The organism is Ruegeria sp. C2, from assembly GCF_056537765.1.
In genome coordinates this window covers 115,344-230,424 of sequence record NZ_JBQFRZ010000004.1, presented here as the reverse complement: position 1 = coordinate 230,424, position 115,081 = coordinate 115,344, and the positions used below count along the sequence as shown (strand labels likewise).

The following is a 115,081-nucleotide window of genomic DNA, read 5'->3' as shown; positions in this document are numbered from 1 at the left end:
GACAGCGGGTCGCGTTGGCTCGATCGTTGGCCAAGGCGCCCAAGCTGCTTTTGCTGGACGAACCACTGGGCGCGCTGGACAAGAAACTGCGCCAGGATACCCAATTCGAACTGATGGACATTCAGGAGCAGACCGGCACCACCTTCGTGATCGTCACGCACGATCAGGAAGAAGCAATGACGGTCGCCAGTCGCATTGCAGTCATGAACCATGGCGAACTGGTGCAGGTCGAAACTCCAGATCGCATCTACGAAACTCCAAATTCGGTTTATGTGGCGGATTTCATTGGCGACGTGAACCTGATCGAAGGAAACGCCAAACCTCGAGGAGACGGCAAGACCGAGCTTCACTGGTCCGAAGGACAGGCCCCACTTGTCGCTGAATGCCCGCACGCACCCGAGCTTGAAGCCCGATGCACCTTCGCCATCCGACCCGAGAAAGTGGCGATCAGCAAAGAACGCCCGGATGGCCGCACCAATGTGGTTCAGGGCAAGGTCCATGACATTGCATATCTCGGCAATATTTCGACCTACAAGGTTGAGCTGCCCAACGGCGCAATGGTGAAAGCGCAAACAGCAAATAATCGTCGTATCGCCCGACGGGATCTCACCTGGGACGATGAGGTCTGGCTGTCCTGGACCGAAACAGCCGGCATCGTGCTGGATCGGTAACGGGGACGAGACATGAACTATAGGCGTTTGTTCCTGATTTCAGTGCCCTACATATGGCTGTTGGTGCTGTTCCTGATCCCGTTCGGGATCGTTCTTAAAATCTCCCTGTCCGATATCGCGCTCGCGATACCCCCATACACACCGACTCTGGATTTGGCGGGCGGCTGGAGCGCGATAAAAGAGTTCTTCTCGGAACTGGATTTCGAGAACTTTGTGTTCCTGACCACAGACGATCTTTATTGGAAAAGCTACCTGTCCAGCCTTCGGATCGCGGCGATATCGACCTTCCTGTGCCTGTTGATAGGCTTTCCGATTGCCTACGCGATGGCCAATGCCCCGGACGAATGGCGCCCGACCCTGATGATGCTGGTGATCCTGCCGTTCTGGACCAGCTTTCTGATCCGCGTTTATGCCTGGATGGGAATCCTGAGTCAGGAAGGGCTGCTGAATCAATTTCTGATGTGGCTGGGTATGATCGGTGAACCGCTGACGATCCTGAACACCAATTGGGCGGTCTATATCGGTATCGTCTACACCTACTGCCCGTTCATGATCCTACCAATCTATTCAACGCTGGAAAAGCTGGATGGTTCACTGCTTGAAGCCGGAGAAGACCTTGGCTGCTCGCGCACATCAGCGTTTTGGCTGATCACGGTTCCCTTATCAAAATCCGGCATCATCGCGGGATGCTTCCTCGTGTTCATCCCGGCTCTGGGTGAGTTTGTCATCCCATCGCTTCTGGGTGGATCCGGAACCCTGATGATCGGTAAGGTTCTGTTCGAAGAGTTCTTCTCGAACCGCGACTGGCCAGTGGCAAGCGCTGTGGCTGTGGTCTTGTTGCTGATCCTGATCATCCCGATCGTCCTCTATCAGCGCAACGAGCAAAAGATGATGGAGTCCGAGCAATGAGACGTTTGACATGGTTCAACGCGACCTCGCTTACGCTTGGGTTTGCATTTCTGTACCTGCCGATGATCATCCTGATCATCTACAGCTTCAATGAATCGCGGCTTGTCACCGTCTGGGGCGGATTTTCGACCAAATGGTACGGAGAGGTCTTCAGAAACGAGGCGTTCCTTGATGCTGCCATCGTGACACTAAAGGTTGCGCTCGCGTCCTCTATCGCGGCGACTGTATTGGGCACGATGGCGGCCTACGTACTGGTGCGCGGAGGGCGGTTTTTTGGACGCACCCTGTTTTCGGGCATGATCTATGCGCCGCTTGTGATGCCCGAGGTGATCACCGGACTGTCATTGCTGCTGCTCTTCATCTCGATCGGGCTGGATCGCGGTATCCTGACGATCGTTCTGGCGCACACCACATTTTCGATGTGTTACGTGTCTGTCGTTGTCAGCTCGCGTCTGGTCAGCTTTGACCGGTCCGTGGAAGAGGCGGCGCTCGATCTGGGCTGTACTCCCTTTGATGCGTTCAGATCGGTGACGCTGCCGATCATTGCCCCGGCGGTCATTTCTGGCTGGCTGCTTGCCTTGACCTTGTCGCTGGACGATCTGGTGATCGCTTCGTTCGTGGCTGGCCCGTCGTCGACCACATTGCCGATCAAGATCTTCAGCTCGGTCCGTCTGGGCGTGAGCCCCGAGATAAACGCGCTGTCGACAATTCTGATTTGCTTGGTCACCGTCGGCACGATCACTGCATCTCTTCTGAACAAACAAGCGGTCAGAAAGCGCCAGAAAGAAGAACAAATGGCGGAGCAAGCAGCATGAGTTTTGCCAAAGAATATGCAGATCATTGTCAAACTCATGGCACCCCCGACAGGATCGAATTGCTGTTATGCGACATCAATGCGGTCCTGAGAGGGAAATGGTTGCCCGGCGATGACGTGGGAAAACTGGAGAAAGGGGCCGTTCGTCTACCCCTTTCGACTTACGCACCCGCGATCATGGGCAATGAAGTCGAAAATACCGGTCTTGGCATTGAGGTCGGCGACCCCGACGGCCTTCTGACACCTGTCAAAGGCACTCTGCGTCCAGCCCCATGGCTTAACGGAAACGTGGCTCAGGTCCTGGTGGAAATGACCGATATGCAGGGAAACATCAGCCCGCATTCCCCGCGCGAGATTCTCCGCTCGGTCTGGAACCGATTTGATGAAAAAGGTTGGCGCCCGGTCGTTGCAACCGAGTTGGAGTTCTACGTCCTGCGCGCCCGCAATGAACGGTTCGAGGCACCTACCCCACCCGCTTTCAGCCCTGACGCCCAGAATTACGACATGGAACTTCTGGCGCGGCGCGAAGCGATCCTGAACGATATCCTGTCTGCCAGCGCAGCTCAGGGCTTGGCCACCGACACCCTGATCGCAGAATATGGCCCCGGCCAATTCGAGATCAACTTTCACCATACAGACGACGTATTGGAAGCAGCCGAAACCGCGATCCTGTTCCGCCGTTTGGTACGCGGTGTTGTCGCCAGCCACGGGTTCGAGGCCACCTTTATGGCCAAGCCCTATCTGGATTACCCCGGTAATGGGATGCATGTGCATGCGTCGGTCGTGGACAAGGGCGGCAACAACATCTTCACGCCGGGCGACGGGGAACAAATTTCGCAGACCCTGCGCAACGCTGTGGCAGGTGTGGTGGACAGCATGCGCGACCTGCAGGCCATCTTTGCGCCTCATGGCAATTCCTATCGCCGGTTCCGCCCCAACAGCTTCGCCCCGGCGGCACCTGACTGGGGTCTGGACAACCGGGCTGCCTCGGTCCGCCTACCCGAAACCAACGGCCCGAGCGCGCGTCTGGAGCATCGGATCAGCGGCGCGGACACAAACCCCTACCTCGCTATGGCCGCCATTCTGGGTGGCATGATGCATGGTCTTGAGAATGCGCCTGCCTTGCAGCGCCCACTGGATGACCCCGAATGCGTGCCGGCCAATCCGCTGGATCATGACTGGCTATCCGCAGTTGCACGTTTCGAGGCCTCATCAATTGCGCAGGACATATTTGGCGATTATCGCAATCTCTACGCGACCGTGAAACGGAATGAGATCGCTGCCATTCAGGATCCCATCACACCCGCAGAATATACCTATTACCTCAGCCGGTTGTAACCACGCGACTGTTTGCAGAGATGCGATGCAGCGCAGATATTGAACGCGGCCCCCAAGCCCCAGATGTAATGATTCTACCCTTTCGAAAATTTGAACCGGAACACTTTCAACCTGCGATGTTCACGCTGATCTATGCATGGTATGGGCTGCCGGTCAGGAGAGTATGATGAGCGATCACAGAATTCGCATTGGTATCCTTGAAACCGGCCGACCGCCCGAAACGCTGGCCCCGGTACATGGCGACTATCCCGGCATGGTGCAGCAATGGCTTGGCGATGTGGATGCCGAATTCATTTCTTATGCCGTTCTGGACGAGGAATTTCCTGCCAGCCCGGCAGAGGCCGATCTCTGGGTGATCACCGGATCAAAGTTCGGCGCCTATGAGGATCACGCCTGGATCCCGCCGCTGGAAGAGTTCATTCGCAATACGCGCGACGCTGGCAGGTTGATGTTCGGCATTTGCTTCGGCCACCAGATCATCGCGCAGGCCTTGGGTGGTGTGGTACGCAAATCCAACAAAGGTTGGGGCCTTGGTGTGCACGAATATCCGACCACCGCCGATTGGCCGACCGAACTGGGCGAGGCACCCAATAAGATTGCCATCCAAGCCTATCATCAGGATCAAGTCGAAGAGAAACCCGAAGGTGCGGTGACCATCGCATCAACCGAATTCTGCGAAAACGGCGCGCTGTGGTATCCCGGCTTTGCCGTGACTGTGCAGGGCCATCCGGAATTCGCAAAAGCTTACGCCAGCGATCTGCTGGAGACCCGGCGCGGCACTGTTCTCACGGATGAAGAAGCCGATAAGGGTCAACGCAATATGGCGATTGAAGACAACCGCTCAATGCTGGCCGGTGTGGTGCGTGATTATCTGTTGAAGCAAAAAACACCAGCCTGACGATACAAGTCTGAAACGCCAAGCGACGATATTGCGTACGTTCTGAAAGACCGACCGCATCGCGCTGCCGAGCCCAGAAAACCTGCCGTGTTGCAGCGGTTCTCTTGTCGGTCGCGTAGAGATCCGTGTCGCAATTCTTCAAGTCAACGGTAGAGCGATCACTCTACCATGATCTCATGAACGACACACAGCATCAGATCGCGGAAAACCTGGACCGACAGTTCTCTGAGATGGGCTTTGCGACGCAAGGTGTAGAAGCGCTGCGCGAAGGTGCAAACGTTTCACTGCGGACGCTTTACAAATATTTCCCCAGCCGCGAGGCGATGGTGATCGGCGCGCTGAAGCACAGGGACGCGACCTATTCTGATTGGATCGGTCAGGACAATGCAACTGGTGCCGAACATGTCCTGCATGTCCTCGTTCGACTGTCGGATTGGCTGCATGAGATTTCGAACACCGGCTGTCTGTTTCGCAACGCACTGGCGGCCTATCCCGAAAGCCAGGCAATCCGGGCGGCAGTCGAAACGCACAAGGCGCATGTCCGCGACATGTTCCGCGCACGGCTGTCACGAGTCGCACCAGATTGCGATATCGAGGCCCTGTCCGAAGCTCTGTTTATTCTGCACGAAGGGCTGACTGAAGGCGCCCGATTGCTTGGCGTCGAACCCGCAACCACTGCCACGATGCGCTGCGCTCGTGCGCTGCTGACCTCTGCCGATATTAGATAGACCGGCACCCGGACAAGGACAAAGGAACCGACGTGAAGATCAAGGAAATCTACATCTACGCACATGATCTGCCGGTGAAGAACGGTCCATACACCATGGCCAATGCCGAGGTCTGGGCTCTGGACACCACGCTGGTCAAACTGGTGGCCGAGGATGGAACCTCTGGCTGGGGTGAGACCTGTCCAGTAGGTCCCACCTATGCCGAGGCGCATGCGGGCGGGGCCCGCGCCGCTCTGACAGAGATGGCCAGAGGTTTGATCGGAGCTGACCTTTGGCCGGCTGCGCTGCATCACCGGATGAACGGGCTGCTGAATGGGCACAACTATGCCAAAGCGGCCATCGACATTGCCGCCCACGACCTGATCGGCAAAAGACTGGGCGTCAATGTCGCCGACCTGCTGGGCGGGGCGCAGACAGATCGGGTACCATCCTACTACGCTACGGGCGTAGGCGCGCCAGACGATATCGCAGGTCTCGCCAAAGAGAAGCTGGCCGAGGGCTATCCCCGCCTGCAAATCAAGGTCGGCGGACGCCCCGTCGAGATCGATATCGAAACCATCCGCAAAGTCTGGGAAGTCATCGGCGGAACCGGTATGCGCCTTGCCGTGGATGGCAACCGGGGCTGGACCACCCGCGACGCCCTGCGCGTCAGCCGGGAATGCCCCGACATCCCGTTCATCATGGAACAACCCTGCAACACCTATCAGGACCTGCAGAAAATCCGCCCGCAAGTCACCCATGGCATCTATATGGATGAAAACAGCGTTGACCTGAACACTGTGATCTCTGCCGCCGGAACAGGGCTGGTCGACGGGTTTGGCATGAAGGTGACACGCATAGGTGGCCTGCAACATATGCGAACGTTCCGGGATATCTGCGAAGCCCGCAACCTGCCACATACCTGCGATGACAGCTGGGGCGGCGACATCATCGCGGCTGCCTGCACTCAGATTGCAGCAACTGTTCGCCCCACCCTGATGGAAGGCGCATGGCTCGCCGCACCTTATATCGAAGGCAACTATGATCCCGAAAACGGCATCTCCATTGTAGGCGGCCATATTCAGTGCCCGACTGGACCGGGCCTGGGCATCATCCCGGATGAGACCAAATTCGGCACGCCAGTCGCTTCGTTCTAAGGAGAGCTTCATGATCCCCGAAACCATGCACGCCGTCCTGTTGACCGGTCATGGCGGTATCGAGATGCTAGACTACCGGTCCGACATACCCGTCCCGCAACCCGGTCTCGGTGAGGTCCTGATCCGGGTCGCAGCAGCGGGTGTGAACAATACAGACATCAACACCCGGATCGGCTGGTACTCCAAGGCGGTGACCGAGGATACAAACACAGGCGGGGCCTCGGGCTTTGACACGGTTGATGATAGCGACGCCAGTTGGTCCGGCACGCCCCTGACCTTTCCCCGCATTCAAGGCGCGGATATCTGCGGCTATGTCGCCGCGGTTGGAGAAGGTGTAGATCCCGCTCGCATCGGTGAGCGCGTGATCGTGCGGAACATGCTGCGAACCTACGTGGATTACCGTCCATACGAGTGCTGGACCCTCGGCAGCGAATGCGACGGCGGCTTTGCCCAGTTCTGTGTGGCACCTGCGCCGGAAACCCATGCGCTGAACTGTGACTGGGACGATGTGGAACTGGCCGCAATCCCCTGCGCCTATTCCACCGCCGAAGGAATGCTGCATCGTGCAGGTGTTGGGGCAGAAACTGTTCTGATCACCGGCGCTTCGGGTGGTGTGGGTTCGGCTGCCGTGCAACTGGCAAAGCGACGCGGCGCACAGGTAGTTGCGCTGTGCTCGGCTGCGAAGGCCGAAGCGGTGCGGGCGCTGGGGGCTGATCGTATCCTGGATCGCAATGCCGATCTGGTGGCGGAACTGGGTGAGAGATCAATTGACGTGGCCATTGATCTGGTGGCCGGTCCACAATGGCCCAGCCTGCTGGACGTTTTGCGCCGAGGCGGGCGCTATGCCACGGCCGGAGCCATTGCAGGTCCCATCTGCGAGATCGACGTGCGCACGCTTTATCTAAAGGATCTTACGCTCTTTGGCTGTACCTTTCAGGAAGACATCGTGTTCGAAAACCTCGTGAAATACATCGAAGCCGGAGAAATTCGCCCCGTCGTTGCCAAGACCTATCCGCTGCGCAACGTCGCTGAGGCTCAGGAAGATTTTCTGGCCAAGAAGCACACTGGGCAACTGGTGCTGATCCCGCCGCAGGTGACGTCATGAAGATAAAAACGATCGAGCTTTTTGAACTGCACCTGCCCTATACGGGCGGCTCGTACGAGCTGTCCGGCGGGCGCATCTATACTGGGTTTGATAGTGTTATCGTCTGCATCACAGCGGATGACGGCACCGAGGGTTGGGGCGAGTCCACCCCCTTTGGCCCCAACTACATCGCTGCACATGCGCGCGGCGCCCGCGCCGGTATCGAAGAAATCGTGCCCTACCTGATCGGACGCGATCCGCGCGATGTGGACCGGATCAACGACGCGATGGACGAGGCCCTGCTGGGGCACAATCACGCGAAATCGGCGATCGATCTGGCCTGCTGGGATCTGTTCGGAAAATCGGTCGGCTTGCCGGTCTATAAATTGCTGGGCGGTGCGACAGGAAATCGGTTGCCCGTGATCAGCTCAATCTATGCGGGCACGCCCGAAGATATGCGCACCCGTGTCGCCGAGCATCGGGCGATGGGTTATATGGGCCATTCGGTCAAAGTGGGCGCGCTGGATTCCGAAGGGGGCCCGGCAATAGATGCGGAACGCATTGCGGCCGCGCTGGCAGATCGCCAGCCCGGCGAGTACTTTATCGTGGATGCCAATGGTGGCCTGATCCCCGAAACAGCATTGCGGATGTTACGTGCGCTTCCGAACGGGCTGGATTTCGTGCTGGAGGCCCCCTGTGCCACATGGCGCGAGACCGTGTCTTTGCGCCAGCGCTGCAATGTTCCGATCATTCTGGACGAGCTGGCGCAGGACGACGGCGATATTGCCAAGCTGGTCGCGCTGGACGTGGCCGATGGCATCGGGCTGAAAATCTCTAAGGCGGGAGGCCTGACCCATGCGCGCCGCCAGCGTGATATCTGCCGCGCAGCTGGGTTGACGATCAGCGTACAGGACACCGTGGGATCGACGCTCTCTGCCGCGTCGATCTTCCACATGGGTGCGACCGTCCCTGAACGCCTGCTGCGCTGTGTGCTGGACCCGCGTGATATGGTGACAATCCGGACCGGAGCTTTCGACGCCCCTATCCAAAACGGTGGCGTCCTGCCGCCTGATTTGCCGGGCCTCGGCGTGACGATGCACCGGGACCTGCTGGGACAAGCCGCTGCAAGCTGGGAGGAGTAAGACGTGTTTCAGGGTAAGAAAGCGCTGGTCACTGGTGCGGCCGGTGGCATTGGGCAAGCCATCGTCAAACAGCTGCGTGCACAGGGTGCGCAGGTGGCAGTCGCCGACCGGTCAACTGACGGCATTGAAGCGGATGCCCATCTGCCCGGCGATCTGCTGGAACCAACCTATTGCGACCAACTGGCCAACAACGCACGTCAGGCTTTGGGCGGGCTGGATATCGTCATCAACAATGCCGGCGTGATCACGCGGGGGTCCGTCACCGAGACCTCGGACGCGGATTGGGCGCTGTCCACGGGCGTGAATGTCGAAGCTCCGTTCCGGATCTGCCGCGCCGCCATCCCATTGATGGCTGAGACGGGCGGCGGGGCCATCGTCAACACTGCATCGTGCTGGGGTGGCAAGGCTCCGGGGCCGAACCATGCGCTCTATTGTATGACCAAGGCAGCGATTGCCTCGCTGACCGAATGCATGGGGATGGACCACGCGCATCAGGGTATTCGCATCAACGCCGTCTGCCCGAATGAGGTGAACACACCAATGCTGCGCTCGGGCTTCGCCAAACGTGGGTTCGACCCCGACGAGGCGGTGACTGAGCTGGGCAAGACCGTTCCTTTGGGACGGATTGCCGAACCTGAGGACATCGCGGATGTTGTTCTGTTCCTCGCTTCAGATGCGGCGCGCTATATGTGCGGCACGCTGGTCGAGGTCAATGGCGGGAAGCCGGTTGCATGAGGCGCTTTGACGGCAAGGTAGCTCTGGTCACAGGTGGCCGCTCCGGGATCGGGCAAGCCATCGCGGTTCGGTTGGCCGAGGAAGGTGCGCGCGTGATTACGGCGCAACGCGGCAACGATGACAGGTTCGAGGGGATCGCAGCCGACTTCACCGACCCCAACTCTCCCGGTCAGGTGGTGGTAGAGGTGATCGCTCGCACAGGGCAACTGGATGTTCTGATCAACAACGCGGGGATGATGCAAGAGGCCTGCGTCGAGGATATGAGCCTGGAAGACTGGCAGAGAACCTTGACCGTCAACCTGACTACACCATTCCTGATGATCCGGGCTGCCCTGCCCCATCTGCGGAAGACGCGGGGCAGCATTGTCAATACCGGGTCCATCGAAGGGCTAGGCAGCAATCCCGGCCACGCGGCTTATTGCGCCTCGAAAGCAGGGTTGCACGGGCTAACGCGCGCCGTTGCCATCGATCATGGGCATGAGGGCATCCGATGCAATGCCATCGCCCCGGGATGGATCGATACCGATCTGAATCTCGACTTTATCGACTCCATGCCCGACCCAAAGGCATTTCGCCGCGACATCGGAAAAATCCATCCGGTTGCCCGGACCGGAAAACCCGAAGAGGTCGCTGCGCTGGCTGCGTTCCTCGCAGCAGATGAAAGCGGATTTATTACCGGCCAAATCTACACGGTCGACGGCGGACGCATGGCAAAGCTGAGCCTGCCCTGATCGCGGGCATTCAGAACCTATCGGGGCTAAACGCCTGAAGGTCGATCCCCGGCCTCCGACCCGCGATCTCATCCGCAACCAGACGCCCGGTTGTTGCGCCCAGGGTCAGCCCCAACTGGCCATGTCCGGTGGCGAAGGTGACGTTCGCCAATCGTCCGCTGCGCCCGATAATGGGTCGTGTATCCGGTGTGAACGGGCGACGACCCATGCGACGTTCGGCATTTTCGGCTCTAAGGCCCGGAAGCACGCGTTTCGCACGCTTGACCAGAATATCTGCGCGGTTCCAATTTGGTTTCGCTGTCAGCTCGGCAAATTCGATGGTTCCGGCCACGGCCAGCGCATCCTCATAAGGCGTAATACCGAAACCGCCCTTGGCGTAAAAAACTGTGTGCGCCAGATCGCAGCCAGTATCGCGCAGCGCGGTGGAATAGCCGATAACGCCTTCCAGCTGGATCGAAATACCCAGTTGCTGCGCCAGATGACGCGAATGCGTGCCCGCCGCGAGGACAAACTCATCCGCTTGCACGGCTTGGCCATCGCGAAGTTTTACGGCTTTAACCGTTCGGCCCTCGCGCTGAAAAGTCTCTGCCGCGCCATATGCAACCGTGCCGCCGCGGCTGACAAAGACCCGATGCAGCGCTTCGACTAGCTTCTTCGGATCGGTCACGAAACTCCAGTCACGCAACAGGGCAGCGTATTTGAAATCAGGAGCGATGGCGGGATCAATGTCATGAGCCTCGCGGCCTGAAACCTCATCTATCGTGCACCCCAACTCTCGTGCCAGATCGAAAGCCGCTGCCATGGTCGCGCGATCGGTATCATCGTCAAACAGCTTGATCACCGGTCGCTCAACCAGAAGTTCTGGCTGACCGATATCTGCCAGCTGAGCCTTGAAATCATCGGTGGCGGCAAAGGTCAGGCGCGCCAAATCCGCCGCGATAGCCCGCATCTTAGCGGGGCGCGCATTGGCAGCGAAACGAGCAAACCATGGCAGCAGACGAAAAGTTGAAGCCGGACGCAGGGCCAATGGCCCCTCTGGGTGCAGCAACCAGCCGGGGACTTTCATGAGCATGCCCGGTTGGGACAAAGGCACAATTTCACCAACAGCAATGCACCCGCACGACGCCCAACTGGCCCCTTCACCGACCGGCCCGGGTTCAACAACCGTGACCGCATGCCCCTGCGATTGCAGCGCCAAAGCACAGGAAATGCCCACGACGCCACCGCCGATTACCACGATGCCCGTCATTTCGTAGCCCTTTACTGCAGCGCATCCAGTTGAGATAGCAATTCGGTGCTGACGCGAACGCCCTCGGCTTCTGATGCAGCACGGTTCTTCAACCGTCCATCGCCGGGCACTCGGGCCGCGCCGTTGCCTTCAATCTCGGCGCAGATACGCTTGACGTAGTCGTCAAACGCTGCGTTCCCGAACCGTTTCGGGTCAATGGCAATCAAGGTGGATCCGCCCTTGATATTCAGCGCTCCGTGCGCTTCGCGATCTGCGTTATCGACCGACAGAGTGCCCCCTGCCAAGGCTGCTCCCATAACCTCGATCAAGAAGGCAATGGCGGCCCCTTTATGCTCACCAAATGGCAACAGGCTACGGGTTTCGAGGATGGCGTTCGGATCGGTGCTGGGTTGGCCTTCGGGGTCGAGCCCGGCTGCGCGCGGCAGGTCGTGCCCTTCGGCCGCGGCCAGTTTGATATCCATCAGCGCCACCATCGACGAAGCCTGATCCCACACCACCGGTTCAGCGCCATCACGCGGGCATGCAAAGGACATCGGGTTGGTCCCAAAGACCGGGCGCACGCCACCCTGAGGAACCACCATGGACAGAGAGTTCACGACGCCCAAAGCGACCAACCCCGCCTCGGCCAGCGGACCCGTATCAAAGCGCAGCGCGCCCAGGTGATGGCAATTGGCACAAGTAAATGCGGCGATCCCGTTTTCGCGTGCCATTGCTACCAGCTCATTCTGCGCCGCCAATGCGGCAACTTGATAGAACCCATTGTCGCCGTCGCCACGCAACACGCCTGGCGCAATGCGGCTAATAGTCGGCGCCGCCGCCGGATTGGCGTAGCCGGATGATAGATATTGCACATAAACCGGCAGCAGGCGCAATCCATGGCTGCGCGGGCCGTCGCGTTCTGACATCCGCAGAAGATCTGCAATAACTTCAGTGCTGTGCGCATCCAAGCCCGCCCTCAGAAGTACAGATTTAGCCAATTCCTTGACCTCTTCGAGTGAGAGCGTTTTCGTCGAGATTCCCGTCATTCGCTGAATCCTGTTCTTGTGTGGCTGAAAGAGGCGCCAATGCGCCCCTTTTTATAGCGTCACGCGCTGTATTCCGCACGTTTTCTGGCGACAAACTCGTCCAGTGCCCCTCGTTGATCGTCCGGCATCGGGGGTTGAACATAGTTTCTCAGCATGCGCTCTGCTTCTTCTGTGCCAACAATCTCAGCAGTTTTCGAGCCCTCAGCCTCCCACTGTTCAAAACTGTCGTTGTTTTGCAGATGGTTCATATGCATCGGATTTTCGCGCGTGTGGTCGGTTCCCAAAAAGTGCCCGCCGGGCCCGATCTGATCAATATCGCCTAGAAGCGCATCCAGATTCTCATCCTGCAAGCCGCTAAAGAAGCGGTGGAAGTTTTCCAGCTGCAGCGCGTCCTGCACCCATTTGGAATAACTTACGCCCAGCGCGCCCTCAAGGAATCCTGCTGAATGGACAATATAGTTCGCGCCGCCCAGCAGCACCGGCCACATGGTGTTCGCGGTGTCAAACGCGGCTTGCATGTCCGGTGACTTCGATCCGGTCCACATCGTACAGGTTCGCCAGGGCACCCCGTAGAACCGTGCCATCTGCCCCACCAGTAGATTCATCAAACCGGGTTCGGGTGAGCCCATCATCGGCGCACCTGTCTTCATCGACACACCCATGATCGCGACACCAAGCACCATCGGAGCTCCGCGCCGTATGATCTGGCTATAAGCCATGCCCGCCAGAGATTCCGCAATCAGCAGCGCCACACCCCCCTGCGGGCTTGCAGGTGTGCTGGCCCCGGCCAGAACAAAGGGCGACAGCAGACAGGGCTGGTTGGCCGCCGCATAGACACGCAGGCTCTGCAACATGGTCTCATCCCAGACCAGAGGCGTGTTGCAATTCAACAGGGCGGCCATCACAATGTTCTCGTCCACGAAATCCGCGCCGAACACGATGCGTGCCATCTCAACTGAATCGCGCGCCGCCTGCTCTGACAGGACCGAGCCTTTGATCGGCTTGTCTGTCAGCGTCAGCGCGGCGTGAACAAGCTCCAGATGGCGTTGCGGCACTGGAACATCCTGCGGCTCCACCGGCAGAATACCGGGCACCATCATCGACTGGCTCATCTGGCTGAGCTTGAAGAAGTTATGGGCATCTTCCAGCACCGAGGGACGGCGCACGCCGTCCAGACCATAGACGAATGGCGCACCATACGCGTTGGCGAACACCGAATGCTGATTACCAACCCGCAATGAGCGATCCGGGTTGCGCGCAGCATAGCCCCATTCCGACGGAACGGCCGAAATCAGATCCATCAACATCTCACGTCCGATACGAACGCGTTCGCCTTGCACATCGGCACCGTATTTCTTCCAGTCAGCCAAGGCGACGGGATCGCGGAACTCGATGCCGGTGGTTTCCAGGATCGTCATCGCAGCGTTGTGGATCTTCTCGACGCCTTCGGGGCCGAGCAGATCAATCGGGCCAACCTTGCGGTTCAGCGTCGACAAGTAGACCGGAGGCGGGTTGGTGCGGGCCTGAACCCGTGCCGCGCGCCCTCCGCCACGGCCTGAGCGTGCTCTTGCTTCTGCCATTTCAAATCCTCCGGATCAGGCGCGCGCACGGGCGCTGGTGGGGTCAACGGCGCAGGTGTCGATCACTTCTGCCTCGCGCATTTCATTGTGAATCAGCACCTGCATCCTGGTGCCGGGCGCCGTCATATCCTGCGGCACCAGCGCCATCGCGATGTCATGGTTGCAATAATACGAGAACCCACCAGAAGTGACCCGCCCGATGAGCTTGCCATCGGCATAAACGCCTTCGTCGAACATCACCGAGGTGTCGCAGAACGGCAGCTTCAGCGTGACCAAGGTATTGTATCCACCCTCTTCCTGCTGTTTCTGTAGCGCCGCTTTGCCAATGAAGTCCCGTTCACAAACCTGCCCGCCAACCTTTTCGGTCATGGCCACGAACCGGCCCAATTCTGCCTCGTATGGCGTCAGATCCTTGCAGATCTCACGGTTGATCGCGCGATAGGATTTCTCAAGGCGCATCGACTCCAATGCCTCGAGGCCAAATGGCTTCACGCCCGCCTTCAGCAACAGATCAACAAGATGGCGGTTATATCCGACCGGATGGTGCAATTCCCATCCCAACTCACCGGTGTACGAGACACGCAACAGGTGCACACCCTTGGCATAACCCACCTCTCCCATCTGTGCCGAAAGCCACGGGAAAGCCTCGTTCGACAGATCGTTGTCGGTCAGGGGCTGCAGGATCTCACGTATCTTGGGTCCGGCCAGAGCGATCACGCCCAGTTGCTCCGAGATATCTTCCATGATGACCGAGCCATCTTTGGGCAACAAACGCTGCATCTGATCCCAGTTATAGGCGCGCCAATTCGGGGTAGAGATCAGATAGAAGTCATCCTCGGCATACCGCACAACGGTATACTCCGCATCCATGCCGCCTTTTTCATTCAGCATCAGCGACAGGGTCATGCGGCCCACTTTGGGCAGCTTGTTAGCCATCAAACTGTCCAACCATTTAGCGGCCCCCGGCCCGCGTACGGTGAATTTGGTCATCGGGGACATTTCGATGAACCCAGCCTCTTCGCGCGTGCGGCGCACCTCTTCCTGCACCAGTTCCATATGGTTGGTGCGTCGGAAGCTGTGTTCAGGGATTGCCTCTTCGGGCGATTTGGCAAACCAGCGCGGGAATTCGTAGCCATTGAAACTGGTCCAGACCGCGCCCTGAGCAGTCAGAAGATCATAGCTGCCTACAGTCTTCATCGGACGCGCATTAGGAAAATCCTCACCCGGTACGTGCGCATCCATGTGCGTGCCCCAGGTCTCGCGCACCTTATCCATGGTCCATCGTTTCGACGCGTAGTCCGAGAACCGGCGCGGATCGAGTTCCGACATGTCCATACCCGGATCGCCATCGACGATCCACTTGGCAAGACGGTTGCCGACGGTGCCGCCCCACAGGATGCCGCCGGGCATGCCTTCGGCCAGCCACAGGTTCTCGTGCCCTGGTGCGGGACCAGCCAGAGGCAACTCGTCCGGGGTCATCTGGAACGGACCACGGGTGTTGGCCTTGATTCCGACCTCTCCCAAAGTGGGTACGCGTTCGATGGCGCGCTCCCACTGGGTTTCCACTGCATCGAAATCTTCGGGCAGCAGATCAGCGCCGAACTCAGGCGGCACGCGGTCTTCGGCAAACAGCTTGAGGTCTTTGGTGAACTCATAGGGGCCGAACTGAATGCCGCCCACATCTTCGCGCAGATAAGCGCCGTAATCCTCATCCCGCAGGATCGGGAATTCAGGCAGACCCTGCGCCCTGCGCTCTTTCAGTAGCGGCACAGTCTCGGTCGTCCAGTACTGATGGACAATCGGGATACAGGGCAGATCCAGCCCCACGCGGCGCGCATTTTCGCGGGCGTAATTCCCGGTCGCAAAGATCAGATGCTCACACGTGATCTCGCCCTGATCGGTGGTCACTTTCCAATGACCATTCTCAAGCTTCTCATAAGCCTGAGCCTCGGTATTCTGGTAGACAGTCGCCCCCGCATCACGCGCCAGCTTGGCCAGCGCCATGGTGATATCGGCCGGGTTCACATAGCCGTCCTCGGTGTGCAAAATTCCGCCTCGAATATCCGGGCTCTGGTTCAGCAGCGGATGCACCTCGGCGATCTCTTCCGGGGTCAGCAGCTTGCAGGGCACCCCAGCGGCTTCGGCGATCGAGATATAGGACTGGAACTCATCCCAGCGCTTCTCGGTATTGGCCACTCGCAGCTGGCCGACCTTCCGCAGCCCGACCGAGCTGCCCATCTTCTCTTCAACCTCGGTATAGATGCGGATGGTTTCCATCGTCATCTTCGACACGTTGTGCGAGCGCACGAAAGTCACAAGCAAACCGGCCGCGTGCCATGTCGAACCAGAGGTCAGCGTAGTCCGCTCCAGCATAACTGCGTCCGAGCATCCATGCTCGGTCAGCCCATAGAGGATCGAGGCCCCGACGCACCCGCCTCCGACAACCACCACTTTGGCATGTGATTTCATTTTGTTTTCCTTCAAAAGCTCTTTGGCAACGCCGGTGTCACCACAGGTTTGGTTTCTGCACAGGAATCGTCAGGCACAGTTCCACAACGCCCTTTGTGAATCGGCCTTATTCTGGTTGGTCCTGCGATCTGCGCAATTGCAAAAAATCTCACCTTGGATTACTTGAAATAACTCTAAACTACACTCTGTGCTTGTAATACAAGCGACCGCAGCAGACGTTATACGAGGTGAAATTGCCCAAACGACCTTACGATATGCCTCCGATGACGTCTTTGGTCAGTTTTGAAGCTGCCGCGCGCCACGTCAGCTTCAAAGCCGCAGCAAAAGAGTTGAACGTGACCCCTGCGGCCGTGAGCCATCAGATCAAAAGCCTTGAACAGGAGTTGCGCTGCGAACTTTTCCATCGCTTTCACCGTGGTGTCGAACTATCGGAAAGCGGGGCTTATTTGCTGGTGGCTTTGCAACGCGGTTTCGAGGGTATCAATGAGGCCGTTGGGCAACTGCGGGCACATCACGGGCGGTCATCGGTTACGATACGTTCAACCACAGCTGTCAGCTCGCTATGGCTGACACCCCGTCTGGCGCAGTTCTGGAAAAGCCATCCGCATATTTCGGTGGCCCAGATCGTCAGCGATCAGGACATCAGCCCATCCGATTGCGACCTGAGCATCCACTACGGTCACATGGATCAGGATTCCGGCCTTTGCCGTGCCCTGTTTCACGACCAGATCATGGCCCTTGGCAGCCCGCGTTTTGCCGAGCAACATCAGCTTGGGTCTCCTGCGGACGTCGCGGATATCCCCCTGATCTATCTTGAAGCGGCTGACAGTGGCTGGACGGATTGGCAGGAATGGCTACGCGCGCTCGGGCACACGGCGAAACTGAAGGCCGCGCACCGCGTCAACAACTATGTCATCGCACTGCAGGCCGCGCAGGATGACATGGGGGCAGTGTTGGGTTGGGAAGGCCTTACGTCCGAGCTGATCGCATCGGGCAAGCTGGTCAAACTCATACCCGAGACGGTTTCGTCCCCATTGGATTTCTATGTCGTTCTGCACAATCAGGCCTCGGATCGCGCCAAAGTGCTATTTGACTGGCTCTCTGAGGCCGACAAGCCAAACGCGCACCGACCGGCACAGCTGCGCTAACGACAAAACGTGCGACCCCACAACGTCAGGTCTGATCCCGAATTGCGGTGATGACAATATCCAGAGCATGATCCAGATCGTCCCGCCCAATGGTCAATGGCGGTGACAAAGTCAGCACGCAGCCCTGGCTGATCTTAAAACTGACCCCAGCGTTCAGGCAGGCATAGTAGATACGCTCGGCGCAGGCATTGTCGGCTTCGCGGGTGGCACGGTTTTTGACAATCTCGATCCCGAACATAAGGCCGCGCCCGCGGATATCTCCTGCGATCTCAACCTGCGCCAATTCGCTTTCAAGCCGGTCCATCGCGTGGGCACCTAAATCGGCGGCGCGATCGACAAGCCCTTCTTCCTCAATGATCTGGATCGTAGTCAGAGCAGCGCGGGCCGTGACCGGGTTCTTCTCATGCGTATAGTGCCCAATAGCAAAATCTCCGCACACATCGAGATCGCGGCGGGCGACACAGGCAGCGATGGGCAGGATGCCTCCGCCCAGTGCTTTACCAAGGGTCACGATGTCGGGCACGATGTCGTCATGCTCAAAGGCAAACATTTTGCCTGTTTTGCCCAGACCCGTGGGAATTTCATCCATGATCAGCAGCGCGCCGTGTTTGTTGCACGCCTCGCGCACCGCTTGCCAGAAGCCCGCCGGGGGGACATAGGGCACTGCCCGCATCGGTTCCGCGATAACGGCGGCAATATCGCCTTCGCGTTCAAGGACGTATTCGACCATCTTGGCGCAGGCCAGACCGCAGGTTTCGGGACCCGCATGGTTATAAGGGCAGCGATAGCAGGCAAAAGGCGCGACATGTTCGGCCCCAGGAATCAAAGGCCCCGCGATGTGACTGCGGAAGGTCGCCTCACCTCCCACCGACGCCGCACCGAAACCGGCCCCGTGAAATGCATCCCAGAAGCTGACTGTCTTGAACCGGCCAGTCGCGGCGCGCGCAATTTTCAGAGCCACTTCATTGGCGTCTGAACCACCGGTGGTGAATAGCGTCTTTCCAAGGTCACCGGGCGCGATTTCAGCCAGTTTTTCGGCCAGCTCCACCGCCGGATCGTTGGTGAACCGGCGCGGTGCAAATGGCAGGTCATCCAGCTGCGTCTTGATCGCTTCGACCAGGCGTGGGTGGCCATAGCCGATATGATGGACCGAGTTGCCGTGAAAATCCATATACCGGCGGCCATCCAGATCCTCGATCCAGATGCCTTCGGCCTTGGCAATAGTGTTCACACAGGGACTGGACAGGCTTTGATGCAGGAACACATCCGCGTCGCGTTTCAGCAAAGGCGCAGATCGTGGCCCGATTGAGGACTTTTGCCACGATTTACGCGCACCCGAAGTGTTGGACTCGCCTTCGGTGTGGGTAATTCTGACAGACATATCATCCTCGATTTTGATTTGATCCGCAGAGATCGACAGCGCGAGGCCCCATGACGGGCCTCGCGCCGTGGTGAGAGGTTCAGACTTTCCTCTATGCCCCTACCTTGGCCACGGCATCGAATATGTCTTCACATTAGTGAAAAACTTCATCGCCTCGATAACACCTTCTTTGACGCCGTTCCCGGAGTCTTTGATGCCGCCGAAGGGGGACATTTCGATGCGGTATCCGGGTTGTTCCCAGATGTTGCAGGTGCCCACGTTCAGCCCGTTGATAAAGGCAATTGCGCGGTTCAGGTCGTTGGTGCAGACACCTGAGGACAGGCCGAATTCAGTGGAGTTCGAGATCGCCATGACCTCCTCATCATTGTCCTGCACGCGAACGATGGGGATGATGGGGCCAAAGGTTTCCTCCATCACCAACTCGCTGTCATGGGGGACCTTGTCGACCACGATGGGGGGCAGCAGCGCGCCTTGACGGCCGGGATGATAGAGGATTTCTGCCCCCTCCTTCTCGGCCATATAAACGCGGTTCTCAAAGAGCTCTGCCGCCTTGTCGTGGATGACGCAGCCCAGTTCGGTCTCGGGGTCTTGTGGATCGCCGAACTTGATCTTCTTCGCCTTCTCCAGCACCAGCGGCACGAACTTGTCAGCCACGCTCTCCTGCACCAGAATGCGTTTGATCGCAGTGCAGCGCTGGCCCGAGTTGCCGGTGGCACCGGCCACCGCAATGGTCGCAGCCTTGTCCAGATCGGCATCGTTGAGGTCGTTCAGAACGATCAGCGGGTCGTTGCCGCCCAGCTCCAGCGCCTGACGTTTGTAAACCGCCTTGGCCGCGATCATCTTGCCCACTGGCACGCCGCCGGTGAAGGTGATGATGTCGATGTTTTCATTGACGATCATCTCTTCACCAATGTCCTGCGGCCAGCCAGTGACCACCTGGAACATCTCGGGCGGCAGACCCGCCTCATAGAGGATATCCGCCAGCGTCAGCGCCGTCAGCGGCGTCAGTTCCGTCGGCTTGCAGACCATGCAGTTGTTCGACGCAATCGACGGCGCGATCTTGTGGCTGACCATGTTCAGCGGGTGATTGAACGGCGTGATCGCGCTGATCGCGCCCACAGGTTCCCGCGTGGTGAAGATTTTGCGATCCTTGCCATTGTGGGTCAGGTCGCACGAGAAGATCTCGCCATCATCCTTAAGCGCCTCGGCAGCGGCGAACTGATAGACATCCTGCGCACGTTTGGTCTCGTAGATCGCGTGTTGGTGGCAGATGCCTAGCTCCAGCACCAGCCATTTGGCCAGATATTCGCGGCGCTCACCGATCAGCTCTCCGGCCCGTTGCAGAATCTGGCTGCGCTCGTACCGGGTCAGCTTGGATTTATAGTTTGCCGCGATCTCGAACGCGCGGCGGGCGTGCTCGGCCTTACCCGCGGGGACATGGCCGATCACCTCATTGGTGTAGGGATAGAGAACCGGCACGGTCTCGTCAGTAAAGACGATCTCGCCGCCGATGCGCATCCCTTCGTTTCTGATCTCAGTCATTGCCTGATCTTTCATAGTTACTGCGCCGCCGCCGTGGTGGCATAGAAGAATGCATCGAAGTTGCGCAGTTCCTCGGGTTGGCCCGGCAGGTCAATCACGCGGTTGACGATGAAGGGCACTTCCTGCTCGGTCAAGCCGCCATGGCTGCGCAGCGGCTCTTTCAGCGCGGCCAGATCGTGGCGGTCTGCCGAGGTGCCAATGGTCATGTTCTCGCCCGAGATCATCACGATATCGCCGATCCGGTCGGCGGGCAGTTCAAAGCGGCGGATCGCCTCTTCCTTGTCGATGACAAGGATAAGCTCATCCCGTGCTTCAAGTTTCGTCATGATGTCCGTGCGGTCCGCACCTTCGGGCAGATAGGCGGTGGCAAACGCTCCAAGCGCACCATGGTGAACCACATAAGGGTCGGTGATCGGCAGGATCACACGGGCCTGACCCTCGCCCAGCCATTCGTCCATCAGGTCCTGCGCATAGATCACATTGGGCTCGCCCGCTGCGTTATGCTTGGGCTTCATGCCGTGGTCTGCAGTGACGACAATGGCCGCACCCAGCTCATCCAACTGCGCGAGGTATTTGTCGAACATGGCGTAAAAGTCCAAGGCGCCCTGCTGTTCGGGGGCGAACTTGTGCTGGATGTAGTCGGTGGTCGAGAGGTACATGATGTCGGGCTTGAACTCTTTCAGCAGCTTGACGCCCGCGGCGAATACAAATTCCGACAGCTCTGCCGAATAGACCTCGGGGACATCCATGCCCAGCCACGAACTGGCATTGTCGATGCCGTGTTCCGCCTTTGTGGTCTCACCCGAGCGCTCCGAGGAAAACGCCACCGCGCGATCTTCGTCAAACCTGAGGCCCGCACCCAGCAGCGCGCGCAACTTGTCCTTGGCGGTGACCATGGCAACGCGATAACCCGCCTCGTAGAACTGCGAGAAAATGGTCGGTGCGCGCAGGAAACGCACATCGTTCATCATCACTTCTTCACCGCTATCGGGATCGATCAGGTAGTTGCCGCAGATGCCATGCACGATCGGCGGACGACCCGTGGCGATAGACAGGTTGTTGGGGTTGGTGAAGCTGGGGATCACCGAATGCGCCAGTCGGTCGGTGCCAGTCTCGCGGATGCGCTTGAGCGTCGGCATCAGGCCCTTGGCGATGGCCACTTCCAGATATTCCGGCTCGCAGCCGTCCAGACAGATGGCGATGGCCGGAACTTTCGGCGCGGGATAGACGCGCTCATTCGCGGTCACAGGGGTATGGATGGTCATTTGAGGGGTGTCCTTTATCTTTTCAGGCGGCCAGTTTGGCGCGTTCTTCCAGTGCCCGTGCCGGAGGCGCCGCGCTCGCGACCCCCATCTCGGCCAGGCTGTCCTTGGCGGCGGCCACAACCTGCCGCATCACATGTTCATCCATTTGCCCGATGCAGCCGACGCGGAAACTGTCCACAACCGTCAGCTTGCCGGGATAGATGATAAAGCCTTTGTCCTTCATCAGCTCATAAAACCGGTCAAAGACGAAGTTCTCGTCCGCAGGGCAGAAGAACGTCACGATGATCGGGCTCAGCCAGCGGTTCTGCAGCAAGGTCTCGAAGCCCAGCTCGCGCATGCCCGCAACCATCACATCGCGGTTGTGGGCATAGCGTGCGCCACGGCCCGCAACACCGCCTTCGGCCTCATGCGCGCGCAGCGCTTCAAGGAAGGCAGCAACCACATGGGTCGGCGGCGTGAACCGCCACTGGCCGGTCTTTTCCATGTGCGCCCATTGCGCGTGCACATCCAGAGACAGCGAATGGCTGTTGCCCTTGGCCGCCTCAAGTTCATCCTTGCGGGCGATGATGAAACCAAAGCCCGGCACGCCTTCGATACACTTATTGGCGGAAGAGACCATCGCCTCATAGCGGATCTCGGACGGCTTGAGTTCAATCGCGCCAAAGGCCGACATCGAGTCGATCAGCAGCTTGCGCCCTGCCCCGTAGACGGCTTCCGAAATCTCCTCGACCGGGTTCAGAATACCCGATGAGGTCTCGCAATGGATCGCAACTACATGGGTGATCGCAGGATCCTGGGCCAGAATCTCGGCCACTTCCGACCCTCGCGGCGGCAAGTAATCGCCTTTGTCCAGCACCACATGATCGCGTCCCAGATAGGCCAGCGTCTGCGCCGAACGCTGACCATAAGCCCCGTTCGCCAGTACCAGCGCCTTGCCATCCCGCGGAATGAACGCCGCCAACATCGCCTCAACCGCAAAGCTGCCCGAGCCTTGCATCGGAACGCAGTCAAACTCTTCGGCACCCTCGCCCAGCAACGCCAGCAACCGGCTGCGCATCTCGCGCGTCATCGCGCGGAAATCTTCGTCCCAGCTGCCCCAGTCCTGCAGCATCGCCTGTTTCACCGGATAAGATGTCGTCAAAGGCCCCGGCGTCAGAAGATAAGCTTCACCCAAACGAGGTGCTTCAATCTTCCGGTCACTTCTGTTCATCCTTCACCTCCGATACCGCGTTCTCATCAACCCTTTGCAACCCAGAGGCCCATATGTAAAATCGATAATATCAATCTTATCATAGGATTTATTTATAGACGTCGAGCGGCCGCAAAAAAGCCGCCCGCAAATGCGCGACGTGGACCAAAATGTGGGCAAAGCAGCGCCGATATACGACCGAAAATCTTGCGAAACGCAGGTGGCTCTCAGGTCTCCGCTTCGCGTTCTCGTTGCGACAAGGTTTCAATCAACCGCGTTTCCAGCAACTGGCCATTCGAATACAGAATCGGTGTCGAGATCGCTGCGATATGACTGTTGAACTCGCGCAATGCGCGCAGGGTCTCGAGATGCACATCGCTGGTTTCAAAGCTGTCGATCATACCGTTCTGCAACCTGCGGAAATGCCGCTTGCGACTGTCGCGCTCGGCCCGTTTGATCTCGGTCTTTTCGAGATTTAGCAGACGCGCGCTCTCGAGGTCTTCCGAGAGAATCACGTTCGTTGCCAGTTTGAGATTCGCCAGGATTTTCTCGTGCATCTCCTGCAGTTCCGCCCAGCCTTCCGGCGAGAACTGCTTACCGCTCTCGCGCAATTCCGATGCCAGCACGGTCAGTCGTTTGGCCACAACGTCCCCCGCCGTCTCAAGACGCACCGCATATTCCAGCACGTCGCGGGCAACATCCGCATGCCGGGAGTCCATGTTATCGGACGGCAGTGAGGCCACGAAGGTGCGAATATCCGTCAGGCACTGGTTCACATCCAGATCGATATCCTGAATGGCCTTGATCTGTTCTTCATCGCCAGATCGGTAAAGGCCAAGCAAGGGACTGAACATCATCTGCACCAAATCAGCCATGCGCAGAAGCTCCCGCTTGAGCGCCGAGACGGCCAGTGTCGGCGTTTCAACCAAGCCGGGATCCAACGCGCTGACCGGGCGCGCCAGCGGATCGGCCTGACTGTTTGGCGCAGCATCGGGGAAGAGGCGTTCGAACGGAGGTTGTAGCAACGTGCAGAACGGCAGCGACAGGATCAGCAAAGAGGCATTGAACATAAGATGCGCGTTCACCAGCATCTGACCTTGGTAATCGCCACTTACCAACCCGGAACGCAAAGCCAGATTTGCAGCAAACAGACAGAGCACCGCCCAAACCCCGCGCAACGCCAGATTGGCAAAGGGGATGCGACGGGCGCGCGCCTCCATCCCGCGGGTCAGCCAAACCGGTATCAGCGCACTGCCCATATTCGCTCCCAGAACAAGGGACAGACCGGCGGAAAATGGCAACGCACCGATTTGCACCAATGTGACACACATCAGGATCGCCGCCACCGAGCTGTGCATGACAAATGCCAGAGCACCGCCGACAAGAAATGCCGTCACGTAGTCGCGCACCAAATAGTCGGCGATTGCGGGCAGGAAAGCGCTGTCACGGATCGGATCCATTGCCTCGCGCAGGAACCGCAGCGAGATCAGGATAAAGGCAATCCCCATCAGAATGCGCCCGATCTGGCGCGGCTTCTTGCGTTCGGTCTTGACGAACAGCCAGCCGCCTACTGCCAGCAATAGCGGAACCAACCAATCCAGTCGGAAAGACAGAATCTGGATCACAAGTGCCGAGCCCAGATCCGCGCCCAGCACAACAGCCAGACCGGCGGGAAAGGCCAGATATCCACCGGCGGCAAAGCCCGAGGCCAGCAGCGCAACCGCCGCCGACGATTGCAGCACTACCGCCAACAGCAGGCCGGTAAGGCTCGAACCCACCATGCTTTCATTCCGCGTCAGCACCCGCTGAAACGACGCGCCATAGCTGCGCTCGATCCCGGTGCGGACCATACGAACCGCAAACAGCAAGAGCATTGTGGCACCGGCCAGTTGCGTCAAGAATACTAAAATTGCCATTCTGCGCGATCTTTCTGCCGGTTTGAAATGCGGGCTTTCTGGTCTGCCCCGTATTTCCTAATTTCTGTTAAAGAGGTCAGTGACATCAGGCGGCCATCTCAACTTCGATCTGCCAATGCTCCAGCCTGGCGGACAGCTTCTTTCCGGGCTCAGCATCGGTCACGAGTTTCGAAATCAGCTGAGGGGCAAGCCCTTGGTGCGGGGCGAGAGCCCCGAGTTTCTGATGAACCATCGCCATGATCGTCATTTCGGCGCGCTCCGCGACGACGGCAGCAAGCTCAGCTTCCGACGAGTCGAGATACATGAAGCCCGCCTTGGCGCTCAACGCATCCGCGCTGAGGATAGCAAAATCATAAAGATACCGTCTGGCCTGACTTTCCGCAACGAAGCCGAACGCGCCCAGACTGTCACGATGCATCTCACCACCCAGCAGAAACACGCGGTTGCCCTGACGCGCAAGCAGCGTGTGCGCCACGTTCGAGGAATTAGTGACTACCCTAAGGCTGCTTTTGCCTCGCAATGCTTCGGCCACGAAGGCCGTGGTGCTTCCAACATCCAAAAACAGAAATGCGCCATCGGGAACCTGATTTGCGATTGTTTCGGCGATCCTGCGCTTTTCGTTGATATGCGCGCCCAGTCTCTGGAAATAATTAGTATCATGCCGCGCCCCGGTCAGGCGTGCAGCGCCGTGGGCACGCGTAATCAGACCACGCTTGGAGAGCGACTTGACCGTACGCCGGATCGTTTCTTCCGAAACATCAAGAAAACTCGCCAACTCGGCGTTGCGCGCATCGCCTCCGAGGCTACGTAAGGCTTCTAGCAATTGCATCTCTCGCGGCGTGAGAGAGAACTGGTCCGTCATCTAATTATTCCATCCTTGAAGGACGGGTGTAACAAAATAGCTAAAGAAGTCCACATAATTGTTGGATTATGACAAAAATACCCACATAAATACAGGCCAAGAATTCGTATCCTGACCAGAGTCAGGCGTCAAACCCGCAAATCGCAGGATTAACCTGCTGTTTTTGCGAGCATTGAAGCATCTCAATCAATTTTATTTTTCTGCATCTGTGGCGTGATGCCGAAATTAGCGCGGTACACCCGCGAGAAATGCCCTGGGTTCTCAAATCCACATGCGATCGCGACATCCGTGACAGAAGCCTCGGTCTGCAGCAGCAGCTTCCGGGCTCGATCCAGTCGCATCTCCATGAAATACTTTTTCGGCGACGCATTCAGGAATTTACCGAATAGCCGCTCAAGTTGGCGTGTCGAAATCCCAAGTTCTGACGCAATCTCAGTCGGAGAAATCGGGGCTTCGAGGTTCCGCTCCATGATCTGGATCGCCTTTGCCAGATGAGCGTTGCGCATCCCGTTACGCGACTGCAATGAAACGCGCTGCTCAGCGGTTGAATTGCGAACTGCATTGTACACCATCTGATCCGAGACCGAGACCGCCAGATCATGACCGTGATCCTGCTCGATCAGATGCAGCATCAGGTCAGCAGTCGCTGTCCCCCCCGACGCGCTGATGTATCTGCCATCCGCCGTGAACACGCTGCGCACCAGATTCACTTCGGGGAAGGCTTCCATGAAACTGTCATGATATTCCCAGTGGATCGCGGCCTCTGACCCATCCAGAAAACCCGCCTCGGCCAAAAGCCAGGAACCCGAACACAACGCCCCGATAGGAGTTCCCAACGCCCGTTCACGCCGTAACGCGCCCAATAAAGGGCGGGTTACGTGGTTGCGCATGTTAATGCCGGACAGAACAAACAGCCGGTCACATTTCGGGATGTGCGAGATTCCTCCATCCACAATCGTCACGATGCCGTTGGAGCAGGTTACCCTTTCCCCATCCTCGGACAGGATCGACCACTTATACAGCTCTTCGCCCTGAACCAGATTGGCGATCCGCAAGGGCTCGACCGCACAGGAAAAGGCCAGATGAGAGAACTCCTCGATCAGCAAGAACGTAAAATGCTGGGTTTTGGACATGGTGACCTTCGTATCAGAATTCCAGCAGACAGCAAAAATATCTGTCCTCTGGTTTGAGTGAGCCTTGGGGTTGGCGATTGTCGGCAAACGCACATCCCAATCTGTCGCTTAGCCCGTTCGGAGGAAATTGCATACTCCTATTTTTTTCATTGTACTCAATTTGTATTTTCTTGTAAGGCTGCGCAATCGACCCCGCACACAAGAGACTCGAAGCCACGAAATGGAGCAGTTTTGATGAAAGATGCAGCCCGGCGCCGGAAGTCGGAACTCTATGAACACCTCAAGACCGAAATCCTGACTCTGGCCATGAGCCCCGGTGCGGATCTGGACGAAGCGACACTGTCGGATGAATTTCAGATATCGCGCACGCCGCTGCGAGAGGTGTTTCGGCAGCTTGCAGGCGAAGGCTATGTGGAGCTGCGGGAAAATCGGGGCGCGCGAGTCTCTGGCATGTCCTATACCACGTTGCGGGATTTCTTTCTGGCGGCGCCGATGATCTACGGCGCCATCCTGCAGCTGGCCGCCAAGAACGCAAAACCCGCCCAAATAGATGAGTTAAAGCAAGCGCAAGACATATTCAAAACGGCGCTGCGATCCGGTTCGGGTGCGGATCGGGCGATGGCGAACAACCGGTTCCATGAGGTTACCGGAGATATGGCGGATAACATCTATCTGTTGCCATCCTTCAAACGGCTGTTGATCGACCACGCCCGGATCGGCATGACCTTCTACCGTCCGCAAGATGCGACGATGGTTGACAATCTCTCTGAAGCCAGCTTCCAGCATGACGCCATCATCACCGCCATCGAGGCGGGTGATGAGGCGGCTGCTGCGCAGCTGGCCATCGATCACTGGAATCTCTCGCGCGACCAGATCGAGCTGTTCGTCACGCCCACCGGGCTTGACCTGCCGCTGGGGACCGTGGCGCGCAAAACCCCTGCATGAGGATGTAAATGACTCCCCTGTTCAAGTTTGAAGGGATCTACACCCCGGTGGTGACCCCTTATCATGAAGATGGCAGCGTCAATTGGGATGCCCTGTCTGATGTGATCGAATATCTGATCGAAAACGGCGTGCATGGCCTGATCTCGGGCGGATCGACCGGCGAGAATTATTCCCAGACCGTGGCCGAGCGGCTGGAGCTGGCCAAGTTCACCCAACAATGTTTGAAGGGCCGTTTGCCGCTGGTCGTGGGGACCGGCGCGATGATGACACCAGATTCGATCGCTCTGGCCATTGGCGCGCGCGAGATTGGCGCGGATGCGATCCTGCTGGCCAGTCCGGCCTATTCAGTGCCCACCGATCAGGAAAACGCGCTGAACGCGCTGGCCATCGACAAAGCCGCTGATCTGCCGGTGATGCTGTACAACTATCCACACCGCACCGGCACCATGATGGGCGAAGAGTTTCTGGACCGCGTCGGCCGCAGCCGCAATTTCTGCGGCATCAAGGAAAGCTCAGGCGATATCAATCGGGTGCATCTGCTGGCACGCGACTATCCGCATATCCAACTGGGCTGCGGCATGGACGATCAGGCGCTGGAATTCTTCGCCTGGGGCGCGCCCTTCTGGGTCTGTGGTGGATCGAACTTCCTGCCTGCCGAACACGTGGCGCTCTACAATGCCTGTGTGGTCGAGGGCAATTTCGACAAGGGCCGCCGCATCATGTCAGCGATGCTGCCGCTGATGCACGTGCTGGAACAGGGCGGCAAGTTCATCCAGACCATCAAACATGGCGTCACCATGAACGGGATCGATGCGGGCGTCATGCGCCCACCGCTGCGCGGGTTGAACAAGGATGACAAACGCGCGCTGGAACAGGTCGCGCGTGTGTTGAAACGCAAAATCGCCGACATCGTGGCAGAGGGGTAATAGACATGAATCTGCTGACTCAGGACGAATACAAATCCATTGCCGCGGGTCTGGACTTGCCTACCGGCGCTTTCATCGATGGCGGCTTCCGCCCGGCGATGTCCGGCAAAACTTTCACAACCGTCAATCCGGCCACAGGCGACAAACTGGCCGAGATTGCCGCCTGCGATGCCGCAGACGTGGATTTTGCGGTCGAAAAGGCGCGCGTGTCCTTTGACGATGGCCGCTGGTCGAAACTGCACCCGTCCGAGCGCAAGGATGTGCTGATCCGTCTGTGCAAGCTGATGACTCGCAACGCGCGCGAGCTTGCGGTGATGGAGAGCATCGACAGTGGCAAGACCATCTATGACTGTGAGACCGTGGATGTACCCGAGACCATCCACTGCCTGAAATGGCACGCCGAAGCGATCGACAAAATCTACGATCAGGTCTCGCCCGCCTCCGATGATCATATCGCGATGGTCGTCCGCGAGCCTATTGGCGTCGTAGGGTTGGTGCTACCATGGAACTTCCCGCTGTTGATGCTGGCGTGGAAGATCGGCCCGGCCTTGGCTGCGGGTTGTTCGCTGGTTATCAAACCGGCGGCGGAAACCACCCTGACCGCGCTGCGTGTGGCAGAGTTGGCGATGGAGGCCGGTATCCCGGCCGGCGTTCTCAACATCGTGCCAGGCGGAGGGGCGGATGTCGGAGAACCGATTGGTCGTCACATGGGTATCGACATGGTCTCGTTCACCGGCTCGACCGTGACAGGCAAGCGCTTTCTGACCTACTCGGCTGAATCCAATGCCAAAGAGGTTGTGCTTGAGATGGGCGGCAAAAACCCTGCCATCGTGATGGACGATGCCGAGAACCTGGACCGCGTGGCCCAGCATCTGGTCAATGGCGCGTTCTGGAACATGGGTGAGAATTGCTCGGCCAGTTCACGCCTGATCGTACACAAAGACGTGAAAAGCGAATTGCTGGACCGAATCGCACATCACGCCAAGCAGTGGAATATCGGCGACCCGTTGAACCCGGAAACACGCATGGGCGCGCTTGTGTCCGAAGGACATTACAACAAGGTATGCGGCTATCTTGATCAAGCCGAAAACGTCGTGATCGGTGGTAAGGTCGATAACGGATTTGTTGAGGCAACAGTTGTCGAAGTCTCTGATAACAATGCCATCCTTGCGCGCGAGGAAATTTTTGGCCCGGTGTTGTCGGTTATCGAAGTGTCCGGGTTTGATGAGGCAATCTCGGTTGCCAATGACACCGAATACGGGCTCTGCGCATCGATCTTCACCGCCAATGCAAAACGCGCGATCCGTGGCGCCCGTGCGCTGCGCGCTGGCACCGTAACAGTGAACAGTTTTGGCGAAGGCGACATCTCGACGCCGTTTGGAGGCTTCAAACAGTCGGGTTTTGGCGGACGTGACAACTCAGTTCACGCCCATGATCAGTATACCCAGTTGAAAACCATCTGGATTGATCTTGCCGATGACGCAGACGAGGCTGTGAATTGACACGCTACACTGCACATACCCTACCGGTCCAACGAGGACCTGCCGCCTGGAGTGTCATTCTGGGCGACCAGGCCCCTGCGGCAGTGCTGGATGACGATCAAAGCGCCGACTTTGCAATCATCGGTGCAGGATATGCTGGCCTATCCGCAGCCCGGCGCATTCTGCAGTTGCAACCCAATGCCTGTGTCGTGGTAATCGAGGCCGGGCGCGTAGCAGAGGGAGCGGCAGGAAGAAACTCGGGCTTCATGATCGACCTGCCGCATGATCTGGCCTCGGACGACTACTCCGGCGGTGGTGATGATCGAAAAACGATCGCATTGAACCGGCAGGCCATAAGCTTTGCCCGGTCGGCGGTGGAAGAATACCAGATCGATCCGAATTTCTTTGATCCCTCTGGCAAGGTGAATGGGGCTGCCACTGAAAAAGCCGAGGCCCACAACAAAAGTTACGCTGAGCATCTCGCCTCGCTGGGTGAGGAGAGTCAGGTGCTGGACCCGCAGCAGATGTTCGAACTGACCGGCTCGCGCCATTACGTTTCCGGGCTTTACACGTCTGGTACCGTGATGCTGCAACCTGCTGGTTACATCCGAGGGATGGCAGACGGGCTTGCCGGACAAGGCGTGCGCATCTTCGAAAACAGTCCCGTTACCGGTTTTGCCCGCAAGGGTGAAGGCTGGCAGGTGATGACCCAAAAAGGCGCGGTGACTGCTCCGAAAGTCATACTGACCGTCAATGGCCATCTGGAAAGCTTCGGGATCGAGCGCAACCGACTGATGCAGTTGTTCCTGTTTGCGGCGATGACACCCGAGCTGGATGATGACGCACTTCACAAACTGGGTGGGCAGAGACGTTGGGGCGTGACCCCGTCTGACCCGATGGGCACGACAGTGCGCCGCATAGACACCGGTCAGGGCGGTAACCGGATTATCACCCGCACCTGCGCAGCGCTGCGTCCCAGAATGGCGGCCTCCCCAAGCGACTTGCGCCGGGCTGGCAGAGTCATGCAACGCAAATTCGACCAGCGCTTTCCACAACTGGCGGGCTGTCAGATGGAATTTCAATGGGCCGGTCACCTTTGCCTGAGCCTGAACAGCGTCTCTGTGGCGCGAGAAATCGACACCGGTGTCTATTCGGGCTGCGTGCAGAATGGGCTGGGCACAGCGCGCGGCACATTGACGGGCATCGCCGCCGCCGAGATGGCCTGCGGCCATCAATCCGAAATTTCACGACATTTCAACGCCGAGGCTGCGCCGAAGCAGCTGCCTCCGCAACCGTTCCGCGAGATTGGAGCGAACCTGATCCTGAGATGGAAGGAATGGAAAGCAACCGACGAATAAACCGATTTGCGATCATGCCAATAAGAACAGCCAGTGAATGGCGGGAAACTCGACACGGGAGGAATTAGATGTCGATAAAGGACCCTTTTACGGATTTGGAGATAAAGACGGCGGATGCCGGATTTTATGAGAATTACAGCGTTCCGATTGCGCTTATCAGTAAGGCGATCATGGTTGCGCTGGTGCTGTGGGCTTTGGTGTTTCCGGCCAATGCGAACGGCACCCTGGGCAGCTGGAACGGCAAGCTTCTGGAAAGCTTCAACGGCTTCTACGTCATCATCGTCGGGCTGTTCTTCTTCTTTCTGGCCATAGTGGCCATCATTCCGGGTACCGGCAAACGCGTCATGGGCACACCGGGCGAAAAGCCCGAGTTCTCGAACTTTTCGTGGTTTTCGATGATGTTCGGGGCCGGTCTGGGCGTCGGCCTGATGGTCTTTGCCACAGCCGAGCCTTTGGGCCTTTGGGGCTCGAACCCGGTGGTGGTGTCGGAAGATGTGGCCGGCAACACGCCCGAGGCGCTGCAGTCGGCCTATCGCTTCACCTTCCTGCATTATGGCTTCCATGCTTGGGCGATCTACGTGGTGACTGGCCTGTCGCTGGCCTACTACGCCTATACCCGCGACATGCCGCTGACCATCCGTTCAGCCCTGACGCCGCTGTTCGGCAAACTGATGAACGGCTTTCTGGGCCATGTGGTTGACGTACTGGGTGTTGTTGCAACGATCCTGGGTGTTTCCGTCACCATCGGTTACGGCGTCAGCCAGTTCATCGACGGTGTCTATGCCATCACCGGTATGGGATGGGTGATGGATCTGGGTGGTGAAGTGCCAACCCCGTCCAAAGTGGGTCTGATCACCGGCCTGGTTGTCATCATGTGCCTGTCGATCATCTCGGCGGTATCGGGTGTTGGCCGGGGTGTGAAATACCTGTCGAACCTGAACCTGGTTCTGTCGATCATCCTGCTGGGCACCTTCGTTGTGTTTGGCTCGTTCGTCTTCGCCATGACCACTTATGGCACGGCAATGGTCGACTATATCCTGCACTTCATCTCGCTGAGCTTCGGTGCCTATGGCCCGCTTTCGGCCGAAGCCTTCGCGGCAGCTCTGCCTGCCGAAGCACAGGCGCATGCGGATGCCCTGATGGGCGGTGCAACCAACGCCTGGGGCAGCTTTGACGGCTTCAAGAGCGGTCTGGAAGGGGCTGCAGCGGAACTGGATGAGGCCACTCTGGCCGCAGCTTACGCCGCAGGTGAGCAAGGTCGTCAGTTCGGCTGGCAAGCCGGCTGGACTACCTTCTACTGGGCTTGGTGGATTGCGTTCTCGCCGTTTGTGGGCCTGTTCCTGGCACGCATCTCGAAGGGACGTACCGTGCGTGAGTTCATCCTGGGCTGCGTCTTCGCACCCGCGCTGGTCTGCTTTGCATGGATGACCGTTCTGGGCGGCACCGCGATCGACCTTGAGCTGGCAGGCGCGGCTGAGGGCGCGATCATCGGCGCATCGAACACCAACAAGCTGTTCGTGACGCTGTCCTACATGATCGACGGTGGCCTGCTGTCGATGCTGAACGTGATGTGCGTGATCCTGATCATGACCTTCCTGGTGACCTCTGCGGACTCAGGTATTCTGGTGATGAATACGATCATGTCAGGCGGCAGCCAGGAGACGGGCATCAAGCACCGTATCATCTGGGGTGTGATCCTGACGGCAGTCATTGGTGCGCTGATCCTGGCAGCGGGTGAAAACAACCCGATGGACGCATTGCGCAACGCAATGATCATCGGTGCACTGCCTTTCACCATGGTAATGGGCCTGATGTGCATCTCACTGTGCAAAGCGCTCTACCGTGACGGGCTGCGCGACAAGCACGAAGGCACCGCTACGCAGGCTGCTGAATAAGCCACAGCGCTCAAATCCAAACTAGGAACGCCGCCCAATTCGGGCGGCGTTTCGCGTTTGAGAAACAAAAAAGGGCCCGTCCTGAAAGAAAGACGGGCCAGTTCGGGGAGTGTATCCGGCTCAGTAAGACTGGTTCAATTCATCCGCTGCCGGTATCTCGCGCTCACGACGCGCGATATAATCCAGCAGCGCTTCGTTCTTGGCATCGTCCAACTTGGGTTCCTGATACTCGGCCAGCAGCTTGCGCGCATGTTTGAGAGCGCGCTCGGTGATCTCGACGCTGCCCTCGGCCTGCCATTGCTCGATCGAGTTGTTGTCGAAGAGCTCAGGCATGAAGAAAGCCTGCTGGAAGTTCTCCTGCGTGTGCGGATGGCCCAGATAGTGACCTCCAGGGCCTACATCAGGAACCGCTGCGACGGCTTGATCGAAATCGGCCCATTTGGGACCTTCCGCCATGCGATAGGCCATTGCGCATTGTTCGGCATCGACGATGAACTTCGCGACCGAGCAATGCATCCCGGCCTCATTCCAGCCCGCCGAATGCCAGATATAGTTTGCTCCGGCATGGATCACGGCGCTCAGGGTGGTGGCGGATTCGTACCCGGCCTGCGCGTCAAAGGTCTTGGCCCCGCCCAGCGTGTTCGAGGTCCGCCATGGCACGCCATAGTATCGCGCCATCTGGCCGATCATGAAATTCATGAGGCTGATCTCAGGCGTACCTGCCATCGGTGCACCGGATTTCATCGAGACCGTGGAAAGGTAATGCCCGTAGATCGCGGGAGCCCCCTTGCGAATGACCTGAGTATAGGCCAGCGCGCTTAACGCTTCGGCGTTCAACTGCGCCACCGTGGCCGGTACACTGGCGGGTGTGTTGGCACCGCCCAATACGAAAGGCGAACACAGCACCGGCTGCTTACGACGGCAGAACGCGCGCATCGCGCCCAGCATGGTTTCGTCCCACACCAGCGGAGAGTTTCCGTTACAGTTACCCGTGGTGACGGGGTGATCCTCAAGATATTCCTCGCCGAACAGGATCGCGCACATCTCCATCACATCCTCGGCGTTCTTGGGCGATGTCGTCATGCCCATGAACGTCTTGTCCGAGTGCTTCATGGACGAATAGGTGATCCGCAAATGCCGCTGGCTGATCGGGTGATCATATGGCTCGACAATATGGTGGGCCGAAGAATGCAGCGCGGGCATCATATGTGCCAGCTTGTGGAACATCGCCAAATCGTCCAGCGTCGGGTTGCGACGCACATCATCCAGATCGCGCAGGAACGGCGCGCCGGTCATCGGCACAAAGATTGAGTGATTTCCACCCAGCCGCACATTCTTATTCGGGTCGCGCGCGTGGTAGGTGAAATCCGAAGGGATCGTGGCGATCAATTCGCGCACCAAGCCCCGATCGAGGAAGACAAGCTCGCCCTCGACCTTTGCGCCCGCCTTCTTCCAGTCTTCCAGTGCAATCGGATCACGGAACTGGACGCCAACATTCTCCAATATATCCATCGAGGCCGCGTCGATCCGTTCGACATGCGCCTGATCCATCACCTCGCACAGCGGTATGCCGCGCGTCAGGCCCGGAAGCATGTCAAACTTGGGTGCGGTGCGGATGGCGCGGCGGGCCAACCGCCCACCAGACCGGGAACGAGTTACCGTTTCTGTCGTCATCAGGTTTCTCCAGCAGTTTCCACGATCCTTTCAGTTTTGACGACGGCTCACTTGACGATTCCCGAAACCCGCTTGCAGGAAACGACATGATCGGACTTTGAACGCTATCGGCCAAATTCGCTTCGACCGCAGCCGCTGTTTAAGACCTCCAGAATGGGCACAGGCGCTCTTTCAGGGTGCCTAAACTTCCAACAAATCGCGCGCTGAAGCTGGATAAAGGTGGTCTGGTCAGCAGCCACTATGGAATAAACCTTCGGATACGGATATCCATTCATTCAACTCATCGAAGAAAGAAATCTGACAAAACGAACTAATCCAGCAAATATGGCGTTGCTATATCCGCTTCAGTACAAAGCGGAGATTGCCGGATGCCAGTGTCATCAAAAACCATGCTCTCAACCCCGAAGGCCGACGGGTATGTCGAACAGCTTTCCAAACATTTTGGCCACAAGATCAATGTTGAACGACAAACAGATGAGGTCGTGTTCCACTTTTCAGCTGGCACGGCGCGGGCACAGGCCGAGGGTGACATTCTGCGGTTGAGCGCCCAAGCCGAGACCTTTGAACAGTTGCAGAAGTTGCAAGAAATCCTTGGCTCTCATTTAGAGCGGTTCGCCTTTCGCGAGGATTTGCGCGTGATTTGGCCCGAAGCTACGGACATTGAATAAAGGATAATGACGATGAGAGCTTTGACGATAACCGCAGCGTTGTTCCTCGCCACGACCGCGTTCGCACATGAAGCCCCAACTCATGAACATGCGCAGATCTTCCCGATCCCAGCCTACGCGCAGCCTTACGGACCGGCATCGGGCGTCGCAGCCCTTGAGGCGGCCCAGACGTTTCTGGCCAGCATCGACGATGGCGCGAAGGCTCAGTTCATGTTTGATATGGGCAGCCCCAACCGCGCGCAATGGTCCAACCTGCCTGCGGGGATCGTTGAGCGGACGGGTATCTCGGTCGGCGAACTCTCGGACGAGCAGCGCGCGTTGCTGTTTGAATTCCTGGCGTCATCGCTGGGCGAGGACGGCTATCAGAGCGTGGTCGAGGCGTTGGCCGCTGAGACGTTCCTGAGTGCGGACAAGCGCGCCAAACAGCTGCAATGGGCACCAGAGAATTACTGGCTGTCTTTCTTCGGCACACCCTCAACCGACGGATCATGGGGATGGCAGTTCGGCGGGCATCATCTTGCCCTGAACATCTCGATCGAAAGCAACCGGATCGAAACCATGTCGCCCACGTTTGTCGGCACCGAACCGGCAATATTTACAGTCAACGGAGTTGACTATCAGGCTGTGCGCGACATGCACCTGTCCGGGTACGCAGTCTTTTCTGCTCTGAACGCAGCACAACAGACCGCTGCAGATGCGGGCACAATCCCCGAGGATGTGCTGACCGGACCGGGGCAGGATGGCACCATTCCGTCGGTGATCGGCTTGTCTGCCGCGGATATGGATACCGGGCAGCGAGAGCTATTGCTGGCTGCCATCAAGGAATGGGTTGCGATTCAGCCGGATGAAAACGCCATCCCGCGCATGGCCGAACTGTCTGATGGATTGGAAGACATCTCATTTGCCTGGTCGGGAACCGATGAGGTCAACACACCCACATATATGCGCATCCAAGGCCCGACGTTGATCATCGAGATGCTGTCGACCGGCGGCAATGTAGGCAGCAGCGCCGTGGGTTCGGGGCACTACCACACAATCTATCGCAACCCGACCAAAGAGTACGGCCAATAAACTCTCGCAACGCATATGCCCATCAAGTCGAAATAGTCATGATCGAAGACCGTCAGTCTAGAACTCTGAAGCCGCTAAATAAATCACTGGGGTGAAGTCGAGTCATCGCCACATCAGGGCGGTCGAAACAGCGAGGATGATTTCAACGCTTGCCTGCGCATTGCGCGTGTAGGTGTGTCAACGTCGCCGGATTGCACCTGGTCGCGAGAGGCTGGGTGTTCTCCACCAGTCCTGCACCGAAAGCTCCCAGCTATGCCCAGATACCAGCCGACTTCAGTGCCGCGACAGAAGACCGTGCTGGCCTGCTGCTCAACGACAATCGATCCGTTGAGCAAAATCTAAGGCGAACAGGTTTATTTCGCCGGAACCGCCCGGTTTGACCGTTTAGCCCTCAACGCTTGGCACATCACAAAGGAACGAGCCATGTCTACCACACCTCTGACCCGCACCGAGATCTCTCTGCACTGGATCGTCGGGCTGGGTATGATCGCGGTCATTGCAATGGGTCTGTACATGACCCGCACCGAACAGTTCGCCCTGTATGGTCTTCACAAATCCCTCGGCATGCTCCTTTTTATCTTCATCCTATGGCGTGCGGTTCTGCGTCTGCGCATGGGATGGCCGCAAGAGGTCAGCTCCGGCACCCGTATGGAACACGGTCTGGCGCGGGTGGTTCATTGGGTGCTGATCCTGGGCACGATCGCGATGCCGTTGTCGGGTATGCTGGATGCCTATATGTCCGGTCGCGGGCTGACGCTCTTTGGTCTGGATCTGATGGCGGCCAACCTTGGCGACACCGGGCGACCAATTGCCATCAATGAAAGCCTGGCAGAGCTTGGTGAGCTCATCCACATTCTAGCCGCCAAGATCGTTATCGCTGCAATCCTTCTGCACGTCGTCGGAGCGATCAAGCACCACATCATCAACAAGGACGGTACCCTGAGGCGGATGCTGGGAGCACGTTAAGCAAATTTCTGCGCCCGGATCACACGGCCTTCTATCCGTGTGATCCGGTCTTCAGGGATAACATCTGGCAATTTGAACTGACTTCGGTCTCAGTCAATGTGTTGCTCCACGGAACGGCGCACAGCTTTCTCAAGATGATCCGCAAAGGCTCGCACACGCCGTGGCTGAGTTCGGCCAGGTGGGAAGAGCATCTGCAGCGGCGTCGGTGATGGCGCGTAAGACGGCAGGATTTCTACAAGGTCTCCACTATCGATGTCGGCGCTGACATCCAGCGCAGATTTCAGGATGATCCCGCGCCCCTCCAACCCCCACTGCCGAACCAACGCGCCATCATTTGCGACGCGATCACCCCTGGCGGTAACGACCTGCTGCTCAGAACCGCGCCCAAAGCGCCATTGATTATCGAGATGGGTACCAAATCGCATCACGAGGCAGTTATGCGTGCTCAAGTCCGATGGTGCGCTTGGGGTCCCCTGCTGCTCCAGATAGTTCGGTGCAGCACAGACCAGCCGCCGAAACTCACCCAGACTACGTCTTCGCAATGTGCTGTCACCGATCTCGCCGAAGCGCAAAGCAATGTCGATACCTTCACCCACCACGTCGACATAGCCATCCGAAAGCGACAGTTCGATCGAAATATCTGGATGCTCTGTCAGAAAATTCCCGATTGCCTTTGACACAATCGAGCGCCCCAGATCATTGGGCGCAGACACTCGGATAGGTCCGCTGAGCGTTTGTGCACCCATACGGATACGCGCATCAAGCTCGTCAACGGATTCCAACACTTCGCGCGCACCTTCAACCAGCGCGCGGCCTTCTTCCGTCAAGCGGACGGAACGGGTCGTCCGGTTCAGCAGTACAACACCGTAGTGTGCTTCGAGGGCTGCCAGTCGCTCGGACACTGTGGTTGCGGACAATCCCGCCTCGCGCGCGGCTGCGGTGAGTGAACCTTTTTCGACGATCTGCAGAAATAGAGCGATGTTCTTCAGGAGCATTATGCGGAATTTTCGGATTATCTATCCGATCAATACCCGTTTATCCGGCAGAGGCAACGGGATAAGTACTCCTCAGTACCGATTGAGGATAAATAACATGGCAAAACTAACCATCGTGGCCAACATCAAGGCCAACCCGGATCAGATCGAACTGGTGAAGGCTGAGCTGATCAAACTGATCGACATCACTCGTGCCGAAGAGGGATGCATCAATTACGACCTGCATCAGGATAACGACAATCCAGCGCATTTCCTGTTTTATGAGAACTGGGAATCGCGCGAATTGTGGCAAACCCATATGAATAATCAACACCTGAAGGACTATATGGCCGCCACCGAAGGTGCGGTTGTGGAATTCACGCTGAACGAAATGACCTCGGTCGGGTGAACGCCGCCAGGGCTCATCACAAAGGAAAGCGATCATGCTGCTGGACACCCCGATCTGCGACTTTGGCTGGAAGGCGCCGGACTTCACGCTAAAAACTCCGGCTGGCGTGCCGGTCAAGATGTCTGACCATCTGGGGAACGGCTTGCTGATCGCTTTCATTTGCAATCATTGTCCATACGTCAAAGCCATCGCTGCCCGGCTTGCAAGTGATGCGGATTACCTTATGTCCAAAGGCATTGGCGTTTTGGCGGTGATGTCCAACAATTATCAGGATTACCCTGAAGACGCGCCGCCCCGGATGGAGGAATTTGCACGTCGCAACGGTTTCGCCTTTCCCTATCTCGTTGATGAGGACCAGTCTGTGGGTCGAGCGTATAACGCAGTCTGCACGCCGGATTTTTTCGGACTGAACGCCAATGGTGAGCTGCAATATCGCGGTCGACTGGATGATGCACACATGGGAGCGACCGATAATCGAACTCCGGAACTGGTCAACGCCATGCTCCAAATCTCAGAAACCGGTCAGGGACCACGCGAGCAGATCACCTCGATGGGTTGCTCGATCAAATGGTCGCGCAGGTAAGACATGCCAATCGAGACTCTGAATCATGTGAACCTGCGGACTACGCGTCTGAGCCAGATGATCGAATGGTACCAACACGTATTGGGATTGAGGGTCGGTGAACGGCCGAATTTTCCGTTTCCGGGCGCATGGCTCTATGCCGGCGACACCGCTTACGTGCACTTAGTGGGGGTTGAGACCGAAGCGGTGGGTTCGGAAACAAGCCTGAAGCTTGAGCATTTCGCGTTCTCCGCAAACGGGCGCGCAACGTTCGAGGACAAGCTGCAACAGTTGGACGTCACGTATCGGCGCACGGATTTGGCTGCAGCAAATATTGTGCAACTGAATGTCTGGGATCCTGATGGCAATCACATTCATATCGACTTCGCCATGGATGAATAAGTGATAGCCAGTTAAGTCGCCCCTCACCCAACCAATATACAAAGCCGTCTGCTTATACCGCTAGACATCCCAGCCTCAAGGTGACCCTGGGCACCGCCGCGCACTGCGCGAATGACGTTATTCGGATGTGTTCTTCAAAGAGGCCATGAGGTTGTGGAACTTCTCGCCCTGCACGGCGACGTGGGTGCGCAATGCATTCGCCGTTTCCTCTGGATCTCCTTTGTCGAGCGCATTCACGATATCCTCGTGTTCGGACATCGACTGCTCCATACGTCCACGGAACCGCAGCTGTTGCCGCCGGAAGGGTTTCAACCTTCTATGCAACTTCGACGCCTCTTGCTCCAGAAACGAGTTGCCGGACTGATTGTATATGGTTCGATGAAACCGCTCGTTTTCGAGGTAGTAGGTATCCGGGTCCCCGGCATCCACCGCCATCTGGCACTTGTTGTTTGCGTCGGACAAATCCTCCAAAGCCTTGTCCGATATGCGCAGAGCAGCAAGGCGTCCGCAAACAGCTTCAAGCTCAGCCATGACCTCAAACATCTCCATCAGCTCCACCGGGCCGGGCTGTCGGACAAAAGCGCCACGGCGCGGGATGAGGTCAACCAACCCCGACAGGGCAAGCCTTTGAAATGCTTCTCGAAGTGGTGTGCGTGAAACGCCGAATTGATCAGCCAGGCGAACTTCGTCCAGACGATCTCCGGCTGGGAAAGTGCCGTCAAAGATCAGCTCTTCCAGGTCTTGGGCAATGGTATCCGCAAGGCGTTGGTCCATGGCTTATTGTTTTATTCACAAATTAACGAGAACTCAAGAATTCAATTCTTGTATACAAAATACTTGACTAAAAAAACATAAGCCCCCTATGATTTCCAGTATCCCCGGTCAGCCCGGGTTTCACAGGGAGGAAAAAATGAAAGCCATTCTCAAAACCGCCGTTGCCGCGATGGCGCTTGCATCTGCCGGTACGCTGGCCAGTGCAAAAGAACTACGTCTGTCGCATCAGTGGTCGAATAAAGACATCCGCCATCAGGTGGCGCAGATGGTCGCCGATGAGGTCGCCGCTGCCGATGTCGACCTGGACATCAAGATCTTCGGCTCGAAATCGCTGTTCAAACCGCGCGAGCAGTACAAGCCGCTCAGCCGGGGTCAGCTGGATATGACGGTTCTGCCGCTCAGCTATGCCGGTGGCCAGCAGCCCGCCTATAACCTGACGCTGATGCCGGGTCTGGTGAAGAACCACGATCACGCAGCCCGCCTGGCGGATTCCCCCTTCATGGACGCGCTTGAGGCCAAGATGGCCGACGATGATGTAATGGTTCTGGTACACGGCTATCTGGCTGGTGGCTTCGCCGGTAAGGACAAATGCATCACCAACCCCGAGGATGTGGCGGGTCTGCAAACTCGCGCGGCTGGTAAGTCGTTCGAGCAAATGCTGGCAGGTGCAGATGCTTCGATCGCATCCATGGCATCGTCGGAAATCTATAACGCGATGCAAACCGGCGTTCTGCAGGCAGCCAACACCTCGTCTTCGTCCTTCGTCAGCTATCGCATCTACGAGCAGGTCGCGTGCTACACCCCTGCGGGCGATGTGGCCCTGTGGTTCATGTATCAGCCGCTGCTGATGAACAAATCGACCTTTGATGGTCTGAACGAAGAACAGCAGGCCGCCCTGCTGGCTGCTTCGGAAAAAGCACAGGCCTTCTATCTGGAAGAAGCCAAGAAACAGGACGCAAACTCGGCCAAGGTCTTTGAAGAGGCTGGTGTCGAAATTGCCGAGATGAGCCCGGAAGACTTCGAAGCCTGGCGCGCCCTGGCACAAGAGACGTCCTACAAAGCCTTCGTAGAAGAGGTTCCTGATGGGCAGGACCTGCTGGACAAGGCTCTGGCGGTCGAGTGACCCCCTCTCACCGGGCGGCCCCGCCGCCGCCCGGCCCCTGATCTCAGTTCTGATCTTCTCTGATCTTCAGACTTAATTGCATCTCAATCACAGGAGGCGCAAATGGCCGGTCATAGCTCTGCCGTTGCTTCCCACACAGGGAACAATCCCTTCCTTCGCTTCGTCGCCGCACTTTCAACTCTGGCGGGCTGGTGTTCCGCAGGAATGATCGTCGCTGCTGTCGCTATCACTTGCCAGATGATCGTCGTGCGCTTCGTGCTGAATCAATCGACCATCTGGCAAACCGAAGCGGTCATCTATCTGGTCATCGCGGCCACGCTGGTCGGGCTGCCTTATGTGCAGCGCCTGCGCGGGCATGTGAATGTCGACCTGATCCCAATCTCACTGGCACCGCGTGCGCGCTTCTTCATGGCGATCCTGACGTCGGTTCTTTCCATCGTCATCGTCTCGGTCATGCTGTTCTACGGCTACGAATACTGGCATTTCGCGTGGGAGCGCGGCTGGAAATCCGACACCGTCTGGGGTGTTCGCCTGTGGATTCCCTATCTCGCCATCCCGGTTGGCTTTGGCCTGCTGCTGTTGCAGCTGATCGCCGACCTCGTCGCCGTCCTGCTTGGCATCGATAAACCCTTCGGACTGGAGTAAAGCCGATGGATCCCCTTTTGCTCGGCGCAATTGTCGCCATCGCCACCATCCTCGTTTTGTTCTCGGGCGTATCGGTCGCCATCGGTCTGCTGATCGTCTCGGCCGGGTTCCTGATCGTCTTCGACGGCCCGCGTTCGCTGGAACTGATGCCGGAAATCCTGTTCGGCAAGCTCGATAACTTCGCCCTTCTGTCCATCCCGATGTTCATCATCATGGGGGCCTCAATCGCCTCTACCAGAGCTGGGGCAGACCTTTATGAAGCGCTCGAGCGCTGGCTGACCCGAGTTCCCGGTGGTCTGGTCGTCTCGAACCTTGGCGCCTGCGCCCTGTTCGCGGCCATGTCTGGCTCTTCGCCCGCCACCTGTGCCGCCATCGGCAAGATGGGCATCCCCGAGATGCGCAAGCGTGGTTATCCCGACGGTGTGGCCGCCGGTTCCATCGCTGCAGGCGGAACGCTGGGTATCCTGATCCCGCCATCGGTCACCATGATCGTCTACGGTATCGCCACCGAAACCTCGATTGGCCGCCTGTTCCTGGCCGGCGTAATCCCCGGTCTGATGCTGGTTGGCCTGTTCATGGCCTGGTCGCTGTATTCGACCTGGAGATCTGGCGACGCGACGCGTCTGGGTTCGGGCAGCTATACTTGGGCTGAACGGTTCGAGATCCTGCCGCGTGTTCTGCCCTTCCTTGGCATCATTCTGGGCGTGCTCTATGCCATGTATGGCGGCATCGCCACGCCTTCGGAAACAGCCGCTGTTGGTGCCCTGCTCTGCCTGCTGATCGCGATAATTATCTACAAGCTGTGGAACCCCAAGGACATCTGGGTCGTGCTGCGTGACAGCACCAAGGAAAGCGTGATGATCCTGTTCATCATTGCTGCTGCCGGTGTGTTCTCGTACATGCTCAGTTCGCTGTTCATCACCCAGGCGATTGCCGAATGGATCGGTACGCTGGATGTGAACCGCTGGGTTCTGATGGGCGCGGTCAACGTGTTCCTGCTGATCGCCGGGTTCTTCCTGCCACCCGTGGCTGTGATCCTGATGGCGGCACCGATCCTGCTGCCGATCATCACCACCGCCGGCTTTGACCCGATCTGGTTCGCGGTTGTGCTGACCATCAACATGGAAATTGGCCTGATCTCACCCCCGGTTGGTCTGAACCTTTATGTGATCAACGGCATTGCGCCCGATATCTCGCTGAAGACTATCCTGACCGGTTCGCTGCCCTTCGTGGCCTGCATGGTGATCGCAATCATCCTGCTCTGCCTGTTCCCCGGTCTGGCCACTTGGCTGCCCGACGTGATCATGGGAGCAGCGGTATGACCCTGCTGGCGGATCTTCTATCCACCGTGTTCGAGCGGCGTTACCGACGCGACAGCGCGGTGGCCCCGGATGGCCGCCCGCTGACCGAACTGGCCGACGCGCTGGTTGGGTCAGCAGGGGAAACCTCGGGGCTGGCTCTGGCCGAGGAAATCCTGACAAGGTTCGATACGCTGAGCGATGACGACAAGCTGGAGTTCTTCCGTTATCTCGCCACCGCCATGAATATCGACCCCGAGGCGGTGCGTTCGTCACTGGACGAGTACGAGCGCAACCCCTCGAAGGCCAGCTATCGCACCTTCGCCGCCGCCGTCGAACCGGCGCGGCAAGAGATGATCCGCCGCCTGAACCGGGTACCCGGTGCCACCGGGGCGCTGGTTCAGATGCGCGCCGACCTGCTGCGGCTGGGCGGCAAGGAGCCCGAGTTGCAGGCGCTTGATCTGGATTTCAGGCACCTGTTCGCCAGCTGGTTCAACCGCGGCTTTCTGGTGCTGCGCCCGATCAACTGGGAGAGCCCGGCGCATATCCTTGAAAAGATCATCGCCTATGAAGCGGTGCATGCTATCGACAGCTGGGACGACCTGCGCCGCAGGCTTGAACCCACGGATCGGCGCTGCTTTGCCTTCTTCCACCCCTCGATGCCGGATGAACCGCTGATCTTTGTCGAAGTGGCGCTGAACAGCGGCATTCCGGGTTCGGTTCAGGCTTTGCTGGCCGAAGACCGCGATCCTTTGCCTGAAGATCAGGCCGATACGGCGGTGTTCTATTCGATCTCCAACTGTCAGGCCGGGCTCGCCAGCATCTCTTTCGGCAATTCGCTGATTAAGCAAGTGGCCTCGGACCTGTCGGCTGAGTTAGCAGGGCTTAAGACTTTCGTCACACTCTCGCCAATTCCGGGGCTGACCAAATGGTTGTCGCAGGAAAGCACCGATTGGAACATCGAAGAGCCCGATCAGATGAAGGCACTGGCGGCACATTACTTGCTGAACGCAAAAGGCCGGGGCGATCTGCCGTTCGATCCGGTCGCGCGGTTCCATCTTGGCAATGGCGCGCTGGTCCATGCAGTCCATGCCGATGCCGATGTTTCGGACAAGGGCCGGGCGCAGTCTGGCGGGACAATGGTCAACTATCTTTATGACCTTGGCCGTGTGGCCCAGAACCACGAGCAGTTCGCCAATACCCGCGAGGTCATTGCCTCGCCCGAGGCCAAATCGCTTGCCGCGTCAGCCTCTCTCACCACGACACAGGAAAGGTAACCCTTATGGCCAATCCTCTCTATGACGGTTTGTTCGGCGCTCATGCCGGTAAAGACACAGCCTTTTTGCAGCTGCTCGACGGAACGACCATCACCCATCAGGACTTTCTGAGCACCGCCGCACAGATCGCCCATGTGGCAACGCAGCTGGGGCTGAAACCCGGCGACCGGGTTGCGGCACAGATCGAGAAATCGCCCGAAGCGCTGGCGCTGTATGCCGCCTGCGCGCAGGCTGGTCTTGTATTCCTGCCGCTCAACACCGCCTACACGGTGGATGAACTGACCTATTTCATCGAAAACAGTGGCGCCTCGCTGATCGTTTGTGACAGCCGCAGCGAAGAGAAACTCGCCCCGGTTGGTGCGCAGCTTGACGCGAAGGTGGAAACCCTGAACGCTGATGGCAGCGGCAGCCTGATGGAGCAGGCAGCCGCCATGCCTGCCAGCTTTGAGACCGTTGACCGTGACGGCGATGATCTGGCCGCGTTCCTCTATACCTCGGGGACTACGGGCCGGTCGAAGGGTGCAATGCTGACCCAGAACAACCTGTTGTCGAATGCGCAGGTGCTGGTCAAGGAATGGCGCTTCACATCCGACGACGTGCTGCTGCACGCGCTGCCGATCTTTCACACTCACGGACTATTCGTGGCCACCAATGTCACGCTGGCCGCGGGCAGCAGCATCGTTTTCATGCCCAAATTCGATCTGGATGAGATCATCGGGCGGATGCCGGACGCCACGACCATGATGGGCGTGCCGACCTTCTACACCCGCCTGCTGGACGATGATCGTTTCACCAAGGATCTGGCCGCACATATGCGCCTGTTCGTTTCGGGCTCGGCCCCGTTGCTGGCCGAAACTCATGTGCAGTTTGAAGAACGTACCGGTCATCGCATCCTGGAACGCTATGGCATGACCGAAACCAATATGAACACCTCAAACCCTTATGACGGTGACCGCCGCGCAGGCACCGTGGGCTTTCCCTTGCCCGGGGTCGAACTGCAGATCTGCGATTCAGATGGCAACCCGCTGCCGCAGGGCGAGATCGGCGAGATCGAAGTGCGCGGTCCCAACGTGTTCAAGGGCTACTGGCAGATGCCGGAGAAAACCGCCGCCGAACTGCGCGAGAATGGGTTCTTCATCACCGGCGATCTGGGTCGCATCGACGATGATGGGTATGTCCATATCGTTGGTCGCAACAAAGACCTGATCATCTCGGGCGGATACAACATCTATCCCAAGGAAATTGAGCTGGTTCTGGATGATCAGCCCGGCGTCATGGAAAGCGCGGTGGTTGGCGTGCCGCATCCTGACTTTGGCGAAACCGTTTTGGGTGTGATCGTGGCCGAGCCGGGCCAGTCCCCCGATCTGGATGCGATGATGGGCGCCGTGCGTGACAGCCTGGCGCGGTTCAAGCACCCCCGCAAACTGATCCTGCTGGACGAGTTACCCCGCAACACCATGGGCAAAGTTCAAAAGAACGTCCTGCGTGACCAGTACAAAGACATGTTTGTGGCCGCCTGACATGACCTTCCCCGACCATGCAGCCACTCTCCTCGAATATGCTGCAGGTCAAACTTCAACGGCCAGCGTACGCAATCTTTGTGTGCACTGGTCGTTGCATTTTTCGGAGTTGATCAATGTATCGAAATATACTTGTGCCCGTTTCCTTTGACGCAGATCGCGACGTCGCGCAGTCTATCCAGGTTGCACGGGCCCTTTGGCAAAGCGATGGCAGTATGACATTGCTCCATGTTGTCGAACATCTGCCGCAATACACCAGCGACTTACTGCCCGAGAACCACTTTGACATTGCCAAAACGGCAATCAGCGACAAGCTGAAACCGCTGATCGGTGATGTTTCGGGCGCCAAAATTGAAGTGGTCGAGGGGCACGCAGGCCGCGGGATTCTAGACTATGCAGCGTCACATGAAACGGATTGCATAGTCATCGCAAGCCACCGCCCCGGCCTGCAGGATTACCTTCTGGGTTCGACCGCTGCACGCGTGGTACGTCACGCTCCGTGCTCGGTTCATGTGGTTCGATAACAGATATCTGAGGCATCCGTTGAAGCATATATCGACGGATGCCCGCACACCATTATCTTGACTGGTCGAACTCATAGCAGACCAGCTCACGCGAGCATTCGGTATTGAAAAGTTAGCCCACGGCAGGATGGCTGCGCACAGATGCGTCCCGCAGTTAATCAAACTGCTTCAGCAGCTTCAGTGAATGAACAGGACACCTTCCAACGACACTGCAGCCGTTCCCTCAAGGATCACCCTGGGATCGTCGTATTCACAAGAAATCACACCACCCCGCGCCGATAACTGACGCGCAAACAGCTGTTTTTTCTCTAATATTTCAGACCAATAAGGTGTCAGACAGCAATGCGACACGCCCGACACGGAATCCTCTGCTACTCCGTTCGCAGGGGCAAAGAACCGTGAAACGAAATCAAACTCTCCTGACCCTTGCGCGGATATGATGACTGCTGGCAATGGTAATTTGACCAGAGCAGTAAAATCCGGAGTACAGCTCAGAACGTCATCTTCGTTGTCAAAAACCGCCAGATAGTGCTTTGCGGCCAGTAATTTCGAGGGCTTTTTCCCAAGTGCTTCGATCAGGCCCGAGGGGGCGTCGATCACCTCTGGCACAAGTGCGGGCATATCCAGACGCAGTCCGGTTTCCCCGCGTCGAACAGTCATTTGGACAGAACTGGAATGGAAGGTGACCGCTTCCAACCCTATCCCGAGATTGGAAAACACCACATGGGCAGCGGCGAGCGTCGCGTGTCCGATCATATCGACCTCGCGCGTGGGGGTGAACCAGCGAATGTCGTATTCGGAGTGCGCGTCGCTGTTGTGTGCATTTGCTCTAGGAACAAAAAACACCGTTTCAGATTGGTTCAACTCGCTCGCGATGGATTGCATGACCGGTGCGGGCAGCCATTCGTGAAGCGGGCACACACCCGCGGGGTTTCCTCTGAGGGTGCGGTCTGAAAAAGCGTCGACAATATAGGTCTGAAGTCTCATTTTCTGTCTTTGTCTGATCTGTTGGATAACCCCGAAAGAGATCGGAGCGACCTATACGGATGGCCGCAACGGGCGCATAAGCAACCTCAACCGCCTACGTTCTCACGACACCCGGCGCGCCGAATAGGGCACGCCGGATTTCAGTCTTACAGTTGCGGCAGTTCGGCTGTTTAGCAGTGCCCTGCTATGACTGAGTCAGCCGCCAGTTGACTTATTTACTGAGCAGGATTTGTCGAGGGTAGTTTGTGATGTATTCGAATCCTGTTTCGGTGACGACGACGGAGTCGCCGATCCGGCCACCATTACGCAACAACACTGTGACGAAGCGCGTCTGATCCACCGCAAGGCCATCGCGCTTTGCGAAAACGACGACGCGCAGAAATTTGTTGCCCTGAACCAGCAGCCGCAGACGCTGATAGGCTCATTGATAGGCAACGCGATACTTCGGGAGCTCTGGAACCAGGCTCATGTTCAAGCATCCAGCGTGTGGCACCGTATGGAGAAAACCGTTGGGCAGGAGGTTTATGACGCCCTCATGATTGAAACCAAGGAGTTGCTCGCTGCGCTGGAGTAAGACGACATAACTGCAATTGGACACATTCAACGCGTCCACATCGGATACGAGTACCGTCTGATCTGCATATACCTGCTCACGCACGAGGTTGAATCGAACGCTTGAAGCAAGCTTTCACAAGAAGTGTTCTGTGGGCCTGATAGACATATCAGACTGACAAGGCATCCCTGCAACGCCAACACAAGGATAGTTATCTGATGAAAATTGGAGTTATCGGCACTGGTACCATCGCAGTAGCAGTCGTCGAAGGAATGGCGGCTGATGGTCATCAGATCACTGTATCCCGCCGCGGTGAAACGCAGTCTACCGGTTTGGCCCGTAAGTTCTCAAACGTGACGGTCGCAGACAATCAGAACGTGATCGACGCAAGCGACGTCATTCTTCTGGGCTTGCTAGCTGAACAGGCTCGCCCCGTGCTTGAAGGCCTTAAGTTCCGGTCGGGTCAGCAAGTCATTTCACTTATGACCGGTCCTACGTTGGAAGAATTGACGGACATGGTTGCCCCTGCCCGCGCAGTGGCCAACATGATCCCATTTCCGGGGATTGCTGTTGGTGGCTCTCCAATTCTGGTGCTTGGCGATACATCGGTTGTGGATAACCTGTTCGGCGCACGAAATTCGGTATTTCAGATGAATACCGTTGCCGAACTGAACGCCTATCTGGCTGCGCAGGCCGTGTTATCGCCAGCTGTTTTGATGGTTCAAGGCGCAGGTGGCTGGCTTCGTCAACAGGTGCAGGACACCGAACAAGGCGAAGCCTTTCTGCGCATGCTTGTCGGATCAAGCCTGATATCCGCGCCGAGCTGCCGACAGCTGATCCAATCACTGAACACGCCCGGCGGCTACAATCGGCGCCTTCGCGTGCATATGGAATCCTCTGGGCTGCTGACAAATCTGAAAGAGGGGTTGTCCGATCTATGAAAATATACGGGTTGGGCCTTGCTTTATCTGCATGAAGCCAGGGGGTGATCTCTGATTTGCAGCTTAAATCTCAACATCGGCTGAAATAAGATGTATACAGCCCATTAAAGTCGAACTCAGCTCATGCGGAAGGCTCCGATACTTGATTATTACCGAACGACAGATCGATGCACCTGCCAAGGTCACAGTAGACCAGATTCAGGAGCAAATTCTTGAACGTATCTGCTTTGCGCATTATCGGCCCGGCGATCAACTGAAAGAGGCCGCGCTTGCCAAGGAGTTCGGCGTCAGCAGAACTCCGGTCCGGGATGCAATTCAGCGTATCGGGCATTTGGGTCTGGTCGAAACACGCAATGGTGTCGGGACGGTTGTCATTGAGCTTTCGGGCAAGCGTATACGCCATCTCTATGAAGTGAGGATGGTGCTGGCCGGCCTGATCGGAGAACTGTCACCAACCTCTATCGAAATCCATCATCAGGAAGAAATCCGGTCGATTCATGAATGCGCCCTAGCGCTGCGAGAACGACTTGACTCTCAGGAGTTCGTGAAACTTAACCAGCGCCTTCAGGCGTTGATCACATCTTTGATCGGCAATTCAACACTGCGCGAGTTCTGGAACCAGACTTATTTTCAAGCGACCAGTGTTTGGCACCGCATGGAGCAACTGGTAGGGTCTGACGCGTATGAAGCACTGACCCGGGAAACATCCGACTTGTTGATGGCGCTGGAACGTAAAGATATCGCGGCAGTCGGATATATACAGAAAATCCATATCGGATATGCTTTCCAATTGATTGAACAACATCTGTTGGGCCAACCGAAATGACATCAGGATACAGCTTCACGATCAATCTTTCGAACCGATGGCCGGTCGCAGGAATTGTGATGTTGTGATCGGAAAATGGCGGAGAAAGCACATACCACATCTCTTGGCATCCTGATCTTTCCGGGATTTCCCATGGCGTGCCTGACCTCGTGCATCGAGCCCCTGCGGGCCGCCAACGAGATTTCAGGGCAGAATGTGTTCCGCTGGACGGTGGTTGCTGAAAAAAATGCGCCTGTGCAGTCCTCTGCCGGAGTAACATTTTCGCCGCATTGCGCTTTGGCTGACGTGAAAGCTTTGGATCATTTGCTGTTTACCGCAAGTCCCAACAGTGTGTTCGAATACCCCTCCAAGGCGAACGCGGCCCTGCAAAGGCTGCTGCGCGACAAGACGCAGCTTGGTGCGATCAGCGGCGGTGTATTTCCTTTGGCCAGAACCCGGTTGACCGGAGATCAGCCCCTATCTGTCCACTGGTGTTATGAGGCCGCCTTTCAGGCCGAGTTTCCCGAGATTCCGATCACAGACACCGTAATTTGTACGGAAGGTGCCTTCACAACCATCTCTGGTGCATCAGCCGTGTTTGACCATATGCTGACGTTGATCGAAGACCACCTAGGCGACGACATCATGGCCGAAGTTGCGTGCTGGTTTCAGCACCCTTTCATCCGCAGCGCCGCCATGTCACAAAAAGTTCCGGCGCTCTCGACCGCCAAGAGTCAGGATTTGCTTCCGAAACAGGTGGCACGGGCTATTCAGCACTTTGCAGAACATATCGAAAACCCCATCCAGATCAGTGAAGTGGCCGATGCGGTCGGCCTGTCAGCACGCTCACTTGAGCGCGGGTTCAAAAAGGCGACCGGTCAAAGCCCGCTCAGCTATTACCGCAGGATGCGAATGAACCAGGCGCGGCAGCTGGTTCTGTATACAAACGACCCGATTGCCGAGGTGGCTTACATGGTCGGCTACGCAACCCCCGGCGCGTTCATGCGGCATTATCGAGAGACTTTCGGTGTCACGCCAATCAGCGACCGGCGTGCCAAGAATTCAATGCGGGTCGGCAGCGATGATGTGCTGCCATCAGGCTGACGTCAGGCGATCTATCGGGCCGGCAAGATCATTTTGTCCGCCAAGCTTGGTCGGTTTTTAATCTGGGCAGCATTGATTTGAACAATGAGGAAGAACTCATCCCATCACCCGGCAATCTAAATGTTAATGGGAGCTCAAAACCCTGATGCATTCAAAAGCTCAGCAGAACCGAAATGAAATGCAGAACATAGCTGTGCCGCCCTGATCCTAGGACCGCGGTTCCAAATTACGCTTGAGCAGAAACTGATTCTTGAAATTCTTGAGGCCCAGCATCACCTCGGCATCCACGATATCCTCAACGCCGTGAATGTGCTCTTCCAAAAAGGTCGCAAGATCATCGGGCTCGTCACAGACCAGTTCAACCATCAGATCAAATCGTCCCGTAACCCAGAGAATGTAAACCACGCTGGTCACTTCACCCAGTCGATCCGCGACGGTTTGCGGGGTCGTACCCGGCGCAACCTTCAAGCAGATCATGGCATCCGCCTTATATTCCGAAGCTGTGGGATCGGTGATCGCAACAATCCGAAGCAGGCCAGCCTCTTTCATGGCGTTGACACGATTACGTACTGTGCCCTCGGAAACATCAAGCTTCTGCGCGATCTCTGAAAATGGCATTCGCCCGTCGAGTTCGAGCATCTGAACGATCTCGCTGTTCAATCGCTCTCCGACCGAATGAGTGCCCCGTTGGCGGGAAGGCCTGTCCGTTTCTGAGTTTCGCGATAAATTCACGGGGCGTCCTCTTGTTGTATCAGGCCAGCATTGCTTGGATCATAGGGCTGAACCCTCAAAGATTTCAAACCGATTTCCCGTAAACGCGAGGGCTATGCTGTGGATTTCAGGCTTTAACCAGCGCTTCAATCAGCTCCTGATTTTCCTTGCCTGATATGTGCATGATCTCTTTCGGTCCGGAAAATCCCTTCTAAACCCTTCAGGAAACAGCTGGTGTCTTCGCGCGGAAGTACCATTCCATCGATGATATCCTTAATGGCGAAATACCTCTTGCGAACTATTCCTGCAAAAGCTCTCGAATCCCCGAGTCCAACGAGGCGGTGAAACCTGCATCGTTGCCCGGATTGGCGGCACAGTGACCCCAAGGAGAGTCATAGGGACGGAAGTCTGCATACTGCATGTGCTGCGCTTCGATGGCGTTGTCTTCTGGCGGGAAGTACAGATCCTGCTTGCATGGCATCAGGATTGCACGGGCCTTGATCGCACCAAGGGCCGCTTTGAAATCACCATTGTAAAGCGGGCCTGCTGAGATGTCGCCAGCTTGCCAAGTTGCCAGCTTGGCCAAAAGGTTGTTGGCGTCCCAGCCCTCAGCATGATCGATCTCCCAGTCAATCAGAAGGTCTTCGATCGTGTTGAAGCCAAGCTGCTTATACAGACCTTCGCGATAAAACGTCTGGGAAAATGCCCAACCTGCATAGACCCGCCCAAAGGCTTTTAGCCCCGCCGCGGGTGGTTCATCGTAATCGCCTCCGTTCCAGCTTTGATCAGCGCAGAGCGCAGCTTTGACGCCTTCGAGAAATACAAAATTATGAGGCGATGTTTTGGCTGAGGCGCAAAACGGCAGGATCGCCTTGACCATATCGGGATATTGCGCTGCCCATTGGTACGACTGGCACCCGGCCATGGACCAGCCTGCAACCAGCGCGATCTGCTCGATACCAAGATGGTCGTGGATCAAACGATGCTGTGCCGCGATATTGTCCCACATCTGCACCAGTGGAAATCGCGGGCCATCCTGCGGCGCAGGTGTGTTCGAGGGTGAAGATGACCGCCCGTTGCCGAACAGGTTCGGGCTGACAATGAAATGCCGCGCCGGATCCAAGGCTCGGCCCGGGCCGAAGAACCCCTCGTTACGGGAATTGGTGCCGGTATAAAACGTCGGCAGCACGACGACGTTATCCCGCGCGGGCGACAGGGTTCCATAGGTTTGGTAAGCGAGCTTGGCACCCTTCAGTACCTCACCTGACAAAAGTGGGAAGTCGCCGAGTTCGAGCAACTGGAATTCCTGTGCCATGGATACCCCTGCTGTTAATTTGAGAATGGCCCCGAAAACCACCGGGGCCATCCGTGTTTCGGTCAGTAGAGCCTTAGGTATTCCTGCACTTCCCAGTCAGTGACCGATTGGTGATACCGCTCCCACTCGTCGTTTTTGTATTCCAGATAGGACTTGCGCATGACCGGACCCATCACGTGATCGGCCATCTCGTCATGACGCAACGCTTCGATTGCGTTCCACAAGGTGCGCGGCAGGCGGCGAATACCAAGCTCGGTCAGCTCACTGTCAGTCTTGGAATAGAGGTCGAAATCCGTGGGTTTGCCGGGATCGATCTTGTTCTTGATCCCCTGAACCGCACAAGTCAGGTGCATCGCCATAGCCAGATAAACATTCATCGTCATGTCGCAAGCGCGGTTTTCAATGCAGTGGCGGCTTTGCGGCAAGCGGAATTGGGCGGATCGATTGTTGTACCCGAAGGTGATGTTAGTCGGCGCCCATGTGACAGTGCCGCCTTCGAACCCACCCACGCGTGGAACCAAACCGTTATACGAGTTCACAGTCGGGCAGGTAATCGCAGTAATCGCCTCGGCGTGCTGCATCAAGCCCCCTACGGCGTAACGGCTTTCCTCCGACCACTCGCCATCTTCCGTCTTGAAGATGTTTTCGCCGGGGCGGCTTTCATGCTGCATCGACATGTTGATATGCGCGCCCGAGCGCCAGTCACCCACGGTAGGTTTCGGCATGAAGGTCACGAACATACCGTGTTTCTTGGCGACCTCTTTCAACACAATCCGCAAGAACGCCAGCCGGTCGGACATTTCCAGCATGTTGGTATAGTGGAAATCAAGCTCGAACTGAGAATAGGCGCCTTCAGCCACCACGTCATGCAGGTTCCAGCCCAGCCCTTCGATGATGTCGATCATGTCCTTCAGGAATGGCATCGAGTCGACTGAATATTCCACATCATAGCCAAACGCCTGACGACGCGGGCGCAAGCCATCCGCCGGATCGTTGTCGAAGGCTTTCACCGGTTGACCGGCCTCGTCATATTTCATCACGATAAATTCGGGTTCGACTCCGGCATAGCCTACATAGCCATCCTGCGCAGCCTCGTGCATCGCGCGCTTCAGTGCTTGGCGGGGGCAGACATTATAGGGCGCATCTTCCCAGTAGAGGTCCGAAAAGATGATCGCCATCGAGGTGTCCCATGGGCAGACATAGACCGCGTCCAGATCCGGCACCACGACCTGATCACTGTCGGCGGGGCTCAGTTCGGGGACATAGGAAATCGAATGCACCGCGAATTGTGGCCCTTTGCCCAGGCACAGCTCTTCGAAATCGCTCATCGGGACAGGCTTGGTTTTGGGGATGCCATGCAGGTCGATCCAGGCCCCCATCACATATTTGACGCCTGCCTCCTCTAACTGCTTTTTGACGGCGGGGATTTTGGGACGGTTGCGTTCAACCGCGTCCTGAAAGCTTTCGTAGTAGATCTTGCTGTTTGCATTGTCTTTGGGCACTTGGCTTCCTCCTGTTGGGGGGCCGTCAGGTTTCGGAACTCAGAACCTGACGGTCTGGAATTGGGCGGTGTTCTCGCCATGGGGAAAGCGGGTGTCCCGGACGTTGAGAGAGGAACAAGAACACCCGCCTTCAGGCAGCGTCGGACGTTCAGCCCGCCACGAAGTCGTCGGGATCGATGCCCGGAACTTTGGTGATCCCAGCCAGTTGTTTCCAGTTATGCGGATAGGCAGCGTAGAAGATCACACACTTCTCATCTGCTTCGTATGAGATGTGGTTGTCCTTGGGTACGAACAGAACGTCGCCGCGGTTGCAGATATATTCTTCGCCATCGCAGACCAGCCGGAAGGTGCCTTCCAGGCAATAGATGATCTCGTCACAGGTCAGGTCCCATGGCACCTTGATGTTGTTGAGCACATTGATGCCGCCGCACATGGTCTTGCTGAATTCGCTGGTCACCATCGGCTTGATATACGTGTCGCTGTCGCCCATCGCGTTGTAGCGATCCTCGACCAGATCGAATTTGAATAGCTGTGGTTTATCGCCCATGGATCAGGACCCTTCCTTGGCCAGATGTTTCAGAATGGATTCGTTCAGTTCAACCTTGTAGCCGTCCGGGTCTTCGCAGAACGCGATGACGCGAGTGCCGTTCTTCATCGGCCCCGGCGGGCGTGTGATATTCACCCCGGCAGCTGCCAGATCCTCACACGCCTTGTAGACATCCGGGGTTTCGATGCAGATATGGCCCCAGCTATTGCCGTGGTCATACGACTCTTCCTGATCCCAGTTTGCGGTCAGTTCCAGCGTCGGAAATTCCGCCTCGGGGCCATAGCCGATGAACGTGTTCGTGAATTTGCCTTCGTGGTAATCAGTGCGGCGCAGGACCTGCATCCCCAAGATCCCGCAATAGAACTCCAGCGATTTTTCCATATCCATCACCCGCATCATCGTATGAGCAAGGCGGAACCCGCTGCTGATATTATCGGTCACGGTTTTCTCCTCAATTCAGTGGTTTTCGGTGGCGGTCACATCCCGCGCCACCATTTCCTGGAACGCGCGCACGCTGTCCTCCCATGCCGGAGACAGCACGCCGCCTTCATCCGAGATGGATGAGGCCCGTCCCAGCTGCAGCCGTTCGGTCATCTCATGATCTTCTTTGTGCACATCCCACCACAGCTGCTTCAGGCCTTCGATCTCGTCCTGTGTCAGCGCCTGCCCTTCTGTGGTGTAAAGCGCCCGCTTCTGCATCATTGTGCCAGGGCCGGTGGGGATATTCAGATAGACCCCCATCTGGTCCGGAAAATACCGGCCCAGAATGAAGTTCGGATAGAGCGTCAGATAGCGCGAGCTGACACCCAGGCTGCCCGATGTCCCGATCTCTTCCTCCAGATCAACCGCACTGCCCATGCAGTTGCCGTCGACGATCGTATAGTGGTCTTCCAATGGCTGATCCGTGGTCGAGGAATGCACGAACTGGACATGGTAAGGCTCGATGAAATTCTCCATGATGAATTTCCAGTTACAGGCAATCTCGCCGAAATCGAGCGTTCCGATGCATTCCAACTTGTCCCAGTCCATCCCCTCCAAACGGCCCTGAATGGTGACGGAATACTCGTCAAAATCTGGCGCGTTACCGTCGAGATTGACGAAGATCCAATCTTTCCAGACATGGCTGCGCACGGGGACCAGGCTGTTTCGTTTCTTGTCGAACCCTTCGGCCTGATGATCGTTTGCACCACCGAAATGAGGCGCGGCACGCAGCTGTCCGTCCAGATCATAGGCCCAGGCATGATAAGGGCAGCGGATGAGCTTACCCACATTTTTGGGCGCATCGACCAGGGTCAGACAACGGTGACGGCAAATGTTGTGAAAAGCCCGTATCTCGCCTGCAGTGTTACGGATGAGCAGCAAGGGATGTTCAGCCACCGTGACCGGGACAGCATCCCCTGCAGCACGCAGCTCATGTGCGAACCCGACACAAACCCAGTTGCGTGTAAAGACCGAGGTACATTCGGCCCGCCAGAATTCTGCATCCTTATAGGCCGCAGCGGGCAGGCCACGTTTTGGAGTGGTTTCTTCGAAGAAAGACTCAAGCAACGAATTGATTGGCTTCATCGTTCAAGTTCCTGACATAGGGTTTCGAAATCGACACCACGGCTCTGCGGCCGAGCGTTTTCGTAGTGTCTGCCAGCAGTGAACTGCGAAAAACGCACCTTGTCTATTATTTTTTACGAATGCGTCACGTAAATTTGCATGATTCGCAAAAAATACCCTGAATCCGCTCGACAATCATGACGTTTTCGCAATTTCGCTGAGCAAAACTCAATACAATCGCCAGAATTTTTCGGCCGACCTCTTCGAATCAAGCAGCACATGTTCAACAGGGCTTCGAATACCGAACTCAAGCGGGCTTTGCGCTGCGCGATCCCGGCAAGCCCTACGGGATCACCTTGCGCTGCGCGTGCACCATCAACCGCTCGGCCTTTTGCGTTATTGTATTCAGGATATCCCCTACCGGCGGCATGTCTCTGATCAGACCTATCCCTTCGCCAACAGGTATCGTCGCATGTAAGTTACGCAAAGAGGGTGCGACCACAGGCTCAGGCTGGTTTTCGTCTGAGTTCAAGGCCTGAACCGTTTCATCTCCGGTCGCATGCAGGACGACCTTGGCTAAGTCTGAATGAACTTGCCCTTCTTCACTGGCCCAAAGTCGAGCGCCCATGACAACACCATCCGCGCCCATTACCAAAGCGGCTGCCAGCCCGCGGGAATCGGCAATGGCTCCGGCAGCCAACAGTAGGGTGTCATGCGCCTCGCGATACAGGAAATCCGCGACTTCGGGCAACAAGGCAAACGTCGTACGTGCTCCTGATTTCTCCGATGATACGCTACTTTGCGCCACCACCACGTCAGCACCCGCCTCAACGGCCAACGCGGCGCCTTGCAAATCTTGAACCTGACAAATCAACGGGACATTGGCATGTGCAATCCGGGGTGCAAACGGACGTGGGTCGCCATGAGAAAGAAAGATTGCGCGCGGTCGTCGCGCCAGAACCATGTCCAACAGCTCGGGAGATTTTGCCAGACGCGAGGTCGTGAACCCGCAGCCCACCGCCTCATTTCCTGCGGCTTGAAGCTGGCGTTCGATCCAGTCCGCATCGCGTTCCCCAGCACCGATCAGCCCCAAGCCACCCGCCCGTGCGACTGCCGCAGCCAATGACCCGTCGGCAAGTCCCGGCGTCGGCGCCAGAACAACGGGACAGGTCAGCCCGAAAAGACGGGTCAATCGGGTATCGATCATGCGCCACCTCACAAAAGATGATCGATTGAAACAGGAACGCCGGAGTGTAGGCGAACACTCCGGCGACATGGATGGTCTGATTGCGGCGTAAATCTGCGTGAATTTGCGCCGTCCAAACAGAATCAGATATCGAGCGTGTGTTCTTTTTCCCATCTTGAGAAGTGAGAGACGAAGGAGTTCCATTCCTGATGTTTCATCTTCAGATATGCTGCCGAGAACTCCTGGCCCATGGCCGCCTTCAACTCTGTATCCTTGTCGTAATCACGCAGCGCATCCAGCATGTTAAGAGGCAGCTTTGGCGCATCGGTGACCGTATGGCCCTCGGCATACATGTCGATGTCATAGCGACGGCCCGGATCAGCCTTCGAGCGGATGCCGGAGAGGCCGGCGGCGATGATCACCGCCTGCAACAGGTAGGGGTTGGTGGCACCATCGGGCAGGCGCAGTTCGAACCGACCGGGGCCAGGGACACGCACCATGTGGGTGCGATTGTTACCGGTCCAGGTCACGGTGTTGGGGGCCCAGGTCGCCCCCGACATGGTCCGCGGCGCGTTGATACGTTTATAGGAGTTCACCGTGGGGTTGGTGATCGCCGCCAGCGCGCTGGCATGTTTCATGATACCGCCGAGGAAATACTTGCCCTGCTCACCCAGACCGACCTCGCCGGTGGGGCCTTCGCCTTCGCCGGCGAACACGTTGGTTTTGGCATCCGCGCCCGGCGCATCCCAGACCGAGATATGGGCGTGGCAGCCGTTGCCTGTCAGCCCCTCCACGGGTTTGGGCATGAAGGTGGCGCGCAAGCCGTGCTTTTCAGCCACCGATTTGGTCATGAACTTGAAGAACGAATGCTTGTCAGCCGTCTTCAGAACATCGTCAAACTCCCAGTTCATTTCGAACTGTCCGTTGGCGTCTTCGTGGTCGTTCTGATACGGGCCCCAGCCCAGTTCCAGCATGTAGTCGCAAATCTCACGCACCACATCATAGCGGCGCATGACGGCCTGTTGATCGTAACAAGGCTTTTCCGCCGTATCGAACGGGTCACTGATTTGCTCGCCATCCGGGGTCAGCAGGAAGAATTCCGCTTCGATACCCGTTTTGACATGCATGCCTTCGGCAGCGGCCTCGTCAATCAAGCGGCGCAGCACGTTGCGCGGGGCTTGCGCCACGTCCTTGCCCTCCATCACACAGTTTCCGGCCACCCAGGCAACCTCGGGCTTCCAGGGCAACTGAATGACCGAGGATGGATCGGGCACCGCCAACATATCCGGATGCGCCGGGGTCATGTCGAGATACGTGGCGAAGCCAGCAAAGCCCGCACCGTCCTCCTGCATGTCGGCGATGGCCTGTGCGGGCACCAGCTTGGCCCGCTGTCCACCAAACAGATCGGTGAACGAAATCATGAAGTATTTGACGCCTTTTTCCTTGGCGAAAGCAGCCAGATCTATCGTCATGGTCGGCCTCCCTTTCCCTGTTGATATGTCTCAATAGAAGAAAGGCGCCGCCCTGTCGGGCCGCGCCTTGGTCTCATGTGTCGATCAGAACCCTGCCTTGCCCGGGTACCAGTCGGTGCCCGCCAGCGGCACACGTGCCATGGCGGCGGCCTCCATGGTCAGGGCACACAGGTCCTCGGGTTCCAGATTGTGCAGGTGATTGTGGCCGCAAGCACGCGCGATGGTCTGCGCCTCAAGCGTCATCACCTTCAGGTAATTGCGCAACCGACGACCCGCTTCGATCGGGTCTAGACGCGCGGCCAGTTCCGGGTCCTGCGTGGTGATGCCCGCAGGGTCCTGCCCTTCGTGCCAGTCATCATACGCTCCGGTGGTGGTACCGAGTTTCTGGTACTCGCTCTCCCATTTCGGGTCGTTGTCGCCCAAAGCGATGAGGGCCGCAGTACCAATAGCCACCGCATCCGCACCCAGAGCCATGGCTTTGGCCACATCGGCACCGGTGCGGATACCACCCGAGATCACAAGCTGCACTTCACGATGCACGCCCAGGTCCTGTAGCGCCTGTACGGCCGGTCGGATACAGGCCAGCGTGGGAATGCCAACATGTTCGATAAACACATCCTGCGTCGCGGCTGTGCCGCCCTGCATCCCGTCCATCACCACCACGTCAGCCCCGGCTTTCACGGCCAGCGCTGTATCGTAATAGGGCCGGGTCGCACCGACTTTCACGTAGATCGGCACCTGCCAGTCGGTGATTTCACGCAGTTCGAGGATCTTGATTTCCAGGTCATCCGGCCCGGTCCAATCCGGATGACGACAGGCCGAGCGCTGGTCGATACCCTTGGGCAACGTGCGCATCTCAGCCACGCGGTCGCTGATCTTCTGTCCCAGCAGCATACCGCCGCCGCCGGGCTTCGCACCCTGACCGACAACAACTTCAATCGCATCCGCCTTGCGCAGATCGTTCGGGTTCATGCCATAGCGCGACGGCAGATACTGATAGACCAACTTGGACGAATGTCCGCGTTCTTCGGGCGTCATGCCGCCGTCGCCAGTAGTAGTCGATGTTCCAGCCATCGACGCGCCGCGACCCAGTGCTTCTTTCGCGGGACCGGACAGAGCCCCAAAGCTCATGCCCGCGATGGTCACGGGAATGTCCAGCTCGATGGGTTTCTTGGCAAAGCGCGTACCCAGCGTCACCGAGGTATCGCAACGTTCGCGATACCCTTCGAGCGGATAGCGGGACACTGATGCACCCAGAAACAGCAGGTCATCAAAATGGGGCACCTTGCGTTTGGCTCCGCCACCGCGAATGTCATAAATGCCGGTCGCCGCCGCGCGCCGGATCTCAGCGTTGATCGGGTTGGTAAACGTCGCCGACTGGATCGGCATGGTGCGGGGGATGGTCTGATCCATATCTTTCATACCCTTCGTCCTCAGTAAGCGGCTGCGTTGTCGACGTCGAAATTATAGAGCTGACGGGCCGAGCCATAGCGCTTGAATTCCTCCGGCTTCGCATCTGTTCCGGCGCGTTCCAGAAGGTCGGCCAGCAGTTCCAGATGTTCGGGCCGCATCTCTTTCTCAATGCAATCCGCGCCAAGACTTTTGACCGAGCCGCGCACAAACAGCCGCGCCTCATACAGCGAGTCGCCAAGCGCATCGCCCGCATCGCCGCAGACCACCAGATTGCCAGCCTGTGCCATGAAAGCAGACATGTGGCCGATATTGCCATGGACGACGATATCGATCCCTTTCATGGAAATCCCGCAGCGCGAGCTGGCATTGCCCTTGATCACCAGCAAACCGCCATGCCCGGTCGCCCCGGCATATTGACTGGCATCGCCTTCGACGATCACGGTGCCCGACATCATGTTTTCGGCAACACCCGGACCCACCGAACCCTCGACCTTGATGGTCGCCTGTTGGTTCATGCCTGCGCAATAATACCCGGTCGAGCCTTTGACGGTGACCTCAATCGGCGCGTCCAGACCCACTGCGATGGCGTGGCTGCCCTTGGGGTTCTGAACTTCCCAACTGGTTTGATTGGTCTCTTTACTCTGCGCCTGAAGGGTCGAGTTCAAACCACGTAGGCCGCTTTCTGCAACGTCGTAAGTCTGCATCTTAGTGGCTCCAGAAATAGACGGTCGAAGGTTCAGGTTCCCAGACGCGGGCGTCTTCGATGCCGGGCAGATTAACCAGCGCGCGGTATTCACTGCCAAAGGCGACATATTGGTCAGTCTCGGCCATAACGGCCGGTTTACAGGCGATCGGGTCACGGACCACGCCGAACCCGTCTTTGGTGCCGACGACGAAAGTGAAGAACCCGTCCAGATCTTCCAGACTGCTTTCCAACGCCTCACCCAGAGTTGCGCCGTTCTGCATCTTCCAGGTCAGGTAAGCTGCACCAACCTCGGTATCATTCATCGATTCAACGCGAACGCCTTCGCGCTTAAGCTTGCGGCGCAGCGCATTGTGGTTCGACAGCGACCCATTGTGCACGAGGCATTGATCCGAGCCGGTGTTGAACGGGTGCGCCCCCTCAGTAGTCACGGCAGATTCAGTTGCCATCCGCGTATGGCCGATGCCATGGCTACCGCTCATGGTCGAGACGTTGAATCGCTCCGCCACGTCCTTGGGCAGGCCAACCTCTTTGTAAATTTCAATCGTCGCGCCGTCCGACATTACGCGCAGTCCGGGGCGCAGCTCACGCACGGCCTGACGCGCCTGCTCGACCTTCGTACCGTCCAATTCCAGAACGGCATGAGTGTCATTCGACCGCAAGGAAACTTTTGTTCCAATCGCAGCCTCAAGATCCGCCGCAAGGGTCCGAAAATCCTCGTCGGGTGAATCCGACTGCACCGTTAGTTTCGCAGCGCCATTCGCCTCGGCGCCATAAATTGCAATACCTGCGCTGTCCGGGCCCCGGTCGGTCATCGTGACCAGCATGTCCGTCAGCATCGAACCCAATTGGGGTGCAAGTGACTGGTCCTTAAGGAATAGTCCGACAATTCCGCACATTAGCTTTTGCCCTCTGAAGTTTTGTCGAATCTGACGTTATCAGCCCAACTTCAAGAAAACAACAAGAAGAAATAAATTTTCATGTGGGGAAAATGTGTTCGGAAGCTGGCTCGCACGCATCAAACACCCGAGGCGACTGCCATCCCGGTTCAAAAGAAAACAAGACGTTAAGGATCAACTGGTCTGAGGATACGAGATGATCGACAGATACTTGGCGGGCAGTTTCACCAAAATCTCGGGCCCGTGAGGCGCGTCGGCATCAAAGAAAAGAGTATCCCCCGGCTTCAATGCATAGATGTTGTCGCCATGGCGATAATCGACCTCACCTTCCAGCATATACAGCATTTCGATCCCGTCATGCTGGAACGTAGGAAACTTGTCCGACTCCTCGGTCAGCGAAATCAGATAGGGCTCAACCACGACTCCGCTGGCATTGGCCCCCAAATGACCCAAAAGGTTGTACTGATGTCCGGCTCGGGTGCCCGCTCTCTCGGTCTCGACGCCCTCGCCCGCTTTCGTATGCACCGCGTTGCGAGTTTCCTCATAGCGGCGAAAGAACGAAGTGATTGGTGTGCTTAACGCATCCGCAAGGGATTGCAGCGTCGTCAATGAAGGCGAAGTTGCACCGTTTTCGATTTTGGACAACATACTGATCGACAAACCGGTCAGCGCCGACAATTCGGCAATTGTCGTACCCTGCTGCAATCGCAAAGCCTTGATTTCGCGCCCGATCGCAGTTTCCAGGTTCTTTTCGCTACTGTCCCGAACCTTATGTGGGTCCTGCGAAAAGATCACTTTTTCATCGGTCGTTTCGGCCTGCGCCATTCCGGTCCTCTTGATCTCTTTGGATGTCTAATCCAACCATGACACATGACCACCTGATTTGGGTAGTCGGTCTTGGTGGGCAAGTATTTTTTCATCTCAGTGCTTTGGTTCCGGATTTCGGTAACGGGATCGTCCCAATCAGGAGCTTTTGCGCACTACGATTGATCCGTCGCAGCAGTGTTTCGGATTTTCTTTGTATGCTTCCTGAGTGTTCTGACAGCTACGACAACCGGCGCCAAGACCACTGACATCCAGCCAAGTACGCCTTGAGAGAACGGATACCGTTCGCAAGGTTCCGGGATAAGCTTCTAAACGGAGAAGTCGTTTACAGCCCGCCCGAGAGAATATCATCCAGGATCACTAATAAAGTAACTAAAACTTATCTATAATAAAAACTAGGTCATTTTTCTTTACGTAACTGAGAATCGCAATTACCAACTCCGGCAGCGCGACAGGAGGAGACACCACAGATGTTTGCGGCAGATAAAACGTACAAAGTAGTTCTGGGCGTAATCGGCGCTGATTGCCACGCCGTTGGAAACAAGATCCTGACCAGCCTGTTGACCCGGGCTGGGATAGAAGTCGTCAATCTTGGTGTCATGGTCAGTCAGGCAGAGTTCGTCACGGCAGCACTTGCGGAAAATGCGGACGCGATCCTTGTGTCATCGATCTATGGCCATGGTGAGATCGATTGCCAGGGGCTGCGTGAGCGATGCGAAAACGCAGGGATTGGGGAAATTCTGTTGTATGTCGGTGGGAACCTTGTGATCGGCAAGCGGGACTTTGCGACTGTTGCGCAGCGCTTTCAGGACATGGGATATGATCGCGTCTTTCCAGCCTCGGTCAACATTAGTGATGTTGTCGCGTTGCTGAAGGACGATATTGATCTGCGCCGCATTCCGAATATCGGCCATAACTCCGGCGCAGTCTCGGTCAGATTTACCGACTGGGCTGCCGTGTAGACGGCCGATGATGACATGATTGACATGCCAGAGATCACGAATACCCGGCTGGCCGATGCCGTTTTTGACGCTGAACGCGAAACCGTTCTTCAATCATGGCACACGGGTTCCGAAGTAAATTTTGAAACCGCGGTTGAGCGTCAGGCCGCTCTGCCCGAGGACAAGCAATTCTCGGTGGCACTGGCACATGTGGACGAAACAGGGAAAACACTGCTGCAACCGCGCGCTGGTGTGGCGTTGTTGCGGGAACACACAGCGCTAATGGAAGGTCTGTCCCCGTATTGCGATGTGTTGCCCACCACCATCGACGCCTACACGCGCCACAACCGCTATGACGAGGCGCAGGAAGGCATCAATCGGTCCCGCGCTGCCGGAACCTCATTGTTGAATGGGTTTCCGGCTGTAAATCACGGTGTCACCGGATGCAAAAAACTGGTGGATGCAGTGTCAAAACCGATCCAGGTGCGTCATGGAACCCCGGATGCACGGCTGCTGACCGAGGTAACGCTGAGCGCCGGGTTCTCGTCCTACGAGGGTGGCGGTATTTCGTACAACATTCCCTATGCCAAGAATATCCCGCTGGAACAGTCGATCCGCCACTGGCAATATTGCGACCGGCTGGTAGGGCGTTTCGAAGAGCACGGTGTGCGCATCAATCGCGAGCCTTTCGGGCCGTTGACCGGAACGCTGGTACCGCCATTCGTATCTCATGTCGTCGCGATCATCGAAGGGCTGCTGGCGCTGGAACAGGGCGTGCGCTGTATCACGCTGGGTTACGGTCAGGCCGGCAATCTTGATCAGGACGTGGCAGCGCTGCGGTCGCTGCGGCGGTTGGGTCATCATTATTTCCAGAACGCCGGTTATGAGGACTACAAGCTGACGACCGTTTTCCATCAGTGGATGGGCGGCTTCCCCGAAGACGAGGCTAAGGCTACAGCGGTAATTTGCTTGGGTGCTTTGGCCGCCAAACAAGCGCGGGCCACCAAGATAATCGTCAAGACTCCGCATGAAGCCAGCGGGATTCCTTCACTCGAGGCAAATCAAGCCGGCCTTAAGGCAACCCGGCAGATGGTGAACATGATCGCGGATCAGAACCGGAACGACGGCAATGAAATCCTCACTGAGGTTGAAGTGATCGAGGCCGAAGTTCACGCCGTCATGCGCGCCGTATTGAAACTGGGCAAGGGTGACATCGCGCGCGGTGCAGTATTGGCCTTTGAAACCGGCGTAATGGATGTGCCCTTCGCTCCGGCCTCGGGGAACGCAGGGAAACTGACGCCAGTGCGCGACAACCACGGGGCATTGAGGATCTTTGAGACCGGGAACGTACCGCTGCCCAAAGATGTCATGACCTTCCACAAGGATCGGATCGCCGAACGCGCCCGCGCGGAAGGGCGGGACGTATCCTTTGACATGGTGGTCGACGACGTCCGTGCCATATCCGCCAGCAAACTGATTGGTCGCCCTGCGATCACCGCCTAACTCACAGAGTGTAAGATGAAGATCAAGAATGTCGTTTTTGCTCCGGGGCTTGCCTCGTACTATTTTGACGATCAGGCGGCCATCAAAATGGGTGCCAAGCAGGACGGTTTCGTCTATAGCGGTGCGGCCATAACCGAGGGTTTCGCCCGTGTCAGGCAATTTGGAGAGAGCGTTTCGATCCTGCTTGAACTGGACAACGGGCAGATTGCCGAAGGCGATTGTGCGGCGGTTCAGTATTCCGGCGCCGCGGGCCGCGATCCCTTGTTTTTGGCCGGGCAGGTCATCCCGTTTCTAAAGCAACATCTGGCCCCTCAGTTGATCGGGCACGACGTCACAAACTTTCGCAAAAGTGCGGCGTATTTCGATAAGCTGACAATTGACGGGCAGCCGCTGCATACGGCGGTCAGATACGGCTTGTCACAAGCTTTGCTGTCGGCCGCAGCTATTGCGAAAGGCAGGATAAAATTTGAAGTTGTCTGCGACGAATGGGGGTTGGAACCGGTTATCGCTCCGTTGAAGCTGTTCGGGCAAAGCGGCGACAACCGCTATGAAGCCGTGGACAAGATGGTGTTGAAACGCGTCGACGCCCTGCCCCATGGCCTGATCAACAACATCCCGCAAAAGCTGGGGCAAAACGGCGGCAAACTGGCCGAATATGTCACGTGGCTGTCACGGCGTATCCAGGACCTGCGCAGCGATCCAGGCTATCACCCGGTGCTGCATATTGATGTCTATGGCACAATCGGAATGATCTTCGACAATGACGCTGACAAGATCGCCAGCTATCTGGCCACATTGGAGCGCCGCGCAGCACCATTTGATCTGTATATCGAAGGGCCAGCGGATGCCGGATCGCAGGAGGGCCAGATCACCCTGCTGGGTGATATTCGTGCCGCTCTGAAGACGCTTGGTAGCAATGTTAAAATCGTCGCGGACGAATGGTGCAACACGTTCGAGGACGTTATGCGTTTCGTTGACGCTGGCTGCTGCGACATGGTTCAGATCAAAACGCCGGACCTGGGATCGTTGCATAATACCATCGATGCCGTTCTCTACTGCAAGGCCAATGGTGTTGCGGCCTATCAGGGCGGTACCTGCAACGAGACCGATATCTCGGCCCGTGCCTGCCTGCATGCCGCCATGGCGACCCGGCCCGACCGCGTTCTGGTCAAACCTGGCATGGGTTTTGACGAAGGCATGACAATTGTTGCCAATGAAATGCACCGTACCCTTGCCCTTTTGCAGACGCGAGACGCCGCATGATCGATACCCCATTCAAACCTTACGAAGGCCTGCTGGTTGTTTCATTGGAACAAGCCGTTGCAGCACCGCTTGCGTCCTGCCACTTTGCCCAAGGCGGCGCGCGCGTGATCAAAATCGAACGAGACACCGGCGATTTTGCCCGAAAATACGATGGAGCGGTCAAAGGTTCGGCCTCGTATTTTGTCTGGGCCAATCACGGCAAGGAAAGCCTGTGTCTGGACATCAAGAACCCTGAGGATGCCGCGCTGCTACACCGGATTCTCGATAAGGCGGATGTGTTCATCCAGAACCTTGCACCGGGCGCGATTGCCCGTGCCGGCTTTGGAGAGGATGTGCTGCGCAAACGCAACCCGCGCCTGATCACCTGTGACATCAGCGGCTATGGCGAGGATGGTCGTTATAGCGACATGAAGGCTTATGACTTTCTGGTGCAATGCGAGAGCGGGCTTGTGTCCGTAAACGGGGCCCCGGGCCATCCGGGCCGTATCGGTGTGTCGGTCTGCGATATCGGTGCAAGCATGAACGCCATTATTGGCATTCAGAAAGCCCTTATTGCGCGCGGCATCAGCGGCAAGGGCAGCGCGGTGAAACTGTCCCTGTTCGATACTGCCGCCGATTGGATGACCGTGCCCTTGATGCACACAGTCTACGCTGGCAATGCGCCGCAACCGGTGGGCCTGCACCATCCCTCGATCGCACCATATGGCGGATTCACTACGGCAGATAACGAAATTCTGGCGATCTCGATCCAAAACGAACGCGAATGGAAACGCCTGTGTGCCGAAGTGATCGAACAGCCTGAACTGGCCACGGACCTCCGGTTCTGCGACGCCGCGCAGCGCGTTGCCAATCGCGCCGCTCTTGATGAAATCGTGGCAAGCTTCTTCTTAGCACATGACCGGGCCGCGCTGGAGGCCAAACTGTTCAATGCGGCTATCGCTTATGGCGCGGTAAACTCGGTCGGAACCTTTGCCGAGCATCCTCAGCTGCGCCGCACGGCAGTTACTCTGGAAAACGGCGAAGAGGCACATTTGGTTGCCGCGCCGGTGCGCCACAGCTTCGACCCCGAAACCCCGCATTTTGGTCGGGTCCCGGCGCTTGGCGAACATACCGACATCATTCGGATGGAGTTTGCCGAGCAGGTCCCGGCATGATCCGGTCCTACCTGTTTACCCCTGCGCATCGGGCTGGTTTGGTGGCACGCGCGCATGAACGCGGTGCAGATGCGATCCTGCTGGATCTGGAAGACAGCGTGCCACCCGACCGGAAACAGGCTGCGCGGGATGATCTGGCCGACGCGGTTTCAACGCTGGTAGCGCAAGATATGCCGGTCATTGTTCGGGTGAATGCCGATCTGGGCGAATGCGTGCGAGACCTTGAAACCGCCATCCTACCCGGGGTCGAGGCTATCATGGTGCCCAAAGTCACAGGAGCGGATCACCTGCGTCTGATCGACGAGTACCTCTCTATTCTTGAGCGCCAGAACAAAGTGCAGGACCGTCAGATCGGACTGATTGCGCTTATCGAAACAACCGAGGCATTGTTGCACGCTTCGGTCATCGCACGATCCACGCCGCGATTGAAGGCTTTGGCCTTCGGCACCGAAGACTTCTCGACCGATTGCGGTTGTCTTCCCATCGCCGCCGCCCTGCAGCCTGCCGCACAGTCCCTGATCTGGGCTGCAAAGGCAGCAGGTCTTGAGGCAATTGGGCTACCTGCAAGCATCGCCGAAATTGACAATATGGATCTGTTCAGAACCAGCGTCGAGCTTGGACGCAGTATCGGATTTGATGGGGTCATGTGTATTCACCCGCGCCAAGTCGGCGTCGTGAATTCCGTTTTCGCCCCGAATGCTGATGAAATTGACCATGCCACCCGTGTCGTCGAGGCATATGAAACCGCGATTGGGCAGGGTTTAGGGGCCATCATGTTGGACGGGAAAATGATAGACCTCCCAATCGTGGCCCGGGCGCAGGCTATGTTGCAATCCCGGCGTCTTTGAAAAAGTCTCGCATGAAACTAGGCCCTTCCTGATCGACAAAATCCCGAAAGGCACGCGCAGCAGGGCGCAAGGGCTTGTCGCGAAGATGAAGGACAAACCAATCCCGGTATTCCGGCATGCCTTCGACATTCAGAATCCTGAGCTTATTCGCCGTGATTTCCAGCGCGATCGTATGGGCCGATATGAAAGCCAGTCCCATATTCGCCATGACCGCCTGTTTGATGTTGGCATTGCTTTCCATTTCCTGCGCTCGGGGCTGCGGCAGCCCTGAATCGGAAAAGAAATGTTCGTGTACCATACGTGTTCCCGACCCTTTCTCGCGCACCAGGAAATTATGGGCAGGCAAATCTGACCGGCGGATGCGGCTGGATCGTACCAGCGGATGGTCCGGATGTCCGATCAGGACATACGGGTGCTTGGCAAACTGGTGTGAGGTCGTTTCCAGCCGCCTCGGTGGGCGCCCCATAAGCGCCAGATCGATCTGATCGTCATCCAGCATCGCGATTACCTCACGACGGTTTGCAATCTTGAACTGCAGATCGCATTCGGGATGCTGCTGTTGAAATTGAGCCAACAGATGCGGCCCGAAATTGCGCGCTGTCGAAACCATGGCGACCCGCACACGGTGATCCAGTTTACCCTGCATAATTTGCACCACATCAACCGCCTCGGACAACGTTTCCGTCATCCGTTCGGCATAGGGCACAAGGGCGGTGGCCACCTCACTGGGAATGACCGAGCGCCCTGACTTTTCGAACAGAGGCGCGCCAAACGCCTCGCTCAAACGGCTCATTTGCATTGATACCGCTGGTGGTGTCAGCGACAACCTCTCAGCTGCGCGTACAAAGCTGCGGGTTTCGATCGCAACCAGAAAAATCTGCAACTGGCGCAAGGTGATCTTTTCAGACGATGGTGACATCGCAATTCCTATTCTTCAAAGGGTCGGCTTGCGTGTAAAGAAATCGCCCCCTTTGTCGTCAATAATCACAAATGCGGGGAAATCCACGACCTTGATGCGAAAAACGGCTTCCATTCCGAATTCCGGGAAATCAAGAACTTCAATGCTTTTGATGACATCCTTGCCCAACACCGCTGCCGCGCCGCCGACCGAACCCAGAAAGAACCCGCCATAACGCTGGCAGCTCTGCACAACCGACACCGCCCGATTGCCCTTGGCGATCATGACCCGTGACGCACCATGTGCCTGCAGTTCCGGTACATATGGGTCCATTCGGGCTGCGGTCGTCGGACCGAATGACCCCGAGGCATGTCCGTCAGGCGTTTTGGCCGGACCCGCATAATATATCGGATGGTCCAGCATATAGCGGGGCAAGTCCCGACCTTCATTGACCAATCGGGCGAGTTCCGCATGAACTAGATCCCGGGCAACAATCATCGTACCGGACAACAGAACAGGACTGGAAACGGATAGATCGGACAGCGCCGCGCAGATGCCGTCCATTGGCTGATCCAGATTGATCCGGGTCGCAGGCTGTGCCCCGAAATCTTCCGTGGGCAGAAAACGGGCGGGATCATGTTCCAGTTGCTCCAGCCAGATACCGTCTCGGTCAATGCGCCCCTTGATCTGCCGATCAGCCGAACAACTGACCCCCATCCCGACAGGCAGGCTGCCACCATGGCGGGGCAATCGGATCACGCGCACATCATGGCAGAAATACTTGCCCCCGAATTGTGCCCCTAGGGACATATTGCGGGTCAGGTTCAGAATCTGCGCCTCAAGTTCAATATCCCGAAAGGCGCGGCCATCCGGGCTGCCGGTCGTCGGCAGGTCATCCAGTTCGCGCGCCGAGGCCTGTTTCACTGTCTTCAGACATTGCTCGGCCGACAAGCCGCCAACAACAATGGCCAGGTGGTAGGGCGGGCAAGCGGTGGTGCCCAAAGTCCTGATCTTTTCATCAAAAAAATCCAAAATACGCTCAGGTTCCAGCAACCTGCGAGTTTCCTGAAACAAGAAGGTCTTATTGGCCGATCCGCCGCCCTTGGCCATGAACAGGAAATCAAGGGCGTCGCCGGTATGGGCCTCGATATCGATTTGTGCAGGTAGATTAGTACCGGTGTTCTGTTCCTCGAACATCGTCAACGGAGCCATCTGAGAGAATCGCAGATTGCGGGTCTCCCAAGTGTCTCGTACGCCTTCACGCACGGCCTCGTGCAGATCGCCTTGAACCAACACGTTCTGCCCCTTCTTGCCATGGATGATGGCCGTGCCCGTGTCCTGACAGCTGGGAAATTCCCTTTCCGCTGAAATCACGGCGTTCTTTAGCAACTCCAATGCCACATACTGATCGTTGGCCGAGGCTTCGGCATCCTCCAGAATGCCTGCCAACTGCACAAGGTGACTGGCGCGAAATAGGTGTGACACATCCGCAAATGCGGTAGACGTAAGCGTTCTGACGCCCTCAGGTGAAACCTTCAGAAAAGCCTGATCCTCGAAATGAACCGTCTCCAGTCCCTCTGATCCGAGGTATTTGTAGCTCGTGTTAGCGATTGATTTTGAAAGCTGAGTCATGGTGCGAGTTTTAGCAGCAGCAGTAAAAATGATCAACGATATCTAATGAATAACAATTATTGTTAATTTTTCATTATGTATTTTCTGTGCACCCACAAAAAAGAGGATGGGCTTTCCACCACCAATTCTTTGGCTGCGGAAATGTTAGTCGAAAGGCCCGGGCACGCGGTCGCCGTTTAGGCTTGGCTAACTCTGGTTGAGCACAGACAAACGATCGAGCGCTTCACATGAGGATTTGTGAAACGTATTTTGCACATATGAAAATGCGTCATCACAATCATTCATCGCGCGTGCGCGCCAGTTGCCAAAGCTTCATACAAGCGAGCTGAGGTTGGCAGAAGCGGTACTTAGTTTTTCGGGCGGCATGGCTGGTTATTCAGCTTCCGAAATCGCCGGTTTGGCCGGCGTTTCGAATGCCACCGTATCCCGGCTCGTCCGCTAGATCGGCCCTTCTGTTCCTGTATCTCTGATAGATAGCACACAAGCTGCAGTAGGATTAATGCTCGCCGTTATCAGCTAAACGGAAAATAGAACCGTTGACGCATAGATTTTATTTCGATATTTCGCGAAATATGGTAAAAGAAGTATCAAATCAACTCTCAGCTCTTGGCCACCCGCAGCGCCTGTCAGTGTTTCGCATGCTAATGCGACGTTTTCCTGACAAGGTACCTGCAGGCGAGTTGGCGTCTGAACTCGGCATCAAGGCCAGTACTCTGTCGAGCTATCTCAATGCGCTCCTAAGGGCCGGATTGGTGGCCCAGGAACGTGTCGGCACTTCTCTGCTCTATTCAGTTGATATGAAGAACGTGCAGCACATGCTCGGCTTTTTGTTGAACGATTGCTGCCGCGGTCGCCCTGATATCTGCATGCCCCTGAAGCAAGGAAAAGGCACCATGACGGATCGGAAATTCAACGTACTTTTCATCTGCGTCGGCAACTCGGCGCGGTCTATTTTTGCCGAGTCGCTGCTGCGAAATATCGCCGGAGACAGGTTCAACGTCTATTCTGCAGGAACACGTCCCTTTTCGGAGCTAAACCCGTTTGCGGTGCAGGTCCTGAAAGACAAAGGGCACAACACCGACGTGCTGCGATCCAAGAACGTTGTTGAGTTTTCCGGCCCGGACGCACCACAGTTGGATTTTGTCTTCACTGTCTGCAACAAGGCTGCGAACGAGGAATGCCCTGCCTGGGACGGTCAGCCAATTAGCGGTCATTGGGGTATGGAAGATCCGGTGAAAACCGAAGGCACTGATGCTGAAAAAAGCCTCGCATTCCAGAACGCTTACGGAGCGCTCAAGCGGCGTATTCAGGCTTTTACCTCTTTGCCGGTCGAAAGCCTTGACCGGATCGCATTGCAATCCGCCGTGGATGACATCGGCAGGGCGCAACTTGAGGACGCGGAATGACGACTTACGCGGTAAACGGTCTGGGCCGGATGGGGAAACTGGCCCTGAAGCCATTGCTTGAAAAAAGTGCAAACATCGCCTGGATCAATGACGCGGTCGGTGATCCCGAGATGCATGCGCATCTGCTGGAGTTCGACACGGTGCATGGTCGCTGGGATGCAGAGTTCGCGCATGACGACAGTGGTGTGTCGATCAATGGCGTACGCCTGCCCTTCGTTGGCACCAAGGATCTAACCAATCTTCCGTTCGACGGCGTCGATGTCGTTATTGACTGTACCGGCGTCTTTAAGACCGAGGCGAAGCTGACTCCTTACTTCGAAGCGGGTGTAAAAAAAATTGTTGTCTCTGCCCCGGTCAAGGATGGCCCCACCGCCAATATTGTCATGGGCGTCAATGAGAACACTTATGACCCCGACACGCATCATATCGTGACGGCAGCGTCTTGCACTACCAACTGCCTGGCGCCGGTGGTTAAGGTGATCCACGAGAACCTTGGTATTCGTCACGGTTCGATGACCACGATCCATGACGTGACCAACACGCAAACTATCGTCGATCGCCCCGCAAAAGATTTGCGCCGCGCGCGATCGGCGCTGAATTCGTTGATCCCGACCACCACAGGTTCGGCAACGGCAATCACGCTTATCTATCCCGAACTGAAAGGCAGGCTGAACGGCCATGCCGTCCGGATTCCCTTGCTGAATGCCTCGCTGACCGATTGCGTGTTTGAGGTTGAGCGTGAAACCACTGTTGAAGAGGTCAACGCTTTCTTCAAAGGCGCCGCCGAAGGCGAGCTGAAGGGTATTCTGGGCTATGAAACCCGGCCTTTGGTGTCCACCGATTACACCAATGATGCGCGGTCTTCGATCATTGATGCGCCCTCGACCATGGTGGTGAACGGAACTCAGGTGAAGATCTATGCGTGGTACGATAACGAGATGGGTTATGCTTATCGCCTGGTCGATGTTGCGCTGATGGTTGGATCCTCGCTGTGACCGAACGGCCGGAGGGACTGTCAGCCTATATCGCAGTCACCGCGGCCTATTGGGCGTTTATGCTGACGGATGGCGCGCTGCGGATGCTGGTGCTGTTGCACTTTCATACGCTGGGCTTCTCGCCGATACAGCTGGCTTATCTGTTTGTCCTTTATGAAATCGCAGGGATGGTGACGAACCTTGCGGCGGGCTGGATCGCGGCGCGCTTCGGGCTGACATCGACGCTTTATGCGGGGCTTGGGTTGCAAGTGTTGGCGCTTCTGGCTCTGACACAACTAAACCCCGACTGGGCGATTGGTGCGTCTGTCGCCTTCGTCATGATCGTGCAAGGGGCGAGCGGAGTGGCCAAAGACCTGGCCAAGATGTCCTCGAAATCCGCTGTAAAACTGCTTGCGCCCGCAGAAGGCGGCGGGTTGTTCCGCTGGGTGGCCGTGCTGACGGGATCCAAGAACGCAGTCAAGGGTCTGGGTTTCTTGCTGGGCGCTGTCATGTTGGCCACGCTTGGATTTCAGGCGGCCATCCTGGTCATGGCGGTCGTGCTCGCGGTAATCCTGTTCGCCGTCGTTCGATTTATGCCGCCGGGCCTGCCCAAAGGGCGCAAGGGGGCGAAGTTTTCCGAGGTGTTCTCAAAATCCGCCAATGTGAACTGGTTGTCGACCGCGCGTGTCTTTCTGTTCGGTGCACGGGATGTGTGGTTCGTCGTCGGAATCCCGATTTATTTCTACGCAGTCTTGTCCGACGGCACCGAAGTGGGCAATCGCAGCGCGTTTTTCATGATCGGCACGTTCATGGCATTCTGGATCATCCTTTACGGAGCGGTTCAGGCCAGCGCACCCAAAATCCTACGCGCCACGAACCGTTCCGAAGAAGACCTGATCCGCGCAGCGCGTAACTGGGCCGTAGCACTGTTCTGCGTTCTTGCGGCTTTGACGCTGGCTGTCTGGCTGTCATCTGGTCCTGAGACCTGGCTGACGACCACGCTGGTCGTTGGCCTGCTGGTGTTCGGGGCGATCTTCGCCGTCAACTCTTCGCTGCATTCCTACCTGATCCTCGCCTTCACCAAATCCGAGCGGGTCACAATGGATGTGGGCTTTTACTATATGGCCAACGCGACAGGCCGCCTTGTCGGAACCATCCTGTCTGGCTTCACCTATCAGATCGGTGGGCTGCCCCTAGTGCTGGGCACGGCGGCTGTATTGGTTGCCTTAGCTGCGCTCACGTCCGGCAAGTTGCAAGACCAGACTAAAGAGGCATATTCATGAGCATCTTCGAACGTTACTTAACCGTCTGGGTCGCCCTCGCCATGGTCGCAGGTGTGCTGATCGGTCTGGCTGCACCCGGTTTGGTCGGGCTTGTGGCTTCGGCCGAGGTCGCCAGTGTCAATCTTGTCGTGGCCGTTTTGATTTGGGCCATGGTTTATCCCATGATGGTCGGAGTCGATTTCGGCGCGGTCGCGGGTGTTGCACGCCAACCGAAAGGCCTGATCGTCACACTAACGGTCAACTGGCTGATCAAACCGTTCACCATGGCCCTTCTGGCAGTACTATTCTTCGACCATGTCTTTGCGCCATGGATCGAGCCCGAAGACGCCGCGCAATATACCGCTGGCTTGATCCTGTTAGGTGCCGCGCCTTGCACCGCAATGGTCTTCGTCTGGTCGCAGCTGACCAAAGGCGACGCCACCTATACGCTGGTTCAGGTTTCGGTCAACGACCTGATTATGGTCGTTGCATTCGCGCCTATCGTCGCCTTTTTGCTAGGGGTCACCGATATCTCGGTCCCGTGGCAGACGCTGGTTCTGGCCACCGTGTTATACGTCATCCTTCCCTTGATCGCCGGTCTGGTCACCCGTAAGCGGCTTGGATCGTCAGAGGCCATCGACAGCTTTTCGGCCCGAGTCAAACCTTGGTCCGTAATGGGTCTGATTGCGACGGTGGTGATCCTGTTCGGTCTTCAGGGCCAAACGATTCTGTCCAAACCGATGGTCATCGTCCTGATCGCCGTCCCGATTCTGATACAAAGCTATGGTATCTTTGCCCTGGCATACGGGGCGGCCTATGCGCTGAAGGTCCCGCACCGTATCGCGGCTCCTTGCGCGATGATTGGTACCTCCAACTTTTTTGAACTGGCCGTTGCCGTCGCCATAAGCCTGTTTGGGCTGAATTCAGGCGCTGCTCTGGCGACGGTTGTAGGCGTTCTGGTTGAGGTCCCAGTAATGCTCTCGCTGGTCGCCTTCGCCAACCGAACGCGTGATCGCTTCCAACCTGCCTAAAGTCGCGATCCCTTTGGTATTCACACCTTGAAGTAAATCCGCCGCTCCTAGTCAGACTTAGGTCTTATTGACAAAAGGGGTTCACCGCCAAGAGGCATGATTCAAGCTGCTCTCTACGATGAAGACCAGCTTGGCATGAAAGTTGATAAGGGTCCTACAACCGTTCCTGGCAGATGAGCTAAACCTAGGTTCGCGTAAAGAGCGCGTGGGTCTATCTCTGCCGAGCCGTCCATACGCACGGCAAGACGCTTGAATTCATGCTTTCCCCGCACCGCAACAAATCAACCGCCACGAAGTTCTTCGCCCAAATGTTGGTGAAGGTGACACCTATGCGTTGTTAGTCCGCACAACATGCAATACAAATTTCGCACGCAGGGGAGTCCCACCAAGGGGACTGAGAGGCTGACGGGGCATTGCCCGGCGACGCGACCCTTTGAACCTGACCCAGTTGACACTGGCGTAGGAAGCTAGGGTGCGCAGGCCGGAAACCGGGCAGGCGCTCTCCGAACAAGGGGGCTCCACGCCCTCTCGTTTCCCCAAGCCACGACTCATCTGGTGTCTTTTTGAGTTGAATTGCTTGAGGAGCACCAAAATGAACGTCCCCAATCCCAAGATCACCACGGGTGAATTGCCGGCGTCGCGCAAGATTTACGTGAGTGGCACGCGGCACTCCGATGTGCGCGTCCCGATGCGCGAAATCTCGATCCATCCAACGGCCGGTGAACCGCCGCTGCCGGTCTATGACAGCTCGGGTCCCTACACTGATCCGAATGTGACTACTGATATTCGACAAGGTCTGGCCCCGTTGCGCCGAAAGTGGATCGAGGCGCGCGGTGATGTCGAGGAGTATGACGGGCGCAAGATCAAACCCGAGGATAATGGCTTTGTCGACGGGGATCGGCTGACCCCTGAATTCCCAGTCCGTCCGCGCCCGCTGCGCGCCACGGATGGCAAGGCAGTAACGCAGCTGGCTTATGCCCGCGCCGGGATCATCACCCCAGAGATGGAATTTATCGCCATCCGCGAAAACCAACTGCGCGAAGCTGCGGCCGAGCAACACGAAGGCAATGACTGGGGTGCCAACATACCAGATTATGTGACCCCGGAATTCGTGCGGGACGAGGTTGCCGCAGGCCGCGCGATCATCCCGGCCAACATCAATCATCCCGAAAGCGAACCGATGATCATCGGGCGAAATTTTCTGGTCAAGATCAACGCCAATATGGGTACTTCGGCTGTGACCTCCTCGATGGAAGAGGAGGTGGACAAGATGGTCTGGTCAATCCGTTGGGGCGCGGACACGGTGATGGACCTGTCCACCGGGCGCAATATTCACAATACCCGCGAATGGATCATCCGCAATTCACCCGTCCCGATCGGTACTGTTCCGCTCTATCAAGCGCTGGAAAAGGTGAATGGCATCGCTGAGGACCTGACCTGGGAGGTATTCCGCGACACGCTGATCGAACAGGCGGAACAGGGGGTGGACTATTTCACCATCCATGCGGGCGTTCGGCTCAATATGGTGCCGATGACTGTAAACCGCGTCACCGGTATCGTGTCCCGCGGGGGCTCGATCATGGCCAAGTGGTGCCTGCATCATCACAAGGAAAGCTTCCTTTATGAACATTTCGAAGAAATCTGCGACATCTGCCGTGCCTACGACGTATCATTCAGCCTCGGTGACGGCCTGCGGCCCGGTTCTATTGCGGACGCAAATGACGAGGCACAGTTTGCCGAGCTTGAGACGCTGGGCGAACTAACCAGGATCGCTTGGGCCAAGGATTGTCAGGTGATGATCGAAGGCCCCGGCCACGTGGCCATGCACAAGATCAAGGAAAACATGGACAAGCAGTTGGAGTGCTGCCACGAAGCGCCCTTTTATACGCTTGGGCCCCTGACTACAGACATCACGCCGGGCTATGACCACATCACAAGTGGTATTGGCGCGGCGATGATCGGCTGGTACGGCTGCGCGATGCTCTGCTATGTCACGCCCAAGGAGCATCTGGGCCTGCCCGACCGGGATGACGTGAAAACCGGCGTGATCACCTATAAGATTGCCGCCCATGCAGCCGATCTGGCCAAAGGTCTGCCGGGTGCGCAACGTCGCGACGATGCCCTGTCCCGCGCCCGGTTCGAGTTCCGCTGGGAAGATCAGTTCAACCTGTCGCTGGACCCGGAAACCGCACGTGAATTCCACGATCAAACCCTGCCCAAACAGGCGCACAAGGTGGCTCATTTCTGTTCCATGTGCGGGCCGAAATTTTGCTCAATGCGGATCAGCCACGACATTCGGTCCGAGGCGCAGAAGGAAGGAATGGAAGCAATGGCCGCGCGGTTCCGTGAAGGTGGTGACCTCTACATACCTGTGGAACCCAAAAAGAGCTGACAAATGTCACCGGAGCTGAATTCCGGCTCCGGTGATACCTGCACGACTGCAGCTTATTTTGCTCATTGCCGTGAAAACAGATGCTTTCTCACTTATCTCAGCACGGGGTGCTTCGCTTGATTGTCAGGCCTTTAAGACCAGCTCGCGACTATCCACGGTTGACGCATGGGCGCGATGATATGGCCTCACCAGGTATCTACGGTTGCGATCTTGTGCCCTGTCAGATCAGAAACGTGGACAAAATTGGGAAATAGCTCAGCAGAACCAGAACTGCGGCCACCGCGATCAGAAACGGCCAGAGCGATTTCAGAATCGCACCTGGCGTGGTCCCGCTCATGGAGGATGCAATATAAAGGCCTATCCCGACAGGCGGCGTCAAAAGCCCAAGCACAAGGTTCAGGCAGGCCACGACTCCGAACTGATAGGGGCTGATGTCATAAGAGCCGGTCGCGATGGGCAGCAGGATGGGCGTGATCAAGATGATCGCGGCGATGCCGTCGATGACCATGCCGATCAAAAGAAGCGCCGCGTTGACGATCAAGAGGAACATGAAGGGATCCGACGTGATCGATGTGATCAGATCAGCCAGTTTTTGCGGCAATTCCTCATAGATGATGACCCAACCAAAGACGCTGGCCGCTGCGATCATGAACAGGATCATCGACGCATTTGAGGCTGTCCGCCTGAACATCTCGCCCAGTTTTTGCGGGTCAAGATCACGGTAGACCAGCCAGCCGATAAGAAAGGCTATAAGCGAAGCAACAGCGGCGGATTCCGTTGGTGTTGCGATGCCCAGCAGGATGCCCCCGATGATGGACACCGGTACCAGCATCGCTGGCAGAGCCTGAAGCAATGCGCGTACGGCTTCGCTACGCGACATCCACTCGCCTTTTGGAAACTGCTGCGACCAGCCGATCAGCGTTATCACCAGCGCAAAACACAGTGCCAGCAGTAGCCCGGGAATGATTCCGGCAATAAACATTTGCCCGATGGGGATCTGGGCCAGGACGCCAAAGATGACAAACATCATCGAAGGCGGAATGACGGGGGCCAGCAGCCCCCCTGCTGCCGTTGTTGCTGCGGCAAACCCCTCATCATAGCCTTCGTCTTTCATGGCGGGCACCATTGCTCGCGACATCACCGCGATCTGAGCAGTAGCCGAGCCGATGATCGCAGCCATGAACATATTGGCCAGCAGGTTGATATAGGCCAACCCTCCGCGAAACCCGCCAACAAAGACACGTGCCAGTGCGACAAGGCGGCGGGTCATGCCACCTTCGTTCATCAATTCACCGGTCAGCATGAACAGCGGAATGGCCAGCAGGCCATAATTTTCCAGCCCACCGAACATCTTCTGGGCAAAGCTGTCGAAAAGAACCGTGTTGCCGCTTTCCCAGACATACCAGATCGCCGTGATTGCCAGCACAATGGCAACGGGCACGGACAGCAGCAACGCTACCAGAAAAAGTACAGCGCTCATGCGGCGTCCTCTGTCTGTGCCGCTGACAAAAGATGCGTCGTTGAATGCAGCGTCGCGCCAAGGGCAAAGAGCCACATCACCAGCCAAAACAGATATTTCGGCAAGCCCAGCGTCAGCGTAGGTTCAGCATAGATGAAGTTGAAAGTGCTGCCCTGAAACTTCACCGTGTCGAATCCGGCACTGGCAAGATCGGCGGGCATAAACCAGCGCCAGCAGAACCACAGCATCGCCAGCGAAAAAGCGAAGACGATGACATCGACACATTTGCGGATCACACGACGCCATCGATGGGACGCGACATCGGACAGGATCGTAATCGAAACCGAGCTGCGATAGTGCAACGCGGCCGAGGCGCCAAGAAAAGTCATCCAGACCATGGCATAGATCGCCAGTTCGTCGACCCAGAACAACGCTTGCCCAACATTGCGGGTAGCAACATTCAGAAGGATCAATAGCGTCACGCAGACCGCCAGCAAAGCTGCGGCCTGCAACTCGATCCGCGCCCAAGCGGCTGACACACGATACAACATGGCCCCTTCCCCACGAAAAAAGGGCGCGAGCGTACTCGCGCCCAGTTCACTGCCTGTATTGAACCTTACTCGGTTTCTGCTGCCGTTGCGCGCAAAGCTTCAAGCGACGAGGTTTTTTCGGACCAGGTGGCATTCCATTCGTCAATCGCATCGCCAAAGAACGAGGCATCCACTTTGGTGTAGGTCTTGCCCGTGCCTGCGATCTGCTCCAGCCAGCCTGCTTCGTTGGCGACATAGCTGTCGATGGTGCTGTCCACATGTTTGGCCATCAGATCGCCGATCATGGCGCGATCCTCATCGGATAGCCCGGCCCAGACCTTGGCGGACACAAGGCCGACCATCGGGAACATCATATGATCCGACTGCACGATGGTATCGGCGTGATCATAGTATTTCAGGACCCAGATCAGTTCCGCGTCCATGTCAATGGCATCGACCTGACCATTGGCCAGCGCGTCATAGACCGCGGGAAGGGGCATCGGGGTCGGCGCGGCACCAACAGCGTTGTAGAAATCCAGGATCGGCGTGAAAGGCGTGATTCGCAATTTCAGCCCGGCAAGATCCTCCGCAGAGCCGATTTCCCCACGACTGACGATCTGGCGCAGACCTGCCATGCCATAGCCGACACCGACGACCCCCACCTGCCCGGGTAGTGGTTCAAGCATGGATTTGGCCGTGTCTGAGCGAAGAATGCGGCCCGCATGGCCGATATCATTGGCCAAGTAGGGTGCATAAAACGCTCCAAGCTCGGGCGCCCGGTTCGAAACCTCGGCGACCGTCATGAAGGCCATATCAAGCGCACCGGTTTGCAACTGCTGCAGCATCTCCGCCTCATTGCCCAACTGGCGGGCCGGAAAGACGGAAACACTGTGTGCACCACCCGAGGTTTCGGCCAGCTCAGCGCCGAAGGCTTCGGCGGCCTTGGTCCAGATATGTGGGGGCGGAGTGATCAGCCCCAGTCGAAATTCTTCGGCCTTCACGGCAACAGATGACGCAGCCACGAGGGCTGCCGAGGTAATAATCTTGGCGAAGTGTTTCATCGTTTTCCCTGTCTTTTTTCTGACCTGTTATAGCTTTACCCAGCCTTCAGGAGGTTCCTTGCCCGGATGCACGGCACCACAATTCGGGCAGGTTCGGTCCTCTTCCGACGCATAGAATTTCTCGTAAACCGGTGGCAGATCCTTGACGATGGACTGCAGCTGAAACTCGGCCCGGAATACTTTGTGCTGACATTCAAAGCAGTACCATTCGATTGCATCGAACTGCCCTTGCTGACGCTTGGGTTCGATCACCAGCCCCACAGAGCCCTCCTGCGGACGCTGCGGCGAATGACGCACATGCGGCGGCAGCAGGAAAATCTCACCCTCGCGGATCGGCACATCATAGAATTCTTCGCCATCATAGAGCTTGAGCAGCATATCACCCTCAAGCTGATAAAAGAACTCCTCGACCGGATCGTCGTGATAGTCGGTGCGCTTGTTGGGGCCACCTACAACCGTGACCATCATGTCAGAGTCTTCGAAAACCATCTTGTTGCCCACCGGGGGCTTAAGCAGATGACGGTGTTCATCAATCCAAGTCTTGAAGTTGAACGCGGACAGTTTTGACATGACCTTCTCCCATCGCGAAAAATTCTGTGTGACAATCTCCATAGCTGCAAAGAAATTGTCCGTAAGTAGGTATCTGATTTACTTATATCAAAGCTTCAGCCCGCATTCGTTGAACCCGTTGCGGATAAGCTCTTTCTCTGCCTCGGTTAGCTCCAGCATAGGTGCCCGGACACGCCCGCCACGCTGCCCCAGAAGTTCTTGCCAGTATTTGCCAAAAGCGGTGGGTTTGCTGGCCGGTTTGGTGCGCTTCATCGCATCGCGTACCGGGTTGAGGCTGTCAAAGACGCGCCGCGCCTCTTCTGCTTTGCCTTCAAATGCCAGACGCGTGTATTCATTCATGCGCTGATCATTGGCTGTCTGCAACTGATAGGGCGGAGATGAACACAGGTAGAGCTTCCAATCGAGTTCCAGAATGTTGTCCAGCCATTCATGTTCAGCAGATGTCGAGACATGAATCTTGTCGCCAACCATATGGCTCAGGCGCACATACATCTCGCGTGGAACCGAGTATTTGATCGCGACAATGTTGGGCAATTCCGCGATCCGCGCGCATTCCTCGGGCTGCATTAGATAGCCGCTGTCAGGATGGCTCCACATGGCGATGCCGATGTCCAGTTCATCGCAGAAGCGTTTATAATACTGATAGAGCAGCTCCCCACGTTCCTGACAAAAGCTGAGCATCGGCGCATGAACCACCACATAATCCGCGCCACAATCCTGCGCGTGGCGGCCAAGCTCCAGCGCCGTATTTAGGTTCTGATCCGAGATCGACATGATCGTCCCGGCCTGTCCGGCGCATTCCTCAACCGCGATGGTCATATTGCGCTTGCGCTCCTCCAGGCTCATCGCCCAGAATTCCCCCTGCTTGCCTGCGATAAACAGGCCCTGAATGCCAAGGTCGTCGATCCAATGCCGGATATTGGCGCGCAGGCCCTCCTCATCCAGCGAGAGGTCTTCACTGAACGGGTTCAGAGCAGCCGCCCAGATGCCCGTCATGTTCTCGCGGGCATAAGTCTTCGCTTCGTGTTTTGTATATTGCATGAGCCGCTACCTGTAGAATGTGCTGCCGCTAACAAACTGCATTGCGCGGGCGGCGTCCAAGGTGAAGCCGGTAAGTGGGTATCGAAAAAATGAATATCTGACGCTTTTCAATTCCAGTGCAATTTGGATTGACCTATGACAATGGAATGAAGGTTGGATTGATCGGAAAAGGCGCCATTGCGCGATATGTCCGCGCGGCCCTTGCGGATCGCGGACATGAACTTACCGCCATTTTGCTACGGCCCGAGCGAGTGGCGCCCGACGCAACACTGGAGATTGCAACGGTCGAAACGTTGCCAGATGATCTGGATCTGATGATTGATTGCGCAGGGCACGCGGCGCTGGCGGAGCATGGGCCCCGCATTCTGGCACGCGGTATCGACATGATCACAGTATCGCTCGGGGCGCTTGCAGACGCGGCCACCCAATCCGCACTTGCGCAGGCAGCCAAGGAAGGAAATTCAAGACTGTATCTGGCGAGCGGAGCTATCGGTGCGCTGGATTGCCTGAGCGCGGCGAATGTCGGCGGGCTGAGCACTGTAACCTATACCAGTCGCAAGCCGCCGCAGGGGTGGCGTGGCTCTCAGGCAGAAGACAAGCTGGATCTTGATGGTTTGTCAGAAGGGGCACAGGTGCATTTCGAAGGAAGCGCCCGCGCTGCGGCGCTGGATTACCCCAAGAATGCAAATGTCGCGGCTGCCGTCGCATTGGCCGGGCTTGGCTTTGATGAGACGCATGTTCGCCTGATCGCGGATGCGTCAATCACGCAGAACATTCATGAAGTTACCGCAAAGGGCACGTTTGGAGAGTTTCATTTTCAAATCCATGGCAATTCCCTGCCCGACAACCCCCGGTCTTCGGCCTTGGCCGCGATGAGCGTAGTGGCAAAGCTCGATCAGCTCGACCTAAGGATCACCTTGTGATGGAACGCCATGCCCGCATCGTTGAGCGCGCGCTGACCCGGCTTAAGCTACGGCAGTTGCGTTTGCTGGTGGCGGTTGGAACGCACGGAAACATCCAGAATGCCGCCCGGTCGCTGGGGATATCTCAGCCCGCCGCCACCAAGATGATCCAGGATCTGGAACTGGATTTCGAGGTCAAATTGTTTGACCGCACCAATCGCGGCGTCGGACCGACTGTTTTTGGCGAGACTTTGATCCGGCATGGCAAGCTGATTTTCGCGCAGATATCGCAAGCGGCGCAGGAACTCGATGATCTAAGCGAAGGAAATGCCGGCCGCGTGGTCGTTGGTACTCTGCTAGCGGCCTCTGCCAGTCTGCTGCCATCAGCTATTGAGGTTCTTTTGACCGAACGTCCAAAGGTTGCGATCAAAGTGGTGGAAGGCACCAATGAGGTGCTGATGCCTGGGTTGCTGTCAGGAGAGATTGACATGGTGGTCGGGCGCCTTCCATCGCACCGTCATCGCGACAAGATCAGGCAGGAAAAACTTTTTGATGATCGCATTCTGGCCGTTGTCGGGCCAACGCATCCTCTGGCGGGCAATGCTGGGGTCAGTTTTGCCCAGACCAAGCCTTTTGGCTGGGTCCTGCCGCCGCTGGAAACAACGTTACGGCGGCAGGTCGATCACTTCTTTACCGGGCAGCAGCAATATGTGCCTGTAGTCTCGATCGAAAGCGTGTCTTACCTGACCAACCGCACCCTGTTACAGTCGCGCGATCTGATCGGGCTGATGCCAGCCGAAGTTGTCGCCCACGACATCGAAAATGGTCATTTGGTAGAGCTGGACTGGACAGTCCCCTTCGGTCATGGACCAATCGGCGTTTCGTTGCGTGCCGATGATGACCTGTCCCCGGCGGGGCGGGCGTTCAAGGCGGCGCTCCATCTGGCGGCGCAAATGAGGCAGGGCTGATATTCCTCATTCTGATATCAGTATTCATCCAATTCACTTGAGGCGAATGCCCATGGCGGGTGATCTAATGTTCAGTCAATCAAAAGGCGGCTGTCCATGTATCCAGAAATGAAGCTGTTCATCGCAGGCGAGTGGCGCAAGACACGCTCGGATATACCGGTGGTCAATCCGGCCACCGAAGAGGAAATCGGCCACCTTCCCTGCGCCGAGCAGAGCGATCTCGACGATGCTCTGGATGCCGCAGTTAAAGGTTTCGCGCTCTGGAGCCGCACATCGCCACGGGACCGCGCTGATACGATCCTGCGTGCCGCCGCCCTCATGCGAGAACGGCAGGAAGAGATCGCCACCTCAATCACGCTGGAACACGGCAAACCGTTGCAACAAGCTCGACTAGAAGTGATCCGCGGCGCGGAATTCTTCGAATGGGATGCGGGAGAGGCAATGCGGACCTATGGCCGCGTGATCCCCGCCGCCCGTGGTCACAAGTTTTCCGTGCATCACCAACCCGTTGGCGTCGTTGCCGCGTTTTCTCCGTGGAACTTTCCGATGAGCCAGCCTGCACGCAAGATCGCGGGCGCGTTGGCTTCGGGGTGCTCCGTAATTCTGAAGGCCGCCGAGGAAACGCCCGCAGGCGCCATTCACATTGCCAGAGCCTTTGAAGATGCAGGATTGCCGCCCGGTGTATTGAACCTTGTCTTCGGGAATCCGGCCGACATCTCGGGTTACCTGATCCCGCAGGAGCCTGTTCGGCTCGTCGCTTTCACCGGTTCAACCTCTGTGGGCCGCCATCTGACCACGCTGGCCGCGCAGAATGACACCCGGGTGCTGATGGAGCTGGGCGGCCACGCGCCGGTCATCGTCTGCGAGGATACTGATGTGCAAACGGCAGCGACCTCCAGCGCTGTGCGCAAGATGCGCAATGCCGGTCAGGTCTGTACATCTCCCACTCGATTCTTTGCCCATGAGAGCATTTTCGACGATTACGCCGATGCTTTTGTGAAGCGCGCCCAGGCTACCGTCGTCGGCAATGGCATGGACGATGGTGTTGAAATGGGGCCGACCGCCAACGACCGCCGTATCCCTGCACTGACCGAACTTGTCGAAGACGCCCGTGCAAAAGGGGCCATGGTCGCCACAGGCGGCGCGCGTCTTGGCGACAAAGGATACTTCTTTCAACCCACCGTTCTGCTGAACGTGCCGGACAATGCCCACATCATGCAAGAAGAACCCTTTGGTCCCGTCGCAGTAGTCAATCCCGTCAGCTCGTTGGATCACGCCATCGAACAAGCAAACTCGGTTCCCTATGGCCTTGCCGGCTACGCCTTCACCAATCGCGCCGATTATATCGACCGGCTGGTGGATGAGGTCGAGGTCGGCAACCTTTCAATCAACACGCTGGAGGCCTCCATGCCGGAAACGCCCTTCGGCGGCGTCAAGTCGAGTGGTTATGGCCGAGAGGGCGGAACCGAAGGCCTGGACAATTACATGACAATCAAAAACATCTGGCACGCAGCTTCGATTTGCTAACTCGGGTCAACAACCCGCCAAGCGTTGTCAATGGAGCGGCGCGCGAATTAGGCGCAATCTGGCTAATCATGAAATGGGGAAAGGCTAGACCGGACTGCCCTACACACTTGGGCCCTATGCCTCTGAAGTCACGGGTAGGCAGACAGAGGTTCCGCCCGGTTCCTGGACCATCGCGCCCGGTTTGGTGCGGCCGCAAAACCGTGGCAACGTGCGTCTGATGCGCCGCTTGTAATCGGCGGCGGGCTTTTGCGGGAAGAGTCGAACCTAAGCGCGCTTACCACTTGCACCGAACTGTGCCGCAAAGTCGGAAACGCGGCGATGGCCGAATACGTCAAGCGCGAGGTCATGCCCGGACCACTGGACAGCTTAAGCCTGAAGGATTTCGCGCGCAACGCAGCGAGCACCTATTTCCACCAGAGTTGTACCTTCACGATGGACCGGGATGAGATGTCCGTTGTTAATGGCAACCTTTCCGTTCACGGGCTTGAGGGCCTGTCCATCGCGGATGCGTCAGTCATGCCGCGTGTATCAACAGGCAACGCGATAGTACCAACCCTCATCACAGGCGAGCCTATGGCAGACATCCGGATCGACTAGGGCTCCCTTACTCCTGCCGAGTGGGTGACGCAGCAATGACTAATCAGCCGGGAAACCGGGCAGACAGCGCGAGGCCCTGTTCTGCGCAGTGCCGCAGGGCCGGGTTGGCGGCCCAGACCAGGCGGTCTTCCTGCGCATAAGCATCCAGCCGCTCCAAAATGCTCTCTACTCCAATCGTATCCGCATAATGCATCAACCCACCGCGCCAGCGCGGGAAGCCGTAGCCGAAAACAGTAACAAGATCGATATCGCAGGCCGAGGATGCGATGCCCTCTTCAATGATACCGACCGCTTCATTGATCATCGCACATAATAGCCTGTTCCTGATCTCATCCGCAGAAAAGTCGCGGCGTGTGATCCCGGCAAAGTACGCCTCTTCTATTGCGAGGTCGGCCACGATCGGGTCTTCGACCTTGCCACCCCCACCGGGATAGCGATACCACCCCGCCCCGGCCTTCTTGCCCAGTTTACCCAATTCGATCATCCGATCCGCGATGGGAATGTATCGGCGGTTCGGATCGCGCGTGGCATCCCCACGGCGACGGTTGGCAAAGGCGATGTCCAGTCCAGATAGATCCTGAGCCTCATAAGGGCCCATGGCATAGCCGAAATCGACCATGGCTTCATCAATTTCCCATGGGGTCGATCCATCCATCAGAACGGTATCCGCCGCCTCGCGATAACGGGCCAGTAAGCGGTTTCCAATAAACCCATCGCATACGCCAGCCCGAACAGGAATCTTACGTAGCGTCTTGGCTAGGGCAAAACCCGTGGCAAGCGCCCTATCACTGGTCGCGCGCCCTTGCACGATCTCCAACAGCTTCATGATATGCGCAGGCGCAAAGAAATGCAGGCCCAACACGCGGGTTGGATCATCCAGACCCTCAGCAATCTCGTTAACATCCAGATAGGAGGTGTTGGTGGCCAGAATTGTATCGGGGCCAAGATGCGCCTGCAACGCGGCGAACACATCCCGCTTTACATCCATGCTTTCAAAAGCAGCCTCGATCGCAAGATCTGCACCAGACGCGGCATCATAATCGGTGGACACGTCGAACCGGGCCTGAATCTCCGTCTCAACCCGCGGCGAGATCAGGCCACGATTACGGCTGGCCGCAATGATCCGCTCTACATTCGACCGCGCACGATGAGCAGCTTCACTAGCAATCTCCAGTAACGTGACCTGCAAACCGGCCTGCAAACAGGCATAAGCGATGCCCGCACCCATGGTCCCATCACCGACAACCGCAACATGATCAAAGCCACCGGTTGGAGCTTTCAGCCCATTCGGAACGCGCGCGCCGCGTTCGGCAAAGAACATGTGACGCAAGGCGCGGGCCTGCGCGCCTTGCCGCAGGTTCAGAAACACCGCACGCTCTTGCATCATCCCATCCGGCAGCGCAGTGGTGGTCGACAGCGCCACCAGATCGATTGCTTGTTGCGGCGCGATCTGGTTGGCCATTTTCCGGCCCGCAACCGCACGCGCGGCGTCAATCGCCCGATCATCCGCAGCGGGCAGATCCCTCAGGCCGGACGGGACGGACAGCTCCAGCGTTCCCACGTCCAGATGGTGCGCCATATCGACGGGATCATCTGCAATCCCATCTATTAGCCCCAGCTCCTCGGCGCACTCGGCCGTGACGGGTTTACCGGTCGAAATCATCTCGATCGCAGCGGCGATACCGATCAGACGCGGTAACCTCTGTGTGCCACCTGCTCCGGGCACGACACCCAGTGTCACCTCAGGCAGGCCGATCCTGACACCCGGCGCAGCAATACGGTAGCGGCAAGCCAGCGCAAGTTCGCACCCACCGCCGAGAGCAACACCCGTAATCGCGGCAACCCAAGGTACCTCCGAGGCCTCAATCCCATTCAAGACATCAGGCAGATGTGGTGCAACAGGCGGGGCATCGAACTCCCGTGCATCCGCACCAGCGGCAAAGGCACGGTCTGAGCCGTGCAACACGACCCGCGACAACCCCTCCTGAGCTTCGACCCATGCCAACGCATCCCACAGGCCTTGCCGAATGCTCAGGCCGATGGCGTTCACAGGTGGATTGTTCAACCTTACGAACCCAACAGGCCCTTGGCGCCAGACATCTACGGCCATCGGCTGCACCCTCTGCGTTATATTTCACACTTGTGTTGCAATTGACCCCAATCAGGCGTCCAACAGCTTGTGCGCCCGGATCATTGACACCAATTCGTCAAGCGATTGATCCAGCGCCCGACCCGACGTATCCAGCATGAACCTAGCCCGCGCATAAAGAACCTCGCGGCTGGTCAGAATAGAGGTCAGCTGTTCCATAGCGTCAGCATTGCCTGCCATTGGCCGTTCATCGCCCTGCGCACGCACCCGGTCCATATGTTCCTGCGGTGATGCCTTGAGCCAGATCGTATGAAAACTGGACAACAGTTTGTTCAGGGTTTCGGGCTCAGACACTATGCCACCTGCCACTGCCAGGATCACGCGGTCATAGTTCTCGATGACCCGGTCCAGTGACCCGGCCTCAAGCTTTCGATAACCCTCCTGCCCATACAGGGCGAGGATCTCGTCAATCGGCATACCCCCATGCAGGGCGATTTCCTTGTTCAATTCCAGAAAAGGTGCATCCAACTGTTCAGCGGCCAGTTTACCCAGTGTCGATTTCCCCGCACCGCGCAAACCAATCAGACAGACACGCTGGGCCCGTCCGGCCTGATCGCTACCGGGAGCCAGAGTTTGCAACACCAGATCGCGCGTTTCGCTATCGGCGGCAGAAAAAAGCTCGGCAACGCGCAGGCTGGTCGAATTCCACGGATCTTCGGCCCCTACGAACCATTCGATCCGGTGATCCAGCGAATGCGCCACCCGCTGCAGCAATCCGATCGAGATATTACCAGTTCCCGATTCAAGCTGGGCAAGATACCGCTGCGAAACACCCGAGCTTTCAGACAGGACACGCCGGGAAATGCCTTTGCGTTCGCGCGCGTTCCGGACGCGTTCACCCACCTGCACCATCAGCGCCGAGATGCTACGTTCAATCTCGGATTCCGCGTCAATCTGGGTCGAAACCCCGCCGAAGGTTGTAATTTCCGCCATGTTCCACAATTCCGAATGTGTATAATAATGCACATTACTTTCGCCGAGGTAAAAAGGAAAACGGTTATGTGTTCAGCTGCCCGACCTCTCGTAAAAACGGCTCAAGCAGATCCCTGATATCCTGAGGTGGGTGACGCTTTTGAAACGCATCCGCCACGATGAACACACTGACCGTGCGTGCAGCGAAACACAAACGGCCATCCTGTTCGCCATCCACCCGAAACTCGATTGACGACTCTCCCAACCGGCTGGGCCAAACGTGGCAGATCAACTGGTGCCGAGGCGTGACCGGTGCCTTGAAATCCATCTCAAGCCGAACAAAGGGCGTACCCACATTGCGGTCCAGTTCCAGCTGATACCAGCCCTGCCCCAGATGGTCCTCCCACCAGGCGTTGATCGCATCCAACGTGAACCAGGGCAGACGCCCGGTATAGGCAATACGGGCAGGGTCACAATCGCCCCATGTCACACGGATATCATGCCGATAGGCCGACGCGGGCCGGGTCGGCATATCAATAGGTTTCCACATGATATCGACCATCTTCGCGCATGCGATCCCTCAGTGCGATCCAGTCCCGCCCAAGCCCGGCGGCAATTTCGGAAAAGGCTTGCTCGACCCCCTCCTCCATGTCGCGCAGGCCGCAGATATAGACATAGCTGTTGGGGGCCTGCAGCAGATCGGCGACGATATCCCTTTTGGCCAGCATACGGTCTTGTACATATTCCTTGTCCTGCCCCTCTTGGCGGCTGAACACCAGATGCTGATCCAGCAGGGTCTTTGGTACTTTCTGCAGCGGCCCAAAATAGGGCAGGCTGTCGGGCGTTCTGGCCCCAAAGAACATCGTCATGCCACCATGAATGGTGCCAACTTTGCGCTGACGACGCATGGTAAACGCGCGCATCGGGGCAGAACCGGTGCCCGTGCAGATCATCAGGATCCGGGCGTCCGGATCATCGGGCAGCAAAAAGGTCGACCCGAACGGACCCGTTACATTGACCGTATCGCCGGTTTTCAGATCGCACACATAGTTCGAACAAACGCCGCCCTCTTCGCGCTTGACCGTCAACGAGACGTTGTTAAAGCCGGGTCGTTCACCGTCGCGCGGACTTGAGACGGAATACAGGCGCGGCAGGTGCGGCTGGTCATCATTGGTGCGGCCCGGCGGGATGATCCCGATCGACTGCCCTTCGAGGACCGGCATGGGATGTCCTTGAAAGTCCAGAATAATATGACGCACATCGCCATCGGAGGTTTCAGCTGTCAAACGATAGTTGCCTTGCACCACGGCCTGAACGGGCTTGCCCAGATTATAGAGGTTGATCGTGGGTTTCGACGCTGTGGCCGGGGCCTTCGGCTTGCCGCCCGCGCCCTTGTGCGCATCCGCCAGCAGCGCGGCCATCGCATCGTCCAGCGCCTCGATCCCGGTGTCGGCCTCATCCGTTCCCAGGTCTTCCTGCTCGGGCAGCTCCTCCCAGGAATACTGCTGCTCAAGGCTGTAGGGTTCGGCCACAACGCGCCATTCATCGATTGAACCGGTCGGGCAGACCGGAATGCAATCCATGCAGAAATTGCACAGGTCAGCGTTCACCACGACATTGTTGTCATCATGCTCAATGGCCTGTTCCGGGCAGGTCATCTCGCAGGTGTAGCAGCGGATGCAGATTTCCGGGTCGATCAGGTGCTGTTTGAGGGGCTTGTTCATGATTTATGCCGTCGCTGAATAAGGGCGGGAAGTGTCATGGCATCAACAAGTGCTGCACAGATGCCCCTGCAGGTGTCACAGCCAAGACAGCGACGCTGTATCATCGAATGCTTGGGCTGTATCTCGGCCGTATCTACGCTGAGAGCGGAGCGTTCCGCAGGCATTGTCGATCTCCTTCCCACGCTGGCATGTAAAAGGTGACAGGCAGAGGGATATCCCCTGCCCCACTGTCGGGCTGTATGTTCAGGCCATATGCAGTTTCACATATTCGAAATCGCCGGGTTTGTTGTCGATCCCTACCTTGGGGGCCGAAATCCAGCCCGCGTATTTTCCCGGCTCATAGCACGGCACCATGAGCGACTGGATATACGCGCCGTCTTCCTTGGACGGCAGCCATTTGTCGACATTCGCCGCCCACTCCGCGTCAGAGATGATATCGCCTTCGGGGTTGGCCTTGATGGCGGCGAACACGCCAATCTGACGGTGAAATGCCTCATGCGGCAAGGCGAGTTTGAAATCGATCCCCGCCTTTTCGATGATCTTGTTCCAGCGCCCGACACCACCTGATGCGTCACGCACATAATCGTCCCGCAGCCGCATATTGATCGCGGTCAACGCCGGCACATCCTGCGATACGATAGCGCTATCGACGATGCTTTTGACTGCGTATGTATCGCTTTGCAGCATATGGTCGTCGTCGATGCGGTTCTCCATGTACCGTCCCTTGATGCCTGCGTTGAAGGCGTTGGCGGCGTTTGTCGAAACCTCCTGCCCGAACAGATCAAGCGACAGCGAGTAGTGCAGGTTCAGCTTTTTCTGGATTGTCGGCAGATCGATCACGCCCAGATCGCGCACTTTGCCGATGTCATAGGGATCGCTCAGCCCGGCCTGGTTCATTGCCTCACATGTCCGCTGCACGATACGGCTGACACCGGTTTCACCCACGAACATATGATGCGCTTCTTCGGTCAGCATGAACCGACAGGTGCGGCTGAGCGGGTCAAATCCCGATTGAGCAAGGCTCTCCAACTGCATCTTGCCATCGCGATCAGTGAAATAGGTGAACATGAAAAAGGACAGCCAGTCGGGCGTTTCCTCGTTAAACGCGCCCAACATGCGCGGCGCTTCTTCCGAGCCCGAGGACCGGATCAGCAGATCATCGGCCTCTTCGCGGCCATCCTTGCCAAAGTATTTCTGCAGCAGATAGACCATCGCCCAAAGATGGCGGCCCTCTTCCACATTGACTTGAAACAGGTTGCGCATGTCATAGAGCGACGGCGCGGTCAGGCCCAGAAACCGTTGTTGTTCAACCGATCCCGGCTCGGTGTCGCCCTGAATCACGATCAGGCGCTTGAGCATGTTGCGGTATTCGCCCGGCACCTCTTGCCATGCCTTTTCGCCCTTGTGCTCGCCCATCGGAATGACGCGATCCTCGACCTGTGGCGCCAACAAAACGCCCCAGCGGTATTCCGGCATCTTCACATAGTCGAACTTGGCCCAACCCTTGGGGTCCACGCTGACGGCCGTGCGCAGATAGACCATCGATTCCTGAAAGTTCTGCGGGATCAGCTTGTTCCACCAATCGATATAACCGGGATGCCATTTTTCAAGTGCTTTCAGAACCTTGCGGTCCTGGCTCAGGCCGACATTGTTGGGGATCTGAGTGTCGTAACTTACGTTGATGACGTCTAGCATGTCTTTCTCCTGAAGAAATTCGGGCGGAACCTGTCACACACGTTCCATGTCATATTCGCCGCGCAAACCGGTGCCATACCGCTGCAAAGCGCCGTCCGGCCCCACCGCATTGGGGCGGTTGAAGATCCAGTTCTGCCAGGCGGTCAGGCGGCCAAAAATGCGGGTTTCCATGGTTTCGGGCCCTGCGAAACGCAGGTTCGCCTCCATCCCGGTCATCGCATCGGGGCTGAACGAGGCCCGCTCTTCCTCGAAGATGCGGATTTCGTCCTCCCAGTCGATGTCGTCCAAGATCATCGTCACCAGGCCCAGCGCATCGGCGGCCTCAGCATCCAGCGCGGTGTTCTTGTTGTCCGCAATCTGACGGGCCGCGTCGGGTGTACCAAAAAACCGGGTTTCAAGGCGTGTCAGATCGTTGCCCATCGGCAAGAGCCCGAAATTAACCTCGGTCATCGTGATGGCCGCCAGCGGACGGTTGTCGCCCTCGAACTCGTCTTCCATCATATAGGTGCGGTCCACGGCCCAAAGGATTTCGGCCAGAATACCCGTGAAACAGGATCCGTGTTCAACCAGCGCCGACATCGAACGCGATGTGACATCGATCCGTTTCAGCAGGCGTTTCCAATATTGCAGCACCTCATTGGCCAGCCAGTGATCGCGGTTGTTCATTAGCAGCGCCTCATGCGCCTGAAACAGTTCAGGGTCGCCCTGCGTGCGGAAGACCAGCAGGCCCAGCTCCATCTCGTTCAGGCGCAAATGCAGGATGGCGTCATCCAATTCACGCACCAGCCGCAAAAGATAGGCTTGATCGCCTTGGCCGGCGAAGGCCTCCATGTCCTGCGGTGCGCCCGCGTCAGGGCCGCTGATAGTGATAGTTGCTTTACGGACATCACGATTAACAGCGACTTCAATCAGACTATAGGTCACCGAGTCAGCTGCGCCGATCGTCTTGTTTAGTGGACCCAGAGCGATCCCGGAGGAACCATCCGGTTTGGACATCGCAGCAGCAAATTCGCGCGCACGTTCCTGCACGGTTGCATCGAACTTGGAATTGGGCACGACCTCATCCACCAGTCGCCAATCCAGCGCCCGTTTGCCCTTGACCCCTTCTTCGGTCGAGCAGAACACATCGGCCAGATCGCGCCGCACCTTGCGCTTGTCTGTCACCCGCGTCAGTCCACCGGTCCCCGGCAGAACGGCCAGCAGGGGCACCTCGGGTAAAGCGACCGAGGACGTGCTGTCATCTGTCAGCATGATATGGTTGCAGGCCAGCGCCAGTTCATAGCCTCCCCCGGCGCAAGCCCCTTTGACTGCGGCAATATACTTCTGCCCGCTGTCTTTTTCGGCGGCCTCGTAGGTGTTACGCGTCTCATTAGTGAATTTACAGAAATTCACCTTGTGGCTGTGAGCCGCACCGCCCAGCATTCGGATATTGGCCCCAGCACAGAACACCCTGTCTTTACCGGATTGCATGACCACCACCTTCACCTCAGGGTGCTCAAAGCGCATACGTTGCACGATATCGGCAAGCTCGATATCTACACCCAAGTCATAAGAGTTCAGCTTGAGCTGATAGCCGTCAAACAGCCCATGGTCCTCGTCGACATCCATAAACAGATTCGCGATCGGGCCATCATATTCCACCCGCCAATGACGGTACTCCGATGGATTAGTTTCAAAACTGATGACCTTGGTCATGTACAACTCCTACTTTCAGTCATGCAGAATAGTGGGCCGCATGTATCGAGTAAAGAAATTAGTGCAAAATAACGCACTATTGCAGTTCACTTTTAGCGATATCACACCAATCTTCCGCGCTTTGATGTATTATTTTGCATAACTTTGCGCTCACGCCCAAAACATCCCCGCCCGCTCGATCAACAGCCTCGCGCGCCAGATCGTCGGACAACGCGAACAGGCGTGCCGTCGCCTGTGGTTGGCCCATCCGCTCTTTTAACAGGGCATTTGCGTATTGAATGATCGCTTGCACCATCAGACGTTCAGGTGCATTGGGCGGGCACGTTAGCCAGACGGCCTCAAGTACTTCGTGAGCCTCCCAATAGTACCCGTCCTTCAGAAAGGCCAAGCCATAGACCCAAGCCCTTGTCCCAGCAAGATCTTCCGCCGGTACATCGGACAGGCCGGTTTTAAAGACGTCAAATAAACCCTCAGGGTGACGCGATGTCTGGCCCGGAACATAGGCATGAGAGGGACGCCAGCCGCAGGTCATGCCATCGCAGGTGCCGCACGCTCTAACCGCTCAAGCCGTGCAGTGAATTCCGCAATTGCGGCCAGAGTGGCGGCGGGCTGATCAAAATGCGGCGCATGCCGACAGTCATTCAGTATGGCGGTTTCCACAGGAGCATAGCTGCGGGTTTCAACCTCAGCAATCTGCGCCAATGTACCGTACTGGTCTTCGCGCCCTTGTATCGCCAAGGTTGGAATGCGCAGATAGTCGATGACATCCGCCACGTTCCAGCTTTGGAATCCCGGGTCCAACCACGCGTCGCACCACCCGTTGAACGTTGCAGCGGGATCGCGATGATAAGCAGCCAACCGCCCGGACAGATCGCCGGTTTCAAATGCATCCCGCGCTGCCGCAATCGACGCCAGGCCCATTTCTTCGGTAAAGAAATGCGGCGCCATCAGGATCAGGCCACGCACCCGCGGGTCCGAGACCGACCCCGCATAGATCGCGGCAATCGTCGCGCCGTCGGAATGCCCCAACAGAACTGTCCGCTGAATACCGGCCTGATCCAGAACATGACCCAGAACCTCCTGCGCTTCGATGGTCATGTAGTCCAGGTATCGCGGCAATGGTGCCGCATCCGAATGGCCGTACCCTGCGCGGGAATAGGCCAATACACCAAACCCGGTGGCGGCTGAAACCTCGGCCGGGAAATCCCGCCACATCGCAACACACCCCAGCCCCTCGTGCAGCATCACGATGGTGGGGGCATCCTGCGACGCAGGTCCCCAGGTGCGCAATTCCAGGCTTGTGCCGTCAATATCAATGCGGCCGGTGCCGCCGTCCTGCCAGATCATGCGGTTTCCCTCAGCTTGAATCGTTGGATTTTGCCGGTAGCAGTCTTGGGCAGATCGTCCACCACCTCGACCCAGCGCGGGTATTTCCACTTGCCGATCCGGTCTTTGACGAACTCCTTCAGATCACCGATCGTATCTGCGTTCTGCCCATCTTTCAGAACGACAAACGCGCGCGGCTTGTCCAATCCCTGTTCATCGGCATGGGCCACGATCGCAGCCTCGAGAATGGCGGGATGTTCGATCAGGGTCTGTTCGATTTCAAACGGGCTGACCCAGATGCCGGACACCTTGAACATGTCATCCGTGCGCCCACAATAGATGTAGCGGCCCTCGGGTGTGCGCTCATACTTATCGCCAGTCCGGGTCCAGTGCCCCTCGAAGGTGGAACGCGATTTCTCGCGGCGGTTCCAGTAGCTTTCCGCTGCCGACGGACCACGCACCAGCAATTCACCAACCTCGCCATCGGCCACGTCCTGATCGGCATCGCCAACCAGCCGCACCTCATAACCCGGCACCGCCGTACCCGAAGTTCCATAGACGATGTCGCCGGGCCGGTTCGACAGAAAGATATGCAGCATCTCGGTCGATCCGACACCATCCACGATCTGGGCACCCATATGGTTTTCCCATGCCTCGCCCACTTCGCGTGGCAGCGCCTCACCCGCCGAGGTACACAGCCGCAGACCGGGTGAGCGTTGCAGATCGCCCGCCTCAAACCGCGCGTTCATCGCGGCAAAGAAGGTCGGGACGCCGCAAAAGAGCGTCGGATCATGCGCCGCAATGATCCCAAAGGCCAAATCCGGCGTCGGACGCCCGCCCAGCAGGACCGTGGTCGCCCCCACCGACAACGGAAAGGTCAGACCGTTGCCAAGCCCATAGGCAAAGAACAGCTTGGCCACGGAAAACACCACATCCCCCTCGCGGATGCCAAGCACCTGCGCCCCGAACGTATCGGCCGTGGCCCTGAGGCTGGACTGCACATGGCGCACCCCCTTGGGCGACCCGGTCGAGCCCGAGGAATAAAGCCAGAATGCGGTTTCATCGCTTTGGGCAATGACCGGCTCCATCGGCTCGGCCCCGTCCACGAACGCGGCCATGCTGATGGTGCCCTCGGGTGCGTCGCCAATGACGATCACCTGCCGCAGATAGGTGTTGTCCTGAATGGCAGGCCTTACAACATCCCACAGTTCGGCGGACACGATCAGCATCGTTGCGCGGCTGTCATCCAGGGTCGCGGCATAAACGGGCGCAGACAGCAATGTGTTGATCGGAACGGGAATGGCCCCGGCCTTGATCGCCCCCCAGAACGCAATCGGAAATTCGATCTGGTCCAGCACGACCATCGCCACACGTTCTTCACGCCGGACCTCGTGGCGCGCCAACGCCCCTGCAAACCGGGCGCTTTCCTGCGACAACGCACGATAAGTCAGCGCGCGCCGCTGCCCATCAGCCTCGTGAAAGGCAACTTTGTCACCCCGCCCTTCGCCGATGTGACGATCAACGAACCAAAGGGCTGCGTTCTGGTTTTCTGACACGGGGTCCTCCTTCCCTTGACTGACCTGCGCCCGCTTGCCGGTAAAAACCAATCGCCCTGCCCTGCGGCCCAACCCCCTCGTTTGGGCCGCGACATTCGGGTGATCATCTGAACCGCGGCCTCAAACAAGTCCCGCCACTGATGCCTGAAATTATGTGTTATATTGCATATTATTCCCGCACGATTGCAATATCCATTTTGATATTTATGCATTTTCATGCACAAATATGTGTGAGATCATCCAAAGGGGATCAGAAACAAGGTGATCGCGGGGAAGAGCACCAGAATGATGACGCGCAGAATGTCCGACCCTACAAAGAACAGCACTGCCTTGTAGGTTTCCATCATCCGCGTTTCGGAATCCATCGTGTTGATCACGAACAGATTCATGCCAACCGGTGGCGTAATCAACCCGACCTCGACCACGATCAGAACCAGAATACCAAACCAGATGGCGGTGCGTTCCTCGGCGATGCGATCCGCCATGCCCTGTGTGACGCGGATTCCGATCTCTTTCTGCAGATCCCGGCTGATCTCGGCACCCGACGCGACCAGGGATTCGATTTCTGCCCGAATGTCCGGCGCAATATCAGCCGTTCCCGCCAGCGCAGCGCGGGCCGCATCATGCTGCATCGCGATCAGGTCGACCAGACCGAAATCCAGTACCGATACGACCGGATAAAAGATGGGTATCGTCAGCAGGATCATGCTGAGGCTGTCCATCACGCAGCCGAGGATCAGGTAGAACACCAGTATCAGCGCCAGGATCACCCACGGGCTGAAGCCTTTGCTCAGCACGAAACTCGCCAGTTCCTGCGGCACATTCGTCAGGGCCAGAAATCCATTGTAGAACCCCGCGCCCAGAATGATGAAGAATATCATCGCGGTGGATTTGGCCGTGGTGGTAAAGCTATCCTTGAGCGTACTCCACGTCAAACCCCCATTCGCAAGCGCAATCAGACCGGTTCCGGCGGCACCCACAGCAGCCCCTTCGGTTGGCGTAAACCATCCCGCATAGATGCCGCCCACCACGCCACCGAACACCACCAGCACCGGCCAGACATCCAGCAACAGGCGAAAGCGCTCTCGGTACGGGGCGGCGGGGCGGGTTCCGGCGCTGTCGGGATAAAGGCGCACATAGACAGAGACGGCGACCACATATCCCAAAGCGGCCAGAACTCCGGGGATGAAGGCCGCAAGAAACAGCTTGGCAATGTTCTGTTCGGTCAGGATGGCATAAATCACCAGCACGACAGACGGCGGAATAAGGATGCCCAATGTCCCGCCGGCGGCCAGCGTAGCGGTGGAAAACCCACCGGCATACCCATAGCGGCGCAACTCTGGCAGCGCCACGCGCCCCATTGTGGCGGCGGTGGCCAGAGAGGATCCGCAGATCGCTCCGAACCCCGCGCAGGCACCGATCGCGGCCATGGCCACGCCACCCCTACGATGCCCCAGAAACCCTTCGGCTGCCTTGAACAGCGCCGTCGACATCCCGCCCAGCGTCGCGAAATACCCCATCAACAGGAACATGGGCACAATCGACAACGAATAGCTTGAGAAGGTCGTATAGGTTTCGGACTTCAGCCGCCCAAGCGGGATGTTCAGGTTTCCGGTGACGGTCACGATCCCGACCAGCCCCGTGACGAACATGGCCAGCCCGATGGGAACGCGGGCAAAAATCAAAAGAAGCAGTGCGGGAAAAGACAGCAACCCGATGGCGAGATCGCTCACGGCAGGATTTCCTTTCCTGTCGCGCATTCGCGGATGCGGATCGCCGCCATGTACAGGCCGACAACAGCCGCAACCACCGCCGCGCAAAAGCTTGCGGCATATCCCCACCAGACCGGGAATTGCAGGATAAACGTGTTCTCGCCAAAACGCATCTTGGCCATCATGCCGCCAAACAACTGTACTGCGATCAACACCAGAACCGCGGCAAAGACGACCTCGGCCAGCATCCGCAACACGCGATCAATCCGTGGCGAGAGTTTTGAGGTAAAGATGTCGACAACCGCATGGCCCGAATTCAGCTGACACAGCGGCAGAAAGGCAAAGATCGCAAACGCCACGCCTGCCTCGACGATTTCGAAATCCCCGTTGATGGGGCCAACACCCAACCCCAAAACCCATTCGGAAAAGCCCGGTGCCGCTTGCCCGATCCAGCCGTGCAGCAGTGTATTGAAAGACCGGCCCAGAACCGAGATGCAGATCAACAGGATCAAAGCGGTCAGTACGCCCCCTCCCAGCAGCGCCATGCCGCGCGCCAGCCTTTCTATCGTTCGGTGCATGTCCCCTCCGTCCACGGCGCCGATGCAGGAATTCGGTCTTGAGGCCGCGCGACGATCCGGGTTCGCCGCGCGGCAGGTCCGGCTTAGCTACCGTGTTCGGCCATCAATGCCTTGGCCCGATCGATCAGGGCCTGACCATCGATGCCCTTTTCGTTCATCTCGGACAACCATGTGTCATAGACAGGCTGCGCCGCTTCGGCCCAGACGGCGGATTGTTCGGCGTCCAGCGTCACCACGTTGTTACCGCGATCCAGCGCGATTTCGCGCGCGGGTTCGTCATAGGCTTGCTGAACTTCTCCGGCGAACATGGAAAACTCCAGCCCCGAATGCTTGTCGATGACCGCCTTCAGATCATCAGGCAGCGCGGCATATTTGTCTTTGTTCATGGCCAGAACGAATGTCACCGTGTACATCATCGGCCCGGTGAATTCGGTGTGATTTTCGACCAGTTCCGGTACTTTCAGGGCCTTGGTCACTTCCCACGGGATCGTGGTGCCGTCGATCACACCCTTGGACAATGCCTCGGGCACCGCCGGCACAGGCATACCCACCGGGGTCGCCCCCAACGTGCTGAGCAACGCATTCACCTGGCGCGACGCGCCGCGGATTTTCATGCCATTGAAGTCCTCGGGCGTCAGAACCTCTTTGTTGGCGTGGATCATGCCGGGTCCATGCACCCAGCCGCCCAGAACCTTGACGTCCGAAAACTCGCGCGCGGCGATGTCTTCTTCCAGCAAGGTCCAGAACGCGGCAGAGGCAGGTTTGGCATCGTTCACCAGGAATGGCAGTTCAAACACTTCGGTCGACGGGAAGCGGCCCGGCGTATAGCCGATGACGTTCCAGGTAATGTCGATGACGCCATCAATGACCTGATCCAGCAATTCCGGCGGCTTACCCCCCAATTGCATCGACGGGTAACGCGTGATTTCGATGCGCCCGTCCGAATCCGCCTCGATCTTGTCGGCCCAGACATCGATGATCTTTGAGGGTATGGTCGCCTGCGCTGGCAAAAAGCTTTGCAGGTTGAATTCATACTCGGCCGCGGTTGCCGCCGTCCCTACGCCCAGCGCAAGCGCCCCTAAAGCGCCCACCAGCGTGCGTTTGATCTTCATCGTTTCCTCCTCCTCTGCATATGCGTCGTGATGCAGTTTAATGCATAACATGCATAATATCGCAACTTTTTTGTCGGCATTCACCCCGGATGCCAAGGCGTTGGGGCGGGTCCGACGCTGCGTTCGGCCAGTGCCGCAGGTTCATGTATGGCTTCGTTTGTACTTCATTCGCAATGTTATGGTCGCATCCTTGCGTTGCGAAACTCGGTTCGCAATGCAATCCTGCTTGCCGGAGACAGGAGGATCAGATGCAAACACAAGTTGTTGTGATCGGCGGGGGGCCGTCGGGTTTACTGCTGTCACAGCTTCTTGCTGCGCAGGGAATCGACAGCATCGTGCTGGAGCGCAGAACAAAGAACCACGTGCTGAGCCGCATCCGTGCCGGGGTGTTGGAACAGGGGTTTGTTGCGCTTATGGATCAGGCGGGCGTCGGCGCGCGCCTGCATGACGAGGCGATTGAACATACCGGTACACTGATCGCGTTCGAAGATGACTGCTTTCGCATCGATTTCCGGGAACACACCGGCAAGCCGGTTCTTATCTACGGACAGACCGAACTCACCCGCGATCTCTATAACGCGCGCGAGGCCGCAGGTGGGACGGTGATTTTCAACACCGAGCACGTCACCATCCACGGTGCCGAGACCGACAGCCCGTGTGTGACCTTCACCACCGATGGGCAGGATCACCGTATCGATACCGCGTTCATAGCGGGGTGTGACGGGTTTCACGGCGTCAGTCGCCAGACCATCCCCCTGTCAATCCGGCGCGAATATGAAAAGACCTATCCCTTTGGCTGGCTGGGTGTTTTGTCGGAAACGCCGCCGGTACACCACGAACTGATCTATGCCTCATCGCATCGCGGCTTTGCGCTGTGTTCCATGCGGAACGAGAATCTCAGCCGCTATTACATCCAGTGTTCCCTGTCCGATCACCCTGATGACTGGACAGACGCCGCCTTTTGGACGGAACTGAAACGCCGTATTCCGCAGGCATATGCCGACCGCCTTGTTACCGGCCCATCGATCGAGAAATCCATTGCACCGCTGCGCTCGTTCGTGACGGAACCGATGCGATGGGGGCGGCTGTTTCTATGCGGGGATGCCGCGCATATCGTGCCCCCAACAGGGGCCAAGGGGCTGAATACCGCAGCATCGGATGTACATTACCTGTTTCAGGCACTGCGAGACTATTACCGGGACGGGTCACAGGACGGATTAGAGGCCTACTCGCAAAACGCGCTGGCGCGGGTCTGGAAGGCCGAGCGGTTCAGCTGGTGGTTTTCAAAACTGTTGCATCGCTTTCCCGATCAGTCCGAATTTGATCTCAAGATGCAACGGGCGGAAATCGACTTTCTGCGCAGCAACAGCGCGGCACAAAAGGCGATGGCCGAAAACTATGTGGGGCTGCCCTATTGAACAGGATTGATGAAAGGGAGAACAGGATGGATCGCCATGCAACCGGCATGTCTGTGCGCCGCCGGGTTCTGGGTGATGCGCATGTAGAGCGTGCCGAGGCACACAAAACCGCATTCGATGCACCGTTTCAGGACATGATCACCGAAACCGCCTGGGGCACGCTGTGGGCGGATGACACGATCACTGCGCGTGAACGCTCGATGATCACGCTGGCATTGCTGGCCGCGACCCGGAACTTTGATGAAATCCCGATGCATGTGCGCGCCTGTGCCAATACCGGCGCATCGAAAGAGGACATCCTGCAGGCCTTTCTGCACGCCGCCGTCTATGCCGGCGTTCCCTGCGCAAACCGGGCAATCGCACTTGCCAAACAAACCTTTTCCGAGATGGAGGATAAGGCAGAATGACCCGATCCCCCCAACTGTATCCGCGCGACCGTGCATGGCATCCGCAGTCTTTGGCACAGGACTACAAAACCAGCGTCACACGCGCGCCGAAATACCCGCTGTTGTCACTGGAAGGAACCGCAAGCGAGCTGTCCGGTCCGACCTTTGGTCATGGTGACATCGATCCGCTGGACAATGACCTGCTGCGCAATTTTGCGACAACCGGCGATCCTGTGGGCGAACGCATCCTGCTGCACGGACGGGTTCTGGACGAAAACGCCCGCCCGGTACCCAATACTCTGGTGGAAATCTGGCAGGCCAACGCCGGGGGGCGGTATCGCCATAAGAAAGATACCTATCTGGCCGCCATCGACCCCAACTTCGGCGGCTGCGGCCGTACTCTGACCGATGATCAGGGTTACTACCGTTTTCGCACAGTCAAACCCGGTGCCTATCCCTGGCGCAACTGGGTCAGCAGCTGGCGGCCCGCGCATATCCATGTGTCTGTCTTCGGACACAGTTTTGCCCAGCGCCTGATTACGCAGCTTTATTTTGAAGGTGACCCCCTGATCGCCAGATGTCCGATCGTCAACACGATCCCGGACCCGCGTGCGATCGAACAACTGGTCGCGACGCTCGATATCAATGCATCCGTGCCGTTCGACTGCCTTGCCTACAAATTCGACATCGTGTTGCGCGGGTCTCGGTCAACCTATTTCGAAAACCGGCCCGAAGGGAACTGACCATGGCGCAAAATCTTGACTACCTCAAGGAGACGCCTTCGCAGACAGCGGGGCCCTATGTTCATATCGGACTGGCCCCTGGGGATGCCGGGTTTGACATCTACCGCAACGAGCTGGGCCGCGATATCGCGGGTGCGGATGTGGCGGGCACGCGGATCAGGGTGCGGGGCATCGTGCGCGATGGAACCGGCGCGCCGGTCAAAGATGTGCTTATCGAAACATGGCAGGCCGATGCCCAGGGGATCTATCCGGGTCAGGGGCCGGTCGATCCGGGTTTTCGCGGCTGGGGTCGGGTCATTCCGGATTTCGAGACCGGGGAATGGGTTTTCAACACGATCAAACCCGGGCTCGTAGCGGATGAAACCGGGGCGGTGATGGCCCCGCATATCAACCTCTGGCTGGTCGCCCGAGGCATCAACACCGGCCTGAACACACGGCTGTATTTCCCTGATGAGGAAACCGCGAATGCGGCAGACCCGGTGTTGAACCTGATCGAACAGACCCCGCGCAGGCAAACCCTGATCGCGGAACCGGCGCCGCAGGGATATCGGTTTGACATTCATCTTCAGGGCCCCTCTGAAACGGTATTCTTCGATGTCTGACCCTGCCCTTTCATCCCCCTGCATCATCTGCGTGGCAATTACCGGGTCGGTACCGACCAAAGCCGATAATCCGGCTGTGCCCATCACGATCACGGAACAGATCGAAAGCACGCACGAAGCCTTTGAGGCGGGCGCATCCATCGCCCATTGCCATGTGCGTGACGCGGACGGCAAACCGACCTCGGACCCGGACCTGTTTGCGGCGCTGAAGGCAGGGATAGAAAAGCACTGCCCCGGAATGATCATCCAACTTTCCACCGGCGGCCGGTCCGGCGCCGGAAAAGCGCGCGGGGCCATGCTGGCGCTTGAGCCGGATATGGCCTCACTCTCGGTGGGGTCGAACAATTTTCCGACCCGCGTATACGAAAACCCACCCGATCTGGTCGACTGGCTTGCGCGTGAAATGGTCAAGTACCGGATCAAGCCCGAGATCGAAGCCTTTGACCTGTCGCACATCCTGCAAGCGGCCCGGATGCATCAGGACGGGCAAATCACCGACACACCTTATGTCCAGTTCGTCATGGGCGTGAAGAATGCGATGCCGGTGGATCGCGACGTGTTCGATTTCTATGTGAAGACCGTACAGCGACTGTTCGGGGATGCCCCGTGGTGCGCCGCCGGGATCGGGCGCGGTCAGATCATCTTGAACGAATGGTCCATCGCGGCGGGCGGGCATGTCCGAACGGGTCTGGAGGATAACGTCCGTCTGGATCGTGACACGCTGGCACCATCCAACGCCGCACTTGTGCAGCGGGCCGTGGACCTGTGCCATACCCATGAACGCCCTGTCGCAACCGTTGATCAGGCTCGCGCGATTCTGGGCCTGCGCGCAGCTGCCGCGTCAACTAAGGGCGCTTTGATATGACCGATCTGTTCACGCACCCTTGGTTCTCTGGCTTGTTCGGCGATCCCGAGGTGCAAGAGATCTGGTCGGCCGAACGGTCGTTGGCACATATGTTGGCGTTCGAGGCCGCCTATTCGCGCGGCCTGGGTGCGGTCGGCAAAACATCCACGCAAGAGGCTGAAGACGCAGCCGCCTGGATCGAGCAAGCCAAACCCGACATCGAAGCCTTGCGCCTGGGGACGATGGCGGACGGGTTGCCCATACCCGCGCTGGTTCAGAACCTCAGATCGGGCGCGGGCCCGCTGAGTGCTGCCATCCACACCGGAACAACCTCGCAGGACGTGATGGATACCGCGCTGGCAATCACGCTGCGCGAGACCACGGACCTGTTGCAGGCCCGACTGTCGACCTTGTCGCAGCTGCTGGCCGAGCTGAGCGAACGTTACGGCACACGCAGGATCATGGGGCGCACACGGATGCAGGCCGCGCTGCCCGTCACCGTTGGCCACCGGATCGGCACATGGCGCGATCCGCTCCAGACCCACCACCAAAGCTTTGCGCATCTGCGTCCGCGCGTGGAATGCGTGCAACTGGCCGGTCCCGTTGGCGATGGTCAGACAATCGGGGCCGCGCAGCGCGATCTGGCGGCATATATCGCCCAATCGCTTGGGCTGCATGTCGCGGATCAAAGCTGGCAGTCCAGCCGCAGCAGGCTGGTGGAATATACCGACCTGTTGTCCCGCGTTTCGGGGTCGCTGGGGAAAATGGGACAGGATATCTGCCTGATGGCCCAGCAGGGCGTAGACGAGGTCACGCTGTCGGGCGGCGGAACCTCTTCGGCCATGCCACACAAGCAGAACCCGATCCTGGCCGAGTTGCTAGTGACACTGGCCCGGTTTAACGCAACGCAGGTGTCGGCCATGCATAACGCACTGGTGCATGAACAGGAACGATCCGGCAGCGCATGGGCGCTGGAGTGGATGATCCTGCCGACCATGGCCGAGACCACGGCTCGATCACTTGGTGCCGCCATCGCGCTTTGCACCCAGATCATTTCCATCGGCAACGCACCGGCCTGACATCTTAATGCGGATTAGCCCTTTCCTCGCAGGTTTCGACTTTAATTTGCCGTGTTAACTCACGGATCTGATCCCGAAGCTGTTCCTGCGTCATGTCATCCTGATGGCGTTGTCGCAAACTTTTGAGCGCGGCGCATCGTTTCACTGATCGAAATTAGGCGGCCAGTTCGGCGGGCCCTTTGGAAGGACAGGCTCCGGTTGCGATCTGCCCATTGCGGATCATGCCAGCCAGTTCGAACCCACCGATTTTGAAGTGGTAGAAGCAAATGATGTGAAACCATGCATCGAACTCGCCCGACTTTCGATGAAGCAATGATCTTGTTTCACAATGCTATTGAAATATTTGCACCACACCATCTCGATAGGGATCACACTACCAAACTGCCTCAGCATCTTATTGACGACTTTAACGCCGGCTGTGTTTGCGCCGCTTTTGTTAGTGACAACTTTCTTAGAAGCCCGTCGACCTCCGACATCCAAGCAAAGGACTTTGTGGCGACCGACTTGTTCCGACGCTGCGAAAGCATGAAACCAAGCGTTTGCCGTGTTTGTCGATAGCTCGATAGAGATAGACCCAAATCCCTTTCAATCGGATGTAAGTCTCATCTATGCGCGCGCAATAATCAGAACTTTGCAATAGATCCGAGTTTGCAACCGAACATCTTCTAATTCACCGATGCCGGAAGGCTATCGATCAGGAATCAGGCTGTTTTGATTGGTCCAGTGCCTTCCAGTGCAGGTTGCTCCGCGTAACGGCAGCGATCATCTGCGTATTGGCATCTGGGGTGAAACGCACAATCCGCCGGCATCGACAGAGGGCTAGGCGGTTCTCCTGGCAAAATAGCCTCCGGATTGAGGCTTTGCACATTCATTTTAGGGCGTGCTGCCATCAAAGCACGGGTATAAGGGTGCCGTGGATTTGCGAATACTTCAGCGCAGTCGCCAATCTCAACCACGCGTCCTAAGTACATTACCGCTATTTTCTTGCAGACATGATGCACGACGGACAAATCGCGTGAAATGAAGATCATAGCCAGCCCGCGTTCGCGTTGCAGCTCGAGAAGCAGGTTCAGGATTTGCGCCTGGACGGATACATCGAGCGCCGAAACGCTCTCATCAGCGACAATGAGTTTGGGCTCGACCGCCAATGCACGCGCGATACCGATACGCTGACATTGCCCGCCTGACAGCGCCCGTGGGCGACGGCTTGCCAGTTCCGGCGAGAGCCCGACTGTTTTCAGAAGATTGGCCACCTTTCTGGGGATTTCACCGCTGGGACAGGCGCGATGCACGCGCAGTACTTCAGCCAAGCTATCGCCCACCGTCATCTTCGGATTCAAAGCGGAGAACGGTTCCTGAAATACCATCTGTGCGTTGCCGCGAAAGGCCATCGGGTCCGATTTCATCAGCTTGTCGATCTCTTGCCCTTCAAGCAGAATCTGGCCGCCGGTACGTGGCAGGGGCCAAGCAACGCACGGCCTAGTGTAGTTTTACCACATCCGGATTCACCCACGATACCAAGGGTTTCACCCGGCTCCAGCTTCAACGAAACATTACTGACGGCTTGAACCGCGCGTGCTTTCTGGCGGGTCAAGACTTCTAAAAGATTACGTGCCTGTTGAAAGCTAACGCTGACATCCTGAACATCGATAAGGGCTGTCATTTCGCCAACTCCAGCCAAAAGTGACATGCGCTCTGGCGATACTGACCGCTGGCTTGAAGCACTGGGGATTCGTCATGGCATCTCGGTTCCGCGCGCACGCATCGTGGAGCAAACCGACAGCCCTATAACAACTCACTCGGCCCAGGCGGATATCCTGGAATCGAAGGCAATTCCTGACCTGGCATTGCCAGTTCAGGCTGAGAACCGATTAGTCCTGCAGAATAGGGATGATAGGCGTGGGCAAGCATATCAGCCTTGGCCGCTGTTTCCATCACCTGCCCTCCGTACAATACGACGACCAAATCAGCCTAATCTATCGACCCCATCGTCACAAACTGCGCGCCACCTCCTACCGTCGTACCAGAGCAGATCCCCATGATCTCTAGGATGAACACGCCAAGGAACTGTCAACCCAGTAGCCATCTCACGTACAGACTAAAATCAATGAATGACCAAACTGTACCAAGTTTCGCTGCGAGGTACCGAGGCAGGGTATTTTCCGGTCAACAAGACTGCGTATTCGGATCAAACAGCAAGATCAGGCGCAGAAGATCCGAGAAGTCAGCGCGTAACCATCATAAGCAGGTGCATGCGCCGAATGCACCGCCTATCTGGCGAGAGCCGACCGCATCAATAGCGGTCAGAACGAGCCACGTTTCAGAAACTGAGGCGACTACCGCCGGAACGCTGTCTGCATATCTTGATCAACCAAAAGGGGCACACCCAGCAGATCCTGACAACCCCCGTCTACACTTGATCGCGTTTTTCGCTCATTACCGCATTTAGATCCGCATTGCCCCCGGAAACGATGGCGACAACTGTTTTACCGGCCCAGCGGTCCGCATATTTCAGAGCGGCGGCAAATGCCACGGCACCCCCGGGTTCGGCCAGGATTTTCAGCTCATCCAGCAGAACCCGGATCGCGGCAAGCGCCTGTCCATCCGTAACTGCAAAACCATCCGAAACCAGTTTTTGGTTGATGGGGAACGTCAGTTCACCAGGGATCTGAGTAACAATCGAGTCGCAGACAGACTGATGACCCGGATCATTTCCAATGCGTTTTCCGGCCTGGATGGACTTGCGGGTATCGTCGAAATGTTCCGGCTCTGCGACAAAAACTTCAGTCTCGGGGCACAGCGCGTTTAGCGCCGTTGATACCCCGGCAATCAAGCCGCCGCCGCCCACCGGACAGATGACCGCATCAGCGCTGACGCCCAACTGCTCCAGCTGTTCGGCGACCTCAAGCCCGACAGTGCCTTGACCGGACATCAGGACATAGTCGTCATAGGGCGGAACCATGACCGCGCCGGTACGTTCGGCCACGTCTTTGGCAATCTGGGCGCGGTCTCCGGTTTCGCGGTCATAAGTGATCACCTCGGCACCGTATTCTGCCGTGTTGCGCAGTTTGATCGAAGGCGCGTCGTCGGGCATGATAATTGTTGCCCGGACGCCCATAGCGGCAGCGGCGGCGGCCACACCCTGCGCGTGGTTTCCCGATGAAAAGGCCACGACACCGGATTGACGTTCAGCCTCGGTCAAGGATGCAATCTTGGTGTAAGCACCGCGGATCTTGAAAGACCCGGTGCGTTGTAGGCATTCCGGCTTCACCAGCAGGCGGGAACCCAGCCGGGCATTCAACAGCTCGGATTCCAGAAGGGGTGTAACGCGGGTGACACCGTTCAAAGTGTCGGCTGCAGCCCGGATCATTTCCAATGTCAGCATGTTCAGGTTCCAATCTGCAAAGTGGCGTTGTGAGAGTTAAGCAATGCAATCACGCTCTGCGGAGTGATCCGGCCCGTGGCGGCATTTTCGTCCGTCGGGCGGTTCTGAATGCTCATGGTGAAATCCGAACTGTCCGAGGTAACGCGCACCGTGTGTTTGTTTCGCGTCAGCGTTGGATCGGCCCAGACTTCCATCCGGGTTCGATCCGGTCCCAGCCCCGCAAGGCTAAGCGCGGCAGCCACGTTGACATTGGCTGGGAACTCTTGTGCCACCTCGGTGACGCTGCCGGAAATGATCTGTTTCGCCTCGGTCAGGCCCGATAGATCCAGACCGGTTTTGCTCAGATAAGGGGCATTGATCAGGCCGGCCACCGGTTTGCGGGTCTCAATAGTTACAGACTTTATCTCGCCCACCGCAACCGCCTTGAGCGCATCCAGCCCCAGCATCGCACCGGATGGGATAATAATCTGCCCTCCTGTGTCACGCGACAGCGCGATCAGATCCTCACGGCCCAGCAATTGACTGCAGGACATGACAATCAGGGTTTTCCCGGCCTGTAGCACCGGCTTTGCAAGGTCGTTGAACAACTGTGGCGGCAACCCTTCCAGAACCCAGTCGCAATTCGCAGCCAGGGCATCGAAATCCATAAAGGGTGCCGGTTTCGACAGCTCGGCGTTTAACGCATCAAGACGTTCGGGGCGGCTGGCCGCCATCCCCGTCAGAGCAAATCCGGGTATCTGGCCGCGATCGATGGCCCGGGCCACGTTACTGCCAATCGCTCCGATACCCGCAATTCCCAGCTTCTTTTGTTCCATAAGTTCCTCATTCCGTCTGAGTGCCATCGCATACAATGGCCTTGTTCAAAAAAAATGCCCTCGCCGAGGGGGCGTGGCGAGGGCGGAAACCGGTGCAATCAGCGTACTAGTGGGAGACTGACTGCTGACGGCACACGGTTTCAAAAAGGTCGAGGCGGTCAGGCGCATCGCAATAAGACAACACCATGCGGACGTTTTCCCCTGTAAGACCGCAATTCCACGGCCGCAGGTGGAACCCGTTTTTGTTCAACGCCTGGATCATCTCTTCCGGAAGCGACGCGAAAACCTCGTTGATATGTACGGGATGGGCGAACTCCACACCGTCGCACAGTGCCAGAGACTCCGCGATCCGCGCGGCATTGCCGTTAGCCAGCAATGCGTTCTTGCGCCAAAGATCGTTTTCGAGGAAGCGGAGCAGCTGCGCCGACATGTAGCGCATTTTAGAGGACAGATGTCCGGCACGTTTGTGCATGTACCGCACCACCTCGGCGATTTTTGGATCAAAGGTGATAACCGCTTCGGCGTTCATAGTCCCGTTCTTGGTGGTCCCCAGCGTCAAAAGATCAACGCCCACTTTCCAGGTCATTTCGGCAGGCGTCGCATTCAGATGTACCAGCGCGTTCGAGAACCGCGCACCATCCAGATGTACTTTCATGCCGTTGTCATGGGCGATTGCCGACAATGCGCCGAGCTCGTCGAGCGAATAGGTCACACCACACTCGGTCGCCTGCGTCACGCTCAGCGCGCTGGCCTGCATGTGGTGGACATTTCCAATCCCATGATCTGCAAGAGCCTGCCGAAACGTTTCCGCACTGATCTTGTTATGCTTTCCGCGCAGCAGGGTCATGCGCCCGCCACCCGAATAAAACTCGGGCGCGCCGCATTCGGTTGTGACAATATGTGCCGCTTCATGACAGAAGATCGTCCCGTAAGGCGGGGTCACCGCCCCCAGCGCCAGACCATTTCCCGCCGTCCCTGTCGGAACAGGGAAGACAAAGCATTTACGTTCGAAGAATTCTGAATAGGCCTGATCCAGTCGTTTCGACCATTGATCCGCGCCATAAGCCGTTTCAACACCGGAATTACACTCGATCAAGGCCTGCATGATCTGATCGCAAACCGGCGCGCCATTGTCCGAATTGAAATGATAGACGGGCATCTCAGACGAACCCTCCGCCAAATTCATCCGCGGCGTCCTGCAGCACGTCCCACAGGTAATGGGCCGAGGCGAAATCCGTCAGCATGTGCAACGCATATTCCCCGTCCTGATCCGCCCGGATCAGAATCGCGCCGATCCGGGCCACGACGATCTGTGCAACCTCGCCTTCGGAATGCGACAAGGTCAACTGACCCCCGTCGCGAATACATCATGTTGTAATCCAGCTCATTGGCCAGATTTACATAGAGCCGCAGCGAGCTGGCATAAAATTTGATTGACCGCTGATCGATATAGTTCGACCGGATTACGGTGGTGTTCCGGGCAGTGTTACCGCCGCCCAGATAATTCTTTTCCAGGATCGCCACATTGGTGATGCCGTGTTTGGTGGCCAGATGATAGGCCAGCGACACACCATGACCACCGCCACCGACGATCACCACATCATAATGCGGCTTCAGATCGGGTGTCTGAGGAATCTCTTCCCGAGCCGGATATCGGCGGGACAACCCATATTTCAGTAGTGCAAGCACCATGATCAGCCATCCACATTCGGAAGCGGGATGGCAAAGGCGCCATCACGTTCGATAGCATGCGCAGCCCGGATCACTGTGCTCTCTTCAAAGTATCGCCCCACCAGCTGCAGCGCGATGGGCAGCCCTTCGGAATGCATCGCGCAGGGCATGGTCAGCGCCGGGTGGCCTGACATGTTAAAGAAAGTGGTGAAACGGGTAATCGCGTTGCCAACTGCTTCGTCCACGCCGTCACGTGTGGTTTTCACAGTGCCGACCTTTTGTGCGATTTCCGGGGTAGCCGGCGTCAGGATCAGGTCCACATCATCGAACAGCGCGTTGGTTTTCTGCCGGTACATTTCCACAAACCGCTTGGCGCGCACATAATGCTCAGCCAACAGGGTTTGCCCCAGCGCCAGCCCGGCGCGGAAATCCTGACCATACAGATCGCCGCGTTCCTGCAGATAGGCGGAATGAGCGCTCAGCGCTTCGGGCATCTGGACAGTCAGAGATACGGCGCGGCTGTGTTCCAGATCGGGGAATGTGACTGGTACCAGCGCAGCGCCTCGCGCGCTAAGGAAGGATTTGACCTGTTCCATTGCTGCCAGAATTTCCGGGTCGGTGCGCTCATAATAGAAATTGGCGGGAATCGCGATGCGTAGACCCGCGATATCTTGATCCAGCGCCTCGGCGTAATCATCGACAGGGATGTTCTGCGAGCCGGGATCGCGTGAGTCATAACCCGCCACGATACCAAGGAAATCAGCGCAGTCGGCAACATCGCGTGTCATCAGGCCGACATGATCCAACGTCCAGCAATAGGGCACAACACCTGCAGTAGGAACCCGGCCAATGGTTGGTTTCATGCCGACCAAACCATTCAGAGCGGCAGGCGCGCGAACCGATCCACCTGTGTCGGTGCCAAGCGATGCAGGCACCAAACCGAATGCTACCGCCGCCGCCGACCCCGATGACGAACCGCCCGCAAGTCTGGTCGGATCGTAGGCGTTGACGCAAGTGCCGTAGACCTCGTTCTCACCGGTCGCGCCATACGCAAACTCGTGCAGATTGGTTTTGCCCAGGCTGACGGCCTTGGCGTTACGCATTTGCGCGATAGCAAAAGCGTCCTCGGTAGCGATACGATCGTGAAACACACGCGATCCGGCTGAGGTCAGAACCCCTTCGATATCAAACAGATCTTTCGACGCGTATGGAATGCCCGCGAAGGGCGACGCAGCCAGATCGTCGGCGCTCAGGTTTGCAGCTTCAGCGCGCGCCGAACCGTCGGTTACGGTGATGAACGCTTTGGAGCGGTCATTGTGGTGCGCGATGCGCTCTGCGAACACATCGACCAGCTCGGCAGGCGTGATATCCTTGGCAGTCAGCCGGTTTTTCAATCCGCGGACGGTATCAAAAGCAATCTCGGTGGTCATCTGTCTATCGTTTCTGCACGGTCAAAGCTGGTGGCGTAGTGCCCAGATCGATCTTGCGCAGCACTTCCAGCTCATCCAGCAGGTCCTGAAACCCGGTGATGATACCAAGCTGCGGGTCGACGAGTTCGTTGATTTCGGCATCGCTCCAATCGTGCGAAGCCATTTGGCTGCAAACACCTGTCAGCGTCTCTTTGGTCAGTTTTTCCATATGAATCCCGGGCAAATAGCATCCAGAGAGGATGGTGCGCTCCGTCTGGCGCACCATAGTATCTTAGCGCAGAATCAAGGTTTCCGGCGTCTGATTGGTCAGCACTTCACCACCATTCTCTGTCACCATGACAGTGT

The 115,081-nt window shown here is 57.5% G+C and carries 110 protein-coding genes and 2 pseudogenes (2 of these 112 only partly in view); 54 read left to right on the top strand and 58 right to left on the bottom strand.

From position 1 onward, the window contains the following. The 11 genes from ACR0IV_RS15150 to ACR0IV_RS15100 all read left to right on the top strand — a co-directional run. A protein-coding gene (locus ACR0IV_RS15150; RefSeq protein ID WP_480659599.1) for an ABC transporter ATP-binding protein crosses the window boundary here: on the top strand, positions 1 to 671 show its 3' portion. Its footprint begins 469 nt before the window's first position; 671 of the gene's 1,140 nt are visible here — the last part of the coding sequence; the start codon falls outside the window, past its left edge; its stop codon occupies positions 669 to 671. Between the two features lie 12 nt (positions 672 to 683). After that, positions 684 to 1,580, top strand: coding sequence for an ABC transporter permease subunit (locus tag ACR0IV_RS15145; protein WP_480472034.1), 897 nt, complete (start codon positions 684 to 686; stop codon positions 1,578 to 1,580). After that, positions 1,577 to 2,395, top strand: a complete 819-nt coding sequence (locus ACR0IV_RS15140; protein WP_480659598.1) for an ABC transporter permease — start codon at positions 1,577 to 1,579, stop codon at positions 2,393 to 2,395. The genes ACR0IV_RS15145 and ACR0IV_RS15140 overlap by 4 nt, the downstream gene beginning before the upstream one ends. Then, complete coding sequence (locus tag ACR0IV_RS15135; protein WP_480472036.1) at positions 2,392 to 3,732, top strand: glutamine synthetase family protein; 1,341 nt, start codon at positions 2,392 to 2,394, stop codon at positions 3,730 to 3,732. The genes ACR0IV_RS15140 and ACR0IV_RS15135 overlap by 4 nt, the downstream gene beginning before the upstream one ends. 166 nt (positions 3,733 to 3,898) lie before the next feature. Then, positions 3,899 to 4,630 carry a type 1 glutamine amidotransferase gene (locus tag ACR0IV_RS15130; protein ID WP_480472037.1) on the top strand — a complete coding sequence of 244 codons (732 nt, stop codon included), beginning with the start codon at positions 3,899 to 3,901 and terminating at the stop codon, positions 4,628 to 4,630. Positions 4,631 to 4,806: 176 nt separating this feature from the next. Further along, the gene (locus ACR0IV_RS15125; protein WP_480659597.1) at positions 4,807 to 5,358 is read left to right on the top strand and encodes a TetR/AcrR family transcriptional regulator; all 552 of its coding nucleotides are present in this window, start codon (positions 4,807 to 4,809) and stop codon (positions 5,356 to 5,358) included. A gap of 32 nt (positions 5,359 to 5,390) precedes the next feature. Beyond that, the gene (locus ACR0IV_RS15120; protein WP_480659596.1) at positions 5,391 to 6,494 is read left to right on the top strand and encodes a mandelate racemase/muconate lactonizing enzyme family protein; all 1,104 of its coding nucleotides are present in this window, start codon (positions 5,391 to 5,393) and stop codon (positions 6,492 to 6,494) included. 10 nt (positions 6,495 to 6,504) lie between these two features. After that, complete coding sequence (locus ACR0IV_RS15115) at positions 6,505 to 7,599, top strand: alcohol dehydrogenase family protein (RefSeq protein WP_480659595.1); 1,095 nt, start codon at positions 6,505 to 6,507, stop codon at positions 7,597 to 7,599. Continuing rightward, positions 7,596 to 8,720 carry a mandelate racemase/muconate lactonizing enzyme family protein gene (locus ACR0IV_RS15110; RefSeq protein ID WP_480659594.1) on the top strand — a complete coding sequence of 375 codons (1,125 nt, stop codon included), beginning with the start codon at positions 7,596 to 7,598 and terminating at the stop codon, positions 8,718 to 8,720. The genes ACR0IV_RS15115 and ACR0IV_RS15110 overlap by 4 nt, the downstream gene beginning before the upstream one ends. 3 nt (positions 8,721 to 8,723) lie before the next feature. Then, positions 8,724 to 9,455, top strand: coding sequence for an SDR family NAD(P)-dependent oxidoreductase (locus ACR0IV_RS15105; protein WP_480659593.1), 732 nt, complete (start codon positions 8,724 to 8,726; stop codon positions 9,453 to 9,455). After that, positions 9,452 to 10,186, top strand: a complete 735-nt coding sequence (locus ACR0IV_RS15100) for an SDR family NAD(P)-dependent oxidoreductase (protein WP_480472043.1) — start codon at positions 9,452 to 9,454, stop codon at positions 10,184 to 10,186. Before ACR0IV_RS15105 ends, ACR0IV_RS15100 begins: the two co-directional genes overlap by 4 nt. Before the next feature lie 10 nt (positions 10,187 to 10,196). Here the strand turns inward: ACR0IV_RS15100 and ACR0IV_RS15095 are convergent, their stop codons facing one another. From ACR0IV_RS15095 to ACR0IV_RS15080, 4 genes are read right to left on the bottom strand one after another with little or no spacing between them, the layout of a single operon-like run. Further along, a complete protein-coding gene (locus tag ACR0IV_RS15095; RefSeq protein WP_480659592.1) occupies positions 10,197 to 11,435 on the bottom strand; it encodes an NAD(P)/FAD-dependent oxidoreductase in 1,239 nt (412 codons plus the stop codon). Between the two features lie 11 nt (positions 11,436 to 11,446). After that, the gene (locus tag ACR0IV_RS15090; protein ID WP_480659591.1) at positions 11,447 to 12,460 is read right to left on the bottom strand and encodes an Ldh family oxidoreductase; all 1,014 of its coding nucleotides are present in this window, start codon (positions 12,458 to 12,460) and stop codon (positions 11,447 to 11,449) included. Positions 12,461 to 12,519: 59 nt separating this feature from the next. Beyond that, positions 12,520 to 14,040 (bottom strand): trimethylamine methyltransferase family protein, encoded by a 1,521-nt coding sequence (locus tag ACR0IV_RS15085; protein ID WP_480659590.1) that lies wholly within the window; start codon positions 14,038 to 14,040, stop codon positions 12,520 to 12,522. A gap of 15 nt (positions 14,041 to 14,055) precedes the next feature. After that, positions 14,056 to 16,509 carry a GcvT family protein gene (locus ACR0IV_RS15080; RefSeq protein WP_480659589.1) on the bottom strand — a complete coding sequence of 818 codons (2,454 nt, stop codon included), beginning with the start codon at positions 16,507 to 16,509 and terminating at the stop codon, positions 14,056 to 14,058. Between the two features lie 233 nt (positions 16,510 to 16,742). Here ACR0IV_RS15080 and ACR0IV_RS15075 point away from each other — a divergent pair, with 233 nt between their 5' ends. Further along, entirely contained in the window at positions 16,743 to 17,657 is a 915-nt protein-coding gene (locus ACR0IV_RS15075; protein ID WP_480734407.1) for a LysR substrate-binding domain-containing protein, read from the top strand. A 25-nt stretch (positions 17,658 to 17,682) separates the two neighbouring features. On the opposite strand, the gene pbfA is transcribed toward ACR0IV_RS15075, so the two are convergent. The 7 genes from pbfA to ACR0IV_RS15040 all read right to left on the bottom strand — a co-directional run bounded on the left by pbfA (position 17,683) and on the right by ACR0IV_RS15040 (position 26,945). Beyond that, positions 17,683 to 19,038: a (R)-1-hydroxy-2-aminoethylphosphonate ammonia-lyase gene (gene pbfA, locus ACR0IV_RS15070; RefSeq protein ID WP_480659587.1), complete on the bottom strand. Its 1,356-nt coding sequence runs from the start codon at positions 19,036 to 19,038 to the stop codon at positions 17,683 to 17,685. A 99-nt stretch (positions 19,039 to 19,137) separates the two neighbouring features. Beyond that, complete coding sequence (gene phnY / locus ACR0IV_RS15065; RefSeq protein ID WP_480472050.1) at positions 19,138 to 20,580, bottom strand: phosphonoacetaldehyde dehydrogenase; 1,443 nt, start codon at positions 20,578 to 20,580, stop codon at positions 19,138 to 19,140. A gap of 17 nt (positions 20,581 to 20,597) precedes the next feature. After that, positions 20,598 to 21,845, bottom strand: coding sequence for a phosphonoacetate hydrolase (gene phnA, locus ACR0IV_RS15060; protein WP_480659586.1), 1,248 nt, complete (start codon positions 21,843 to 21,845; stop codon positions 20,598 to 20,600). 22 nt (positions 21,846 to 21,867) lie between these two features. Further along, complete coding sequence (locus ACR0IV_RS15055; protein ID WP_480659585.1) at positions 21,868 to 23,055, bottom strand: 2-aminoethylphosphonate--pyruvate transaminase; 1,188 nt, start codon at positions 23,053 to 23,055, stop codon at positions 21,868 to 21,870. A gap of 206 nt (positions 23,056 to 23,261) precedes the next feature. Beyond that, positions 23,262 to 24,950, bottom strand: a complete 1,689-nt coding sequence (locus ACR0IV_RS15050; RefSeq protein ID WP_480659584.1) for a Na/Pi cotransporter family protein — start codon at positions 24,948 to 24,950, stop codon at positions 23,262 to 23,264. An 85-nt stretch (positions 24,951 to 25,035) separates the two neighbouring features. Then, positions 25,036 to 25,812, bottom strand: coding sequence for a DeoR/GlpR family DNA-binding transcription regulator (locus tag ACR0IV_RS15045; RefSeq protein WP_480659583.1), 777 nt, complete (start codon positions 25,810 to 25,812; stop codon positions 25,036 to 25,038). A gap of 182 nt (positions 25,813 to 25,994) precedes the next feature. Then, a complete protein-coding gene (locus tag ACR0IV_RS15040) occupies positions 25,995 to 26,945 on the bottom strand; it encodes a GlxA family transcriptional regulator (RefSeq protein ID WP_480659582.1) in 951 nt (316 codons plus the stop codon). 234 nt (positions 26,946 to 27,179) lie between these two features. Between ACR0IV_RS15040 and ACR0IV_RS15035 the strand changes: the two genes are divergently transcribed. The 5 genes from ACR0IV_RS15035 (at position 27,180) to ACR0IV_RS15015 (ending at position 33,550) form a co-directional block, all read left to right on the top strand. Continuing rightward, on the top strand, positions 27,180 to 27,890 hold the full coding sequence (locus ACR0IV_RS15035; RefSeq protein WP_480659581.1) for a GntR family transcriptional regulator: 711 nt from the start codon (positions 27,180 to 27,182) through the stop codon (positions 27,888 to 27,890). Between the two features lie 8 nt (positions 27,891 to 27,898). After that, on the top strand, positions 27,899 to 28,816 hold the full coding sequence (locus tag ACR0IV_RS15030) for a dihydrodipicolinate synthase family protein (protein WP_480659580.1): 918 nt from the start codon (positions 27,899 to 27,901) through the stop codon (positions 28,814 to 28,816). Between the two features lie 5 nt (positions 28,817 to 28,821). After that, positions 28,822 to 30,318, top strand: coding sequence for an aldehyde dehydrogenase (locus ACR0IV_RS15025; RefSeq protein WP_480659579.1), 1,497 nt, complete (start codon positions 28,822 to 28,824; stop codon positions 30,316 to 30,318). Beyond that, complete coding sequence (locus ACR0IV_RS15020) at positions 30,315 to 31,655, top strand: NAD(P)/FAD-dependent oxidoreductase (protein WP_480659578.1); 1,341 nt, start codon at positions 30,315 to 30,317, stop codon at positions 31,653 to 31,655. Before ACR0IV_RS15025 ends, ACR0IV_RS15020 begins: the two co-directional genes overlap by 4 nt. Before the next feature lie 68 nt (positions 31,656 to 31,723). Further along, positions 31,724 to 33,550: a BCCT family transporter gene (locus ACR0IV_RS15015; RefSeq protein ID WP_480659577.1), complete on the top strand. Its 1,827-nt coding sequence runs from the start codon at positions 31,724 to 31,726 to the stop codon at positions 33,548 to 33,550. A gap of 120 nt (positions 33,551 to 33,670) precedes the next feature. Here the strand turns inward: ACR0IV_RS15015 and ACR0IV_RS15010 are convergent, their stop codons facing one another. Next, entirely contained in the window at positions 33,671 to 35,224 is a 1,554-nt protein-coding gene (locus ACR0IV_RS15010; protein ID WP_480659576.1) for a trimethylamine methyltransferase family protein, read from the bottom strand. 368 nt (positions 35,225 to 35,592) lie between these two features. On the opposite strand from ACR0IV_RS15010, the gene ACR0IV_RS15005 reads away from it, so the two are divergent. The 3 genes from ACR0IV_RS15005 (at position 35,593) to ACR0IV_RS14995 (ending at position 37,929) form a co-directional block, all read left to right on the top strand. Beyond that, positions 35,593 to 35,892, top strand: a complete 300-nt coding sequence (locus ACR0IV_RS15005; protein WP_480472062.1) for a DUF2218 domain-containing protein — start codon at positions 35,593 to 35,595, stop codon at positions 35,890 to 35,892. A gap of 12 nt (positions 35,893 to 35,904) precedes the next feature. Further along, complete coding sequence (locus ACR0IV_RS15000) at positions 35,905 to 36,963, top strand: DUF3500 domain-containing protein (protein ID WP_480472063.1); 1,059 nt, start codon at positions 35,905 to 35,907, stop codon at positions 36,961 to 36,963. A gap of 423 nt (positions 36,964 to 37,386) precedes the next feature. Beyond that, a complete protein-coding gene (locus tag ACR0IV_RS14995; RefSeq protein WP_480659575.1) occupies positions 37,387 to 37,929 on the top strand; it encodes a cytochrome b in 543 nt (180 codons plus the stop codon). 89 nt (positions 37,930 to 38,018) lie between these two features. Here the strand turns inward: ACR0IV_RS14995 and ACR0IV_RS14990 are convergent, their stop codons facing one another. Then, positions 38,019 to 38,924: a LysR family transcriptional regulator gene (locus tag ACR0IV_RS14990; protein WP_480659574.1), complete on the bottom strand. Its 906-nt coding sequence runs from the start codon at positions 38,922 to 38,924 to the stop codon at positions 38,019 to 38,021. Here ACR0IV_RS14990 and ACR0IV_RS14985 point away from each other — a divergent pair. The 3 genes and pseudogenes from ACR0IV_RS14985 to ACR0IV_RS14975 all read left to right on the top strand — a co-directional run. Beyond that, positions 38,908 to 39,195, top strand: a pseudogene (locus ACR0IV_RS14985) (putative quinol monooxygenase); the annotation flags it as partial. The gene ACR0IV_RS14990 and the pseudogene ACR0IV_RS14985 overlap by 17 nt on opposite strands. 151 nt (positions 39,196 to 39,346) lie before the next feature. After that, positions 39,347 to 39,895: a thioredoxin family protein gene (locus ACR0IV_RS14980; RefSeq protein WP_480472066.1), complete on the top strand. Its 549-nt coding sequence runs from the start codon at positions 39,347 to 39,349 to the stop codon at positions 39,893 to 39,895. Positions 39,896 to 39,898: 3 nt separating this feature from the next. Beyond that, on the top strand, positions 39,899 to 40,276 hold the full coding sequence (locus ACR0IV_RS14975) for a VOC family protein (RefSeq protein WP_480472067.1): 378 nt from the start codon (positions 39,899 to 39,901) through the stop codon (positions 40,274 to 40,276). A gap of 117 nt (positions 40,277 to 40,393) precedes the next feature. On the opposite strand, the gene ACR0IV_RS14970 is transcribed toward ACR0IV_RS14975, so the two are convergent. Next, complete coding sequence (locus ACR0IV_RS14970) at positions 40,394 to 41,050, bottom strand: GntR family transcriptional regulator (protein ID WP_480659573.1); 657 nt, start codon at positions 41,048 to 41,050, stop codon at positions 40,394 to 40,396. Positions 41,051 to 41,186: 136 nt separating this feature from the next. On the opposite strand from ACR0IV_RS14970, the gene dctP reads away from it, so the two are divergent. The 6 genes from dctP to ACR0IV_RS14940 all read left to right on the top strand — a co-directional run bounded on the left by dctP (position 41,187) and on the right by ACR0IV_RS14940 (position 47,437). Continuing rightward, positions 41,187 to 42,173: a TRAP transporter substrate-binding protein DctP gene (dctP, locus tag ACR0IV_RS14965; protein ID WP_480472069.1), complete on the top strand. Its 987-nt coding sequence runs from the start codon at positions 41,187 to 41,189 to the stop codon at positions 42,171 to 42,173. Between the two features lie 102 nt (positions 42,174 to 42,275). Continuing rightward, entirely contained in the window at positions 42,276 to 42,818 is a 543-nt protein-coding gene (locus ACR0IV_RS14960; RefSeq protein WP_480659572.1) for a TRAP transporter small permease, read from the top strand. 5 nt (positions 42,819 to 42,823) lie between these two features. Next, on the top strand, positions 42,824 to 44,140 hold the full coding sequence (locus tag ACR0IV_RS14955; protein WP_480659571.1) for a TRAP transporter large permease: 1,317 nt from the start codon (positions 42,824 to 42,826) through the stop codon (positions 44,138 to 44,140). Beyond that, positions 44,137 to 45,393, top strand: coding sequence for a malonyl-CoA decarboxylase (locus ACR0IV_RS14950; RefSeq protein ID WP_480659570.1), 1,257 nt, complete (start codon positions 44,137 to 44,139; stop codon positions 45,391 to 45,393). The genes ACR0IV_RS14955 and ACR0IV_RS14950 overlap by 4 nt, the downstream gene beginning before the upstream one ends. 5 nt (positions 45,394 to 45,398) lie before the next feature. Continuing rightward, on the top strand, positions 45,399 to 46,913 hold the full coding sequence (locus tag ACR0IV_RS14945) for a malonate--CoA ligase (RefSeq protein ID WP_480659569.1): 1,515 nt from the start codon (positions 45,399 to 45,401) through the stop codon (positions 46,911 to 46,913). Positions 46,914 to 47,029: 116 nt separating this feature from the next. Beyond that, positions 47,030 to 47,437, top strand: coding sequence for a universal stress protein (locus ACR0IV_RS14940; protein ID WP_480659568.1), 408 nt, complete (start codon positions 47,030 to 47,032; stop codon positions 47,435 to 47,437). Positions 47,438 to 47,614: 177 nt separating this feature from the next. Here ACR0IV_RS14940 and ACR0IV_RS14935 read toward each other — a convergent pair whose 3' ends face one another. Continuing rightward, positions 47,615 to 48,424 carry a PhzF family phenazine biosynthesis protein gene (locus ACR0IV_RS14935; protein WP_480659567.1) on the bottom strand — a complete coding sequence of 270 codons (810 nt, stop codon included), beginning with the start codon at positions 48,422 to 48,424 and terminating at the stop codon, positions 47,615 to 47,617. A 229-nt stretch (positions 48,425 to 48,653) separates the two neighbouring features. On the opposite strand from ACR0IV_RS14935, the gene ACR0IV_RS14930 reads away from it, so the two are divergent. The 4 genes from ACR0IV_RS14930 to ACR0IV_RS14915 all read left to right on the top strand — a co-directional run bounded on the left by ACR0IV_RS14930 (position 48,654) and on the right by ACR0IV_RS14915 (position 51,827). Further along, on the top strand, positions 48,654 to 48,998 hold the full coding sequence (locus tag ACR0IV_RS14930) for a hypothetical protein (RefSeq protein WP_480659566.1): 345 nt from the start codon (positions 48,654 to 48,656) through the stop codon (positions 48,996 to 48,998). 197 nt (positions 48,999 to 49,195) lie between these two features. Then, positions 49,196 to 49,918, top strand: coding sequence for an NAD(P)-binding domain-containing protein (locus ACR0IV_RS14925; RefSeq protein WP_480659565.1), 723 nt, complete (start codon positions 49,196 to 49,198; stop codon positions 49,916 to 49,918). Between the two features lie 142 nt (positions 49,919 to 50,060). Next, the gene (locus tag ACR0IV_RS14920; protein WP_480659564.1) at positions 50,061 to 50,744 is read left to right on the top strand and encodes a GntR family transcriptional regulator; all 684 of its coding nucleotides are present in this window, start codon (positions 50,061 to 50,063) and stop codon (positions 50,742 to 50,744) included. Positions 50,745 to 50,819: 75 nt separating this feature from the next. Further along, the gene (locus tag ACR0IV_RS14915) at positions 50,820 to 51,827 is read left to right on the top strand and encodes a GlxA family transcriptional regulator (protein ID WP_480659563.1); all 1,008 of its coding nucleotides are present in this window, start codon (positions 50,820 to 50,822) and stop codon (positions 51,825 to 51,827) included. A gap of 207 nt (positions 51,828 to 52,034) precedes the next feature. On the opposite strand, the gene ACR0IV_RS14910 is transcribed toward ACR0IV_RS14915, so the two are convergent. The 12 genes from ACR0IV_RS14910 to ACR0IV_RS14855 all read right to left on the bottom strand — a co-directional run bounded on the left by ACR0IV_RS14910 (position 52,035) and on the right by ACR0IV_RS14855 (position 63,945). Beyond that, a complete protein-coding gene (locus ACR0IV_RS14910) occupies positions 52,035 to 52,487 on the bottom strand; it encodes an Lrp/AsnC family transcriptional regulator (RefSeq protein ID WP_480472081.1) in 453 nt (150 codons plus the stop codon). A gap of 349 nt (positions 52,488 to 52,836) precedes the next feature. Further along, entirely contained in the window at positions 52,837 to 53,853 is a 1,017-nt protein-coding gene (locus tag ACR0IV_RS14905) for an alpha/beta fold hydrolase (RefSeq protein ID WP_480472082.1), read from the bottom strand. 62 nt (positions 53,854 to 53,915) lie between these two features. After that, positions 53,916 to 55,355, bottom strand: coding sequence for a glutamine synthetase family protein (locus tag ACR0IV_RS14900; RefSeq protein ID WP_480659562.1), 1,440 nt, complete (start codon positions 55,353 to 55,355; stop codon positions 53,916 to 53,918). A gap of 148 nt (positions 55,356 to 55,503) precedes the next feature. Further along, positions 55,504 to 55,902: a cupin domain-containing protein gene (locus tag ACR0IV_RS14895; protein WP_480472084.1), complete on the bottom strand. Its 399-nt coding sequence runs from the start codon at positions 55,900 to 55,902 to the stop codon at positions 55,504 to 55,506. Positions 55,903 to 55,905: 3 nt separating this feature from the next. After that, positions 55,906 to 56,343: a lactoylglutathione lyase gene (gene gloA, locus ACR0IV_RS14890; protein WP_480472085.1), complete on the bottom strand. Its 438-nt coding sequence runs from the start codon at positions 56,341 to 56,343 to the stop codon at positions 55,906 to 55,908. 15 nt (positions 56,344 to 56,358) lie between these two features. Next, positions 56,359 to 57,468 carry an aromatic ring-hydroxylating oxygenase subunit alpha gene (locus tag ACR0IV_RS14885; RefSeq protein ID WP_480659561.1) on the bottom strand — a complete coding sequence of 370 codons (1,110 nt, stop codon included), beginning with the start codon at positions 57,466 to 57,468 and terminating at the stop codon, positions 56,359 to 56,361. A gap of 322 nt (positions 57,469 to 57,790) precedes the next feature. Next, entirely contained in the window at positions 57,791 to 58,411 is a 621-nt protein-coding gene (locus tag ACR0IV_RS14880; RefSeq protein WP_480659560.1) for an NAD(P)H-dependent flavin oxidoreductase, read from the bottom strand. A 365-nt stretch (positions 58,412 to 58,776) separates the two neighbouring features. Then, a complete protein-coding gene (gene glnT, locus ACR0IV_RS14875; protein ID WP_480472088.1) occupies positions 58,777 to 60,105 on the bottom strand; it encodes a type III glutamate--ammonia ligase in 1,329 nt (442 codons plus the stop codon). A gap of 84 nt (positions 60,106 to 60,189) precedes the next feature. Continuing rightward, positions 60,190 to 61,518 (bottom strand): FMN-binding glutamate synthase family protein, encoded by a 1,329-nt coding sequence (locus ACR0IV_RS14870; RefSeq protein ID WP_480472898.1) that lies wholly within the window; start codon positions 61,516 to 61,518, stop codon positions 60,190 to 60,192. Positions 61,519 to 61,538: 20 nt separating this feature from the next. Continuing rightward, positions 61,539 to 62,222, bottom strand: coding sequence for a protein GlxC (locus ACR0IV_RS14865; protein ID WP_480472089.1), 684 nt, complete (start codon positions 62,220 to 62,222; stop codon positions 61,539 to 61,541). A 1-nt stretch (position 62,223) separates the two neighbouring features. After that, positions 62,224 to 63,120, bottom strand: coding sequence for a class II glutamine amidotransferase (locus tag ACR0IV_RS14860; protein WP_480472090.1), 897 nt, complete (start codon positions 63,118 to 63,120; stop codon positions 62,224 to 62,226). 174 nt (positions 63,121 to 63,294) lie between these two features. Beyond that, positions 63,295 to 63,945, bottom strand: a complete 651-nt coding sequence (locus ACR0IV_RS14855) for a helix-turn-helix domain-containing protein (RefSeq protein ID WP_480659559.1) — start codon at positions 63,943 to 63,945, stop codon at positions 63,295 to 63,297. A gap of 470 nt (positions 63,946 to 64,415) precedes the next feature. On the opposite strand from ACR0IV_RS14855, the gene glmS reads away from it, so the two are divergent. The 5 genes from glmS to ACR0IV_RS14830 are packed head-to-tail and all read left to right on the top strand — an operon-like array spanning position 64,416 to position 69,654. Further along, on the top strand, positions 64,416 to 64,907 hold the full coding sequence (glmS, locus tag ACR0IV_RS14850) for a methylaspartate mutase subunit S (protein ID WP_480659558.1): 492 nt from the start codon (positions 64,416 to 64,418) through the stop codon (positions 64,905 to 64,907). Between the two features lie 15 nt (positions 64,908 to 64,922). After that, a complete protein-coding gene (locus ACR0IV_RS14845) occupies positions 64,923 to 66,389 on the top strand; it encodes a methylaspartate mutase subunit E (protein ID WP_480734406.1) in 1,467 nt (488 codons plus the stop codon). A 15-nt stretch (positions 66,390 to 66,404) separates the two neighbouring features. Further along, entirely contained in the window at positions 66,405 to 67,652 is a 1,248-nt protein-coding gene (locus ACR0IV_RS14840; protein ID WP_480659556.1) for a methylaspartate ammonia-lyase, read from the top strand. Then, complete coding sequence (locus ACR0IV_RS14835; protein ID WP_480659555.1) at positions 67,649 to 68,806, top strand: CaiB/BaiF CoA transferase family protein; 1,158 nt, start codon at positions 67,649 to 67,651, stop codon at positions 68,804 to 68,806. The genes ACR0IV_RS14840 and ACR0IV_RS14835 overlap by 4 nt, the downstream gene beginning before the upstream one ends. After that, positions 68,803 to 69,654 (top strand): HpcH/HpaI aldolase/citrate lyase family protein, encoded by an 852-nt coding sequence (locus tag ACR0IV_RS14830; protein ID WP_480659554.1) that lies wholly within the window; start codon positions 68,803 to 68,805, stop codon positions 69,652 to 69,654. The genes ACR0IV_RS14835 and ACR0IV_RS14830 overlap by 4 nt, the downstream gene beginning before the upstream one ends. On the opposite strand, the gene ACR0IV_RS14825 is transcribed toward ACR0IV_RS14830, so the two are convergent. Both ACR0IV_RS14825 and ACR0IV_RS14820 read right to left on the bottom strand, forming a co-directional pair. Further along, positions 69,629 to 70,573: a LysR family transcriptional regulator gene (locus tag ACR0IV_RS14825; RefSeq protein WP_480659553.1), complete on the bottom strand. Its 945-nt coding sequence runs from the start codon at positions 70,571 to 70,573 to the stop codon at positions 69,629 to 69,631. The two genes, ACR0IV_RS14830 and ACR0IV_RS14825, sit on opposite strands and share 26 nt — an antisense overlap. Before the next feature lie 15 nt (positions 70,574 to 70,588). Further along, complete coding sequence (locus ACR0IV_RS14820; protein ID WP_480659552.1) at positions 70,589 to 72,184, bottom strand: FumA C-terminus/TtdB family hydratase beta subunit; 1,596 nt, start codon at positions 72,182 to 72,184, stop codon at positions 70,589 to 70,591. A 572-nt stretch (positions 72,185 to 72,756) separates the two neighbouring features. Here ACR0IV_RS14820 and ACR0IV_RS14815 point away from each other — a divergent pair. From ACR0IV_RS14815 to thiC, 6 genes and pseudogenes are all read left to right on the top strand, one after another. Continuing rightward, complete coding sequence (locus ACR0IV_RS14815) at positions 72,757 to 73,590, top strand: arsenate reductase/protein-tyrosine-phosphatase family protein (protein ID WP_480659551.1); 834 nt, start codon at positions 72,757 to 72,759, stop codon at positions 73,588 to 73,590. Next, positions 73,587 to 74,585 carry an ArsJ-associated glyceraldehyde-3-phosphate dehydrogenase gene (locus ACR0IV_RS14810; protein WP_480659550.1) on the top strand — a complete coding sequence of 333 codons (999 nt, stop codon included), beginning with the start codon at positions 73,587 to 73,589 and terminating at the stop codon, positions 74,583 to 74,585. The genes ACR0IV_RS14815 and ACR0IV_RS14810 overlap by 4 nt, the downstream gene beginning before the upstream one ends. Next, positions 74,582 to 75,847, top strand: a complete 1,266-nt coding sequence (gene arsJ / locus ACR0IV_RS14805) for an organoarsenical effux MFS transporter ArsJ (RefSeq protein WP_480659549.1) — start codon at positions 74,582 to 74,584, stop codon at positions 75,845 to 75,847. The genes ACR0IV_RS14810 and arsJ overlap by 4 nt, the downstream gene beginning before the upstream one ends. After that, complete coding sequence (arsB, locus tag ACR0IV_RS14800; protein WP_480659548.1) at positions 75,844 to 76,857, top strand: ACR3 family arsenite efflux transporter; 1,014 nt, start codon at positions 75,844 to 75,846, stop codon at positions 76,855 to 76,857. The genes arsJ and arsB overlap by 4 nt, the downstream gene beginning before the upstream one ends. A 200-nt stretch (positions 76,858 to 77,057) precedes the next feature. Continuing rightward, positions 77,058 to 77,198 (top strand): annotated as a pseudogene (locus tag ACR0IV_RS14795) (DDE-type integrase/transposase/recombinase); the annotation flags it as partial. A gap of 251 nt (positions 77,199 to 77,449) precedes the next feature. Next, positions 77,450 to 79,249 (top strand): phosphomethylpyrimidine synthase ThiC, encoded by a 1,800-nt coding sequence (gene thiC, locus ACR0IV_RS14790; RefSeq protein ID WP_480659547.1) that lies wholly within the window; start codon positions 77,450 to 77,452, stop codon positions 79,247 to 79,249. A gap of 220 nt (positions 79,250 to 79,469) precedes the next feature. Here the strand turns inward: thiC and ACR0IV_RS14785 are convergent, their stop codons facing one another. The 5 genes from ACR0IV_RS14785 to ACR0IV_RS14765 form a co-directional block, all read right to left on the bottom strand. Continuing rightward, positions 79,470 to 80,729, bottom strand: a complete 1,260-nt coding sequence (locus ACR0IV_RS14785) for a TRAP transporter large permease (RefSeq protein ID WP_480659546.1) — start codon at positions 80,727 to 80,729, stop codon at positions 79,470 to 79,472. Further along, positions 80,726 to 81,259 (bottom strand): TRAP transporter small permease, encoded by a 534-nt coding sequence (locus tag ACR0IV_RS14780; RefSeq protein WP_480659545.1) that lies wholly within the window; start codon positions 81,257 to 81,259, stop codon positions 80,726 to 80,728. The genes ACR0IV_RS14785 and ACR0IV_RS14780 overlap by 4 nt, the downstream gene beginning before the upstream one ends. Positions 81,260 to 81,324: 65 nt before the next feature. Continuing rightward, on the bottom strand, positions 81,325 to 82,299 hold the full coding sequence (locus ACR0IV_RS14775; RefSeq protein ID WP_480659544.1) for a TRAP transporter substrate-binding protein: 975 nt from the start codon (positions 82,297 to 82,299) through the stop codon (positions 81,325 to 81,327). A 27-nt stretch (positions 82,300 to 82,326) separates the two neighbouring features. Next, positions 82,327 to 82,869 (bottom strand): 3-hydroxyanthranilate 3,4-dioxygenase, encoded by a 543-nt coding sequence (locus tag ACR0IV_RS14770; protein ID WP_480659543.1) that lies wholly within the window; start codon positions 82,867 to 82,869, stop codon positions 82,327 to 82,329. Positions 82,870 to 82,956: 87 nt separating this feature from the next. Then, positions 82,957 to 83,910 (bottom strand): dihydrodipicolinate synthase family protein, encoded by a 954-nt coding sequence (locus tag ACR0IV_RS14765; RefSeq protein WP_480659542.1) that lies wholly within the window; start codon positions 83,908 to 83,910, stop codon positions 82,957 to 82,959. A 146-nt stretch (positions 83,911 to 84,056) separates the two neighbouring features. On the opposite strand from ACR0IV_RS14765, the gene ACR0IV_RS14760 reads away from it, so the two are divergent. From ACR0IV_RS14760 to ACR0IV_RS14745, 4 genes are all read left to right on the top strand, one after another. Next, positions 84,057 to 84,833 carry an aspartate dehydrogenase gene (locus ACR0IV_RS14760; protein WP_480659541.1) on the top strand — a complete coding sequence of 259 codons (777 nt, stop codon included), beginning with the start codon at positions 84,057 to 84,059 and terminating at the stop codon, positions 84,831 to 84,833. Then, positions 84,833 to 85,780, top strand: coding sequence for a LysR substrate-binding domain-containing protein (locus ACR0IV_RS14755; RefSeq protein ID WP_480659540.1), 948 nt, complete (start codon positions 84,833 to 84,835; stop codon positions 85,778 to 85,780). The genes ACR0IV_RS14760 and ACR0IV_RS14755 overlap by 1 nt, the downstream gene beginning before the upstream one ends. A gap of 96 nt (positions 85,781 to 85,876) precedes the next feature. Continuing rightward, complete coding sequence (locus ACR0IV_RS14750) at positions 85,877 to 87,307, top strand: NAD-dependent succinate-semialdehyde dehydrogenase (RefSeq protein WP_480659539.1); 1,431 nt, start codon at positions 85,877 to 85,879, stop codon at positions 87,305 to 87,307. Positions 87,308 to 87,469: 162 nt separating this feature from the next. After that, positions 87,470 to 87,904 (top strand): GMC oxidoreductase, encoded by a 435-nt coding sequence (locus ACR0IV_RS14745; protein WP_480659610.1) that lies wholly within the window; start codon positions 87,470 to 87,472, stop codon positions 87,902 to 87,904. Positions 87,905 to 87,947: 43 nt separating this feature from the next. Here the strand turns inward: ACR0IV_RS14745 and ACR0IV_RS14740 are convergent, their stop codons facing one another. The 12 genes from ACR0IV_RS14740 to ACR0IV_RS14685 all read right to left on the bottom strand — a co-directional run bounded on the left by ACR0IV_RS14740 (position 87,948) and on the right by ACR0IV_RS14685 (position 102,363). Next, positions 87,948 to 90,014 (bottom strand): 3-hydroxyacyl-CoA dehydrogenase NAD-binding domain-containing protein, encoded by a 2,067-nt coding sequence (locus tag ACR0IV_RS14740; RefSeq protein WP_480659538.1) that lies wholly within the window; start codon positions 90,012 to 90,014, stop codon positions 87,948 to 87,950. 51 nt (positions 90,015 to 90,065) lie between these two features. Then, positions 90,066 to 90,986, bottom strand: coding sequence for a helix-turn-helix transcriptional regulator (locus ACR0IV_RS14735; RefSeq protein ID WP_480659537.1), 921 nt, complete (start codon positions 90,984 to 90,986; stop codon positions 90,066 to 90,068). A gap of 64 nt (positions 90,987 to 91,050) precedes the next feature. Continuing rightward, positions 91,051 to 91,497, bottom strand: a complete 447-nt coding sequence (locus ACR0IV_RS14730; protein ID WP_480659536.1) for an acyl-CoA thioesterase — start codon at positions 91,495 to 91,497, stop codon at positions 91,051 to 91,053. A gap of 1 nt (position 91,498) precedes the next feature. Beyond that, entirely contained in the window at positions 91,499 to 92,689 is a 1,191-nt protein-coding gene (gene boxA / locus ACR0IV_RS14725) for a benzoyl-CoA 2,3-epoxidase subunit BoxA (protein ID WP_480659535.1), read from the bottom strand. A 243-nt stretch (positions 92,690 to 92,932) separates the two neighbouring features. Beyond that, on the bottom strand, positions 92,933 to 94,384 hold the full coding sequence (boxB, locus tag ACR0IV_RS14720; protein WP_480659534.1) for a benzoyl-CoA 2,3-epoxidase subunit BoxB: 1,452 nt from the start codon (positions 94,382 to 94,384) through the stop codon (positions 92,933 to 92,935). A gap of 33 nt (positions 94,385 to 94,417) precedes the next feature. Then, on the bottom strand, positions 94,418 to 96,079 hold the full coding sequence (gene boxC, locus ACR0IV_RS14715; protein WP_480659533.1) for a 2,3-epoxybenzoyl-CoA dihydrolase: 1,662 nt from the start codon (positions 96,077 to 96,079) through the stop codon (positions 94,418 to 94,420). 76 nt (positions 96,080 to 96,155) lie between these two features. Then, positions 96,156 to 96,611 carry a DUF309 domain-containing protein gene (locus ACR0IV_RS14710; RefSeq protein WP_480659532.1) on the bottom strand — a complete coding sequence of 152 codons (456 nt, stop codon included), beginning with the start codon at positions 96,609 to 96,611 and terminating at the stop codon, positions 96,156 to 96,158. Beyond that, positions 96,608 to 97,426, bottom strand: coding sequence for an alpha/beta fold hydrolase (locus tag ACR0IV_RS14705; RefSeq protein WP_480659531.1), 819 nt, complete (start codon positions 97,424 to 97,426; stop codon positions 96,608 to 96,610). The genes ACR0IV_RS14710 and ACR0IV_RS14705 overlap by 4 nt, the downstream gene beginning before the upstream one ends. Beyond that, positions 97,423 to 98,961, bottom strand: coding sequence for a benzoate-CoA ligase family protein (locus ACR0IV_RS14700; protein ID WP_480659530.1), 1,539 nt, complete (start codon positions 98,959 to 98,961; stop codon positions 97,423 to 97,425). Before ACR0IV_RS14700 ends, ACR0IV_RS14705 begins: the two co-directional genes overlap by 4 nt. Positions 98,962 to 99,197: 236 nt before the next feature. Then, the gene (locus ACR0IV_RS14695; protein WP_480659529.1) at positions 99,198 to 100,694 is read right to left on the bottom strand and encodes a TRAP transporter large permease; all 1,497 of its coding nucleotides are present in this window, start codon (positions 100,692 to 100,694) and stop codon (positions 99,198 to 99,200) included. Then, positions 100,691 to 101,251: a TRAP transporter small permease gene (locus tag ACR0IV_RS14690; protein ID WP_480659528.1), complete on the bottom strand. Its 561-nt coding sequence runs from the start codon at positions 101,249 to 101,251 to the stop codon at positions 100,691 to 100,693. Before ACR0IV_RS14690 ends, ACR0IV_RS14695 begins: the two co-directional genes overlap by 4 nt. Positions 101,252 to 101,334: 83 nt before the next feature. Further along, positions 101,335 to 102,363 (bottom strand): TRAP transporter substrate-binding protein, encoded by a 1,029-nt coding sequence (locus ACR0IV_RS14685; protein WP_480659527.1) that lies wholly within the window; start codon positions 102,361 to 102,363, stop codon positions 101,335 to 101,337. A gap of 248 nt (positions 102,364 to 102,611) precedes the next feature. On the opposite strand from ACR0IV_RS14685, the gene pobA reads away from it, so the two are divergent. From pobA to ACR0IV_RS14655, 6 genes are read left to right on the top strand one after another with little or no spacing between them, the layout of a single operon-like run. Beyond that, positions 102,612 to 103,781, top strand: coding sequence for a 4-hydroxybenzoate 3-monooxygenase (gene pobA, locus ACR0IV_RS14680; RefSeq protein WP_480659526.1), 1,170 nt, complete (start codon positions 102,612 to 102,614; stop codon positions 103,779 to 103,781). Positions 103,782 to 103,807: 26 nt separating this feature from the next. Then, a complete protein-coding gene (pcaC, locus tag ACR0IV_RS14675) occupies positions 103,808 to 104,188 on the top strand; it encodes a 4-carboxymuconolactone decarboxylase (RefSeq protein WP_480659525.1) in 381 nt (126 codons plus the stop codon). Then, positions 104,185 to 104,910, top strand: coding sequence for a protocatechuate 3,4-dioxygenase subunit beta (pcaH, locus tag ACR0IV_RS14670; RefSeq protein WP_480659524.1), 726 nt, complete (start codon positions 104,185 to 104,187; stop codon positions 104,908 to 104,910). Before pcaC ends, pcaH begins: the two co-directional genes overlap by 4 nt. A 2-nt stretch (positions 104,911 to 104,912) precedes the next feature. Continuing rightward, positions 104,913 to 105,512 carry a protocatechuate 3,4-dioxygenase subunit alpha gene (pcaG, locus tag ACR0IV_RS14665; RefSeq protein ID WP_480659523.1) on the top strand — a complete coding sequence of 200 codons (600 nt, stop codon included), beginning with the start codon at positions 104,913 to 104,915 and terminating at the stop codon, positions 105,510 to 105,512. Beyond that, complete coding sequence (locus ACR0IV_RS14660; RefSeq protein WP_480659522.1) at positions 105,505 to 106,377, top strand: 3-oxoadipate:acetyl-CoA acetyltransferase; 873 nt, start codon at positions 105,505 to 105,507, stop codon at positions 106,375 to 106,377. The genes pcaG and ACR0IV_RS14660 overlap by 8 nt, the downstream gene beginning before the upstream one ends. Then, complete coding sequence (locus ACR0IV_RS14655; protein WP_480659521.1) at positions 106,374 to 107,435, top strand: 3-carboxy-cis,cis-muconate cycloisomerase; 1,062 nt, start codon at positions 106,374 to 106,376, stop codon at positions 107,433 to 107,435. Before ACR0IV_RS14660 ends, ACR0IV_RS14655 begins: the two co-directional genes overlap by 4 nt. A 154-nt stretch (positions 107,436 to 107,589) precedes the next feature. On the opposite strand, the gene ACR0IV_RS14650 is transcribed toward ACR0IV_RS14655, so the two are convergent. The 12 genes from ACR0IV_RS14650 to ACR0IV_RS14595 form a co-directional block, all read right to left on the bottom strand. After that, entirely contained in the window at positions 107,590 to 107,748 is a 159-nt protein-coding gene (locus ACR0IV_RS14650) for a hypothetical protein (protein ID WP_480659520.1), read from the bottom strand. Positions 107,749 to 107,886: 138 nt separating this feature from the next. Next, a complete protein-coding gene (locus tag ACR0IV_RS14645) occupies positions 107,887 to 108,072 on the bottom strand; it encodes a DDE-type integrase/transposase/recombinase (RefSeq protein WP_480659519.1) in 186 nt (61 codons plus the stop codon). Positions 108,073 to 108,136: 64 nt separating this feature from the next. Next, positions 108,137 to 108,841: an oligopeptide/dipeptide ABC transporter ATP-binding protein gene (locus ACR0IV_RS14640; protein WP_480659518.1), complete on the bottom strand. Its 705-nt coding sequence runs from the start codon at positions 108,839 to 108,841 to the stop codon at positions 108,137 to 108,139. Continuing rightward, complete coding sequence (locus ACR0IV_RS14635; RefSeq protein WP_480659517.1) at positions 108,841 to 109,098, bottom strand: ATP-binding cassette domain-containing protein; 258 nt, start codon at positions 109,096 to 109,098, stop codon at positions 108,841 to 108,843. The genes ACR0IV_RS14640 and ACR0IV_RS14635 overlap by 1 nt, the downstream gene beginning before the upstream one ends. Before the next feature lie 122 nt (positions 109,099 to 109,220). Continuing rightward, the gene (locus ACR0IV_RS14630) at positions 109,221 to 109,370 is read right to left on the bottom strand and encodes an ABC transporter ATP-binding protein (RefSeq protein WP_480659516.1); all 150 of its coding nucleotides are present in this window, start codon (positions 109,368 to 109,370) and stop codon (positions 109,221 to 109,223) included. A gap of 475 nt (positions 109,371 to 109,845) precedes the next feature. Then, positions 109,846 to 110,820 carry a threonine ammonia-lyase gene (locus tag ACR0IV_RS14625; RefSeq protein WP_480659515.1) on the bottom strand — a complete coding sequence of 325 codons (975 nt, stop codon included), beginning with the start codon at positions 110,818 to 110,820 and terminating at the stop codon, positions 109,846 to 109,848. A gap of 2 nt (positions 110,821 to 110,822) precedes the next feature. Beyond that, positions 110,823 to 111,635, bottom strand: coding sequence for an aspartate dehydrogenase (locus ACR0IV_RS14620; protein WP_480659514.1), 813 nt, complete (start codon positions 111,633 to 111,635; stop codon positions 110,823 to 110,825). A 106-nt stretch (positions 111,636 to 111,741) separates the two neighbouring features. After that, complete coding sequence (locus tag ACR0IV_RS14615) at positions 111,742 to 112,821, bottom strand: threonine aldolase family protein (RefSeq protein WP_480659513.1); 1,080 nt, start codon at positions 112,819 to 112,821, stop codon at positions 111,742 to 111,744. Next, positions 112,818 to 113,327, bottom strand: coding sequence for an FAD-dependent oxidoreductase (locus ACR0IV_RS14610; protein ID WP_480659512.1), 510 nt, complete (start codon positions 113,325 to 113,327; stop codon positions 112,818 to 112,820). The genes ACR0IV_RS14615 and ACR0IV_RS14610 overlap by 4 nt, the downstream gene beginning before the upstream one ends. Positions 113,328 to 113,329: 2 nt before the next feature. Continuing rightward, on the bottom strand, positions 113,330 to 114,736 hold the full coding sequence (locus ACR0IV_RS14605) for an amidase (protein WP_480659511.1): 1,407 nt from the start codon (positions 114,734 to 114,736) through the stop codon (positions 113,330 to 113,332). Positions 114,737 to 114,740: 4 nt separating this feature from the next. After that, a complete protein-coding gene (locus tag ACR0IV_RS14600) occupies positions 114,741 to 114,944 on the bottom strand; it encodes a hypothetical protein (RefSeq protein ID WP_480659510.1) in 204 nt (67 codons plus the stop codon). Between the two features lie 63 nt (positions 114,945 to 115,007). Further along, positions 115,008 to 115,081, bottom strand: the 3' portion of a protein-coding gene (locus tag ACR0IV_RS14595; RefSeq protein ID WP_480659509.1) for a M24 family metallopeptidase. Its footprint extends 1,096 nt past the window's final position; 74 of the gene's 1,170 nt are visible here — the last part of the coding sequence; its start codon lies beyond the right edge, outside the window — the gene reads right to left on this strand; the stop codon is at positions 115,008 to 115,010.

Coding starts and splice junctions, on each gene's coding strand:
- ACR0IV_RS15145 (WP_480472034.1), top strand. CDS start 684: ATGAACTATAGGCGTTTGTTCCTGATTTCAGTGCCCTACATATGGCTG.
- ACR0IV_RS15140 (WP_480659598.1), top strand. CDS start 1,577: ATGAGACGTTTGACATGGTTCAACGCGACCTCGCTTACGCTTGGGTTT.
- ACR0IV_RS15135 (WP_480472036.1), top strand. CDS start 2,392: ATGAGTTTTGCCAAAGAATATGCAGATCATTGTCAAACTCATGGCACC.
- ACR0IV_RS15130 (WP_480472037.1), top strand. CDS start 3,899: ATGAGCGATCACAGAATTCGCATTGGTATCCTTGAAACCGGCCGACCG.
- ACR0IV_RS15125 (WP_480659597.1), top strand. CDS start 4,807: ATGAACGACACACAGCATCAGATCGCGGAAAACCTGGACCGACAGTTC.
- ACR0IV_RS15115 (WP_480659595.1), top strand. CDS start 6,505: ATGATCCCCGAAACCATGCACGCCGTCCTGTTGACCGGTCATGGCGGT.
- ACR0IV_RS15110 (WP_480659594.1), top strand. CDS start 7,596: ATGAAGATAAAAACGATCGAGCTTTTTGAACTGCACCTGCCCTATACG.
- ACR0IV_RS15100 (WP_480472043.1), top strand. CDS start 9,452: ATGAGGCGCTTTGACGGCAAGGTAGCTCTGGTCACAGGTGGCCGCTCC.
- ACR0IV_RS15095 (WP_480659592.1), bottom strand. CDS start 11,435: ATGACGGGCATCGTGGTAATCGGCGGTGGCGTCGTGGGCATTTCCTGT.
- ACR0IV_RS15090 (WP_480659591.1), bottom strand. CDS start 12,460: ATGACGGGAATCTCGACGAAAACGCTCTCACTCGAAGAGGTCAAGGAA.
- ACR0IV_RS15085 (WP_480659590.1), bottom strand. CDS start 14,040: ATGGCAGAAGCAAGAGCACGCTCAGGCCGTGGCGGAGGGCGCGCGGCA.
- ACR0IV_RS15080 (WP_480659589.1), bottom strand. CDS start 16,509: ATGAAATCACATGCCAAAGTGGTGGTTGTCGGAGGCGGGTGCGTCGGG.
- pbfA (WP_480659587.1), bottom strand. CDS start 19,038: ATGTCTGTCAGAATTACCCACACCGAAGGCGAGTCCAACACTTCGGGT.
- phnY (WP_480472050.1), bottom strand. CDS start 20,580: ATGACTGAGATCAGAAACGAAGGGATGCGCATCGGCGGCGAGATCGTC.
- phnA (WP_480659586.1), bottom strand. CDS start 21,845: ATGACCATCCATACCCCTGTGACCGCGAATGAGCGCGTCTATCCCGCG.
- ACR0IV_RS15055 (WP_480659585.1), bottom strand. CDS start 23,055: ATGAACAGAAGTGACCGGAAGATTGAAGCACCTCGTTTGGGTGAAGCT.
- ACR0IV_RS15050 (WP_480659584.1), bottom strand. CDS start 24,950: ATGGCAATTTTAGTATTCTTGACGCAACTGGCCGGTGCCACAATGCTC.
- ACR0IV_RS15045 (WP_480659583.1), bottom strand. CDS start 25,812: ATGACGGACCAGTTCTCTCTCACGCCGCGAGAGATGCAATTGCTAGAA.
- ACR0IV_RS15040 (WP_480659582.1), bottom strand. CDS start 26,945: ATGTCCAAAACCCAGCATTTTACGTTCTTGCTGATCGAGGAGTTCTCT.
- ACR0IV_RS15035 (WP_480659581.1), top strand. CDS start 27,180: ATGAAAGATGCAGCCCGGCGCCGGAAGTCGGAACTCTATGAACACCTC.
- ACR0IV_RS15030 (WP_480659580.1), top strand. CDS start 27,899: ATGACTCCCCTGTTCAAGTTTGAAGGGATCTACACCCCGGTGGTGACC.
- ACR0IV_RS15025 (WP_480659579.1), top strand. CDS start 28,822: ATGAATCTGCTGACTCAGGACGAATACAAATCCATTGCCGCGGGTCTG.
- ACR0IV_RS15015 (WP_480659577.1), top strand. CDS start 31,724: ATGTCGATAAAGGACCCTTTTACGGATTTGGAGATAAAGACGGCGGAT.
- ACR0IV_RS15010 (WP_480659576.1), bottom strand. CDS start 35,224: ATGACGACAGAAACGGTAACTCGTTCCCGGTCTGGTGGGCGGTTGGCC.
- ACR0IV_RS15005 (WP_480472062.1), top strand. CDS start 35,593: ATGCCAGTGTCATCAAAAACCATGCTCTCAACCCCGAAGGCCGACGGG.
- ACR0IV_RS15000 (WP_480472063.1), top strand. CDS start 35,905: ATGAGAGCTTTGACGATAACCGCAGCGTTGTTCCTCGCCACGACCGCG.
- ACR0IV_RS14995 (WP_480659575.1), top strand. CDS start 37,387: ATGTCTACCACACCTCTGACCCGCACCGAGATCTCTCTGCACTGGATC.
- ACR0IV_RS14990 (WP_480659574.1), bottom strand. CDS start 38,924: ATGCTCCTGAAGAACATCGCTCTATTTCTGCAGATCGTCGAAAAAGGT.
- ACR0IV_RS14980 (WP_480472066.1), top strand. CDS start 39,347: ATGCTGCTGGACACCCCGATCTGCGACTTTGGCTGGAAGGCGCCGGAC.
- ACR0IV_RS14975 (WP_480472067.1), top strand. CDS start 39,899: ATGCCAATCGAGACTCTGAATCATGTGAACCTGCGGACTACGCGTCTG.
- ACR0IV_RS14970 (WP_480659573.1), bottom strand. CDS start 41,050: ATGGACCAACGCCTTGCGGATACCATTGCCCAAGACCTGGAAGAGCTG.
- dctP (WP_480472069.1), top strand. CDS start 41,187: ATGAAAGCCATTCTCAAAACCGCCGTTGCCGCGATGGCGCTTGCATCT.
- ACR0IV_RS14960 (WP_480659572.1), top strand. CDS start 42,276: ATGGCCGGTCATAGCTCTGCCGTTGCTTCCCACACAGGGAACAATCCC.
- ACR0IV_RS14955 (WP_480659571.1), top strand. CDS start 42,824: ATGGATCCCCTTTTGCTCGGCGCAATTGTCGCCATCGCCACCATCCTC.
- ACR0IV_RS14950 (WP_480659570.1), top strand. CDS start 44,137: ATGACCCTGCTGGCGGATCTTCTATCCACCGTGTTCGAGCGGCGTTAC.
- ACR0IV_RS14945 (WP_480659569.1), top strand. CDS start 45,399: ATGGCCAATCCTCTCTATGACGGTTTGTTCGGCGCTCATGCCGGTAAA.
- ACR0IV_RS14940 (WP_480659568.1), top strand. CDS start 47,030: ATGTATCGAAATATACTTGTGCCCGTTTCCTTTGACGCAGATCGCGAC.
- ACR0IV_RS14935 (WP_480659567.1), bottom strand. CDS start 48,424: ATGAGACTTCAGACCTATATTGTCGACGCTTTTTCAGACCGCACCCTC.
- ACR0IV_RS14925 (WP_480659565.1), top strand. CDS start 49,196: ATGAAAATTGGAGTTATCGGCACTGGTACCATCGCAGTAGCAGTCGTC.
- ACR0IV_RS14915 (WP_480659563.1), top strand. CDS start 50,820: ATGGCGGAGAAAGCACATACCACATCTCTTGGCATCCTGATCTTTCCG.
- ACR0IV_RS14905 (WP_480472082.1), bottom strand. CDS start 53,853: ATGGCACAGGAATTCCAGTTGCTCGAACTCGGCGACTTCCCACTTTTG.
- ACR0IV_RS14895 (WP_480472084.1), bottom strand. CDS start 55,902: ATGGGCGATAAACCACAGCTATTCAAATTCGATCTGGTCGAGGATCGC.
- ACR0IV_RS14885 (WP_480659561.1), bottom strand. CDS start 57,468: ATGAAGCCAATCAATTCGTTGCTTGAGTCTTTCTTCGAAGAAACCACT.
- ACR0IV_RS14880 (WP_480659560.1), bottom strand. CDS start 58,411: ATGGTTCTGGCGCGACGACCGCGCGCAATCTTTCTTTCTCATGGCGAC.
- glnT (WP_480472088.1), bottom strand. CDS start 60,105: ATGACGATAGATCTGGCTGCTTTCGCCAAGGAAAAAGGCGTCAAATAC.
- ACR0IV_RS14870 (WP_480472898.1), bottom strand. CDS start 61,518: ATGGATCAGACCATCCCCCGCACCATGCCGATCCAGTCGGCGACGTTT.
- ACR0IV_RS14865 (WP_480472089.1), bottom strand. CDS start 62,222: ATGCAGACTTACGACGTTGCAGAAAGCGGCCTACGTGGTTTGAACTCG.
- ACR0IV_RS14860 (WP_480472090.1), bottom strand. CDS start 63,120: ATGTGCGGAATTGTCGGACTATTCCTTAAGGACCAGTCACTTGCACCC.
- ACR0IV_RS14855 (WP_480659559.1), bottom strand. CDS start 63,945: ATGGCGCAGGCCGAAACGACCGATGAAAAAGTGATCTTTTCGCAGGAC.
- glmS (WP_480659558.1), top strand. CDS start 64,416: ATGTTTGCGGCAGATAAAACGTACAAAGTAGTTCTGGGCGTAATCGGC.
- ACR0IV_RS14845 (WP_480734406.1), top strand. CDS start 64,923: ATGATTGACATGCCAGAGATCACGAATACCCGGCTGGCCGATGCCGTT.
- ACR0IV_RS14840 (WP_480659556.1), top strand. CDS start 66,405: ATGAAGATCAAGAATGTCGTTTTTGCTCCGGGGCTTGCCTCGTACTAT.
- ACR0IV_RS14835 (WP_480659555.1), top strand. CDS start 67,649: ATGATCGATACCCCATTCAAACCTTACGAAGGCCTGCTGGTTGTTTCA.
- ACR0IV_RS14830 (WP_480659554.1), top strand. CDS start 68,803: ATGATCCGGTCCTACCTGTTTACCCCTGCGCATCGGGCTGGTTTGGTG.
- ACR0IV_RS14825 (WP_480659553.1), bottom strand. CDS start 70,573: ATGTCACCATCGTCTGAAAAGATCACCTTGCGCCAGTTGCAGATTTTT.
- ACR0IV_RS14820 (WP_480659552.1), bottom strand. CDS start 72,184: ATGACTCAGCTTTCAAAATCAATCGCTAACACGAGCTACAAATACCTC.
- ACR0IV_RS14815 (WP_480659551.1), top strand. CDS start 72,757: ATGGTAAAAGAAGTATCAAATCAACTCTCAGCTCTTGGCCACCCGCAG.
- ACR0IV_RS14810 (WP_480659550.1), top strand. CDS start 73,587: ATGACGACTTACGCGGTAAACGGTCTGGGCCGGATGGGGAAACTGGCC.
- arsB (WP_480659548.1), top strand. CDS start 75,844: ATGAGCATCTTCGAACGTTACTTAACCGTCTGGGTCGCCCTCGCCATG.
- thiC (WP_480659547.1), top strand. CDS start 77,450: ATGAACGTCCCCAATCCCAAGATCACCACGGGTGAATTGCCGGCGTCG.
- ACR0IV_RS14785 (WP_480659546.1), bottom strand. CDS start 80,729: ATGAGCGCTGTACTTTTTCTGGTAGCGTTGCTGCTGTCCGTGCCCGTT.
- ACR0IV_RS14780 (WP_480659545.1), bottom strand. CDS start 81,259: ATGTTGTATCGTGTGTCAGCCGCTTGGGCGCGGATCGAGTTGCAGGCC.
- ACR0IV_RS14775 (WP_480659544.1), bottom strand. CDS start 82,299: ATGAAACACTTCGCCAAGATTATTACCTCGGCAGCCCTCGTGGCTGCG.
- ACR0IV_RS14770 (WP_480659543.1), bottom strand. CDS start 82,869: ATGTCAAAACTGTCCGCGTTCAACTTCAAGACTTGGATTGATGAACAC.
- ACR0IV_RS14765 (WP_480659542.1), bottom strand. CDS start 83,910: ATGCAATATACAAAACACGAAGCGAAGACTTATGCCCGCGAGAACATG.
- ACR0IV_RS14760 (WP_480659541.1), top strand. CDS start 84,057: ATGAAGGTTGGATTGATCGGAAAAGGCGCCATTGCGCGATATGTCCGC.
- ACR0IV_RS14755 (WP_480659540.1), top strand. CDS start 84,833: ATGGAACGCCATGCCCGCATCGTTGAGCGCGCGCTGACCCGGCTTAAG.
- ACR0IV_RS14750 (WP_480659539.1), top strand. CDS start 85,877: ATGTATCCAGAAATGAAGCTGTTCATCGCAGGCGAGTGGCGCAAGACA.
- ACR0IV_RS14740 (WP_480659538.1), bottom strand. CDS start 90,014: ATGGCCGTAGATGTCTGGCGCCAAGGGCCTGTTGGGTTCGTAAGGTTG.
- ACR0IV_RS14735 (WP_480659537.1), bottom strand. CDS start 90,986: ATGGCGGAAATTACAACCTTCGGCGGGGTTTCGACCCAGATTGACGCG.
- ACR0IV_RS14730 (WP_480659536.1), bottom strand. CDS start 91,497: ATGCCGACCCGGCCCGCGTCGGCCTATCGGCATGATATCCGTGTGACA.
- boxA (WP_480659535.1), bottom strand. CDS start 92,689: ATGAACAAGCCCCTCAAACAGCACCTGATCGACCCGGAAATCTGCATC.
- boxB (WP_480659534.1), bottom strand. CDS start 94,384: ATGCTAGACGTCATCAACGTAAGTTACGACACTCAGATCCCCAACAAT.
- boxC (WP_480659533.1), bottom strand. CDS start 96,079: ATGACCAAGGTCATCAGTTTTGAAACTAATCCATCGGAGTACCGTCAT.
- ACR0IV_RS14710 (WP_480659532.1), bottom strand. CDS start 96,611: ATGACCTGCGGCTGGCGTCCCTCTCATGCCTATGTTCCGGGCCAGACA.
- ACR0IV_RS14705 (WP_480659531.1), bottom strand. CDS start 97,426: ATGATCTGGCAGGACGGCGGCACCGGCCGCATTGATATTGACGGCACA.
- ACR0IV_RS14690 (WP_480659528.1), bottom strand. CDS start 101,251: ATGCACCGAACGATAGAAAGGCTGGCGCGCGGCATGGCGCTGCTGGGA.
- ACR0IV_RS14685 (WP_480659527.1), bottom strand. CDS start 102,363: ATGAAGATCAAACGCACGCTGGTGGGCGCTTTAGGGGCGCTTGCGCTG.
- pobA (WP_480659526.1), top strand. CDS start 102,612: ATGCAAACACAAGTTGTTGTGATCGGCGGGGGGCCGTCGGGTTTACTG.
- pcaC (WP_480659525.1), top strand. CDS start 103,808: ATGGATCGCCATGCAACCGGCATGTCTGTGCGCCGCCGGGTTCTGGGT.
- pcaH (WP_480659524.1), top strand. CDS start 104,185: ATGACCCGATCCCCCCAACTGTATCCGCGCGACCGTGCATGGCATCCG.
- pcaG (WP_480659523.1), top strand. CDS start 104,913: ATGGCGCAAAATCTTGACTACCTCAAGGAGACGCCTTCGCAGACAGCG.
- ACR0IV_RS14660 (WP_480659522.1), top strand. CDS start 105,505: ATGTCTGACCCTGCCCTTTCATCCCCCTGCATCATCTGCGTGGCAATT.
- ACR0IV_RS14655 (WP_480659521.1), top strand. CDS start 106,374: ATGACCGATCTGTTCACGCACCCTTGGTTCTCTGGCTTGTTCGGCGAT.
- ACR0IV_RS14640 (WP_480659518.1), bottom strand. CDS start 108,841: ATGAAATCGGACCCGATGGCCTTTCGCGGCAACGCACAGATGGTATTT.
- ACR0IV_RS14635 (WP_480659517.1), bottom strand. CDS start 109,098: ATGACAGCCCTTATCGATGTTCAGGATGTCAGCGTTAGCTTTCAACAG.
- ACR0IV_RS14630 (WP_480659516.1), bottom strand. CDS start 109,370: ATGGAAACAGCGGCCAAGGCTGATATGCTTGCCCACGCCTATCATCCC.
- ACR0IV_RS14625 (WP_480659515.1), bottom strand. CDS start 110,820: ATGCTGACATTGGAAATGATCCGGGCTGCAGCCGACACTTTGAACGGT.
- ACR0IV_RS14620 (WP_480659514.1), bottom strand. CDS start 111,635: ATGGAACAAAAGAAGCTGGGAATTGCGGGTATCGGAGCGATTGGCAGT.
- ACR0IV_RS14615 (WP_480659513.1), bottom strand. CDS start 112,821: ATGAATTTGGCGGAGGGTTCGTCTGAGATGCCCGTCTATCATTTCAAT.
- ACR0IV_RS14610 (WP_480659512.1), bottom strand. CDS start 113,327: ATGGTGCTTGCACTACTGAAATATGGGTTGTCCCGCCGATATCCGGCT.
- ACR0IV_RS14605 (WP_480659511.1), bottom strand. CDS start 114,736: ATGACCACCGAGATTGCTTTTGATACCGTCCGCGGATTGAAAAACCGG.
- ACR0IV_RS14600 (WP_480659510.1), bottom strand. CDS start 114,944: ATGGAAAAACTGACCAAAGAGACGCTGACAGGTGTTTGCAGCCAAATG.